The sequence below is a fragment of the Levilactobacillus zymae genome, assembly GCF_032190635.1.
Classification (GTDB): domain Bacteria; phylum Bacillota; class Bacilli; order Lactobacillales; family Lactobacillaceae; genus Levilactobacillus; species Levilactobacillus zymae_A.
In genome coordinates this window covers 57,672-173,014 of record NZ_JAVLAS010000001.1, presented here as the reverse complement: position 1 = coordinate 173,014, position 115,343 = coordinate 57,672, and the positions used below count along the sequence as shown (strand labels likewise).

At 52.1% G+C, this 115,343-nt stretch carries 89 protein-coding genes, 1 tRNA gene, 6 rRNA genes, 2 pseudogenes and 1 riboswitch (1 of these 99 only partly in view); of the genes and pseudogenes, 68 read left to right on the top strand and 30 right to left on the bottom strand.

The genetic code is table 11. The annotated features are described in order from the left end of the window. Positions 1-235 precede the first annotated feature (235 nt). Together RI501_RS00655 and RI501_RS00650 are read right to left on the bottom strand one after the other, a co-directional pair. Positions 236-496 (bottom strand): hypothetical protein, encoded by a 261-nt coding sequence (locus tag RI501_RS00655; RefSeq protein ID WP_313819879.1) that lies wholly within the window; start codon positions 494-496, stop codon positions 236-238. Positions 497-611: 115 nt separating this feature from the next. After that, positions 612-1,154 carry a hypothetical protein gene (locus RI501_RS00650; RefSeq protein WP_313819878.1) on the bottom strand — a complete coding sequence of 181 codons (543 nt, stop codon included), beginning with the start codon at positions 1,152-1,154 and terminating at the stop codon, positions 612-614. Positions 1,155-1,375: 221 nt separating this feature from the next. On the opposite strand from RI501_RS00650, the gene RI501_RS00645 reads away from it, so the two are divergent. After that, positions 1,376-2,188: a DNA/RNA non-specific endonuclease gene (locus RI501_RS00645; protein ID WP_313819877.1), complete on the top strand. Its 813-nt coding sequence runs from the start codon at positions 1,376-1,378 to the stop codon at positions 2,186-2,188. A 79-nt stretch (positions 2,189-2,267) separates the two neighbouring features. On the opposite strand, the gene RI501_RS00640 is transcribed toward RI501_RS00645, so the two are convergent. Then, on the bottom strand, positions 2,268-2,423 hold the full coding sequence (locus RI501_RS00640) for a hypothetical protein (protein ID WP_313819876.1): 156 nt from the start codon (positions 2,421-2,423) through the stop codon (positions 2,268-2,270). A 121-nt stretch (positions 2,424-2,544) separates the two neighbouring features. On the opposite strand from RI501_RS00640, the gene cls reads away from it, so the two are divergent. Together cls and RI501_RS00630 are read left to right on the top strand one after the other, a co-directional pair. After that, entirely contained in the window at positions 2,545-3,996 is a 1,452-nt protein-coding gene (gene cls, locus RI501_RS00635) for a cardiolipin synthase (RefSeq protein WP_313819875.1), read from the top strand. A 575-nt stretch (positions 3,997-4,571) separates the two neighbouring features. Next, the gene (locus RI501_RS00630) at positions 4,572-6,383 is read left to right on the top strand and encodes a DUF2207 domain-containing protein (RefSeq protein ID WP_313819874.1); all 1,812 of its coding nucleotides are present in this window, start codon (positions 4,572-4,574) and stop codon (positions 6,381-6,383) included. Positions 6,384-6,429: 46 nt separating this feature from the next. Here RI501_RS00630 and RI501_RS00625 read toward each other — a convergent pair whose 3' ends face one another. Further along, the gene (locus tag RI501_RS00625; RefSeq protein WP_313819873.1) at positions 6,430-6,951 is read right to left on the bottom strand and encodes a QueT transporter family protein; all 522 of its coding nucleotides are present in this window, start codon (positions 6,949-6,951) and stop codon (positions 6,430-6,432) included. A 187-nt stretch (positions 6,952-7,138) separates the two neighbouring features. Between RI501_RS00625 and RI501_RS00620 the strand changes: the two genes are divergently transcribed. The 13 genes from RI501_RS00620 to RI501_RS00560 all read left to right on the top strand — a co-directional run bounded on the left by RI501_RS00620 (position 7,139) and on the right by RI501_RS00560 (position 23,245). Further along, the gene (locus tag RI501_RS00620) at positions 7,139-10,228 is read left to right on the top strand and encodes a YfhO family protein (protein ID WP_313819872.1); all 3,090 of its coding nucleotides are present in this window, start codon (positions 7,139-7,141) and stop codon (positions 10,226-10,228) included. A gap of 139 nt (positions 10,229-10,367) precedes the next feature. Next, positions 10,368-10,982 (top strand): pyroglutamyl-peptidase I, encoded by a 615-nt coding sequence (gene pcp, locus RI501_RS00615; RefSeq protein ID WP_313819871.1) that lies wholly within the window; start codon positions 10,368-10,370, stop codon positions 10,980-10,982. A 682-nt stretch (positions 10,983-11,664) separates the two neighbouring features. After that, positions 11,665-12,618, top strand: a complete 954-nt coding sequence (locus tag RI501_RS00610; protein WP_313819870.1) for an L-lactate dehydrogenase — start codon at positions 11,665-11,667, stop codon at positions 12,616-12,618. A gap of 388 nt (positions 12,619-13,006) precedes the next feature. Further along, the gene (locus tag RI501_RS00605; RefSeq protein WP_313819869.1) at positions 13,007-14,389 is read left to right on the top strand and encodes a class II fumarate hydratase; all 1,383 of its coding nucleotides are present in this window, start codon (positions 13,007-13,009) and stop codon (positions 14,387-14,389) included. A gap of 125 nt (positions 14,390-14,514) precedes the next feature. Continuing rightward, on the top strand, positions 14,515-15,081 hold the full coding sequence (locus tag RI501_RS00600) for an NADPH-dependent FMN reductase (protein ID WP_313819868.1): 567 nt from the start codon (positions 14,515-14,517) through the stop codon (positions 15,079-15,081). A gap of 25 nt (positions 15,082-15,106) precedes the next feature. Beyond that, complete coding sequence (locus tag RI501_RS00595) at positions 15,107-16,501, top strand: flavocytochrome c (RefSeq protein WP_313819867.1); 1,395 nt, start codon at positions 15,107-15,109, stop codon at positions 16,499-16,501. Positions 16,502-16,598: 97 nt separating this feature from the next. Then, complete coding sequence (locus tag RI501_RS00590) at positions 16,599-18,017, top strand: anion permease (protein WP_313819866.1); 1,419 nt, start codon at positions 16,599-16,601, stop codon at positions 18,015-18,017. Positions 18,018-18,608: 591 nt separating this feature from the next. Continuing rightward, complete coding sequence (citD, locus tag RI501_RS00585) at positions 18,609-18,902, top strand: citrate lyase acyl carrier protein (protein ID WP_057802484.1); 294 nt, start codon at positions 18,609-18,611, stop codon at positions 18,900-18,902. Positions 18,903-18,904: 2 nt separating this feature from the next. Continuing rightward, complete coding sequence (gene citE, locus RI501_RS00580) at positions 18,905-19,819, top strand: citrate (pro-3S)-lyase subunit beta (protein WP_313819865.1); 915 nt, start codon at positions 18,905-18,907, stop codon at positions 19,817-19,819. Beyond that, positions 19,809-21,347 (top strand): citrate lyase subunit alpha, encoded by a 1,539-nt coding sequence (gene citF, locus RI501_RS00575; protein ID WP_057732105.1) that lies wholly within the window; start codon positions 19,809-19,811, stop codon positions 21,345-21,347. Before citE ends, citF begins: the two co-directional genes overlap by 11 nt. A gap of 30 nt (positions 21,348-21,377) precedes the next feature. Further along, positions 21,378-22,271: a LysR family transcriptional regulator gene (locus RI501_RS00570; protein ID WP_313819864.1), complete on the top strand. Its 894-nt coding sequence runs from the start codon at positions 21,378-21,380 to the stop codon at positions 22,269-22,271. A 144-nt stretch (positions 22,272-22,415) separates the two neighbouring features. After that, the gene (locus RI501_RS00565; RefSeq protein ID WP_313819863.1) at positions 22,416-22,883 is read left to right on the top strand and encodes a hypothetical protein; all 468 of its coding nucleotides are present in this window, start codon (positions 22,416-22,418) and stop codon (positions 22,881-22,883) included. A 68-nt stretch (positions 22,884-22,951) separates the two neighbouring features. Continuing rightward, entirely contained in the window at positions 22,952-23,245 is a 294-nt protein-coding gene (locus tag RI501_RS00560; RefSeq protein ID WP_313819862.1) for a hypothetical protein, read from the top strand. Positions 23,246-23,306: 61 nt separating this feature from the next. Here RI501_RS00560 and citG read toward each other — a convergent pair whose 3' ends face one another. The 4 genes from citG to RI501_RS00540 all read right to left on the bottom strand — a co-directional run bounded on the left by citG (position 23,307) and on the right by RI501_RS00540 (position 27,012). After that, positions 23,307-24,158, bottom strand: coding sequence for a triphosphoribosyl-dephospho-CoA synthase CitG (citG, locus tag RI501_RS00555; protein ID WP_313819861.1), 852 nt, complete (start codon positions 24,156-24,158; stop codon positions 23,307-23,309). Further along, positions 24,158-24,715, bottom strand: a complete 558-nt coding sequence (gene citX / locus RI501_RS00550; RefSeq protein WP_313819860.1) for a citrate lyase holo-[acyl-carrier protein] synthase — start codon at positions 24,713-24,715, stop codon at positions 24,158-24,160. Before citX ends, citG begins: the two co-directional genes overlap by 1 nt. A gap of 17 nt (positions 24,716-24,732) precedes the next feature. Beyond that, positions 24,733-25,788, bottom strand: a complete 1,056-nt coding sequence (gene citC, locus RI501_RS00545; protein WP_313819859.1) for a [citrate (pro-3S)-lyase] ligase — start codon at positions 25,786-25,788, stop codon at positions 24,733-24,735. Positions 25,789-25,857: 69 nt separating this feature from the next. Beyond that, positions 25,858-27,012: an NAD(P)-dependent malic enzyme gene (locus RI501_RS00540; protein ID WP_313819858.1), complete on the bottom strand. Its 1,155-nt coding sequence runs from the start codon at positions 27,010-27,012 to the stop codon at positions 25,858-25,860. A gap of 154 nt (positions 27,013-27,166) precedes the next feature. Here RI501_RS00540 and RI501_RS00535 point away from each other — a divergent pair, with 154 nt between their 5' ends. Beyond that, positions 27,167-28,111, top strand: a complete 945-nt coding sequence (locus tag RI501_RS00535) for a sugar-binding transcriptional regulator (protein ID WP_313819857.1) — start codon at positions 27,167-27,169, stop codon at positions 28,109-28,111. Here RI501_RS00535 and RI501_RS00530 read toward each other — a convergent pair. Together RI501_RS00530 and RI501_RS00525 are read right to left on the bottom strand one after the other, a co-directional pair. Next, positions 28,108-28,893, bottom strand: a complete 786-nt coding sequence (locus tag RI501_RS00530) for an alpha/beta fold hydrolase (RefSeq protein WP_313819856.1) — start codon at positions 28,891-28,893, stop codon at positions 28,108-28,110. The genes RI501_RS00535 and RI501_RS00530 overlap by 4 nt on opposite strands. Positions 28,894-29,047: 154 nt before the next feature. Further along, a complete protein-coding gene (locus RI501_RS00525; protein ID WP_313819855.1) occupies positions 29,048-29,935 on the bottom strand; it encodes an NAD(P)H-binding protein in 888 nt (295 codons plus the stop codon). A gap of 431 nt (positions 29,936-30,366) precedes the next feature. Between RI501_RS00525 and RI501_RS00520 the strand changes: the two genes are divergently transcribed. The 5 genes from RI501_RS00520 to RI501_RS00500 all read left to right on the top strand — a co-directional run bounded on the left by RI501_RS00520 (position 30,367) and on the right by RI501_RS00500 (position 32,522). Continuing rightward, on the top strand, positions 30,367-30,957 hold the full coding sequence (locus RI501_RS00520; RefSeq protein ID WP_313819854.1) for a TetR/AcrR family transcriptional regulator: 591 nt from the start codon (positions 30,367-30,369) through the stop codon (positions 30,955-30,957). Positions 30,958-31,022: 65 nt separating this feature from the next. Continuing rightward, a complete protein-coding gene (locus RI501_RS00515; protein ID WP_313819853.1) occupies positions 31,023-31,433 on the top strand; it encodes a hypothetical protein in 411 nt (136 codons plus the stop codon). Positions 31,434-31,461: 28 nt separating this feature from the next. Further along, the gene (locus RI501_RS00510; RefSeq protein WP_313819852.1) at positions 31,462-31,701 is read left to right on the top strand and encodes a hypothetical protein; all 240 of its coding nucleotides are present in this window, start codon (positions 31,462-31,464) and stop codon (positions 31,699-31,701) included. Between the two features lie 9 nt (positions 31,702-31,710). Next, entirely contained in the window at positions 31,711-32,118 is a 408-nt protein-coding gene (locus RI501_RS00505) for a hypothetical protein (protein ID WP_313819851.1), read from the top strand. After that, complete coding sequence (locus RI501_RS00500; RefSeq protein ID WP_313819850.1) at positions 32,115-32,522, top strand: hypothetical protein; 408 nt, start codon at positions 32,115-32,117, stop codon at positions 32,520-32,522. The genes RI501_RS00505 and RI501_RS00500 overlap by 4 nt, the downstream gene beginning before the upstream one ends. Positions 32,523-32,581: 59 nt before the next feature. On the opposite strand, the gene RI501_RS00495 is transcribed toward RI501_RS00500, so the two are convergent. Both RI501_RS00495 and RI501_RS00490 read right to left on the bottom strand, forming a co-directional pair. Further along, positions 32,582-33,892 (bottom strand): NCS2 family permease, encoded by a 1,311-nt coding sequence (locus RI501_RS00495; RefSeq protein ID WP_313819849.1) that lies wholly within the window; start codon positions 33,890-33,892, stop codon positions 32,582-32,584. 238 nt (positions 33,893-34,130) lie between these two features. Then, a complete protein-coding gene (locus tag RI501_RS00490; protein ID WP_313819848.1) occupies positions 34,131-35,114 on the bottom strand; it encodes an aldo/keto reductase in 984 nt (327 codons plus the stop codon). A gap of 159 nt (positions 35,115-35,273) precedes the next feature. Here RI501_RS00490 and RI501_RS00485 point away from each other — a divergent pair, with 159 nt between their 5' ends. From RI501_RS00485 to RI501_RS00475, 3 genes are all read left to right on the top strand, one after another. Then, positions 35,274-35,876 carry an NAD(P)-binding oxidoreductase gene (locus RI501_RS00485; RefSeq protein ID WP_313819847.1) on the top strand — a complete coding sequence of 201 codons (603 nt, stop codon included), beginning with the start codon at positions 35,274-35,276 and terminating at the stop codon, positions 35,874-35,876. A 99-nt stretch (positions 35,877-35,975) separates the two neighbouring features. Continuing rightward, positions 35,976-36,341, top strand: a complete 366-nt coding sequence (locus RI501_RS00480; RefSeq protein WP_313819846.1) for a hypothetical protein — start codon at positions 35,976-35,978, stop codon at positions 36,339-36,341. Positions 36,342-36,802: 461 nt separating this feature from the next. After that, complete coding sequence (locus tag RI501_RS00475; protein WP_313819845.1) at positions 36,803-37,825, top strand: polysaccharide deacetylase family protein; 1,023 nt, start codon at positions 36,803-36,805, stop codon at positions 37,823-37,825. 133 nt (positions 37,826-37,958) lie between these two features. Here the strand turns inward: RI501_RS00475 and RI501_RS00470 are convergent, their stop codons facing one another. Next, positions 37,959-39,095 (bottom strand): ArgE/DapE family deacylase, encoded by a 1,137-nt coding sequence (locus RI501_RS00470; RefSeq protein ID WP_313819844.1) that lies wholly within the window; start codon positions 39,093-39,095, stop codon positions 37,959-37,961. A gap of 175 nt (positions 39,096-39,270) precedes the next feature. Here RI501_RS00470 and RI501_RS00465 point away from each other — a divergent pair, with 175 nt between their 5' ends. From RI501_RS00465 to RI501_RS00420, 10 genes are all read left to right on the top strand, one after another. Continuing rightward, complete coding sequence (locus tag RI501_RS00465; protein ID WP_313819843.1) at positions 39,271-42,870, top strand: PD-(D/E)XK nuclease family protein; 3,600 nt, start codon at positions 39,271-39,273, stop codon at positions 42,868-42,870. Then, a complete protein-coding gene (addA, locus tag RI501_RS00460) occupies positions 42,863-46,636 on the top strand; it encodes a helicase-exonuclease AddAB subunit AddA (RefSeq protein WP_313819842.1) in 3,774 nt (1,257 codons plus the stop codon). The genes RI501_RS00465 and addA overlap by 8 nt, the downstream gene beginning before the upstream one ends. Before the next feature lie 280 nt (positions 46,637-46,916). Then, positions 46,917-47,711, top strand: a complete 795-nt coding sequence (sufC, locus tag RI501_RS00455) for a Fe-S cluster assembly ATPase SufC (protein ID WP_313819841.1) — start codon at positions 46,917-46,919, stop codon at positions 47,709-47,711. Between the two features lie 11 nt (positions 47,712-47,722). Next, positions 47,723-48,994: a Fe-S cluster assembly protein SufD gene (gene sufD / locus RI501_RS00450; RefSeq protein ID WP_313819840.1), complete on the top strand. Its 1,272-nt coding sequence runs from the start codon at positions 47,723-47,725 to the stop codon at positions 48,992-48,994. After that, positions 48,987-50,234: an aminotransferase class V-fold PLP-dependent enzyme gene (locus RI501_RS00445; RefSeq protein WP_313819839.1), complete on the top strand. Its 1,248-nt coding sequence runs from the start codon at positions 48,987-48,989 to the stop codon at positions 50,232-50,234. The genes sufD and RI501_RS00445 overlap by 8 nt, the downstream gene beginning before the upstream one ends. After that, positions 50,212-50,673 carry a Fe-S cluster assembly sulfur transfer protein SufU gene (sufU, locus tag RI501_RS00440; RefSeq protein WP_313819838.1) on the top strand — a complete coding sequence of 154 codons (462 nt, stop codon included), beginning with the start codon at positions 50,212-50,214 and terminating at the stop codon, positions 50,671-50,673. Before RI501_RS00445 ends, sufU begins: the two co-directional genes overlap by 23 nt. A 3-nt stretch (positions 50,674-50,676) precedes the next feature. Next, positions 50,677-52,083, top strand: coding sequence for a Fe-S cluster assembly protein SufB (gene sufB, locus RI501_RS00435; RefSeq protein WP_313819837.1), 1,407 nt, complete (start codon positions 50,677-50,679; stop codon positions 52,081-52,083). 152 nt (positions 52,084-52,235) lie between these two features. Next, a complete protein-coding gene (locus RI501_RS00430) occupies positions 52,236-52,568 on the top strand; it encodes a metal-sulfur cluster assembly factor (RefSeq protein ID WP_313819836.1) in 333 nt (110 codons plus the stop codon). Positions 52,569-52,580: 12 nt separating this feature from the next. Then, positions 52,581-53,480, top strand: a complete 900-nt coding sequence (locus RI501_RS00425) for a helix-turn-helix domain-containing protein (protein ID WP_313819835.1) — start codon at positions 52,581-52,583, stop codon at positions 53,478-53,480. A gap of 286 nt (positions 53,481-53,766) precedes the next feature. After that, on the top strand, positions 53,767-54,345 hold the full coding sequence (locus RI501_RS00420; protein WP_313823090.1) for a DUF1097 domain-containing protein: 579 nt from the start codon (positions 53,767-53,769) through the stop codon (positions 54,343-54,345). Positions 54,346-54,393: 48 nt separating this feature from the next. Here RI501_RS00420 and RI501_RS00415 read toward each other — a convergent pair whose 3' ends face one another. Then, positions 54,394-54,585 carry a hypothetical protein gene (locus tag RI501_RS00415; RefSeq protein WP_313819834.1) on the bottom strand — a complete coding sequence of 64 codons (192 nt, stop codon included), beginning with the start codon at positions 54,583-54,585 and terminating at the stop codon, positions 54,394-54,396. A 48-nt stretch (positions 54,586-54,633) separates the two neighbouring features. Beyond that, positions 54,634-55,803, bottom strand: a complete 1,170-nt coding sequence (locus RI501_RS00410; RefSeq protein WP_313819833.1) for an acetyl-CoA C-acetyltransferase — start codon at positions 55,801-55,803, stop codon at positions 54,634-54,636. A gap of 240 nt (positions 55,804-56,043) precedes the next feature. Between RI501_RS00410 and RI501_RS00405 the strand changes: the two genes are divergently transcribed. Continuing rightward, positions 56,044-57,009: a hypothetical protein gene (locus tag RI501_RS00405; protein ID WP_313819832.1), complete on the top strand. Its 966-nt coding sequence runs from the start codon at positions 56,044-56,046 to the stop codon at positions 57,007-57,009. 143 nt (positions 57,010-57,152) lie between these two features. Continuing rightward, on the top strand, positions 57,153-57,590 hold the full coding sequence (locus tag RI501_RS00400; protein WP_313819831.1) for a pyridoxamine 5'-phosphate oxidase: 438 nt from the start codon (positions 57,153-57,155) through the stop codon (positions 57,588-57,590). A 62-nt stretch (positions 57,591-57,652) separates the two neighbouring features. Here the strand turns inward: RI501_RS00400 and RI501_RS00395 are convergent, their stop codons facing one another. Further along, on the bottom strand, positions 57,653-58,399 hold the full coding sequence (locus RI501_RS00395) for an amino acid ABC transporter ATP-binding protein (protein WP_313819830.1): 747 nt from the start codon (positions 58,397-58,399) through the stop codon (positions 57,653-57,655). A 2-nt stretch (positions 58,400-58,401) separates the two neighbouring features. Further along, positions 58,402-59,838, bottom strand: a complete 1,437-nt coding sequence (locus tag RI501_RS00390) for an amino acid ABC transporter substrate-binding protein/permease (protein ID WP_313819829.1) — start codon at positions 59,836-59,838, stop codon at positions 58,402-58,404. Positions 59,839-60,358: 520 nt separating this feature from the next. Here RI501_RS00390 and RI501_RS00385 point away from each other — a divergent pair. Then, positions 60,359-61,042 (top strand): LacI family DNA-binding transcriptional regulator, encoded by a 684-nt coding sequence (locus tag RI501_RS00385; RefSeq protein WP_313819828.1) that lies wholly within the window; start codon positions 60,359-60,361, stop codon positions 61,040-61,042. After that, on the top strand, positions 61,043-61,345 hold the full coding sequence (locus tag RI501_RS00380) for a substrate-binding domain-containing protein (RefSeq protein WP_313819827.1): 303 nt from the start codon (positions 61,043-61,045) through the stop codon (positions 61,343-61,345). It abuts the gene before it with no gap. A gap of 114 nt (positions 61,346-61,459) precedes the next feature. On the opposite strand, the gene RI501_RS00375 is transcribed toward RI501_RS00380, so the two are convergent. Further along, positions 61,460-61,948, bottom strand: a complete 489-nt coding sequence (locus RI501_RS00375) for a pyridoxamine 5'-phosphate oxidase family protein (protein WP_313819826.1) — start codon at positions 61,946-61,948, stop codon at positions 61,460-61,462. 606 nt (positions 61,949-62,554) lie between these two features. Next, the gene (locus tag RI501_RS00370; protein ID WP_313819825.1) at positions 62,555-63,484 is read right to left on the bottom strand and encodes an IS30-like element ISLpl1 family transposase; all 930 of its coding nucleotides are present in this window, start codon (positions 63,482-63,484) and stop codon (positions 62,555-62,557) included. A 120-nt stretch (positions 63,485-63,604) separates the two neighbouring features. Between RI501_RS00370 and speC (RI501_RS00365) the strand changes: the two genes are divergently transcribed. The 3 genes from speC (RI501_RS00365) (at position 63,605) to potE (ending at position 69,479) form a co-directional block, all read left to right on the top strand. Then, positions 63,605-65,773, top strand: a complete 2,169-nt coding sequence (speC, locus tag RI501_RS00365; RefSeq protein WP_313819824.1) for an ornithine decarboxylase — start codon at positions 63,605-63,607, stop codon at positions 65,771-65,773. Between the two features lie 28 nt (positions 65,774-65,801). After that, the gene (gene speC, locus RI501_RS00360; RefSeq protein WP_313819823.1) at positions 65,802-67,994 is read left to right on the top strand and encodes an ornithine decarboxylase; all 2,193 of its coding nucleotides are present in this window, start codon (positions 65,802-65,804) and stop codon (positions 67,992-67,994) included. Between the two features lie 105 nt (positions 67,995-68,099). Beyond that, positions 68,100-69,479, top strand: a complete 1,380-nt coding sequence (potE, locus tag RI501_RS00355; RefSeq protein ID WP_313819822.1) for a putrescine-ornithine antiporter — start codon at positions 68,100-68,102, stop codon at positions 69,477-69,479. Between the two features lie 322 nt (positions 69,480-69,801). Here the strand turns inward: potE and RI501_RS00350 are convergent, their stop codons facing one another. Together RI501_RS00350 and lysS are read right to left on the bottom strand one after the other, a co-directional pair. Continuing rightward, positions 69,802-71,328 carry a UDP-N-acetylmuramoyl-L-alanyl-D-glutamate--2,6-diaminopimelate ligase gene (locus tag RI501_RS00350; protein ID WP_313819821.1) on the bottom strand — a complete coding sequence of 509 codons (1,527 nt, stop codon included), beginning with the start codon at positions 71,326-71,328 and terminating at the stop codon, positions 69,802-69,804. Positions 71,329-71,369: 41 nt separating this feature from the next. Further along, positions 71,370-72,881 carry a lysine--tRNA ligase gene (gene lysS, locus RI501_RS00345; protein WP_313819820.1) on the bottom strand — a complete coding sequence of 504 codons (1,512 nt, stop codon included), beginning with the start codon at positions 72,879-72,881 and terminating at the stop codon, positions 71,370-71,372. A gap of 278 nt (positions 72,882-73,159) precedes the next feature. Here lysS and RI501_RS00340 point away from each other — a divergent pair, with 278 nt between their 5' ends. The 10 genes and pseudogenes from RI501_RS00340 (at position 73,160) to RI501_RS00295 (ending at position 89,743) form a co-directional block, all read left to right on the top strand. Beyond that, on the top strand, positions 73,160-74,350 hold the full coding sequence (locus RI501_RS00340; RefSeq protein WP_313819819.1) for an MFS transporter: 1,191 nt from the start codon (positions 73,160-73,162) through the stop codon (positions 74,348-74,350). Between the two features lie 491 nt (positions 74,351-74,841). Further along, a 16S ribosomal RNA gene (locus RI501_RS00335) occupies positions 74,842-76,407 on the top strand. A 215-nt stretch (positions 76,408-76,622) separates the two neighbouring features. Then, positions 76,623-79,537 (top strand): 23S ribosomal RNA (locus RI501_RS00330). 65 nt (positions 79,538-79,602) lie between these two features. Then, a 5S ribosomal RNA gene (rrf, locus tag RI501_RS00325) occupies positions 79,603-79,719 on the top strand. Together the 16S, 23S and 5S rRNA genes form the textbook arrangement of a ribosomal RNA operon. A 464-nt stretch (positions 79,720-80,183) precedes the next feature. Next, positions 80,184-81,129: pseudogene (locus RI501_RS00320) on the top strand (RNA-guided endonuclease TnpB family protein). A gap of 1,580 nt (positions 81,130-82,709) precedes the next feature. Beyond that, positions 82,710-82,782 (top strand) — tRNA-Thr (locus tag RI501_RS00315). A gap of 527 nt (positions 82,783-83,309) precedes the next feature. After that, positions 83,310-84,874: ribosomal RNA gene (locus tag RI501_RS00310) — 16S ribosomal RNA — on the top strand. Positions 84,875-85,089: 215 nt separating this feature from the next. Beyond that, positions 85,090-88,004 (top strand): 23S ribosomal RNA (locus RI501_RS00305). A gap of 65 nt (positions 88,005-88,069) precedes the next feature. Next, positions 88,070-88,186: ribosomal RNA gene (gene rrf, locus RI501_RS00300) — 5S ribosomal RNA — on the top strand. Between the two features lie 270 nt (positions 88,187-88,456). Further along, the gene (locus RI501_RS00295) at positions 88,457-89,743 is read left to right on the top strand and encodes a cation:dicarboxylate symporter family transporter (RefSeq protein WP_313819818.1); all 1,287 of its coding nucleotides are present in this window, start codon (positions 88,457-88,459) and stop codon (positions 89,741-89,743) included. A gap of 730 nt (positions 89,744-90,473) precedes the next feature. Beyond that, a riboswitch (M-box (ykoK) riboswitch) is annotated at positions 90,474-90,637 on the bottom strand. 154 nt (positions 90,638-90,791) lie between these two features. On the opposite strand, the gene RI501_RS00290 is transcribed toward RI501_RS00295, so the two are convergent. Beyond that, positions 90,792-91,139, bottom strand: a complete 348-nt coding sequence (locus RI501_RS00290; RefSeq protein ID WP_313819817.1) for a hypothetical protein — start codon at positions 91,137-91,139, stop codon at positions 90,792-90,794. A 240-nt stretch (positions 91,140-91,379) separates the two neighbouring features. Between RI501_RS00290 and RI501_RS00285 the strand changes: the two genes are divergently transcribed. Both RI501_RS00285 and RI501_RS00280 read left to right on the top strand, forming a co-directional pair. Beyond that, positions 91,380-92,021, top strand: coding sequence for an SDR family oxidoreductase (locus RI501_RS00285; RefSeq protein WP_313819816.1), 642 nt, complete (start codon positions 91,380-91,382; stop codon positions 92,019-92,021). A 91-nt stretch (positions 92,022-92,112) separates the two neighbouring features. Beyond that, positions 92,113-92,379 (top strand): hypothetical protein, encoded by a 267-nt coding sequence (locus RI501_RS00280; RefSeq protein ID WP_313819815.1) that lies wholly within the window; start codon positions 92,113-92,115, stop codon positions 92,377-92,379. A 120-nt stretch (positions 92,380-92,499) separates the two neighbouring features. Here RI501_RS00280 and gndA read toward each other — a convergent pair whose 3' ends face one another. Continuing rightward, positions 92,500-93,942: an NADP-dependent phosphogluconate dehydrogenase gene (gene gndA, locus RI501_RS00275; protein ID WP_057804445.1), complete on the bottom strand. Its 1,443-nt coding sequence runs from the start codon at positions 93,940-93,942 to the stop codon at positions 92,500-92,502. A gap of 108 nt (positions 93,943-94,050) precedes the next feature. After that, positions 94,051-94,521 carry a MarR family winged helix-turn-helix transcriptional regulator gene (locus RI501_RS00270; RefSeq protein WP_313819814.1) on the bottom strand — a complete coding sequence of 157 codons (471 nt, stop codon included), beginning with the start codon at positions 94,519-94,521 and terminating at the stop codon, positions 94,051-94,053. A gap of 86 nt (positions 94,522-94,607) precedes the next feature. On the opposite strand from RI501_RS00270, the gene RI501_RS00265 reads away from it, so the two are divergent. After that, positions 94,608-95,045: a GNAT family N-acetyltransferase gene (locus RI501_RS00265; protein ID WP_313819813.1), complete on the top strand. Its 438-nt coding sequence runs from the start codon at positions 94,608-94,610 to the stop codon at positions 95,043-95,045. On the opposite strand, the gene RI501_RS00260 is transcribed toward RI501_RS00265, so the two are convergent. Beyond that, positions 95,042-95,824 (bottom strand): glucose 1-dehydrogenase, encoded by a 783-nt coding sequence (locus RI501_RS00260; protein WP_313819812.1) that lies wholly within the window; start codon positions 95,822-95,824, stop codon positions 95,042-95,044. The two genes, RI501_RS00265 and RI501_RS00260, sit on opposite strands and share 4 nt — an antisense overlap. Positions 95,825-95,989: 165 nt before the next feature. On the opposite strand from RI501_RS00260, the gene RI501_RS00255 reads away from it, so the two are divergent. The 3 genes from RI501_RS00255 to RI501_RS00245 all read left to right on the top strand — a co-directional run bounded on the left by RI501_RS00255 (position 95,990) and on the right by RI501_RS00245 (position 97,440). After that, entirely contained in the window at positions 95,990-96,562 is a 573-nt protein-coding gene (locus tag RI501_RS00255; RefSeq protein ID WP_313819811.1) for a GNAT family N-acetyltransferase, read from the top strand. A gap of 96 nt (positions 96,563-96,658) precedes the next feature. Further along, positions 96,659-97,237 (top strand): tyrosine-protein phosphatase, encoded by a 579-nt coding sequence (locus tag RI501_RS00250; protein WP_313819810.1) that lies wholly within the window; start codon positions 96,659-96,661, stop codon positions 97,235-97,237. Next, entirely contained in the window at positions 97,234-97,440 is a 207-nt protein-coding gene (locus RI501_RS00245) for a tyrosine-protein phosphatase (RefSeq protein WP_313819809.1), read from the top strand. The genes RI501_RS00250 and RI501_RS00245 overlap by 4 nt, the downstream gene beginning before the upstream one ends. A gap of 98 nt (positions 97,441-97,538) precedes the next feature. On the opposite strand, the gene zwf is transcribed toward RI501_RS00245, so the two are convergent. Both zwf and RI501_RS00235 read right to left on the bottom strand, forming a co-directional pair. Next, positions 97,539-99,026, bottom strand: a complete 1,488-nt coding sequence (gene zwf, locus RI501_RS00240) for a glucose-6-phosphate dehydrogenase (protein ID WP_313819808.1) — start codon at positions 99,024-99,026, stop codon at positions 97,539-97,541. Between the two features lie 417 nt (positions 99,027-99,443). After that, on the bottom strand, positions 99,444-100,265 hold the full coding sequence (locus tag RI501_RS00235) for an aldo/keto reductase (protein WP_313819807.1): 822 nt from the start codon (positions 100,263-100,265) through the stop codon (positions 99,444-99,446). A 325-nt stretch (positions 100,266-100,590) separates the two neighbouring features. On the opposite strand from RI501_RS00235, the gene RI501_RS00230 reads away from it, so the two are divergent. The 8 genes and pseudogenes from RI501_RS00230 (at position 100,591) to RI501_RS00195 (ending at position 110,440) form a co-directional block, all read left to right on the top strand. Continuing rightward, a complete protein-coding gene (locus RI501_RS00230) occupies positions 100,591-102,105 on the top strand; it encodes an MFS transporter (RefSeq protein ID WP_313819806.1) in 1,515 nt (504 codons plus the stop codon). A gap of 27 nt (positions 102,106-102,132) precedes the next feature. Continuing rightward, the gene (locus tag RI501_RS00225) at positions 102,133-104,793 is read left to right on the top strand and encodes a family 78 glycoside hydrolase catalytic domain (protein ID WP_313819805.1); all 2,661 of its coding nucleotides are present in this window, start codon (positions 102,133-102,135) and stop codon (positions 104,791-104,793) included. An 18-nt stretch (positions 104,794-104,811) separates the two neighbouring features. Further along, positions 104,812-106,137: pseudogene (locus RI501_RS00220) on the top strand (MFS transporter). An 83-nt stretch (positions 106,138-106,220) separates the two neighbouring features. After that, positions 106,221-107,198: an AraC family transcriptional regulator gene (locus RI501_RS00215; RefSeq protein WP_313819804.1), complete on the top strand. Its 978-nt coding sequence runs from the start codon at positions 106,221-106,223 to the stop codon at positions 107,196-107,198. A 156-nt stretch (positions 107,199-107,354) separates the two neighbouring features. After that, positions 107,355-108,170 carry an Ig-like domain-containing protein gene (locus RI501_RS00210; RefSeq protein WP_313819803.1) on the top strand — a complete coding sequence of 272 codons (816 nt, stop codon included), beginning with the start codon at positions 107,355-107,357 and terminating at the stop codon, positions 108,168-108,170. Positions 108,171-108,368: 198 nt separating this feature from the next. Then, positions 108,369-109,550 carry an Ig-like domain-containing protein gene (locus RI501_RS00205; RefSeq protein WP_313819802.1) on the top strand — a complete coding sequence of 394 codons (1,182 nt, stop codon included), beginning with the start codon at positions 108,369-108,371 and terminating at the stop codon, positions 109,548-109,550. Between the two features lie 33 nt (positions 109,551-109,583). After that, a complete protein-coding gene (locus tag RI501_RS00200; protein WP_313819801.1) occupies positions 109,584-110,108 on the top strand; it encodes an NEAT domain-containing protein in 525 nt (174 codons plus the stop codon). Between the two features lie 155 nt (positions 110,109-110,263). Further along, positions 110,264-110,440 (top strand): hypothetical protein, encoded by a 177-nt coding sequence (locus tag RI501_RS00195; protein ID WP_313819800.1) that lies wholly within the window; start codon positions 110,264-110,266, stop codon positions 110,438-110,440. Positions 110,441-110,575: 135 nt separating this feature from the next. On the opposite strand, the gene RI501_RS00190 is transcribed toward RI501_RS00195, so the two are convergent. After that, entirely contained in the window at positions 110,576-112,477 is a 1,902-nt protein-coding gene (locus tag RI501_RS00190) for a heavy metal translocating P-type ATPase (RefSeq protein ID WP_313819799.1), read from the bottom strand. Between the two features lie 243 nt (positions 112,478-112,720). On the opposite strand from RI501_RS00190, the gene RI501_RS00185 reads away from it, so the two are divergent. After that, complete coding sequence (locus tag RI501_RS00185) at positions 112,721-113,683, top strand: hypothetical protein (RefSeq protein WP_313819798.1); 963 nt, start codon at positions 112,721-112,723, stop codon at positions 113,681-113,683. An 87-nt stretch (positions 113,684-113,770) separates the two neighbouring features. Here RI501_RS00185 and RI501_RS00180 read toward each other — a convergent pair whose 3' ends face one another. Both RI501_RS00180 and RI501_RS00175 read right to left on the bottom strand, forming a co-directional pair. Next, positions 113,771-114,325, bottom strand: coding sequence for a ferritin-like domain-containing protein (locus RI501_RS00180; RefSeq protein WP_313819797.1), 555 nt, complete (start codon positions 114,323-114,325; stop codon positions 113,771-113,773). A 19-nt stretch (positions 114,326-114,344) separates the two neighbouring features. After that, positions 114,345-114,572, bottom strand: coding sequence for a heavy-metal-associated domain-containing protein (locus RI501_RS00175; RefSeq protein ID WP_313819796.1), 228 nt, complete (start codon positions 114,570-114,572; stop codon positions 114,345-114,347). Between the two features lie 436 nt (positions 114,573-115,008). On the opposite strand from RI501_RS00175, the gene RI501_RS00170 reads away from it, so the two are divergent. Further along, positions 115,009-115,343 carry the 5' end (the start) of an MDR family MFS transporter gene (locus RI501_RS00170; protein WP_313819795.1) on the top strand. It continues 838 nt past the right edge of the window, so 335 of the gene's 1,173 nt are visible here — the first part of the coding sequence; the start codon lies at positions 115,009-115,011; its stop codon lies beyond the right edge, outside the window.

Sequence of the window (115,343 nt, the reverse complement as noted above, 5' to 3'; positions counted from 1 at the left end):
ATCAGGTTATCACAAACCGAAAAGGCTTACAAGACCCAATGTGAAAATTGTACGATTTTTTTGAAACCCTTGCCATTGCATTGAGGTTGCTTATGCAGCGCCAATACTGCTTTCAGAGGAGCCGCTTCTTGTGAAAGGAAGTATAAAAAAAGCTTGACCAATCATCCGATTAATCATGAGCTGGTTGGTCTAAAAATGGCGCAAAAAAACGACGGTCTGGCCGTCGTTAATTCGTTTAATGCCGCAAGCGGGGACGCTTCGGGGCGTTTCCCATTTGCAAGGTCAGTTGTTTCGTTTTTTCACGTTCGATTTGGAGCTGTTTTTTAAGTTGCCGAGTTTTCCAGAAACCGTGGGCGGCAATCATCGCGGGCAGAGCGCCGACGGCTACCGTAGCGGGAATTAACCAGGGATACTCACGAATCAAGTCTTGGTAGGCTTTCCGTTCCGTAGCGAGTTCGGCGGGGGTCAGGGAAGTCAAACAGTGGTGTGATAACATCAAGATCACGCTCCTTTGCCCCATGATACCGCAAAATGGTAGCGCTGTCAGTGAAAGGCGGCTGAGTACAGCAAAAAGGGCCTGGACGACTGGTCACAGGCCCGGGATTGTTCAATTAATTATTGGTGATTTTGACCAGCACGGCGTTCGTGACGTCTTCGTCGACGTCGCGATCAATGTGGTAGCCGGCAACCTTCAAGCCCGTGGACTTGTTGGTCCCTGTCAGCGTCTTCTTCACCGTAAACTTCTGGGTCATCGGAATTCCCGAAAGCTTGCCCTTAAAGCGAATGACGGTTCGTTGCCCCTTGGTGGTAAACGTGGCCTTCAACGATCCCGCTTTATTTAACGCCTTGGCTTTCTTGGCGGCATTGTAAGTCTTGTAGAACTTATCAACGTTGTAGACCGTGGCCTTGCCGTTCTTATTGAAGCGGTAGGCTTCCAGTCCGGAGTTGCTCTTGGCGTTAACACTACCAGCGACGTACCAGAGTTGCTGAGTGTTGGTGATCGTCGATTTCACGTCGCTTTTCTTCGTGGTTTGATTCTTGAAGCTGGCTTGTTGGTTGCTGCCGGATTGGCTGCTCTTGCTGCAGCCGGCTAACCCGATCGTGACTAAGGCCACCAGACTTAAGATGGTCGCGTAAATCCGGGTTTTCTTCATTTGAAATTCACCTCATTAAAAATAATCGCGCGGCGGACCGCGTTATCTAAACCTTTCCCTATCCCTGACCAGTATAGCATGGACGCGCAACCGTTTTGCGCCCAGGGCGTTAAAAAAAGATTAAGTTCCGTTGACAATTTCGCCCCACAAAGGCGCACAACTGTTCGCCTTTTTCTGGTAGAATAGGAACACAGTGCAGAGAATTGAGGGAGGAATCAGCAATGGGTAAACGTCGTCGCCGTCGTCGCGGGTCGTCGCTCTCCATCTATGGGGCGCTTCTATTAGTGGTGATTGGGTTAGTGGGGAGCCTGAGCAGTCAAGGGAACCCCACGGCTCGCAAAATTACGGACCAAGCCAGTCAAGTCATTAATCAGGTTGCGGGGAAGTCGAGTGGATCAACCACCACCCCCAAGCAATCGGTGGCGACCAAGGCGCTAGCACGGGCCAAGTATCAGGGGACGCAAATCGTGGCGGTCAATCATAATCAGCCGACCTTCACCAGTAGTGAGTTGTCGTTAAAGCGGGGGGCCTGGCAAAGCTATGGTAACCTGGACGGGTTGAACCGGGTCACCACGGCTAACGCGATGTTGAGCAAGAGCATCATGCCCACCGCCAAGCGGCAACCGCTCAACGTGACGCCCACGGGGTGGCACAACAAATCCTACACGGTCAACGGTAAGCGCGGCTACCTGTATAATCGCTGTCACCTGATCGGCTATCAGCTGACGGGGCAGAATAATAATTGGAAGAACTTGATGACCGGGACCCGCTCGCTTAACGATCCGGGCATGACGGCTTACGAGAATCCGGTGGCCAGTTACCTGCGGACGCACCCCAGTGACCACGTGCGCTACCAGGTCCAACCGGTCTTTCGGGGTAACGAACTGGTCGCCCGGGGCGTGCACATGCAGGCCCAGTCGATTGAAACCAAAGATATCAGCTACAACGTCTACATTTTCAACATTCAGGCGGGCGTTAAGATTGCCTACGATACGGGGTACAGCCAGATGGGTGACCCAGCCGCGGCGTTCTAAACAAGCATGAACATTAAAAAGAAGGATTCTTCAGAATCGCGTTGATTCTGCGGAATCCTTCTTTAAATAGTTAGCAGGACTACCGGCGGTTAGCGTACCGGTAAATTGAATACAAAACGATACCGACGAGGAGAATAATCCCCACCATCGGATTTTCTCGAAAAATCCAGTGGAAGACCCGAAATGGACTGGTCCCGTGGAGACCGCCCAAGAGGATGATACCGTGAGTGAGCATTGAGTGACCCCCCCTTAAGAATTATTCTTATTGTAGACGATTCAAAACTTAAAAAAAAGTAAAGACATTTACTGGTTTTGGCGTATTATGAAAAGGACAAGGTGTGAAGGAGGAGCGAACTGTGAGTATTTCTGCAATTATTGAAGCGATTATTATCCTGAACGCGGTGTTGGCCTTTCTAACGGTGTTTAGAGAGAAACGCGACATCGCCGCAACTTGGGCCTGGATGCTAGTGCTAGTGCTAGTTCCCATCGTCGGTTTTATTGCCTACGCCTTTATCGGGCGAAAGCTGCCGAAGGGCCGGATGTTTCGGCTGCAACATCAGGTCGCGATGCAGCTGGACGAACGCCTGCAACAGCAACGGCAGAAGCTGGGCAAACAAATCATGCCAGCCGACCGGATCAGCCATTCGGTCATCAACATGGTCAACATGTTCATGTCGACTGATCAAGCCTTCCTGGCCCGCCAAAACAAGGTCCAGGTGATCACGGATGGCCACGATCTCTTTCGCATGATGATGGAAGATATCGAACAGGCCACGTCTAGCGTCCACATCGAATTTTATACGTTTTACAATGACCGGATCGGTAACGAGATTCTCGACCTGCTGGTGCAAAAAGCGCGCGCCGGGGTCGAAGTCCGCGTAATCTATGACCCGTGGGGCTCGATGGGGACTTGGAAACGATTCTTTAAACCCCTAATGGACGCTGGGGGCCACGTAGAACCCTTCCTGGGGACCCGGTCGGCCGTCATCGACTTCCGGCTGAATTTTAGAGATCACCGGAAGATTGTGACCGTCGATGGCCGGGTCGGCTACGTCGGGGGCTTTAACATTGGCGACCAGTACCTAGGGCGTAAGGAAAAGTTTGGTTACTGGCGCGATACTCACTTACGGATCATCGGGTCCGGGGTTTTCTCACTGCAGGCGCGCTTCATGCTCGACTGGAACGCCACGGACCGCGACCATCCCTTTGACGACCAGAAGATCAATCCCCGCTACTTCCCGTTAACGACGGTGAAGGGGGAAACTAGTTTGCAGATTGTATCTAGCGGACCGGACTCCGATCTCCAGCAGATCAAGATGGGCTATATGCGGATGATCCAGACGGCCGAAAAGAGTCTGTGGATTCAGACGCCGTACCTGATTCCCGACGACAGTGTCTTGGATTCGCTGCGGATTGCGGCCATGGCCGGCATTGATGTGCGCATCATGATTCCGGACAAGCCGGACCACGCCTTCGTGTACCGGGCGACGCAATATTATGCGCGGCAGTTGGCTAACGATGGCGTTAAAATTTATTACTACCATAATGGCTTCATTCACGCCAAGACCATGGTGGTCGATGGTAAGTTAGCCTCCGTGGGCTCGGCCAACATGGACTATCGGAGCTTTAAGTTAAACTTCGAAATTAACGCGTTTATCTACGACGAGCAAATCGCCACGCAATTAGAGAATATTTTCAAAATTGACATGACCCATAGTGAACTGATTACGCCGGAGAAGTTCGACCAACAGTCGTGGTACTTGAAGTTCAAGCAGACGGCTTCACGGCTGCTTTCACCAATTCTATAAAAGCAAATTAGTTGGTGTTGTTTCGGGGCGGGTGTATTCTATGGGTGCTGACGAACTGGACTAACGACCGGATTGAGGCTGGAAACGGGTTTTCCGGTGGGCGTTAGGCTTTTTGGCAGAATCTAACAAAATGTGTGTGAAGGGGGCCACCGTTTAACCCAAACGGTGGCCTTTTTTGCGCTTAGTTCAAAGAGGGTAAAAGTAAAATTTTCTCCTAACATCGCCTCCGAACCAGTCAGAAACGGGCTGGAACGGGGTGGGCACGACTTCAAGCCCGCAGACCAGGTCTTGAAGATCGACCTTTGTCTAGGTCGACAAAAAACGCCGACCAACACAAACGACACCCCTGAGCCTATTTCTGACTGGCTCTCCGGCTTACATGAGTTATAAAAAATGAACTATATTTTTTCAACTAGCTAGGTAACAGATGGTTATTTAAATTAGGGTTTGGTTTTTTAAGACAGGCCCTAGTCAATCATAAGTCACTAGTGTATAGTTTCTGAGCGGCGGCGGGTGACCTATGCTACACTGATAGGGATTGTTGATGCCTAAACGCGAATGGAGGAGGGGCTAACATGCGACAGCGTTGGTACTGGGGCTGGGTTCTGTTGGGACTGGTCGTGGTGGGGAATCTATCTCCCGTGACCGCCCACGCCGACTATCAGATTGCGGCGTATCGAACCCAGATTGACATACATAAAAACGGGAACGCGACTCTCACGCAACACGTGACTTATCGGTTCGACGATGACTACCACGGCGTCTTCGTGGTCCAAGACTTACGGGGAATCAAGGGTGGCCGTTTGACGGGGGTGATCGCCCAACTGAATGGCCAGACGCCGCGGACCGTTTCCGCCGCAACGACGGGGGCGACCAATACTTATCAGTTGACCCAATCAGCGGCGCGCCTGAAGGCTAAGGTCTACCGGCCGGTCACGGACGGGGATACCTTGCGGGTCACGTATCACCTGGCACTAACCGGCGTGGTCACGAACTACACCGACACCGCCGAACTGAATTGGAAGGTGATTGGGACCGGCTGGGAAGTCCCGTTGCGTCAGGTTAAAGTGACCCTGCAACTGCCGGCCACACGGATTACCCAGCTGCAGGCTTGGACGCACGGTCCACTGACGGGGCACACCCAGGTCGACCGGCAACGCGGCCGGGTCATCCTGACCGTGCCACAGGTCGCCGCGCAAACGGCCGTCGAAAGTCAGCTGCTGTTTCCCACCAGCGTGACACCACTAGCACCACGCGTGGCGCAGAAGAAAAAGGCCGCCGTCCAACGGCAAGAGGCGCAGCTGGCCCAACAGGCTAACGCCAAACGCCAGCGGCAACGCTGGTTAGTGGGCGGGAGCTTGGCTGTACTGGTAGCGGCGACCCTGATCGTTGCGGGGCTGGACGTCCGGTGGTTCCGCCGCCATCCGGGCAACCGCTACCCGCACCCCATTCCGATTCCACACTCATTTGACGTGCCCACCGTGGCCCCGGCCGTAGCGGAGTCGTTAGTGGACGAAGCGGCGCCGAACACCAACGCGCTGACCGGAGAAATCTTGCGGGCGGCGAGTCGGCGGCAGCTGAGCCTGACCGCCGAAAAGCAGGGGCGGCACCAGACCATGCGGTTGACGCGCAAGGCCGACCTGGATAATTCGTTTTTGACCCACTGCTTTCAAACCATCGGCCAGGACGGTTCGTTTACGTTGGCTGATTTGAAACAGTACGGAAAAAAGGACCAACAGGGCCGCCTCGGCCAGTGGTTCCACCAGTGGCAAGAAGAGGTCAACCGCGACGTTGAGCCCTATCAAGACGCCGATAACGTGGCACTGCGCCAACGATATCTGACGCGCGGCTTGCGGTTGACCCTTCTCCTGGTCTTAACGGCCGGGGTGAGCTGGGTGGTTAACGCCACCGTGGGCGCTTGGGTGACCGGCCTGAGTGGCCTGGGCCTCATCGTTTTGTGGGTCAGCGTGTGGCGACTGCGCCAGCATATCGACCGCAATAACGCGGCTGGGTTGATCCTGGTCAACGACATCGGCGGTTTTCGCCGGATGTTAAAGGACATTGGTCACTTCGACACCGCTCAAATTGGCGACCTGATCCTGTGGGAAGATATCCTACCCTACGCCGCGGCGTTCGGGCTGTCCAAGCAGGTCATCGCTAAACTAAAGGTCGACTTCGGCGCCGATGCCCTAGCGGCCGGATTTGTCGGTTTCTATATCGGTACCGGTAACTACGGCTTGGCCGATTTTGGGGACGCGATTAATTCTGGAATTTCCGGCTCACTTCAAGTTTCGGGGAGCGCTAGTTCCACCACGGGCGGCTCCGGCGGTTTTTCCGGCGGTAGTTCGGGTGGTTTCGGTGGCGGCTCCGGTGGCGGGGCGTTTTAATCACCAAATATCAAAAAAACGGCGACCAACTGGCCGCCGTTTTCGGTTACTTGGTAAAATCGATTTTAAGACTGAGCAGGTAAATAATGATCCCGCCGACCACCATGCTGGCGAGTTCGCCGGCACCGATGGATAACCAGTTGGCCCAAAAGGTTGGCCAGAAGGCTGTTTTGGCGATAAAGGCGAATTCCCAGGCAATCATGCACATGAAGAAGACGGCCACGACCGTGTTGAGAATCAGCTTGCCGATCTTATTAGGGACGTAACGTCCCAACCAGTACATGACCAGTAAGGCCAGTAAGGTTTGGGTGGTCCCGGTCACCACGTCGAGGAGACCCAGCGAGGATCCAAAGATGTTAGCGACAAAGACGCCCAGCGTGACCGCGACGATGTAACGCCGGTTAAAACTGACTAGGTGGTTGAACATTTCGGAGAAACGAACCTGAACAACACCATAGCTTAGGGCTGGCAAGGCCATCGTAACCACGACGTAGAGGGCAGCAACTAGGGCCGCTAGCACCATGTCGCGGGGGCTATCGATCCCTAAAAAACTTTTCTTAGAATTCACGAGAAATTCCTTCCTTTGCTATGACTTCAGTTTTTAGAAAACCTTTATAAGAGTAGCGCAAAACGTACGCTTTGGCAAAGTCGTCAGGAGAAGTTCGTCGAAAAGGGTTTGACACCGACTGGTTAGCTTTGTACATTGAGATTAGAAGATTTTGAAACCGGTTAAAATATTGGGGGTTCGGGAGAAAATGAAGATAGCACATCACCGGTGGCCGTTAGCACTGGTGTACACGCTTGCATTCGGCGTCATCGCGGCGTTAAGTTTTGGGGTCTTGGCGTTAGCGAACCGGACGTTGATTTGGAATATGGACGGGATTACCCAGCATTATCCGGTCATGCTTGAGCTGCACCGTCTGTTGGCTCAACAGGGGTTGTTAGGGGTTACCGGGTGGTCGTGGACCTTTGGCTTAGGGGCGGATAAGTTAACCACATTAGCCTATTATGTTCTGGGGGATCCCTTCGCCTACGTGCTGGCCCTGCTGCCGGTACGCTTTCTAGAGACCGGTTACGGTGTTTTTATCGTGTTGCGGCTATACGCCACGGGTTTGGCGTTTCTGCCCCTGGCTAAGCGCTACCACTTTACGCCGTTAGCTCAGTTACTGGGCACGGTGGCCTACGCGTTTACCGGGTATTCGTTAATGGTCGGCGTTCACCACCCGTTCTTTTTGCTGCCAATGATTTGGTTCCCGCTCCTGTTAGTGGGGATCGATCGGCTCTATCACGGGTGCAACTGGACCTTCTTAGGCTTAGTGACCGGGTTAACCATCCTAAGTAACTTTTACTTTGCGTACATTTTAGGTTTGGGAAGCCTGATTTATGCCGTGATTCGTTATTGGTCGTTGAAGACCAGCGGCGAGCTAGCGATTAGCCTAGGAAGTGCCGTCCGGCGGTGTTTGGCCGCCGCGGTGAGTGGTGCCCTCTTGGCGGGCGTTTTAATGCTGCCATCGCTGTTGATGATGCTACATTCGACTCGGGCGGCGGCAACCTTTGCCAATGGCCTGTGGCTCTATCCGTTCAGTTACTACCTTAAGCTTGGCAACGCTGTGTTGACCACGGGAAATGTCCTGAGCTACTGGGCCATCCTGGGCATGAGCAGTCTGGGATTTCTGGGTTGTGTTGACGTATTGGTCCATTGGAAACGGCACCGCTGGCTGGCTCTGACCCTGGTCCTCGTGCTCTTGGGGCTTGGCATTCCCGCCGTAGCGGCGTTCTTTAACGTCTTCTCGACGCCGTCCAACCGTTGGCTCCTGTTGGCCGCCGTGCCGGTGACCCTGGCGTTGATGACCCTGGTGGATCACCTGCCAACCTTGACGGCCAAGGACCGCCGCTGGTTAGGCGGGGCGACCGCCGGACTATTGGTGGTGGTTTATTTCAGCAACGGGTTAGTCTTTGATAACCCGGGACGTAATTTGATTACTTATGGGTTATTATTGGCAACCGCCGCGGTTTTGGTGGGCAGCGGGCAACAACCCGTGAACATAACCCGGGTTTTAATCGGGACATTATTGGGCCTCAATCTCGTGGCGAACGCTTGGGGGTATTACGATCCCAACGCGGGGACCCAGGCCACGCAACAGCTCCGTCGCCACGACGCCACCCAGTACTTAAAAGATTACTACGACGGTGCCCAGACCGTGCCACAAGCCGATCGGGTGTTTAACCGGGTCAGCAGCCTACCGAACTATAACCTCTTTAGAACGGTGGGGAATAATTTCACCATGGCTCATCAGTTACACGGGATCATGTCATATTTTTCGGTGGAAAACGGGTATGTTGGGCAATTTAGCCAGGACTTACAAAATTCACAATACGCCATGAACTCACCCATTACCCAGGCCGACAACCGAACGGCGATGGCGAATTTGTTAGGGGTGAAGTACCTCTTTGCCCGGCAGGATCAATTAGCCAACCAAGTGGCAACGTCGTATGGTTACCACGCGGCCAAAAAGGTATTTAACGAACGGGCCGTCTACGGGTTATCCAACGGGACCGGCACCCAGGTGATGACGACGGACTTAGCGTTTCCCCTGGTATACAGCCAACCCCGGGCGCTGACCCAGGCCCAGTGGCGACGATTATCGGCACCGGACAGAGAGCGGAGCCTGACCCAGGCTGCCGTGGTGTCCCGGCGACAGGCGGGGGTACCGGCAGCCACCTACCACTCCGAACAGCGGACCCTGGATTATACGGTGACGCCCAACACGGTTCCGGTGATCGATAGCGTTAATAAGGTGGTGCAGTACCGGTTACAACAGGCCACGGCCGGACAGAAGGGTAACTTGAATCAGAAGCAAACGGCGAATTTTGGTGCGACCTTACAGGAACCGGAACTCAAGACCGACAGTAACGGCTTATTAAGCGACCGTGATCTGCAAGCCAACGCCCCCCTGGTCCAACTGAACAAGCGGCGGGCCGCCTTAGAGCGGGTTCTCCTCCAAAATCAACACATCATTGACCAGACGCAACAGGCCAATAGTCACGGGTTGCGGCAGATGACGAGCGATGCGCAGGGACATCCGCTGAGCTATACGTTGACGCTAACTAACCCGCAAGCCGCGCAGGGGACCGAACTTTACTTAGAGCTCGACGGCATTCAGGCCGAAAAGCTCACGACGCGCGAACAATTGCAGGCACAGGACAATACCAGCGTCTTGGGGCTAACCCCACGCTCAGATCTGACCAAGTTAAATGCCTGGCGCGATGCCGTCAGCAATCCCGATCTCGGGGATTATTGGGTAACGGCCAAGACGCGTAATCAGAGTAAGGCCTTCTCCCAATTCGGCATTGATAACCTGTCGGATTATGAACCCAAGCACCGGGTGCTACTTAACCTGGGTTATAGTCGGCAGCGGCGGCAGACCGTTGACATCACGTTTAACACCACCCACCGCTTGTCCTTTAAGTCGGTAAAACTAATCGCGATGCCGTTTAACTCGCAGTACGACCGTCAAGTCCATGCGGCCCAGCGGCGAGGACTGCGGAACGGGCGCGTGAGCGATAATCGGGTAACCGGGACCTTGACCCTAACGCGGCCCGGGGTACTGACCACGTCGATTCCGTATTCAACCGGTTGGCGGTTGACCGTCGATGGGCAACCAACGGCAACACAGGTGGTTAACGACGGGTTTGTGGGGGCGCAGTTACCCGCCGGGACTCATCGGATTCGCTTAACCTACCGCACGCCGGGGCTTGGCGGCGGGCTGGGCGCGACGTTGCTGGGGGCAATCATCCTCCTGGGCGCGACCTGGTGGTGGGATTGGCGCCGACCAGCAGACTAACTAGGGGGCTGGTGCTGCCAGCGTGATGCAAAATAAGCGAGAACGGATCAGCGTTGCCGGATGGTAACGCTGCTTTTGTCTGTTCATTTATGACTAGACGACTATAATTAGGGCTAACTTGGGCAAAGGAGTTGGTTTGATGAAAGTATTAGTGACGGGGTTTGACCCGTTTGGTAAGGAGACCGTTAATCCCGCCTGGGAAGCCGTGCGGCGGTTACCCGCGACGATTGGGACGGCTACCATCGTCAAGTTAGAGGTGCCCACGGTATTTACACAGAGTGCGGCGGTCGTTCACGCCGCCATCGTGGCCGAACACCCCGACGTGGTCCTCGACATCGGACAAGCCGGCGGGCGCGCGGCGTTGACGCCCGAGCGGGTAGCCATTAATTTGGATGATGCCCGGATAGCCGATAATGCCGGACGACGCCCCCAAGACCAACCCATTCAACCCACGGGCGCGGCGGCGTACTTTACTCAACTACCGGTCAAAGCGATGGTGACCGCCATTCAACGGGCGGGATTGCCCGCACAGGTCTCGACCACGGCGGGAACCTTCGTTTGTAACCATTTGATGTATCAAGTACAGTATCAACGAGCCACCGAGTTTCCGACATTACGTGCGGGCTTCATGCACATCCCCTTTCTACCGGCCCAAGTCAGCCAGCGGCCGAATACTCCCAGCATGGCGTTAAGTGACGCCGTACGGGGAATCACGGCCGGAATTAGGGCCATTGTGACCGCAAATGAAATCTAAGTGCCAGCGCGGGCCCCAAAGCGTTTAGTTGATGAAAAGTGACCATGATTCCCGAACCTGGAATCATGGTCACTTTTGAGTTAAGCACAGATTGTGGAAATTATCCGCCTTACCGGTTGGTCCTGAAGAGGCGGAAACGGGTTGTGGGTGGGCACGACTTGAAGCCCTGAAAGTACCAGGTCTTCAAGCTCGACCTTTGGGTAATCCGGGAAAGAACCCCGAATAACCCAAACGACACCACTGAGCCCCTTCAGGACCGCCCTCACGGCTAAATTGAGCGGAAATTAAACAGAATCTTCCATTGATTGAAGTTGAAAATATTAACTGTGAGACTGCTAGCAATAGGGCATAAGGTGTAAACCTGAGTGGATCTTCGAGTTCATAGTCTCATCCAATTGGGTGGCTTATATCATGGTTAAAAGACACTTGACGGTCTTAAGTCGTGCAAACCACCACTACGACTTTATCCGTTTGGAGTGAGGTCCTGTTTGTTTCGACCCAAAACTACTTGTGAAATTTTGAAAATGATTATTTTTATTTTTAAAAATAATCACAAAAAATTGCATTTTTTAAAAAGCATGTTATGATAAGGGTGACTTTACGACACGAACATAAACTTCACTGGGTGGCGCAGGCTACCCCTTATTAACCGCGTATTGACGCGCTGAAAGGGTGTTTCATTTTGCTTAAACAAACCAAATATCAAAAAGTTGTCTTAGTCGGTGATGGTTCGGTCGGGTCATCGTACGCTTTGCTCATGATGCAACAACCAGTCATGGATGAGCTCGTCATTGTCGATATTGCCAAGGATCACAGCGCGGGCGATGCCATTGATTTGGAAGACACCCAACTCTGGGGGCAGCCTAAGTGGGTCCACGCTGGGACCTACGCCGATGCCAAGGACGCCGATCTGGTCGTCATCACGGCCGGCGTTCCCCGGAAGCCCGGTGAATCGCGGTTAGACTTGGTCAGCAAGAACTTGAAGATCTTGAAGTCCATCGTTTCACCAGTGGTGGAAAGCGGATTTGATGGCATTTTTCTGGTGGCGGCTAATCCCGTCGATATCTTAACGGCCGCTACGCAAAAGCTATCCGGCTTCCCAACGAACCGGGTCTTGGGGACCGGGACGTCACTGGATACGGTGCGCTTACGGGTAGCTTTAGGGAAGCAACTCGGGGTGGCCCCCCAGACGTTGAACGTGAACGTGATCGGGGAACACGGCGATACCCAATTCGCAGCGTATTCTCACGCCATGGTTGGCCACGAAAAGCTCCTCGACGTGGCACGGTCTAAGGGTCTCTCACTGGCCGACTTACAAGCGACCGAAGCGGGAGCACGCAAGAAGGGTGGTCAAATCATCGGCCTGAAGGGCGCCACGTTCTACGGTGTGGCGACGTGCTTAGCGCGAATTACGCGGGCAATCTTAGGAAATGAAGACACGGTACTGCCCGTGGGGGCTTACCTGGATGGCGAATATGGGGTGAAGGACCTGTACTTGGGAACGCCCGCGTTGATTAACGCGCAAGGGGTTGCCCGGGTCTTGCCACTCGACTTAACGGCGGAAGAACGGGGCAAGATGTTAGACTCCGCGGCCGCTATGAAGCAGGTTTTAGACGACGCCATGGCCGTTAATTAATGAATTGAAGTCAATGATTGAGTCTGGGATAAACCATCCCAGACTTTTTTTGTCGGTCGTTTAAGGGATTGAACCGGGCACCTAAGGGAGTGGGCGGTGCAGCGCTAGGCTTTCAAATAATTCTTTTTATTTTGAAAAGATGCGCCAGATTTTTTAAAAATGTTTGTGAAATTGTGAATCCATACACGAGTAGGGTTGTGAAGAGCTATGCAACACCTTATTACGTTTTTTTATACCCCCTTGAGAGTTTGACTATAGCGATAATCCCCAGTTATTCTAGGCTTGTTCGTAAAGTCACAGGGGATTTTTCCAATTTACCGCGAAGAGTCCCCTCCAGTTTTGAAAATAAAAGTTACTAATATCACAAAAAAATTTGGAGGAACTTACCATGGCAGATTATCGCATTGAAGCAGATACCTTAGGTGACGTTAAGATCCCTAGCACCGCTCTTTGGGGCCCGCAAACTGAACGGAGTCGTAACAACTTCCCCACCGGTCAGTTTATGCCCATTGCAATGATTCGCGCATTACTTCAAATTAAGAAGGCCGCTGCGGCATCTAACCAGGATCTGGGCGAGATTTCCCCAGAAAAGGGTGCTCTGATCCAACAAGCCATCGACGACCTGTTGGCCCTGAGCGATGACGACCTACGCCAGGACTTCCCACTACGCGTTTATCAAACGGGTTCTGGGACCCAAACCAACATGAACACTAACGAAGTCGTTGCTAATAAGGCAATGCAACTGAATCCGGACATTGAAGTCCTCCCGAACGACGATGTCAACCACGGGCAAAGTTCCAATGATATCTTCCCAACGGCCATGAACATCACGGCCAGTGTGGCCGTCCAGGAACTGGAAAAGGCCGCACAACACTTAATTGATGAATTAACCGCTAAGCAAAAGGAATACTGGCGCGTGGTTAAGATTGGCCGGACCCACTTACAAGACGCCACGCCGTTAACCTTTGGCCAAGAAGTCAGCGGTTGGGCCAGTGCCATCCAACACGACCTGGACTACCTGAAGTCCTTAGACCCAACTCTTCTGGAATTAGCCATGGGAGGGACGGCCGTCGGAACGGGGTTAAACGCCGCTCCTGGGTTTGCCGAAGAGATCGCGCAGAAGATGACTAAGGTTTACGGGCCAAAGTTCACGGCTAAGTCCAACAAGTTCTACGGCTTAGCCCATCACTCCGGGTTAGACGTGGTTCACGGGGCCATGAAGACTTTAGCCGCCGATCTGATGAAGATCGCTAACGATGTGCGGTTCTTGGCTTCCGGTCCCCGGGCCGCTTATGATGAATTGAACATTCCGGCTAACGAGCCCGGGTCTTCCATCATGCCCGGTAAGGTTAACCCGACTCAAGCCGAAGCCATTACCATGGCCGCCGCACGGGTGATGGGAAACGATGTGACCGTTACGGTAGCTTCTTCCCAAGGGAACTTTGAAATGAACGTGTACAAACCCGTCTTAATCGACGCCTTCCTGGAATCCGCCGAGCTGTTACGCGGTACCATGATGGGCTTTGCCGACAAGCTGATCCACGGGATGACGGTTAACGCTAAGCGGATGGAAGAACTCGTTGACAACTCCTTGATGACCGTCACGGCGTTATCGCCCCACATCGGGTATCACGACAGTGCCAAGATTGCCCAAGCCGCGGACCAAGCCGGATCGACCTTAAAGGAAGCCGCCGTTAAGTCCGGTAAGGTTTCCGCCGAAGACTTCGACAAGTGGGTTGATCCGTTGAAGATGACCAACATCGATCGTTAACCAGCGGGGTGACCACATGGCGATTTTAGCTTTGACGCTACTGGTCGCCGCTGCTGCTAGTTTAGGGGCAGCGGTGGCCAACCTATACGACTAATTGATTAGAGAGAATTGAGAGGATTTTGAGGATGACCAAGCCACACTTTATTGCCTTAGTCGGCACGAACGCTGATTTTTCTTACAACCGTATCTTGTTGCAATTCATGCGCCGAACCTTTACGGATCAGGCAGACATCGAAGTTCGCGAAATCGCGGATATTCCCTTGTTTAACGAAAACCATATGAAGACACCGCCGACTTGTGTGACCGCTCTGAGTGCCGCTATCGATGCGGCGGACGGGGTAATCATTGCCTCCCCCGAGTACGATCACGCGATTCCGGCCGCGTTAAAGAGTGTTTTGGAATGGTTATCGAGTGCCACCCACCCCTTTAAAAACAAGCCAGTGATGGTGGTCGGGACTTCTTATGGGGTCCAAGGAACGGTGCGGGCCCAGACTAACTTGCGCCAAGTCCTCGACGCCCCAGGGGTCCAAGCCTGCGTGCTCCCAGGTAACGAATTCATGTTGCCGACGGTCAAGGATAAGTTTGACCAACAGGGCCAGCTGGTTGACGAACGAAGCGTGGCGTTCTTAGGCCAATGCCTAGCCAACTTTGTCCAGTTTGCCGCCATTAAACCCGTCTCCGTTAGCGCCTAACCACATTACGAAAGGAACCTTGCTCATGGCAGAAAAATTTCAATTTATTCCAACTGATTTAGCTGAATTACAAGATCGCTATGACTTAGTGGTCATCGGTTCCGGGGGTACCGGACTGGTTGCCGCCTTGCAGGCCCACGAATTAGGGCTGAAGCCGGTTATTTTCGAAAAAATGCCGAAGCTGGGGGGCAACACCACCCGAGCCTCATCCGGGATGAACGCCGCTGAAACCAACGTGCAGTTACACAATCACGTGGTGGACAGCTTCGACGCGTTTTACGCCGACACCTTTAAGGGCGGGGGCCAACTCAACAATCCCGACATGTTACGCTACTTCACCAGTCACAGTGCGTTAGCCATCGACTGGTTAGCCGATCACGGGATTGTCTTAGACGACCTGACCATCACTGGGGGAATGCAGAAGAAGCGGACCCACCGGCCTAGCTCCATGGCCCCCATTGGCGGATTCTTGGTCACCGAATTGTTAAAGCAGATTCAAGCCGCAAAGGTGCCTGTCTTTACTAACGTCACGGTGACCAAGCTTAACTTAACCAACGACCGGGTCACAGGGGTTACGGTCAAAGACGAACAAGCTGATGGCGTGCCAGTCGCCGCGGACGCCGTGGTTTTGGCCACCGGTGGTTTCGGCGCCAACCAACAGCTGATCGGCGAGTACCGTGAAGACCTGGTGGGCTACAACACCACTAATCAACCCGGTGCCACTGGTGACGGGATTGCGTTGGCTAAGGCCGCCGGGGCGGCATTGGTCGACATGGACCAGATCCAAGTTCACCCCACGGTACAACAAGACACCGACCACGCTTTCCTGATTGGTGAAGCGGTTCGGGGGGAAGGTGCCATCTTAGTGGGGGCCGACGGGAAACGGTTCGTTAACGAACTGGATACTCGTAAGAACGTCACCAACGCGATCAACCAACTTCCGGAAAAGAGTGCTTACTTGATTTTTGATACCGGGATTCGGTCCCGGGTCAAGGCCGTAGAATTTTACGACCACATTGGTTTGGTCCAGCACGGCGACAGCATCGCTGACTTGGCGCAAACGTTGAACATGGATGCCGACACGTTGGCTAGTACCGTGACGACCTGGAACCAAGCGGTAGCGGGACATAACGACACGGACTTCGGTCGGAACATGGGAATGGATCGCGACATTACCGCGGGGCCATTCTTCGTCATTCACATTGCGCCCGCCATCCACTACACCATGGGGGGCATCAAGGTTAACGCCCAAACTCAGGTACTGAAGGAAGATGGGGCGCCGTTAAGCGGTCTGTTCGCTGCCGGTGAAGTTGCCGGTGGGCTACACGGGAACAACCGGATCGGTGGTAATTCCATTGCTGAAACGGTGGTCTTTGGCCGTCAAGCCGGGGAACAGGTTTACACATATTTGAAAGACTAGTGACTAAAATCACGCGACTCGCCATGGTCGTTTCAAAATAAGTGAAACGCCTGGCAGTGAAGAGTCGTTTCGACACATAGAATAGTGGGGCACTATCATGACATTGGAAAAAGTAAAGTATAAGCAGTTTATCTTACCGCTGCTGATCGGGTTAATTATCTGGTTTGCATCGCCAGTGAAACCCGCCAGCGTCTCTATGGCGGCTTGGCACATGTTTGCCATCTTCGTGGCTACCATCATTGGGTGTATCACTCAGCCGTTACCAATTGCCGGGGTCGCCTTAGTCGGCTTCGTGGCGACCGTTGTGCTGAACATCGTCCCGATGGAAACGGCCGTGACCGGTTTTGGGAACAAGACCGTTTGGCTGATCGTCATGGCCTACTGCCTGTCGCGCGGGTTCGTGAAGACGGGGTTAGGTCGCCGGATCGCGTTAGTCTTTGTGCGGTTGTTCGGGAAACGGACGCTGGGATTGGCTTACTCGTTGGTCGGGGTGGATTTAATTCTTTCACCGGCAACGCCTAGTAACACCGCCCGGGCTGGGGGGATCGTTTACCCCATCCTAGAATCCTTAGCCAAGACCTTTGGATCCGACCCGAAAGACGGGACGGAACGGAAAATGGGGTCGTTTTTGACCTTCGTCGAATTCCACGGCAACATCATCACGTCGGGGATGTTCATGACGGCCATGGCGCCCAACCTGTTAGCCGTTTCTTTGGCTAAGGCCGCTCACGTCAACATTACCTGGATGAGTTGGTTCTTAGCCGGCTTGGTTCCGGGGGTTATCAGTCTGTTAGTGGTGCCATTCTTGATTTACAAGATGTATCCACCTGAGATCAAGGATTCACCGAACGCCAAGAGCTGGGCCGAAGGTGAACTGGCCGACATGGGTCCCATGAGTGTGGCCGAAAAGATCATGACGGGAGTCTTCGTGGGAGCCTTACTACTCTGGATCGTTTCAAGCTTCATCGGGCTAGATGCCGCGACGGTGGCGTTCTTAGCCGTTGCCGTACTGGTTGTTTGTGGGGTCTTGTCTGTGAGTGATATTCTTCACGAAACGGGTGCCTGGAGTACCTTAATCTGGTTCTCCATCCTGATCTTCATGGCCAACGAATTGACTGAATTAGGGTTTATTCCGTGGTTATCGAAGGCCTTGGGTGGTAGCTTGAACGGGATGAACTGGGGCATTGTCTTAGCCATTCTGTTGGTCTTCTACTTCTATTCCCACTACCTATTTGCCAGTGGGACGGCTCACGTGAGTGCCATGTATGCGGCCCTGTTAGGGGTGGCCATCGCTGCGGGGGTTCCCCCAATGTTAGCGGCGACGCTGTTAGCGATGTGTGGGGCACTTTACAGTTCCACGTCGCACTACGCGAGTGGTCCGGCCACGTTACTGTTCGGGACCGGCTACGTGAAGCAAGCCGATTGGTGGCGCATGAACGCCATCTTAGGGGTCTTCTACATCGTCGTTTGGTTCGGCATTGGCGCTTTATGGACCAAGGTTCTGGGCTTCTGGTAAACTTAATTGACTCTAAACGAAGGGCTGGGTAGGCGGTGTGCTTACCCAGCCCTTTTTGTTGAATGTTTAGCGACTGAGGGGAAATGGGTGAATCCAGCGTTTCCTAACTGGTCCTCCAGCTCGCACTGATGACAATCAGTGATTGGGTTTTAAGATAAATCTTAACCGAAAAGTGGTTGGACCGTAGTGGACACAATTTTGAGTCTCCGAGTTAAAAAGTAGACTGAGTTAACTGTTCTTGAGCTGTTAGCGAAACGGCGCCGACTGGCGTCACTGTAGTGAAATTGATGTTAGTCGGTGTTTTGGGCCGGCTTACATCAAGGTCGAGTTCTCGAGACTCGCGGGGTGGGCGAGGCTTGAGAATCGTGCCCACTACAGTGACGCTTGCTCGGCAGAGTGAAGCGAGGGTGATGGTCAGCCACTATCTGTTGCGAATTTCACAAAAATAATTTAAAAAATGTAAAAATACGAGATATATTTGAATTATTTAAAAAATGAGCTATAATTAAAGCCGTAAACAAAAGAGTTTTGGGTAGATAAATTCGTGATTATTTACACGATTAGCTGACACTCGTGAAAGGGATGGACTTAATGGAAATTAAGCAAACAGCATTAGCGGGTACCTTGGAATCTTCCGATATCCAAATTATGTTGAGTAAAGGAACGGACGGCATCAAGATTACCTTGGACTCCGCCGTTGAAAAACAATTTGGTGATCAGATTCGGGACTTGATTACCAAGACCTTACAAGCCTTGGACATCACCGCCGCTAACGTCAAAGCCGTGGACAAAGGAGCCCTGGACTGTGTGATTAAAGCGCGGACGATTGCCGCCGCACAACGGGCTTTAGGAACCACCGATCAACCTGCATGGGAGGTATTCTAACGATGGCAGAAAATTCAGAACGTTTACGCCGGACCATGATGTTCGTGCCGGGGAATAACCCCGCAATGGTTAAGGATGCCGGGATCTACGGTGCCGACTCCATTATGTTTGACCTCGAAGACGCCGTTTCCTTGGCTGAAAAGGACGCCGCTCGAGTGTTAGTCTACGAAGCCTTACAAACCCAAGACTACGAAGGGGCCGAATTGGTCGTGCGGGTCAACGGAATCGACACGCCGTTCTACCACAACGACGTACGGGCCATGGTTAAGGCTGGCATCGACGTGATTCGCCTGCCGAAGGTTGAATCCGCTCAAATGATCAAGGACCTGGTCAAGGATGTGGCCGCCGCTGAAAAGGAATTCGGCCGCGAAGCCGGTTCAACGCACGTGATGGCCGCCATCGAAAGCGCTAAGGGTGTTTTGAACGCCCCAGCAATCGCTGCTGCTTCCGACCGGATGATTGGGGTCGCCTTATCCGCCGAAGACTACACCACCGACATGAAGACCCACCGGTACCCAGACGGGGCCGAACTCGAATTTGCCCGCAACATGGTGCTCCACGCCGCTCGGGCTGCCGGGATTGCCGCCTTCGATACGGTCTTCACCAACATGGACGATACGGAAGGCTTCTACCGCGAAACCCGGCACATTCACCAACTTGGGTTCGACGGGAAGTCCCTGGTCAACCCCCGGCAGATCAAGATGGTCAACAGCGTCTACGAGCCAACGGCTAAGGAAATTGCCAACGCTCGTAACGTGATCAACGCCATCGCTGAAGCTAAATTAAAGGGCTCTGGGGTTATCTCCATGAACGGTCAAATGGTTGACCGCCCAGTGGTTCTGCGGGCCCAACGCGTGATGCGTTTAGCCAAAGCGTCGCACTTAGTTGATGAGGAGGGTAATGATATTGAAGAATAATGTAAACCGGACCCTGTCCGACGACTTGATGGCCAAACTCGACTACAAGCCATACACCTCAACTGAAATTGGCAATCCCGAAATCCAACGGGTTGCGCCTAAGGTTCACGTTTCTACGGGGAACGACAAGGTGGTTGATTCCATCGAAGACGTGGTCAAGGCCACGGTCAAAGACGGCATGACCATCTCGTTTCACCACCACTTCCGGAACGGGGACTACGTCTTTAACAAAGTGATGCGGGTCATCATCGACGCCGGCATCAAGAACCTGACCTTAGCACCATCGTCACTGACCGGTGTAATGAACGACATGGTGATCGAAGCCATCAAGGCGGGGACCATTACCAACATCACCAGCTCCGGGATGCGTGGGTCCTTAGGGGACTTCGTGTCTCACGGTGGCTTAAAGAACCCCGTCATCTTCCGGTCTCACGGAAACCGGGCGCGGGCCATCGAACACGGCGACATCAAGATCGACGTGGCCTTCTTAGGAGTTCCTAACGCTGATAAGTTGGGGAACGCCAACGGGATGGCCGGTAAAGCCGTCTTCGGTTCACTGGGTTACGCCTTAATGGACGCCCAATACGCCGACAACGTGGTGCTGTTGACCGATAACCTGGTCGACTACCCGAACACGCCAGCTTCCATCAAGCAGACCCAAGTGGACTACGTGGTTCAAGTTGACGAAGTCGGTGATCCTGATAAAATTGGATCAGGGGCAACTCGGTTCACCAAGGACCCGAAGGAATTGAAGATTGCCGGCATGGTAAACGACGTGATTACGCATTCACCATACTTCAAGGACGGCTTCTCATTCCAGACCGGTTCCGGTGGTGCTGCTTTGGCCGTGACGCGTTACCTGCGTGAAGCCATGATTGCCAACAAGATTACCGCTTCCTTCGCTTTGGGTGGGATTACCAAGCCAACCACCGACCTCTTAAAGGAAGGCTTAGTGCGTCGCGTAATGGACGTGCAAGACTTCGACAAGGGCGCCGCTGATTCGATGCAATCGAACCCGAACCAACAAGAAATCGACGCTTCCTGGTATGCCGATCCTGACAACAAGGGCGCCATGGTCGACCAACTCGACGTGGCCATCCTGAGTGCCTTGGAAATCGACACCAAGTTCAACGTTAACGTCATGACCGGTTCGGACGGCGTGATTCGGGGAGCCGTGGGTGGTCACCAAGACGCCGCTACCAGCAAGTTGACCATCATCTCCGCACCGTTAGTTCGGGGCCGGATTGCCACCATCGTACCCGACGTGACGACCGTCGTGACCCCTGGTGACTCGATCGACGTGGTCGTGACCGAGGTGGGGATTGCCATCAACCCTAAGCGTAAGGACTTAATCGCCAGCCTGAGCAACATTCCGGGTGTCCCCGTCTTCACGATTGAAGACTTACAAAAACTCGCCGAAAAGAAAGTGGGCACGCCGAAGCCCCTTGAATTCACCGACCGGACCGTTGCCATGGTGGAATACCGTGACGGCAGTATCATCGACGAAATCAAGGAAGTTAAGGACTAACCGCTTTGTTTGGCAGATGGGGGCAGCATAGTGAATACACGGGACTTAGCCTATTTCTCAGCGCTGGTGGAGTTGAAGAACTACACCGCCGTTGCCGCGCGTTTCTCGGTCAGCCAACCCACCATTACGGTGGCGGTCAAGCGACTGGAGACGGAATTTAACGCCACGTTGGTCCAACGCGACCGCGCACATAACACGTTGACCATCACCCGACCGGGGTTGATGCTCTATCAGCGCGCGCAGATGGTGTTAAAGGACCTGGACCTCGCCCACAGCGAAGTCCAACGCGCGGACCAATCCACGATTCGTTTCGGCATGCCGCCCATCATTGGGACCTTGTGGTTTCCGTTGGTAGCCGGGGAGTTGTTTTCCCGCGGCCTGTTGAAGTACGTGGAGACCTTGGAAATGGGGTCCGGGTACCTGCTCCAGGAATTGCTCGCCGGTAAAATCGACGTGGCCTTGCTGGGGTCGGTCCGCCCGCTCAACGAACGGGGATTAGACGCCACGTTGCTGGGGGCCCACGAGTTTCGGGCGATCGTCAGTCCGGAACACCGATTGGCGACCCGCAAGCAGATTGCGTTTGCCGAGCTAGCGAACGAGAACTTTATCTCGTTGACGGGAAAGTTCGTCCATCCCCAAGCGTTACGCGACTACAGTCAGTTTGCGGGGTTTGACCCGCGCATCGTGTATAACACCCCGAACATCTCGCTGATTAAGGCGCTGGTGGCCTCCGGGTTCGGTGTCAGCCTGATTGTGGGCGATACCGTGAATGCCAGCGATAAGGTCGTGGCCTTGCGCCTGAGCGACCCGGTCGCCGATCGCTTCAACATGTCGTTGGTCGTGCGCAAGAACTTCCTACCTAACGAGATTCAGCGGGAGTTCATCAGCGTGTTGTTCGGCTTGCGCCACCATCATGAAGCTTAATTAAAAAGTGTTTCAAGACCGTTTACTGGCGTTGGCTGGTAAGCGGTCTTTTTGACGAGAAAACGTTGGAGTGACGCGCGGGCTGCCACTTGTTTTTTCGGGGAAGTGGCCTATAATCAGGATAATTTCAAAGGGCGTGATAGGATGCGGTTGCGACAATATATCTGGAATTTAGCGAAAAGCGTGGTCATCATGGCACTATTGTTGACCTGGAATCTCCGGCACACGGCGCAGGGCTGGCAGCTGCCGGTGGGGCCGTTCACCATCTGGGTGGTGGTGAGTTGGTTGGCAGGTTACCCGTGGTTGCGGCAGTGGTACGCGAACCTGTACAGCAAGGACGACGAACGAATGGAATCGTATAAGAACCGGGCCTTGGCTTTACATGAGCGGGACCTTTCGCAACACCACACGGCGCGCAAGTGGACGCCCAGTGGCTTGCAGGCTAATCCGTGGCTGTATATGTCCGGTAACACGCAGACCACCGACGATATCTTAAATCCCCTCTACGTGTTCTGCGAGCACCTGTGGGTCACGTTCATCTTGCTGCTGTTGGGGCCGATCTTACTAGCGGGACATTGGGCGAAGCGGGCCTGGTTACGGTGGCGGTACTAGGTTAGTTATTGCGTTTTACGGTCACCTCTGGCACACTAAGGACAAAACTTATCCCAGGAGGTGGCGGTATGGCTCCAGAAGAGTTGTTTGCCCGGTATCTGCAAAAGTATCAGATTGAGTTGCAACACCCCGACCACGGTCAGATGGTGCTGACCTCGGCAGTGTGGCCGCACCAACCGGCCCTGCGGCAAGCCGTCCAGACTGCCTTATTGGGCCTTAACGGGGTGCAAGTGGCCGAAGTGGTTGGTACCGACCAACTGGTCTTACGGTACGATTCCGCGCAGTTGCGGCGGTTGAACCCGTTAAAGCTCTTGGCCTTGGAACGCCAAATTGGGCGGCGGTACCATGAAGCCGGCTATTAGAATTCAATTTAAAAATGACCCCACCAACCGGTTTAAAACCGTTGGTGAGGCCATTTTTTGATTAAAAAATTTGTTCCATTAATCCGAAGTAGATCGTTAAAATCAGCAGGTCGGCCGACCCACCCAGACTGAGATTTTTAGCCTTAAACGTTTGATTCATCCGGGTAAGACGCGCTTGACCGGCCGTTGTTTGGCACCCGCCCGCATCCAGAATCGCCTGGGCCGTTTCCTGGGCCCAAGGAACGATGGCATCGGTCCCCGCACGCTTGATCAGGTTGCTGTCGGCGGTATGGGCCACGATGGTCATCAGCGTGTTTAACAGGCGCTGCGTTCGGGTCCCGTGACTTCGACGCAGGTAGGGCAGGCTCACGGTGGCAACCACCGGGAAGCCCGCTTCGGCCTGGCCACGGATGCCAGTGGTCCCGTACTTCAGGTACTGGCGCTCCCCGGCGGTGAGTTGGTCGGTCGGCTTCTGGTCCAATCCGGCAAAGTCGTTAGCGGTCAGACCATCAAGCATGGCGCGGACCACCGCCAGAGTTTGGTCGGTCGCGTAGGGTGCCGCTTGGGTCTGATACCCTGCGGCCGCCACGATGACGCCCAGGGAAAAGACCGCGCCTTTGTGGGTGTTGACGCCGTGGGTCGCGTGAAACATGGCGGTCTCGGCGGCGACTCCGGCCGGCCGCAACTGGTGAAAGAGGTCCGGTAACGCCGCGCCGGTGAAGGCCTGGCCCAACGCAAAGCAGGTCGCCCAGTAGTCTTCGAGGGCCGTGGCACTGTCGATGAAGGTGAAGACGTCCATGTCGGGGTGCGGGCCCACGTCGGCGGGGTCCACCAGCCCCGGTTTGGGGGTCACGGACACCTCGTAGAGTAGAGCCCGGGTTGCGTTTAAAATGGCGGGGTCACGGTTGGGCATTAGTCGGTCTCCTGTTCGTCAAAGTAGGCAGTGATGGTGTGATCGATGGCCGCCTGTAACTCGGCGACGCTGTGGGCCCGCGACCGGGCGCAGACCTTGGCCGGTTGGTCACAGATAAAGCAGCGCCGCACCGGTAAGCCGCTGTCTTGGCGACTCAGGGGGCCGGGCTGTTGGCTGGTCAACACGTCGATGTCGAAGAGCCGACCTAGCGGGTGGTGATCCTCGAAGTTAACGGCGACGGCCTTCAACGTGGTCGCCGCGGCGGGACTGCGCAGAAAGGCTTCTGGGCCGGTCGGGTGATCCCATTGCTCGACCAATTGGTAGGCTAGCTGGTGGTCATGTAAGACCTGGTCAAAGGCGGCCAGTCCGGCGTTAAACGTGGCCGTTAACCGAGCGTTGTTTTTGATGGGGCCGGGGATGTTGAGTTTTAATGCCAAAACGGCCTGGTCCGGATAGGTAGTGACCAGGTGGTGTTGCAGGGCCGCACGATGATCCTTGTTGGCGAGAATGGCGGGGATGTCTTGCGGGTCCCCGGTGGCAAAGGTGGCGTTAGGCATCACCAAAACTTCCTTTCTTAGTTCCCAGCGATGCGTTGGCCGGCCTTGATCCGGGCCTGCAGCATCGGCAGGTGAGCTTGAATGAACTGTAACGTGGTGGCCGGTAAGCTAGCCGCTACGGTATCGATGGCATCGTCCGCGATGGCTTGCCGGACCGCCGTAGCCGTAATGGGCTGGTCGTCAACGGTTTTGCGGTCAACGATCTTCACGGCGACTGCCGGTGGCAAGATTTCCTGTAAGACGTGGTTGTAGATGCCCGTGGTTTTGGAGAACGGTTCGCTGCCTAGGTAGCGGGTGGTCAGGTTTAGCGGCTGGGCAATCTGCGTCTTGAACAGTTGAGCGTCCAGTTGCGTTTGGAACCGAATCGCGGCTTCCGGCGTGGGCAAAAAGTAGGCCGGAAAAGTCGCATAACTGACCATGTAGTCGCTGCCGTTGACCACGCGCACGTTGGGTAAATCGGCGGTGCCGGCCGTGACCAGTTGCTGGCGTTCGGCCGTAGTAAAGAGCGACGCGTCGGTATTGACCACGAAGACGTAGACCAGGTCGTTTTCCTGAGCGGCGGTTTCAATCAGGTAGCGGTGGCCCAGGGTGAACGGGTTGGCGTTCATCACGATACCGGCGACGGTTGCCTGGTCTTGGTGCTCGATCTTGGGGAGGGCGGCCACGTAGTCCTGCACACCGGTATCGCCGGTTTCCAGGATGGCGCCGCTGTCGGTCTGAGCCAAAGCGTGGAAGCCGACGTATTCGAAGCTGGCCACGTATTTCGGCTTGGTGAAGACGAAAACGTGGAAGATTTGGCGTTGGGCGAGGTCGTTTAGTAGCGCAGAAATGATGGCGTTGAAGTAGGCCCCGGCCTCGCTGTTCTTGTGGCAGGCCCCCACGTACTTGATGACGTTGCCGGCCGTGGAACCGGTGGCGACCAGCTTGTCTCCTTCGTAGATGCCGACGGTGTGGTCCAGGTGGGCCGTTTCGCTGGCGGCGAAGTTGGTGATGCCCAGGTCGGTGAGCAGGCCTTGCCACTGCTTACGGGTGGCGGCGTCGCTTAAATACAGGTCAATGATCTCGGGTTGCATCGGGCAAGCCCCTTTCTAAAAGAAATAGTTAGTTATTAAAAATTAGTCGCCTGCTGCAAGACGATGAGGTTAGTCTTTTTGCGCAAACGCTTCGACCGCGGCGGTGACCGTAGATACGACACCGTCATCGAAGACGCTAGGGATAATCTTATCGGCGGTTGGTTGAGCGATCATACCCGCTAAGGCGTGCGCCACGCTGGCTTCCAGGTCGGCGTTCACGGCGGTCAAGCCGGACGCTAACAGGCCGGAGAACAAACCGGGGAAGACCAGAATATTGTTGACCTGGTTAGGATACTGACTCGACCCGGTGGCCATGACCCCGACGTGGTGGTCGTGGGCCTCCTGCGGGTCGATTTCGGGAACCGGGTTAGCCAGCGCAAAGATGATCGGGTTGGCGGCCATGTGGTCGACGTCGGCGCCGGTCAAGACGTGGGCGTCGGACAAGCCGATAAAGGCGTCTTGGTTGGTCATCACGTCCGCCAACGGCGTCTTAGCCGCACGAGTTTCCCCGACCTGTTGGGCCAAGCCGCGTTGGTAGGCGTTGTAGTCAGTATCATCGGGCGTCACTAGGCCGAGCTTATCGACCAAGGTCAGGTGATGAATCCCCGCGGCGTAAAGGAGCTTGGCCGTGGCGATGCCGGAAGCGCCGACACCGTTGACCACAACTTTGAGGTCGGCTAAGGCCTTACCCGCTACCTTAGCGGCGTTGATCAGGCCGGCCAGAACCACGATGGCGGTACCTTCCTGGTCGTCGTGGTAGACGGGAATGTCGAGGGCCTGTTTCAATTTATCTTCGATTTCAAAACAGCGTGGTGCCGCGATGTCTTCCAAGTGGATCCCGGCAAAACTCTTCGCCGTGTTTTTAATGGTCGCGACGAATTCGTCGACGGGCACCTGGTCGACAGCGATGGGTAGGGCGTTGACGCCCGCTAAGTCCTTATAGAGTAACGACTTACCTTCAACCACGGGAAGGCCCCCGGCTGGACCGATGTTACCGAGACCTAAGACTGCGGAGCCGTCGGTGACCACGGCCACCAACTTACCACTAAGGGTCAATTTGCGTTTCATGTCAGGTTGGGCGGCGATTAATTTCGAGATACCGGCGACGCCAGGCGTGTAGGCTTTACCGAGATCGGTCGCGTTCTTAACGGGAAGTTCGGAACTGATATCCAAGACCCCCGTTGCGCGTTCGTGTAATTTGATGATTTCCTTTAAATCAGCCATATCTGACGTCCTTCTTTCCGAATTTTAACTCCTATCTAGCATACGCCGATTTTTTAAAAAATTCAAAAAATACTGATTATTTTTGCATTTGTCAAAACACATTCTGTGGTAAAATCAACTTATAAGCTAAAATTCGCGTAGGAGGAAACGCCACATGGACGATATTTCGCACCAGAAGTTGTTGGCCTTGATTGCCCAGGACTACTATCTGTCCCGGCTCTCGATTGCCGATTTATCCACTAAGTACCATTTAAGTCGTTATTTAATCACTAAACACCTGGATGAGGCCTTGAAGAGCGGGGTGGTCACCATTTCCGTCAACGACCCGATCGCCCGGAACGTGGCCCTCGAAGCCGAATTCAAACGGCGCTTTGGCATTCCCAACGTGGCCATCCTGTTTAACGCCGAAAACCCGGCGGAAGACGCCAACAACATTGTGCAATATGCGGCGATGCAGGTCCAGACGCTGATCGAGCACGCCCACGTGGTTGGGGTGGCGTGGGGCAGCACGGTCTTTAGCATCATCGACCAACTGAACAGCAAGGTCAGAAACGACCTGACGTTTACCCAGTTCGTCGGCGACAACATGAAGTACAGCTCGGTGGCCGGTTCCCGCCAAATGGTGGAAAAGGCCGCGGCACGGTGTGGCAGTCATTACGTGACGCTGGCCAGCCCACTGTACGTGATTAACGATCAGATTCGTGCGGCTTTGCCCCAAGAACCGGCGCTCAAGCCGGCCTTTACCCAAGCGGCTCAGATGGATGCCCTGTTCTGTGGGTTTGGGACGCTGGCGTCCATCGAATCGATTCCCATCTGGCAGGAACACTACGGCACCATCTTTCCCAACGTTCCCGCCGACCGCATCGCCGGTATCCTGTATGGGCGGCCGTATGATCTTAACGGGCGCTTCTTAAACCAGGGGGACGATAAGACGGTCGGGCTGCCGGTCAGCCAGGTCTTGCGGACGCCACGCCGGTTGGGGGTGATCCGTAACAAGTTTAAGACGGACGCGGCCCTGGGTGCCTTACGCGGTAAATTAGTCACGGACATCGTCTTAAACGAGGCGATTGCCCAACGGATCTTGGCGGCCGACGTTTAGAGCGTTTGCAGGAAATCCCCTAGCGCTTGATTAAAGGCTGCGGGTTGTTCGGCCATCACGATGTGGCCGCTATTGGGGATGACCACACTGTGGCCGTTGGCGGCGAGGTTGGCCGTGACCGCCGCAAATTGCGGATTAAAATAGGGAGATTTTTCGCCAGCAATAATTAAAAAGGGTACGTGGAGAAGCGCGACGATATCGCGCCAATCCTGAAACGCGTGATCTAATAGGAACGGCAGGTTGAGTTCGGCATCGTAAGGGTGACCGGCCTCAGCCTTTTTGACGTCCGCGTAAGTCGCGTCGGCGATGTGGGTGAAGGTCGCCGAGCCCAGCGGGAACTTCAACAGGGTGGGGAAGGTGTCCCAGGTCAGGTCGGTAAAGCCGAAGGCCCAGGTGTCGTCGTTGATCATCTTGGGACTCTGATCGACGTCCACGAGACCGGCTAAATCGGCGTCACCAAACAGGGACACGTAGGCCCACAGCGTGGCGGCGCCCATCGAGTTACCTATCAATAGCGGGTGATCGAGTCCTAACTGGGTGATGAAGTCGTGCAGGTCTAAGGCGTGGCGGGTCATTCGCCGGCCCTTAACGGTGTGTTGCGAGGCACCCTGGTTGCGGGCGTCAAGGGCCAAGACCCGGTAGCCGTGGGCGTTCAGCCAGGTGATTTGGTCGGCCCAGATTTCCTTGGCGCCGCCGATCCCGGTGAGTAAGACCACGGGTTGCCCGGCGGTAGCGGTATCGCTGTAGTCGAGGCGGACGTGGTCGCTAGTCATAAATTTCATAGTTATCAAACTCCTTCTGTCCAGATGCTGGTTTAAGTATAAGCCCTGAGAGGAAACGGCCGCTACTGGTGGCTGGAAATTGGGCAGGGTAATTCACTCAAGGAATCAGAAAAGCTCAGCCACCGCGCTATTAGGGTGAAACTGAGCTTTTTGATTACTGTTGGGCGTAGACCTGGGCAAATTCCTGAGCAAAATCGCTTAGTTTGGTCGGACCCAGGACAGGATGGTGCGCTTGATAGTCGGCGTAGAAGTCGTGGTCGCGCTCGTAGGCGGTGGTCTTAACGTACTGGGTTGCAAATTCAGTAGGCATTCCGGCTTGAATGAGGTTAGCCAGCATGGTGGCGTCACTAATTTGGACGGCTTGAAGGTCCGGCAGCTTGAGCGCGGTGCTTAGCGTGGCGGCCACTTCGGTGAAGCTCCGTTCATCACTGGCAACGTACTGACTGGTGACGCCGGGTTGCGGCGCCGTGAGGGCTTGGGCCACTACGGGAGCGATGTCGGCAGGCGCCACCCAAGAGTTCCGCTGGTCGAGCTGACTATTGGTGTAGATGGCGTGGTGTTGACGGATGCTGGTGAGATGACTGAAGAGGTTGTAAAACATGCCGGTCGGACGAATGAAGGTCAGGTTCACGCCGGGTAACTGGCGAGTCAAGACGCCTTCAATCACGTTGTAAATGTGGAGGGACCCCACCTCGGGCCCGAGGTTAGCCCCGACGCTACTGAGGTTAACCACGCGAGTGACCCCCGCAGCTCGGACGGCATTCGCGTAAACGGTGGCCTGCTGACGACCGGCGGCAAAGAGGTCGTCACCGCCCGTGGCACTGGTAATCATCAAATAAACCGCGTCGGCCCCGGTGAAGGTGCGGGTCAGGAAGGCTTGGTCGGTGATGCTCCCGATAGCGGGGATGGCCCCTAACGCGGTAATGGCCGCTTGGCGTTGCGGGTTGTGACTAATCACGGTGACGGTGTGGTGCGCGGCGATGAGTTGTTGAACGAGGGGGGCGTTGATGTGACCCAAAGAACCGGTTAAAACGATTTTCATGAGTAAGGCTTCCTTTTTATAAAATATAAGTCTATCTTTTAATTGAACTTATTATAAGAGATAGACTTATCTTTTGTCAAAGATTATAATCGATTTAACTAGGACCTGTCTTAAAACTCAATCACCGATTTAACCGACCATTCATTACCCTTTGCCGAAAAGAGCCCAGTTTAGTTATTGTTATAACTCATGTGAGCTGGAGGGACAGTCAGAAATGGGCTCAGGAGGGAAATGGGCTTGTGTTGGCTGGTGTTTCTTGCCAGCTCGAACCTCAGACACAAGTCGGTCTTCAAGACCCGAACTGTGGGCTTGAAGCCGTGCCCACTCACAACCCGTTTCCGCCCGTTGCTGACCGGGTTAGCCCGGAGGCACTGAATATTTTAAATTAGTCTTTTAAGACAGACTCTAAGATTTTATGGAGGAATCAGCGGATGAAGCCTAAAGACGAACAGAAACACCAACGAATTCTTACCGCCGCAATTACGATTTTAGCGCAAGGCGGGCTAGCTAATTTTTCGACCACTAAGGTGGCTAAATTGGCAGGCGTGCCACAATCTAATCTCTATATTTACTTTGCGAATAAACAAGATCTCTTGACGGCGGTGTACCTGACAACGGTTCATCACCAAAGCGTGGCCGTAACAGCGGCGTTCAATCAGCAGATGCCACTGGTCACGCAACTGGCCACCAGCATCACCGCATTGTACCGCTTTGCGACGGCTTTTCCGGCTGAAGCTAGGGTTATTCGCTTACTAACGGCTGATCAGCAGTTCAAGACCGTGGTGGCGACTAAGGCGGCGGATGCGGCCAATCAACAGATTCAAACCTTACTGAAGTTAGGGGTGCAACGGGGACTCTTGCGACCGGATAGCCTTAATCTCATTCGATACTTTCTGACCGATCCGGTATACCATTACGCCGAATTGGCGACTAGTAGTGAAGCGGGATTAACCAATTTGACCCAAATGATTCTGGGGGCGGTCCTGCAACCCCGGGTTTATCAGGATTGGCTGAACCAGTAAGCCCCTTAAGCGCCCTTTTTCCGTAACGAGTTAGTATGCTAAACTAATTAATGAGGAGGGATAACATGCAACGACGAACTTGGGGAGCCGTTTTGGCCGGCCTAATCGGGCTCGGCGTCATCAGTTTTTTTAGCTTTAATCTGGCCTACGGATTGTCCGTTCAAGTGGGTAGCTTTGTGGGATTACTGTTGTGCTTGGGGTATAGCCTGTGGTTCTGTCTCAAGGTCGCCCCGACCTACCCGCAAAAGTGGTGGCAACGCAACCTCCATCCGTTACAGGAACTGGTCCTGGTGGCCATCATCGGGGGGCTCTGGTTAGTCAGTGACAGCCTGAAAACGCCGCTCACGGATCTGTCGTTTAACCTGTGGCATGTAGCCGACTTTATCAGTTGGCTACTGGTGGTCGTCACCGGTAGTTTAGGCGTGACACAGGTTAACTATCGGCGACGACTTAAAGGGCGGCGCGAGGACCAGTAAGCGAACTTAGGGGACGGAGGTAAATCAGATGCTTAAGTATCATTTATTCTGGCGTGAGGTGCTCGACCAGGTGGAACTCCTGTGGGTCGTGACGATTCCCGTGACGTTTGTGCTTAAGGGCGTGATGGATTGGGCGACGCAGGGGCAGTACTTTTGGTGGCACTATATTCAACTGTTCGCGGACGTCACGTTGGGTAGCGCGGTATTTTTTACCCTCACCACGGCGTTGAGCCACTGGTACCGGCACGCGCATCCGAAACAGAAGTAGGGAGAATTTATGGGGAGAAAATTAAAACGTTGGGGCCCGTTGACCACGGGAATTCTGTTGCCGGTAGTCAATAGCGTTCTCCAACAAAACGACGGGCTCGGCTTACGGATCATTCTCACACTAGTGATGCTGGTGGTGAATATCTATGGGGCCTTGGTGATTAGTGATCCGGAGCACCCCCTGGCCGACTATGGCTGGGCGAAGAACCGGAGTAATGCTTTAGAATTTTGTACATATTTAGGGCTGGAAATCGCCGTCTTTTTGGGGCTGATCTTCTGGTTCCCGTTGACTCAGTCCAGCGGGATCATTGGCACTTTAGCGGCGTTTCAATCCTTGTATTCGTTGCTGGTGTTGTTAGAGGCGGGATTCGTTAAAGTGATTCGCGCCCGCTACCCGGATGGGGGCCGACGGCGATGAAAATGACGGAAAAATTAACGTGGGGGTTGGTCGTGGGCGTCGGGGCGGCCCTGTTCTTTAGCTTTGGTGCCAAGGGTGGCGGGACCGCACGCCTGCTCTGGACTGGCTTTGCGTTACTGGTCAACGGCAGTGCCGCCTGGCTCATTGCGCGTCACTGGGACTGGCTGAGAGATACCCGGCAGGAACACCAGAGCGATGCGGACCGGTTAGATGAGTTCTTTTTGACGTACGTCTTGTTCGCCATTCCCGATGTTTTCTTTTTCTGGGCGGCAAGCTCGTGGTTCACTAACTTCTTGTGGCGCGTGCTGTGGGACGGCGCCACGTTGCTCTGTGGTTTGGCCTTGTTAGTGGATATCGCGTTTCTTTACTATCGGCTGGTGCGCCACCAACCACCCCGAAATTAACGTAAAACCGGACCACCCCGCGCAGGGATGGTCCGGTTTTTTTAGGCAGTGTAGCCCAGTTATTTTGCGTTTAAAATCCAGAGGAACAGAACGAAGACCACGGCCAATCCGTACATCATTGCGCCGACTTCCTTGCCACGCTTAGCGGCGATCATGGTCAGCGGGTAGGTGATGAACCCTAATGCAATCCCATCGGAGATGCTGTAGGTCAGTGGCATGCCCAGCACGATCAGAAAAGCGGGGGCGGCCACTTCGAACTTTTCCCAGTGGATGTTCTTTAAGGATTGCGCCATCAGGACCCCGACGATGATCAAGGCGGGGGCGGTGACTTGACTGGTCACGACGGCCAGCAACGGGGAGAAGAAGGCCCCGAAGATGAACAGGATCCCGGTGGTGATGGCGGTAAAGCCGGTCCGACCACCCACGGCGATCCCCGCGGAGGCTTCCACGAAGGCGCCCATTGGTGACGTCCCTAACAGAGAACCCACCACCATGGTACTGGAATCGGCCATCAGGGCTTTCCCGATACGGGGAAGCTTGTTGTTCTTGACCAGGCCGGCTTGTTCGGCCAATCCGACCAGCGTCCCGGTGGTGTCAAAGAAGGTGACCAGTAAGAAGGTCAGGACCACCACCATCAGTTGGAGGGAGTTAATGCTGCCGGCGTGGGTCAGCCCTACCATGAACGTTGAGCTGATGCTGGGTACTCCGGAAATAATTTGCTTGGGCATTGGAATCAAACCGGTGACCAGGCCTAAGATTGAGTTGGCAATCATCCCGATAAAGATGGCGCCGGGAATCCGGGCACTCATCAGAATCAATGTCACCAGCAACCCGAAGATGGTCAACCAGGTACTGCCGACGTGCAGGGAGCCTAACGTGAGGAAGGTCGACTTGTCGGCTTGGACGATACCACCTTCGCTGAGACCGATAAAGGCGATAAACAGCCCAATCCCGGCACTAATGGCCATCTTCAGGTCACGGGGGATGGCGTCAACCACCATTTCCCGTAGCTTGAAGGCCGTTAAGATCATGAATAAGATGGAGGCCACGAACACCCCCGCCAGCGCCGTTTCCCACGGGACCTTCATCCCGATGACCACGGAGTAGGCGAAGAAGGCGTTGATCCCCAGACTCGCGGAGATGGCGATGGGGTAGTTGGCGAGAATGCCCATCAGGAAACACCCGAAGGCGGAGGCGAAGGCCGTCGCGGTAAACACGGCCCCCTGGTTGATCCCGGAAGCCCCTAAGACCTGGGGGTTAACGAACAGAATGTAGGCCATGGAGACGAAGGTGGTTAACCCCGCCAGCATTTCGGTCTTAAAATTCGTTCCGTTTTCCTTAAAGTGAAAATACTCGGCAATTCGTTGCATACTGTGCACTCCTTAAATCAATAGTAGAACCCGAACATTAAATGGAATAGTTCGGGTTTATTCGTTCTCTCTTTACTTAAGTAGTGTATCACACCCATTAAATGATTACAATTACGAATTACGATTTTTATATGAAAACGATTGTTCGGAAAATAATAAAAAGCCGTCCCTGATTTCCGAAACGGAAACTAGGGACGGCTTAAAGTTAAGCGGGCACCACCGGCAGTAAGAAGCTGGGTTAATCGGGATCGGCTAAAGATTTACCACTGGTGGTGTGCTGGAAGGCCGCAAAGGCGGTATCGATGGTCTGATACTCAGCGGAGGTCAACGTCACGTCTAAAGCTTGTGCGTTGGCCACGACTTGTGAGGCGCGCTTGGCCCCGGGGATTACGACGCTAACCAGCGGATTTTGCAGATACCAGGCCAAGACGATTTGGGCCACCGTGGCGTGGTGGGCGGTGGCAATTGGTCGGAGCTGATCGACGGCTGCGAGGGCCTGCGAGTAGCGAGGTTCCTGGAAGTCGCTGATCTGGCTACGAATGTCGTTTGCCGGGAAGCTGACGGTCCGATCGTATTTACCGGTGAGCAGACCGGAAGCTAGGGGGAAGTAAGGGACGAAGCTAATCTGGTGGTCCTTCAGATAGGGCAGCAGATCCGCTTCGTGGTCGCGGTGCAGGAGACTGTATTCGTCTTCAACCACGTCGACGTAACCGTCAGCGTTGGCTTCCTTGACCTGTTCGAGGCTAAAGTTCGAAACCCCGATAGCCCGAATCTTCCCCTGTTCACGGAGGCGTTGTAAGGCCCCCACGGCTCCGGCCTTCGGGGTCCGGTTGTCGGGGAAGTGAATATAGTAGATATCTAAATAGTCGGTGTTGAGTCGTTTGAGACTGGTTTCGACCTGTTGAGTGAGAAATTGCGGGTCATTATTGATGACCTGTTCCCCACTCGAAAAGTCCTGTGCGCCCTTAGTGGCTAGCGCAAAGCTGTGGCGATCAAAATCGTGAATGGCTTGCCCGACTAATTCTTCGGAGTGGCCCATGCCGTAAACGAAGGCCGTATCCAGTAGCCGAATGCCGTGATTTAATCCGGCTTGGACCAGCGCTAAGCCATCTTCGTCCCGTAAATCGGGGAAGAGGTTGTAGCCGCCCACTGCGTTCGTACCTAGTCCCAGTGGGGTGGTTTGAACGTCCGTCTTACCGATTGTTACGTTATCGTGTGTCATCACAAGACCTCCCAATTAATCAATGAAAGCGGATACTTCAACATGCCCCCATTATACCCGAATTCGGGCGGCGAGGGGATTAACATCGCGAAATCTGGCGGACGGTTTTCGTGGTTGGGGGTTTCTGGTACACTGGGAACCAAGATAGGAGCGATCAGGATGACAACTTATTTAATTATCGGGGTTAATTCGATTGGGTTGGCGGTAGCTCGTCAGTTGGTAGCCCAACCGAATACTGTGGTGCGCTACTTACACGGCGTAACTACTCAGCTGCCCCCCGACTTAACCGGCAAGGTGACGGCGCTGACGGGTGACCTGCACAAGGCGGTGACCTATGGCCCTGCGTTGCAGGATCAACCAGTCGTTTTTTCGGCGCTAACGGGAATGGATGTTGACTGGGCCTTTGAAGCGTTGTTTGATACCCAGTACCGGCAACAATTGCCGTTGACCCGCTTCGTGATGCTCAGTACGGCGGGTGTCGATCAAGAGGTGACCGGTGAGTTGACCTATCCGGGCATCACCGATGTCAAAGAGTACTTAAACCAACAACGCTATGCAGCGAAACAAGTTGACGAGGCCGAATTTCCCTATACGATTTTACGTCCCGTTACGTTGACCGATGCACCGGCGACCGCGCCGAAAATTCTGGCCGAGGGCCAACCGGTTCCCGCGGGAAATGTTTCACGTGAAACAGTGGCACGGGTGGCCGCGGATCTGTTATTAAACGGTGGTCACGACTATCAATCGCTGGCAATTTGTTAAGGAAACGAAAAGGGTGCCCCTACTTTGTGAAATTTGCGATATAATTGCGGTTAATTAGCACCATTCTTTGTTAGAATAAGGGGTGCGGGGGTGAAAATAGTGGCCTTAAACATCAATGATCAGCAGTTACAGATTGTTCGGGAGCGAATCGACGAAGCCAATCAAAAATCGCATTTTGTGATTTTTCAATCCGTGGAAAAAGACACGGGGAAGGTTTTGCGTCTGATTACGGACGTTGAGAGCTTTCGAACGATTCAAGAGCAACACCGTAACGATGCGCAAATGGCAATCATTCAAGACATTGTCCCAATTACGGACACGTTAGCACGGTGGGCGGTCGCGGAGAATTTAGCGGCACAGCAACAAGATAATGCGGACGTGCTAGCGGATTTGGAAGATTGCACGAACGACGTTTTAAGAGAAAATCACCAGGCAGAAAACGCACCCGATGATGCAGACAACTAGCAACCGACAAGTTCGGTTGCTTTTTTGATAGAGTGGTCCCGCAGGGCGGTTAGTTCATGAGCATTAACGTCGTGAGGGATAAAATCCCGGGCTTGGATTTTTTCCCTCACGGGGTTAAGCGGAGTGAACTGCCCGATAGGGGCACGTTTCGGCACTGGAGGGATTAGCCTGGGGTTGGCTAATCTCTCTAGTGGGGTTAAGCGGAGCCAGTTGCCCGGTAGGAACACGTTTCGGCACTGGGAAGATGGGCGATAACCGTGGCCCTAGTTGTCATACCCTGCCTAATAGTTACCCTGAATCGTCAGGGGGAACAAGGTTAAGTTCCCTGAATTGTGCTGGGCATTACGCACGTCAGGGAAGCCCCCAAAATTCAAATAGCGTTAACCACCCCGTTTTGAGAAAAACCTGCTAAACTGAGATTAAGAAACGGGGATACTCAGGATTTTGAGGAGGGGATCGCGATGCGATATTCAACACGTTGGGTCACAGGATTAGCTGCGGTGGCGGCCATTGCCGGGTTAACGGGAATGGGGACCACGGTGGGTCACGCGAAGACGGCCACGAACAAGGTGGTCACGTTTGGCCAGTTAACGAACCGCAACACTCACCGATTGGCGGCTATCCGGCAGGCGGCACGTCAAGAGATTTTAACCACCACTCACGCTAAGAGCAGTAAGGTGCCCGCCGTCTACAAGGTCAAGTTGCCACATAACATGGCCAAGAAGGCAACTTTGACGAAGAACGGGATCAAGATGAACCTTTTGCCCAACAGTTTTAAGGTTAAGCACATCACGATTCCGTACAAGCAGTTACAAGGCAAGGTGTTGAACAAGTACTTACCAAAGGCCGACCGGGTCACGCCACTGAAGACGAAAAAAGTCGTGGCGTTAACCTTTGACGATGGACCAGATCCGACCCTGACGCCGCGATTATTAAAGACGTTGAAGGCCAACAAGGTTCACGCGACCTTCTTTGAGGTCGGCCAAAGCGTTCGGCGTTACCCGAAGGTTTCCCGGGCCGTGTTAGCCGGGGGCAACGAATTGGGTAACCATTCTTGGAACCACCCGGACTTTAACACCATTGGGACGGCTAAGACGGTCAGTCAGGTCAACCGTACCAACCAGGCCATTTATCAGGCCACGGGGCAGCTGCCCGAATTCGTCCGGCCACCGTACGGGAACATCACCGCGGCGGAAGGACGGGCAATCGAGCAACCCGTTATTCGGTGGTCCGTCGATTCACGGGACTGGGCTTACCTAAACACGCAAAAGGATATTAATTCGGTGGTGAGCGCCACGCGCAGCGGATCCATTATTCTAATGCACGATATTCATTCACAATCCGTGGCGGCCGTGCCGACGATTATTCATAAATTAAAAGCGAAGGGGTACCACTTCGTGACGGTGGGACAACTCCTCAATCAACAAGCTTTACCGGGACTACAGTACTTTGGTCAACACGATTACCGGACGACCGGTAAGTAATTGACCAACAGATTAGCTTAAAAAAGCAGCTCGCTCAATCGGCGAGCTGCTTTTTGATGTCGAAACGTGTGCCCCAAGGCAGCTAGTTCCGCTTAACCCCGTAAGCCAGCTAACCGCCTTCTGTCCCACTCTGTTAAGCCAAAAACTGTTCGGCTAACTGTTGGTAAACGTGTTGAACGTGGATGAATTGATCGAGATCCACGGACTCGTTTAACGCGTGGGCCACGGACCATTCACCGGCGCCGTAAACCATGACCGGGAACTGATGAGACGACTTAGTGAATTCGGAAGCGTCGGTGGCCCCGTGGATGACCTCTAATTTGATGGGGTGGCCAAATTCGGCGTCGGCAATCTGCTTGGTCAGCTGGATTAGCGGTTCACTTTGATCACTAATGATTGGCTTGAAACTGTAGTCGACGTGCAACTTTAGGGTGGCTTGGGTGGCGGCGTTTAACTTGTCGACGACTTCGTTCAACCGCTTGATGACGGCGGCGTTATCGAATTCCGGGATAGGCCGAATGTTACCCTGAAGCTCGGCATTAGCGGGGATGCTGTTGACCTGTTCGCCCCCGTTAAAGACCGTGACGTTGTGGACCAGTGGGCCAAGTTCGGGACTCACCGGAGCATCGTCAAAGGCCGTGGCCTCGGCTGTAACAAACTTGATCAGGTTGGTAATCGCGTTGATGCCCTTTTCTGGCATGGAGCTGTGGGCGCCCTTACCTTGGCAGAAGACGTGGTAGTTCAACGATCCGTTGTGGGCGTAGACGATGTTCCCGCCGGTAGGTTCACCAATCACCATGCCGTCTAGGTCGTCGGCGAGTCCCTGCTCCGTTAGCATCCGGGACCCCATGGCACCGTTTTCTTCCCCCACGGTCCCGATGAACCGTAGGCGACCGTTGAGCGTGGTTTGTTGGTCGGCCAAGGTGATGAAGGTGATGACCATGGCGGCCAAGCCACTCTTCATGTCCGCCGCCCCCCGACCATAGAGTTGGTTGTGATCGATGTGGGCATCGAATGGGGGAAATTGCCATTGAGCGGGATCACCCGTGGCGACGGTATCCAAGTGGCCGGATAAGGCGAGAACCTTCTCTCCGGTTCCGATTTCGGCAACCAGATTACTCCGGTCGGGAGCGTACGGAATGAGCTTGCTGGTGATGCCGTGGTCGGCAAACAATTGTTGAATATAGGTGGCAACGGCTGCTTCGTTGCCGTTCACGGAATTAAGTCTAACGAGGTGTTGGAGAATCTGAACTTGTTCGTTTTTTTGCATAAAACTAAGCCGGCTTTCTCATCATATTTTAATATTATCTCCAGTTTAGCACGCCTGTGCCGGCCGGTGTGTAAAAAGTTGGAAAAGATTGTCATTTGCCTTTCATTTTAGCGAACATACGTTTGTTATGCTAAAATAGACTCAACTATAGTCAGAATAGGGGAGGCTTCATTCCATGAGTTTACAGTTTGTTTTAGGGAGCGCGGGTCGTGATCACCGCACCCCCATGATCCAGGCCATGGCCCACCACCTGACCGACCAGCCTACGGACCAGTGCTATTACCTAGTTCCCAACCACATTAAGTTTGAGACTGAAGTGGATGTGCTCAGTGCGTTACAGCACTTAATGGCTCCGGACCAGGCCCTCTTTGCCCAGACACAGGTTCAGGTCTTTTCGTTTACCCGCTTAGCCTGGTTCTTCATGAAAAACGAACCGATTTACCAGCTTCCCCGGATCTCACCGGCGGGACTAAACATGCTGATCTATCAGATCATTCAAAGTCACGCTGACGACTTGACCATCTTTCGCGGGGAGGTCACGCGTCCGGGTTTCATCAGCCAACTGACCGCTCAACTGTCAGAACTGCGGGTTGGTCAGGTCACGGCCGGTGATTTGACCGCGGCCATCGACCGGTTAGCGCCGGGTAGTGCGGATTTACAGGCCAAGTTGCACGACTTGGCGGTGATTTACGCGGCCGTCGAGACCCAGATGCAAGGCAAGTACGTGGCCAATACGGATCTCTTGAATCAACTGGCCGACTACCTGACCCAGATTGACCTCAGTCACGCGCACTTTTATCTGGAAGGGTTCTCCCAATTAAGTGCCCAGGAGCGTAACCTGGTGACGGTCCTCATTCAGCAAGCGGGTAGCGTGACCATCGCGTTGAACTTAGACCAGGCCTACCCGCAAGAATTGCCACCGGTAACCGACCTCTTTTTCCAATCGGGGAAGTTATACCACCAGCTCTACGTGAGTGCCCGGGCGAACCACGTGGCCATCCAGGTCGATCAGCGCGCACGTGATGCGCGGGTTTCTGCCGATCTCTTGGCGTTAGACGATTATTGGCAGACCAGCAACACGATTGGGGCCCAACCTCAGCCGGTAGCTAAGGTGCCAACGCAGCTAAGGATCTTCGAAGCGCCGAATCGTTACGGGGAAGTGGCGCACATCGCCAACCAGATCCGGCGAATGGTCGCCAGTGGGCAGTACCGTTACCACGACTTCTTGATTTTGACGCGCCATTTGGACGCTTACCAGACGGTGATCGATCCCATTTTTAGGATGCAAGAAATTCCTTACTTTGACGATGCCGATGTGCAGATGGCCGACCACCCCTTCGTGGAATTAATCAACGCCCTCTTCGATATTCAACGGCGGAATTATCGCTATAGCGACGTCTTTCGGGTGTTGAAAACGGAACTGTTACTACCGCAAACTGCCGACGGACAACCAATGACCTTAGTAGATTACCGGCAGGCCGTGGCGTTGACCGAAAACTTCGTGTTGAAGACCGGGTTTGAGGGCCAAAAGCGCTGGACGCAAGCCGATGACTGGCAATACACCCGGTTTACCCCGGGGGACGATACCGTCCAAACCTCGAAAGATGCGGCCATTACCCGGCAGATTAACGTCATCCGGCACTTCATTGGCCAGACGTTGCCGTCGTTCTTTCAAGCTCTCAAAAAGGCCAAGACCTATACGGACGCGGCCACGATTCTGTATCAGTTTTTGGTAAACCACGGGGTGGCGGACCAGTTGATGGCTTGGCGTGATCAGGCCATTACCAATCAGGACCTCACCCTGGCAGGCCAACCGGAGCAGACCTGGCAGACCTTCTGCCAGATGCTCGACGAATGCCACGCCATTTTAGGTGATTTAGCGTTCAACCAGACGGATTTTCAAGCCTTACTCCAGGCCGGTTTTAGCGGGGCGAAGTTCAGTCAGATCCCGTCTACTTTGGATCAGGTCATGGTGTCCGAAAGCGGGATTGTTCAGGCCAACAATCGCAAGGTGACCTTCTTAATGGGGGCCACGGCGGATACCATGCCGGACAACCAAGTTCCCGCGACCCTCTTAGCCGACACTGACCGCCAAGAATTGAGTGCCCAGTTACAAGTCACCGACCAGGGGGCCTACCTCCGAGACGATGCCGCGACCCAGTTGGCGGGAGAACCGTACCTGAACTACCTGGGCTTCCTAAGTGGCAGCGAACAGCTGATTTTTAGCTATCCGGTGACTAATGATGGGGAAAATGACCTGCAAATTTCACCGTACCTAGCGCGGATTCGTGACCATTTTCAGTTACCCGTCACGCCGGTCAACACGACGCCGGCGATGGATGGTCACGATATTCAAAGCTTCGTGGGGACGCGGCGGACCACGCTACGTCACTTGGTTCAGGTCAGTCACGCCGGTCAACTGGCGAACCAGCCCTTGGCACCCAACTGGTTATTTCTCATGACGGTTTTACGGCAAGACCCCCAGTACGGCGACTTGACCACCAAGTTGTTGGGGAGCCTGAAGTACCGCAACGTCCCGACGCAATTGACGCCCGACATCGTTACCCAGCTCTATGGGACCAAGATCAACACCTCAATTTCTAAGTTAGAGGAATATTACGCTAACCCGTACGCCTACTTCCTAAAATACGGCTTGCGCCTGCAGGAACGGGACGTGTTCGAACTTTCACCGGCCAGCACCGGGGAATTTTTCCACGCCACCTTGGATGACCTGATTAAGATGGTCAAGGCGCAGAAGTTGAATTTGAAGGAACTGGATGCCGACCAACTACGGGAAATGACCGACGAAGCCGTCGCGAAAGTGCTGGACGTCACCCAGAATCCACAGTTTGCGATTTTAGAGAGCTCGGAGCGAATGGGGTATATTCGGACCCAACTCATCAAGACCATGCAACGGATGGCTTGGACGCTGCAACAACAAAGTCAACGCACGCCATTACGGCCCCGCAAAACCGAAGTTCAGTTTGGGATGGGGGACCAGCACGGGTGGGCTCCGCTAACCTTTGATTTGGAAAATCACCGTCAGGTTAGCGTCCGGGGACGGATTGACCGGTTGGACCAACTCGACGTTAACGACAAGACCTACCTGGGAATTGTGGACTATAAGAGTTCCCCCCATCAATTTAGCTTCCAGGAGGCCTACTACGGACAGGCCATGCAGATGTTGACCTACCTGGATGCCGTGAAGCAAAACTTTGCGGCCGAAGTGGGTGTGCCCGCCACGACGGCCAACCTGGCCGGGGCCGTATACCTACACCTACAAGATCCTGTCTTAAAGGCGGCAGCAGTTAAGGATCCCAACAACCCGTTACTCGACCTCTTGAAGGCCGAACGCTACCAGGGCCTGCTGTTAGAAGATCAGGAATTTCTGGAGAACGTCGAAGAACTCTTCAAGACGAAAAACGATTTTTCGCAGTTGTTTCAGGGGTTACGCAAGACCGCCAAGGGGTTCACGTCGCGGAGTAAGCTGCTAGTCACGCCGAGTGAGCTGGATAACCTGTTGGCACACACGGAGTATCTGATTCAGCAGGCCGCGACGCAAATCTTTGCGGGTAAAATCGCGTTAAGCCCGGTGCGGGAGCAAAACCGCACGGCCCTCCAGTACTCACCGTACAAGGCCATCATGCAGTTCGATCCGTTACTCGAAGAAAATAGTTATCACGATTTACAGCCGTTGAGCCGTGACGAGGTCATGAAGTTGATTCAGGCCGAAATCGCCAAGCGGCAGGCTGCTAAGGGGGAAGACCATGAGTAATCAATTTAAATTTACACCGAGTCAGGATCAGGCCATCCATCAGACGGGAACCGATCTCTTGGTCTCCGCTTCGGCTGGTTCCGGGAAGACCCGGGTGTTGGTCCAACGGGTGATTGAGCGGCTTAAGGGCGGGACTGGCATCGATCACATCCTGATCGTGACCTTCACCAAAGCGGCGGCCGCCGAAATGCGCGACCGGATCCAAACGGCCCTCCGACAAGAGTTAGCGGCCACCCAGGGGGATAGTCAACGCCAGCAATTTTACCTGAAGCAATTGAACCTTTTACCCGTCGCCGATATCAGCACGTTGGATGCCTTTTGTTTACGAGTGCTACAACGCTACTACTACGTCATCGATTACGACCCGGTCTTTCGGCTACTGGCCGATAATACCGAAAGTAGTCTGCTCCGAGACGAGGTCTGGATGGATCTACGTGAACAACTTTACGCTGATGATTCGGACGGTCAATTTGCCCGGTTGACCGAAAATTTCTCTAGCGATCGAAACGACGATGGCCTCACGGATTTGGTCCAACGCGTCTACACTTTTGCCGACGCGGCACCGGACCCGCAAGCCTGGTTGGCGGCACTGCCGCAGGCCTACCAGTTGGAGACCGATCAGCTTACCCAGAGTCGCTTCTACCGTACGCGGCTCCAACCATTATTGGCCGACCAATTCAAGCAGATTCGCGCTGATCTGCTGAGTGCCCAGGAGATGGCCGAAAACGTGGGGTTAGTGAAGCCTGCCAATCATCTGGCTGACCTGGGTACGGCCTGGGACCAGTTGATTAGCGAGCTTGCCACTAGCGATTGGAACACGTTGCGTGAGCGCGTGCAAGGCTTTAAATGGGGGCGGATGCCGGCGGTTGCTAAGACCGACGAGAATCGGCCGGTGCTCGACGAGTTGAAGAAAACCTATTACGACCCGGCACACAAACAATGGAAGACCCTGCTGGACACTTATTTTCTCCAAAACGAAACCGATGTGCGGGCCACCATGCAGGCGTCGGCCGACCTGGTGACCGAATTGGCGCGAGTCGTCACGGCTTACCGCGAGGCCTACCTGCAAGAGAAGTTTCGGCGCCACGTGCTGGACTTTGCGGACGTGGAACACGCGGCCTTAGAGATTTTGAGTCAAGCAACGCCGGATTCTCAGCACGTCCGTGAGCAAATGCGTGACCAGTACGCCGAAATCATGGTCGACGAATACCAGGACACTAACAGCTTGCAGGAAGCGATTCTCTCCGCCATCGCGCAACCCGCGCCAACGGGGAACCGGTTTATGGTGGGGGATGTTAAGCAATCGATTTACCGCTTCCGGCAGGCTGATCCGACGTTGTTTATGGCCAAAGCCGACCGGTACGCAACCGATGCAGCGGCGGGGCAAACCATCACGTTAGCCGAAAATTTCCGGTCCATGGCCAACGTTGACGACTTTACTAATCTGATTTTTAAACAATTGATGAACCGTGAACTGGGGGAGGTGGCCTACACGGGTGACGCCTTACTGCGGTTCGGGGCCACCTACTATCCCGACGATGTGCAGAGTACGGCCAATCTGTTAGTCTATCTCAGTGATGAACCCACTACCGAGACCACCGCTGAGGCCATGGACGAAACTTTTCAGGTCGACGATAAGCACCAGGGAGAGGTGCTCTTGGCCGGGAAGCAGATCCAGGAACTCATCGCGGCAAAGACGCCCATCTATGACCGCGATGCCAAGCAGACGCGTCCCATCGAATACCGCGACATCACCCTGTTAACGCCAACCCGGTCGAATAACCTGATCATTACGGACGAGTTGCGACGGTTAAACATCCCCGTGGTGGTCAACGACGCCCAGAACTACTTCAAGACCACCGAAATCCAAATCATGATGGCCCTACTGCGCATTATCGATAATCCGTATCAGGACATTCCGTTGGTGGCCGTTTTACGCTCACCCATCGTGGGGCTGAACGAAAATGAGTTAGCTTTGCTACGAATCAATCAGCGAACGGGGGACTACTACCAGGCCCTGTTGCACTTCCAGCAAACCTATAATGATCACCAGAGTAGTGAGATGCAGGCGACGGTGTACCGCAAGATCGCGCATTTCTTGACCCAGCTGCGCCAATTTCGCGACATCGCCCAGCAGAACCAGTTGGTCACGTTAATTTGGCGGATTTATCAAGAAACGGGATTTCTGGACTACGTCGGGGGGATGCCGGCCGGCGCACAGCGGCAGGCCAACCTGCACGCCTTGTACGAGCGCGCCCAGACTTACGAACGTAGTAGTTTTAAGGGACTCTTCCAGTTTGTGCGGTTCGTGGAACGTTTGCAGGAACGCGATGACGACTTGGCTAGTGCCAACGTGCAAACGGCCACGAACGCGGTGTCCGTGATGACCATCCACGGTAGCAAGGGCTTGGAGTTTCCGGTGGTCTTCTTGATGGACGCCTCACGGCAGTTTAACCGCCAGGACCAACAGGGAAATTACGTGTTAAGCGGCAAGGACGGCATCGGCATCGACTACCTGAATACCCGGACGCGGGTTAAAACGCCGAGTTTACAGAAGCTGCTGACGGCGCAGGCGATCAGTCGCGCGAGTCTGGCCGAAGAAATGCGGAAACTTTACGTGGCGTTGACCCGTGCGGAGTCCCGGATCTATATCGTCGGGTCGGCTAAGAGTCGTGAGCAGGCGTTGACGACTTGGAGCCAGGCCTTTCAATCGACGGACCTGGTGCTCCCCGCCACGATGCGGGAAAAGTCCACGGTGGCCAACTACCTCGACTGGGTGGGGATGTGCCTGATTCGAACGCCCCAAGCTCAAGTTCAGGAGTGGCAAACCGAACACGCCGCCATCAGCCCACTAGCGGGAGATCCGACCCATTTTGGGGTGACCTTTGCCACGGCGGCCGATCTGGCGCCCAGTAAGCCGGTGGCCCCGACACAGATGGACTGGTTGGATCAGGCTCAAGCGGCCGCTGACCAGGTGACGGCGCCGCAGGTGAATGGCGCGGCGCTAAAGCAGCTCATGGACTTTAAGTATCCCCACCAGGCGGCGACCGTGACCACGGCCTACCAGTCGGTCTCCGAAGCCAAACGGCTCTTTGAAGAGCCCGATACGGCGTTGATGGCGGAAAGCCAGAATACGACGACTGGCCAAGCGGGGCGCCGTTACGTGGGCCACAACTTTGCCCGGCCCGAATTTTTGCAAACCGTTCGCGCCCCACTGCCCACCGAGATTGGGACGGCGACCCACCTGGTTTTACAGCAACTGGACGTGACGGTACTGCCGACGGTAGAGCGAATTCAAGCCCTGATCGATCGTTTAGTGGCGGGGAAGGTTTTGACACCGCAGGTTGCCCAACGAGTCGATCCGCAAGCCATCTTACGGTTCTACGCCACACCGGTGGGGCAAGCCATTTTGGCCCACCCCGAGCAACTTCACCGGGAGGTCCCGTTCTCCCTGTTGATGCCGGCCAAAAGTCTATTTCGTGATTTTCAGGAACGGGCATCGCAGGTCCTAGTTCACGGGATCATTGACGGGTATTTGACGACACCCACGGGGTTAATCTTGTTTGATTACAAGACCGACCACGTGAACCGGCAGGACCCGGCCGCTAGTGTGGCCAAGCTGGTCGACCGTTACGGTGGGCAGGTTAACCTGTACGCCACGGCCCTGCACCAGATGACCGGTCAGCCGGTGCTGCACCAATACCTCTACCTGTTGGGCATCGGTGAACTGGTAGAGGTGCCGCAACAAACGATTCAAGCCGATTAGTGCGCTAAAGGGCGAACTAGTGAGTCGTAACGTTAAAGTGACCCTGATCTCGGCATTGGAGATCAGGGTCACTTTTGGATTGGTATTAACTGACGGGGCCTGTTACAAAAAAATTTAATGAAGGCGCACCAATCCCGGCTGTCGCTAGCGATTAGACTTTCAGAGTGAGAAAATCGTCAGTTTTCTTGTGGTAAGATTTTGTATGATGAATGGGTGCAAGCTTTACGTTAATGGGGGAGTCAGTCAGAGTTTTCCCCGTAATCAACTGGAGGTTAAGGACATGTCAACACTTGAGATTAAAGATCTACACGTCGCGGTTGCCGATGAAGAAAGTCAGCAATCCCGAGAGATTTTAACGGGAGTCAACTTCACCATGACCACCGGTGAGGTGCACGCCATCATGGGGCCTAACGGAACGGGAAAATCAACCTTGTCGCAGACCATCATGGGACATCCCGCGTATCACGTGACCGGTGGTGACATTCGCTTAGATGGCACGAGCATTTTAGACCTGCCAGTCGATGAACGGGCACGCCGCGGCTTATTTCTGGCCATGCAGTATCCCGCCGAGATTCAGGGCGTTACCAACGCCGAATTTTTACGAGCGGCCATCAATGCCCGGCGCGCGGAGGACGATCAGATTTCGGTCATGGCCTTCCTTAAGGAACTGGACCGTAATTTGGCGCTCCTGGACATGGACGAAGCCATGACGGAACGGTATTTGAACGAGGGCTTTTCGGGTGGGGAGAAGAAACGTAACGAAATTCTTCAACTCCTAATGATCAAGCCCCGGTTTGCTCTACTTGACGAGATCGACTCCGGGCTCGACATCGATGCCTTGAAGGTGGTCTCTAAGGGCGTGAACTCGCTGCGGGGCGCAAACTTCGGGGCCTTAATCATTACCCACTACCAGCGCTTGTTGAACTACATCGTTCCCGATGTGGTGCACGTCATGATGGGCGGTAAGATCGTCAAGACCGGTAACGCCGATTTGGCCCAGACCTTGGAACGGGAAGGGTACGCTGGCTTACGCGACGAGTTAGGGCTGGATGTGCCCCTGGTGGACGAGGATTAGGAGGGGTGTAAATGACGACCATTGATCAACCGGCAACGTTACGTGCCTTGGCAGCCGCTCACCGTGAGCCCACCTGGCTGGTGGCCCAGCGCACGGCGGCCCTATCCCAGCTTAATCGCTTAGGGAACCCGCAATTTCACCGGTTTACCTATTCTAGCGAGAAGTTACTAGATCAGCGCTTGATTTGGCGGGCCGCCGATCCGACCTTAGCCGCCGGAATCGCCCCGGCGACCGACCACGGCCAGCTTATCCAGGTGGGTCAAACGACGGTTGCCGTGAATTTGCCCCCGGCCTTACAAGCCCAAGGGGTCATTCTGACCGACCTGTTTACGGCCGTGACCCAGTATCCGGAACTCACCCAACCCTACCTAAACCAAATCATCCCCGCCACCGAGGATCGCTTGGCGGCTTACCACGTGGCTTATCTGAACAGCGGTATCTTCCTTTACGTGCCGCAAAATGTGGTGATCACGCAGCCCATCGAGGCGCACCTCGTCCAGGACAGCACTCAGGACGGTCCGCAGGTTTCCCACGTGTTGATTGTGGCGGATCAAGGTAGCCAATTTGCCTTCACCCAGCACCTCACGACACAGGGAACCCGGATGAACCGGGCGAACCACGTGGTGGAGATTGTGGCGAACGATAATAGTCGGATCAAGTTCGCGGCCGTTGATGAACTCGGTCGCGACACGTTGACCTACTTTAACCGGCGGGCGGTGGTCAAACGGCACGCCGAAGTCGATTGGGCGGTCGGTCTGATGAATCGCGGCGATACCCTGGGCCAAGTCGCGACCGACCTGGTCGGCGAAGGGGCGCAGACCGAGACCAAGGTCGTGGCGATTACCAGTCAGGCCCAGCGGGAAGGCATTAACACCCGCATCACCAATCGCGGCAAGCACACCGTGGGACACATCTTGCAACGGGGAGTGCTGCTGGGGACCTCCGAATTGGTCTTCAACGGGATTGGGGACATCATCCACGGTGCTGCCGGTGCTAACGCCGAACAGGAAAATCGGCTCTTGATGATGACGCCCGGAACCCACGGGGATGCCAACCCCATTCTCCTGATTGATGAAAACGACGTGGTTGCCGGTCATGCGGCCAGTGTGGGGCAAGTCGATCAGCAACAACTCTATTACCTGATGAGTCGGGGGATTGACCGTAAGACGGCCGAGCGCCTGGTGATTCGCGGCTTTTTAAGTGCGGTCTTGCGGGCAATTCCGGCGAAAAACGTCCAGCAACAATTAATTCAAACGATTGAAAGGACCCTGCAGAATGGTTAGCAATGGGATTGAGGTTACCCAAGATTTCGCGATTTTAACCCAACGCGTCAACGATGAACCGTTAACTTATCTGGATAACGCGGCTACGACGCAAAAGCCCCGCCAGGTGATTGCCGCGCTAACTCGGTTCTACCAACACGATAACGCCAACGTGCACCGGGGAATCCATACTTTGGCAGCACGGGCCACGGCGCAGTACGAAGCTGCCCGGGGGAAGGTCCAGCACTTCATCCACGCCGCCGAACCCGCCGAGGTGATCTTTACTAAGGGCACTACGGACGGGTTGAACCTGGTTGCTAGCACCTACGGGGAGGCCCACGTCCAGGCCGGTGACGAAATTGTGATCTCCATCATGGAACACCACAGCAATCTGATCCCCTGGCAACAGCTGGCGCTAAGGAAGCACGCCACGTTGAAGTACATCGGACTGACCGCCGAGGGGGAACTCGACTTGGCCGATGCCGCACAAAAAATCACCGATAAGACCAAAATCGTGGCGCTGACTCACGCCAGCAACGTCTTGGGCACCGTCACGCCGCTCAAACGGTTGGCCCGGTTGGCTCACCACCACGGTGCCGTAATCGTGGGGGATGGTGCCCAGGCCGCGCCCCACCTGAAGGTCGACGTGCAGGACTTGGACGTCGACTTCTACGCCTTCTCCGGGCACAAGATGCTGGGTCCGACCGGTATCGGGGTCCTGTACGGCAAACGGGCCTTGCTTGACGCGACCGAGCCGTACCAGTACGGTGGGGAAATGATTGACTTGGTGACCCGCGACGCGAGTACCTGGACGGCGTTACCCTGGAAGTTTGAGGCTGGCACGCCCAATATCGCCGGGGCAATTGGCTTAGGCGCCGCCGTCGATTACCTGGAAGCCATCGGGATGGACCGGGTGGCCGCTCACGAACATCACTTAGTCGCCGAGCTCTTACCGAAGCTACTCGACCTGGATGACCTCGACGTTTACGGGCCTCACGATCCGACCAAACACACCGGCGTGTTTGCCTTTAATATCAAGGGCCTCCACCCGCACGACGTCGCCACCGCCCTAGACATGGACGGGGTGGCCGTCCGGGCGGGCCACCACTGTGCTCAACCATTAATGCAGGAATTACACCAGGTTGCCACGGTGCGGGCGAGTTTCTACCTCTACAACACCTCAGCCGACATCAACCGGTTGTTGAACGCTATTCAAGAAGTAAAGGAGTTCTTTAGTCATGGGTCTGTCGAAGCTAAATAGGTTATACCGCGCAGTAATCCTGGATCATGCGGCGCACCCGCACCATCAACACGCCCTTGCGGCGGCCACCAATACCATCACGCTGAAGAACCCGACTTGCGGGGATGTGATCAAGCTGGACGTTAAGCTGGACGCCACCGACCACATTGAAGACATCGGCTTTACCGGGGATGGCTGCACCATCAGTCAGTCGTCGGCCAGCATGATGACCGATGCCGTCATGGGTAAGAGTAAGGAAGCGGCGCTGCACATGGCCAAGACCTTCTCCGACATGGTCATGGGTCAGGAGCATCCGCAGGCCGATCTGGATCAACTACAAGATGCCGCTATCCTGTCGAGTGTCATGCAGTTTCCGGCCCGGATCAAGTGTGCCACCCTTGCTTGGTGGGCCTTACAACGGGCGTTACTGCGAGCAGATCAAGTCACGAAGGAGGATTAAACCATGCCAGAAGTCCCCGAGGTAATCCAAAACGATCACGATTACGAATACGGGTTCCACGACGACGTCACCCCGGCCTATTCCACGGGCCGAGGGTTGACCGAAGAGACGGTTCGCCAGATTTCCGCCGCCAAGCACGAACCCCAGTGGATGCTGGATTACCGGTTGCACGCCTACGAAATTTATAAGAAATTACCGCTGCCTAAGTACGGTCCGGACCTGTCGAAGCTGGACTTAAAGGACATGTTGTACTACCAGAAGATGACCGATAAGAAGTTCCGGGATTGGAACGACGTGCCGGATGATCTGAAGAAGACCTTCGATCGGCTAGGGGTGCCCGAAGCCGAACGGAAGTATCTGGCCGGGTCGTCGGCGCAGTACGAATCCGAAGTGGTCTACCACAACATGCGTGATGATTTTGCTAAACTGGGGATCATCTTCACCGATACTGACACCGCGTTGCACGACTATCCGGAACTGTTCAAGAAGTGGTTCGGCAAGCTAGTCCAACCAACGGATAACAAGTTTGCGGCGCTAAACGCGGCCGTATGGTCCGGCGGGTCGTTTATCTACGTGCCCAAGGGCGTGCAAACCCAGACGCCGATTCAATCGTATTTCCGGTTAAACGCCGAAAATTCCGGCCAGTTCGAGCGGACCCTGATCATCGTCGATGAGGGGGCGCGGGTAGACTACGTCGAAGGCTGTACCGCCCCGAATTACTCGTCCGACAGCCTGCACGCCGCGGTGGTCGAAGTCAACGTCCAAAAGGATGCGTACTGCCGCTATACCACCATCCAGAACTGGTCGGACAACGTCTACAGCTTAGAAACCAAGCGGGCCGCTGCCGGTCAAAACGCCACCATGGAATGGGTCGACGGGAACCTCGGCTCCAAGGTCACCATGAAGTATCCCAGCGTTTATCTGAACGGTGAGGGCGCGCGGGGGACCATGTTGTCCATTGCCGTGGCCAGTAACGGGATTCACCAGGATTCCGGGGCGCGGATGATCCACAACGCCAAGAATACCTCGAGTTCCATCGTGTCCAAGTCGATTTCTAGGACCGGGGGCTCGACCGATTATCGGGGGACCGTCCGGTTTGGCGAACATGCCGATGGCTCTAAGGCCCACGTGGAATGTGACACCATCATCATGGACGACCAGTCCTCGTCGGATACGATTCCATACAATGAAATTTATAATGCGAACGTCTCGATGGAACACGAAGCCAAGGTCTCGAAGATTTCCGCAGAACAGCTCTATTACCTGATGAGCCGGGGAATTTCGGAAGCCAAGGCCACGGAAATGATCATCATGGGCTTCGTCGAACCGTTCACCAAGCAACTGCCGATGGAATATGCGGTGGAATTGAACCGGTTGATTAGCTTTGAAATGGAAGGGTCGATTGGTTAGCGATTGAGGCCATAGTGTGAATTCCCGGGGATGCGCGTTTCGACTGGTCGTGGTAGCGTCTGGGAATCAACATGGCGTCGTCGCGGGATTGTTAGTATAATGGATTCAATGACCACAGCACGGTTTCTGACCGGACATGAGGGGGTAACGAGATGGCACAACCAGAGATTCAAACCAATTCGGCGGTGGCAGACACCGTGGTTCAGCAACTCGAAACCGTGATTGATCCCGAATTAGGGGTGGATATTGTGAATTTGGGGCTAATTTATGGCGTTGCCGTGAACGCAGCGGGGCATTGTCTGCTAACCATGACGTTGACCACGATGGGGTGTCCCATCGGAAATCTACTGGCCGAACGCATTCGGCAGGCCGTGACCCAGGTGGCAACGGTCCAGACGTGTGACATTAATTTGGTGTGGGAACCGGCCTGGACCACCGAGCGAATGAGTCGGTATGCCAGAGTCGCGTTGGGCCTACACGGATAATGGGGTGAAATTGTGGACATCGATGTGTTTATTAATCGACGGAAGGCCCTAAAGCTTTCGCAGGTTAAACTCTGCAAGGGGATTTGTACGCAGGCGACGTTGAGTAAGTTTGAAAATAATAACCGAATTCCCTCCTTGACGATTCTTAGCCAGCTCTGTGCGCGACTAGGTATTACCGTCGATGAGTTGTATCAGGATCAAGAAGAAACTACGTCGCGGCTCACCCGGGAGCTGGACCAACTCGAAAGGCGGCTGATGACGGAAGACTACCAGTACGTTTTGGGTGGCCTGGCCAAGCTGCACGAAGACCAGATTGAGTCGATTCCGTTAAGGATGCAATTCTACTACCTGCGCGGAATCGTGAACACGCTGGTGAACCGGCAGCCGGATCAGATTTTGTTTGATTTTTCCCGGATCCTCAACGATCTCGACGAGCGGCACCAAACGATTCTGACCCAACTGGCCTTCCTGGGCTCGGGAATTCTGTACGCGCGGCGTCACGAGCTCGCGCAGGCGACCTTTTATTTCGAGAAGGTCCGACACTATCTCGCCGCGCTGAACGTCAGCGAGGTAACCGTCCAGGAAAACAACTACCACCTGCGGGTTTTGACGTTGATCTATTACACGGCGGCGTTTTATGCCGAAAACGCCGACTATAAGTTGAGCAACCAATTGGTGACCTTGGTGTTGAAGATCTGCTCGCAACAACACGTGACCTATTACCTGCCCCGGTTGAAGTTCCTGGCCGCACAAAACGCCGTGGCGGAACACCGGTCGCAGGACCTGATCAACCAACTGCTAGACGAGGCGCTGGCTTTCGCGCGGCTCAACCGCAACGCTGTGATCGAGGGCAAGATTGCAACCTTACGGCAACAGTTGCAAGCAGGCCCCACCCAGTCACCGGAGAAATAGGCGTCGTGTAGCGGACAGACGACCCCCAAAGTAAAAAAGGTTGGACTGACTATAATAAATTTGATAAACTCCTGTTACCGAGAAGTGAACGGCACAGCGTCCGGTGACCCCCGCTGCCTGGAACGAACGTTTCGGCACCGGGACTGACCTGATCAAAAAGTCTGGGACTTTTATCCCAGACTTTCGTATTTGTGCTAAATAGAAAACGGTTTCATAATTGACAACCAGCAATCCCAAAATACTGGGAGGAGACAGACGTCTCGGGATATCAATGAAGGAGTGAACAATCATCAAGCATCGACTAACCAAAGAACTGTGGTATTCCTCAATTGGGGTCGGGTTATTTACCCTCTTTTACAGTTTAATCATGACGTCCTTTCACCTTTGGATGGGCGCCGCTGCCTTTATTACCGCTTCTTATTTCTTCGGCATCGGGTGCCCGGACGATAAGGTGTGGAACATCGTGGGGAGTTTTGTGATGGGGATTATCTGGGCCCTCATCTCGGTGACGCTGTTGCAAAATCCGCTCATCGCCCAACTCTGGCCATCCGCCGTAATGTTTGGGTTCATGACCTTTCTGGCCATCTTCCTCCAGGGAACGGTCATGACGTTTACGTTGGTTCCCGCCTGGTTGATTGCCTGGGGGACCTCCATGGTGATTGTGTCCAACGTGGCCATCACTAACTGGTGGCTCTTCGTGGTCGAACTCTTTATCTCCATGTTGATGGGGATCTTCTTCATCGCCTACGGGTCCAACATCTTTAGTAAGGTCGTGGACAAGTGGTTTACCACTAAAAAGGCGCCGCAGCCAGACGAAACACCGGATGATCCAGACGACGAGGTAGCGTCGCGGGTAGACGAGTAAGCCAAAAGGAGCTGACCGATTACGGCCAACTCCTTTTTAGTTTGGAACTTACTGATGAATGGTGATTAGCGAGCTCAGGATAAAAACCAGCACCACCATGACGGCCACCACGCCGATTAGATAGCGTGAAAAGTGCTTGGCACGATACCATAGGGTGCCGCCGATGACCAGGAGCGCCACGAGGGCGATCGTTGCCAGAATGATCAGCTTGAGTTTAACGTCGAAATCTGTCGTAAGCATGGTTAGGCTTCCTTTCCCCAGGGGCTTTGCGCTCATTATACCAGACGACTAGGGGCGTTCAATCAAAAGGGCCATGCCCATGCCACCCCCGATACACATCGAGGCGAGCCCCCGGTGCAGATTGGCGCGGATCAATTCGTGGATTAAGGTGACCACGATGCGGGTTCCCGAGGCCCCCAGGGGATGTCCCAGGGCAATGCTGCCACCGTTAACGTTGAGCTTCTCAACCGGTAGTTTTAGGTCACGGGCGATGGCCACGGATTGGGCGGCAAAGGCCTCGTTGAGTTCGATGCGATCCAGATCGGCTACCGTCCAGTGCTGACGAGCCAGCACCTGCCGAATGGCCGTGGTGGGCGCGTAGCCCATGATGGCGGGATCGATGCCGCTTTCTTGGTAATTCTTAATCACGGCTAAGTAGGGCAGCCCCGCCGCATCGGCCGTGGATTTACGCATTAAAACCATGGCGGCGGCCCCGTCGTTGAGTCCAGCCGCGTTACCCGCCGTGACGGTCCCGTTGGCCTTAAAGGCGGGGGTGAGGGCCGCCAATTTAGCTGCCGAGGTGTTGGCCCGGACGGCCTCATCGACGGCGACGACGTGATCACCCACGGTTACCGGGACAATCTCGGCGTCAAAGCGGTGTTCGGCCTGGGCGCGGACGGCATTTTCTTGGGAGCGCAGGGCCAAGGCGTCCTGGTCGGCCCGGCTCACCTGAAATTCGGTGGCGACGTTTTCGGCGGTGATCCCCATCGGAATCTGGTTAAACGCGTCCATCAGGCCATCGGAGAGCAGACTGTCGGTCAGCTCGTAGTCGCCCATCTTATGGCCCCAGCGGGTCTCGCGGTCCAGGTAGGGGGCCTGGCTCATATTCTCGGCACCGCCCACCAGCACGGCGTCGGCGTCACCCATTAGGATGGCGGCCTGACCTAGCCGGATGGCTTTGAGGCTAGAACCGCACACCTGGTTCACGGTCATGGCGGTACTCCGCACGTCGAGCCCGGCGTTCAAGCTGACCTGGCGGGCGAGATTTTGCCCGAGACCAGCCTGAAGCACCGTCCCAAAAATCGCCTGTTGAATGTGGGCGGGATCGACCCCGCTCCGTAGAATCGCGGCGCGCGCGGCGATGGTGCCGAGTTGCACGGCGGAAACGGACTTGAAATTGCGCCCAAACTTCCCGATCGGAGTGCGCACGGCACTCATAATTACAACGTCATCTGCCATTATTAGTTGGTCTTCCTTTCCGATAAATCCTCGAAACTCTAATATAACCGACTTTATGGATTTTGTCTTGTCGGGTTGCTTGTTCCCCGGCAGATGACGGGGATTTTTAGTGGAAAAATGGGGACGTTGGGAAAAATTTTATGGGTCGCGTATAATAATAAGTGGAACCCGGGGGCTACCGGTTACCGGTTGGCCTGCGGGATAAGGACTATTTTAGATGAAATAAGGGGAATTGACGTCATGACAGAACTTCATTCGACAACGACACCCTTAACCCCGGCCGACTTTTGGACGCCGGAACGGTTAGCGCGGTTGTCTTCAAACCAACAGACCCATGCGGCCCAGATTTTAACTGACTTTTATAACATTTACCAGCAGGTCACGGGGACGCGCCAAGCCTGGACCCCCACGGGAGTGACCGCGGCACTGACGGCGTTGCCGTTGACCGTGGAACAGCCGCACAATTATTTTGTGGCGGTGGTGCCGGTCCTCAGTGAATTTTTCAAAGTCCAGACCGGCAAAGACTGGCCGGCCTTTGAACGGGTCTTGAAAGCGGCCCGGCCACAATTGGTCGAAAAGCATACCACGGCTAAGGTCAACCAAGAACAACACGATTATGAAAACGTGGTGGCTGAAGTAGAGGGCTGGGTCCAGGATATGCGCCGTACGCCGCAGGTCGCCAACCTCACGGCGAGCGATCAACGCCATTTCGGGAACATTGTCCACGTGGTGACCGAACTTTTGGTAACGGGTAAGCACTTGCAACCGGTTGATTGGCAACCGGATAACTTGGCAGCCGTCATGTTTGGCCCGTTTACCCATTTATTGGATGAGTCGCAACGAGTGGCGGCCTTGTACCACTTGATTCCGTTTGCGTTGACCCATCTCTTCGATTACCTGGAAGCGACCGAAGAGGGGCTCCTCCACGCCCAAGCCTTACGCGACTGGGTGCGGGAACACCACACGGCGTTGGTCACCATGTATGATCCCAAAATGGAAGCCTTCTTTGAGCAAGTCACGACGGCCATGCAAAAGCAGGGGATTGATACGCAGGACAAAGCGGCCGTGGATCGGTTCACCCAGCAGTATCTGCGCACAAATCCGGAATTAGGGCGGGAACTCTTTGCCACCGATGCACAGTTGAAGGCGGTGAAGCGCCGGGGTCACCGGCCGGCCTTCAGTCGCAAGCACCGACGGCGGCGGTAATTGCCGGTGAGAAAAAATTACAAACTTACGTTCCCCTTTTGGGGTTGAAGTAGGGTATACTGAGATTACCTGACAAGCCGGATGAAGCCGGTCAAGGTAGCACCTAAAAAAGATCAATCTAATTGCAAAAGGAGTTTCCCGTGATGGATTTAACGTTATTTAAAGAAGTGAAAGCGACGACCAACAAGATTGCGCTGAGTACGGCCTTGGATAATCAGGCCGATGTGAAGATCGTGAACTTCGTGTGGGACGAGCAATCGCCCGACACCCTGTTCTTTTCGTCCGTCAAGACCAGTGAGGCCATTGCCAGTTACGAGCAACAGCCGGACGTTGCGTTGATTACCATTCCGAATGACGGGACGCCGGGAAACCCCTTCCTGCGCGCCAAGCACGTTAAGTTAACGTCATCGACGCGGACCATGCAAGACCTACTGCCGTTATACCTCGCCACGGTACCCCACTATCAACAGGTCTGGGACGCCATCGGGGATACTTTGGTGGTCTTTGAATTGAAATTAGGGGACGTCAAGGCCGACCCGGGATTGGGGCGGACCAAGGAAATCATCCAATTTAAGGCCTAGAGTCACCAAAAGGGCGGTTCAGAATCTCTGAGGAGATTTTGAACCGCCCTTTGGTATTAAGGCTAAACGTTGATCACTTTATTTAAGAAGTCTTGTAATCGCGGATTCTTAGGGTGTTCGAAGATGTCCTGGGGCGCGCCACTCTCACGAATCAGCCCGTCGGCCATAAAGACGACCCGATCGGCCACTTCCTTGGCGAAGCCCATTTCGTGGGTGACCACGATCATGGTCATACCGTCACGAGCCAGTTGCTTCATGACATCCAGCACGTCGCCGACCATTTCGGGATCCAGTGCGGACGTGGGTTCGTCAAACAACATGATCTTGGGGTGCATGGCTAAGGCTCGCGCGATGGCGACCCGTTGTTGTTGCCCCCCGGAAAGCGCGGTCGGGAGGGCCGTCGCCTTGTCGGCTAAGCCCACTTGATCGAGCAGCTCCCGCCCGGTTTTATCCGCTTCGGCCGGGGTCATCTTCTTCAGCTGGATGGGCGCCAGGGTGATGTTTTGCAAGACGTTCATGTTGGGAAATAGGTTGAAGTGTTGAAAGACCATGCCGATGTTTTCCCGGACCAAGTCGATGTTAGTCTGGGGATCGGAAAGGTCGTGGCCGTTGATGACGATTTGACCTTGTGAAGGGACTTCGAGGTTGGTCAGGCACCGCAGAAAGGTACTTTTCCCGGACCCGGACGGCCCAATCATGCAAACGACTTCGTTATTTTTGACGTCCAAATTGAGTCCCTTGAGGACCTCGGTGTCCCCGTAACTCTTGTGGAGATCTTGGACGTGCACTTTAATTGCTGTATCAGCCATGACTAGTTAATCCTCCTTTGAACCCAATTCGATAACCAAGTCAACAGGGTAATGATGATCAGGTAGATGATCGCAATCATTAACCAGATCTTGAACCCTTCGAAGTTCCGGGCGATGATTAACGTCCCGGTCTGTGTCAATTCGACAATCCCAATGACGGACAGAATCGAGGTGTCCTTTAAGGTAATGATGAATTGATTGATGAAGGACGGAATCATGATCCGAATTCCTTGGGGCATGACGACTTTCCGCATCGCCTTCCAATAAGGGAGCCCTAGTGAACGGGCTGCTTCCATCTGGCCCACGTCGACGGCTTGAAAACCACCCTTGACGAACGCGCCGGTGTAGGCCCCTTCGTTAAGCATCAGGGTGATCATCCCGGCGATAAACGCGGGAATCTTAAAGCCGTGACCAATCAGGTCGGGAATCCCGATGTAGATGAAGAAGGCTAAGACCATGAGGGGCATCCCCCGGAAGATATAGATGATCGTGCTGGAAATGGCCGGCCCAATCTTACCGGGCATCACGCCCAAGACCCCGAGCAGTAATCCCAAGAGGGTTGCCAGGATGATGGAGATGACGGTCAATTCGATGGTCATCCACAGCCCTTTACCCAGAGTCCCTAGATTTTGACTGAACAGGCCGAAGAAGGTTCGGCTGCTGGCAGTTTCACCGGTAATCTTGGATTCTTTGGCGTGGAGGTACTTGTTGATGATCTTCTGGTAGGTCCCGTCGGCCTTGATGGCGGCGAGTCCGGCGTTAAACTTCTTCAGTAACGCGGCGTTCTTGCCCTTCTTGACGGCAAAGCCATAATCGCCGGCGTTGTATTGCTTAGAAACGATCTTCAAAGGAATCCCGTTCTTGATCCCGTAAGACATGACCGGGTAATCTTCGAAGCAGGCCACGGAGTTACCAACCTTCACGTCGTTGTACATGGTGTTGGAATCGTTGAAGTACTTGATCTTAAAGCCATACTTGCTTTGAATGGACTTCCCGTAGGCGGCCCCCGCCGTCCCGGTCTTTAAAGCAACGGTTTTACCTTTCAAGTCGTTAAAGTTCTTCACGGTACTGTCCTTGGCGACCGCCATGACCACCCCGGACGTGTAGTAGGGTTTGGAGAAATCGAAGACGGCTTCTCGGGCGGGGGTGATGTTCATCCCGGCAATGACACCGTCAACTTGGTTTGCACTCAGTTGTTGGACAGCGGCGTTGAAGCTCAGAGCCTTCAGCTGATATGTAAAGTGTTCCTTCTTGGCGATGGCCTTTAAGAGGTCGATATCAATTCCCTTAGACTGACCACCCTTGACCTGAAACTCAAACGGGGCAAACGTGGTATCCGTTGCGATGGTGTATTCCGCGACCTGGGCGTGGGCGGTTAACCCGAACCAACTCCCAAGCATAGCGAGACACATGACAACGGCAACTTGCCATTTCTTCATGGTGACAACCTCCTAATTTATATTTGATGTCATAAAATATAACATCAACTCGGGTGAATCGCAACCCGATTTATCATGGATTTCTCATTTACCCGAACTTTTGAGGCTATTTTGCCATGATTCAGGTAACTTGGGTACCAAAAAGCTAATCTGAATGGTAATTAATCCTATAAAGTGTCGTAACCAATGATAAAACATCTGACATTTATACTAAAAAATATCGATTTTGGGGGCTGGGACGGATGAGTGAGCCTATTTAGGGTGAATTCTAAAGGTGATTTTTTGAGGAAAAGGGGGCTGAAGGTTTCCGATTATCATTTTTTTGTTACAATGAAAGCAGTTCCCCCTGTGGAAGGTGGTCCCCTGCAAGCTAATCACGGTCGTGCGCGGCCGCTTGTTTGGGGACTACGCGGAGATAACGGGGGGGGATCGATAGCAGGATAACTAAGGCGTTGGCGACCAAGGTTCATTGACATCGACTGGACGGATCTTTAATAAAATTGATTGGTGTGACTTAATGATGGCAAAAAAGGTGACGATTACAGATATTGCCCGGGCAGCGGGGATTTCACCGACGACGGTATCCTTAATCTTGAATGGTAAGGGTGATCGGTTTAGCGCGGCGACTTGCCGGCGGGTTTTTGCATTGCGTGATCAGTTAGGGTATCACGTGGAGAAGAACTTGTCGCAACGCCATGGTAAACGGCAATTAATGCGCGTGGGTATTGTGATCCCCGACCTGAGCCAATCCTTTTATGACGGCGTGATTGCGGGGATCCAGGCCGCAGCCGGAGATATTCAGGTGGTGGTGTACGAAGCGCCCACGTCGGAAAAAACTCATCAGTTATTCGATGAACCGGTGGATGGCCTGATTTTCTGTGAACCGCACATGGCGACCCAGCAACTCAAAAACTGGGGGGAAGCCGCCCAGGTCCTGGTGATCGTCGTCAACAGCCAAGCCAGTCTGGAGGATTCGGATGTCTGGATTGACTGGCACCAGGTGGGAAAGCTGGCGGCGGATTATCTGCTGGCGAACGGCCACCGCGAAATTGCGGTGGTGTTACCGGTGGGGCATCAGGCGACGAATCCCAACGTGATTGCCGGCTTCAAGGAAGGGTTAAACGAATACCATGTGACGTTGCCGGATGAGGCCCTCTATACCACGATTCCTACTCTGGCGGCGGGCTATAATTTAACGCGTTAGGTGCGTTTCCGGCACTATACGGCGATTTTTGCGGTCAGTGACGAACTGGCGATCGGGATTATGCGGGGGCTGGTTTCGATCGGCAAACGTCTGCCGATGGACCAGTCGGTCTTGGGCGTCGGTAATCTGGAAATTGACGATTACGTCTCACCGAAATTGTCGTCAATCAACATTGCGGCTTCTAATATTGGGCGGGCAGCCTTCGACAAGCTCGAGGAGCTGGCGAAAAATCCCCAGACCGCCCACGAGCTGCTCACGTTACCGCTCGATATCACCAAGCGGTTTAGTATTAAGCATATTTAACGGAATTTGGGTTGGAAAACGGTAGCTCAAAAGCGCCGAATCCATGAAAAAGACCTCACGAATTTTCGTGAGGTCCTTTTTTGCGGATACCCGCTAAGTATTTTAAGTTGCCGGTTAGTTGTTAGTCAGGGGTTCGGTGGAGCGTTTCCCCGTCAGATGGTCGATCGTTAATGCATAAGCTTCAAACTGGCCCTTGGCAGAGGCAATATACTTGCGGCCACCTGCTAGTAGACCCGGTGCGTACTTCTCAGACACGAGTTCCATGGCGTGTTGAATTGCGGCAGGATTCGTCAGTGCCTGAATGTGGCCGTAGACCAGAACGCTGCGGTAAGCCATGGTGTATTGGTGAGCCAGAATTTGGTGTCCGCCGACCACCGAGAAGACCACGGCCGAGTTGCGGGTCAACAGATCGTGACGTTGCCCCGTGGGTGCCCCGTGCAGGTAGATTTTATCCTGATCTGGATCGTAGACGTAGCTGATTGGCGTGGCGTAGGGGTAATCCGCGTCGAGTAGTGCCAAGGTGCCGTAATCGGCGGTTTTTAAAATCTGCCGACTGTCCGCAGCACTCAATTGTTGATCTTTTAAGCGCATTTCTCTAAACATGATGAATTGACCTCCTAAAAAGTAATCGCTTACATGAACAGTTTACGCGCTGGTGGAAACAAAGTAAAATTAAATCAATAATTTACCGGTTGATGAGGAACTAATTGCAGACAAATCAATTTAGTGAAGCCAGTTACCCGGAAAATGGGGCAAATGGGTCATGTGCAGTATAAAATTTGTAATGAATGAACCTGAAAATTAACATTTTTACCAGTTTTTTCGTGAAATCGGCTTGAAAAGTAAAAAAAGTAAAAATTATATTTTGCTGATAAAATCACAAAAATATAATTATTAAAGAATTTTCGATTAGTTTTAAATAATACTGTTGGTTAATAATTCAATTTAATAAAAAACTTATTTTAAGTCAAAACGTTGATATGACGCGATTTTGATGCCGAGGTAGGTTGGTTGGGGCAAGTTGTGCAACCGGTTGACAATTGCGATGAGATTTTTCTAATCATTTTCTAATTGTTGGCTAACTGAACAAGCGAAAAAAACGAATTTGCAAAAAGGTATTGTAAACGGTTTCTATTCGTAGTAAAAATAAGAGTGTAAAGTTTACCGAGGCGAATTAATCGTCAAATTGGTAAAAGGTAGATTGCAAATTTAATCCGAATTTTTGGACAAATTGGTCAGCATAACCTGATACGGTGTTTGCCAGTCGAGTATTTTAAGCGGTCGCTGGTTAATTTGGAGTAACGTCGTCGTTAAATCTTGAGCACTAATGTGCTCAAAACGAGTCCCCTTAGGATAAAAATAACGTAAATTCCGATTAAAGCGTTCATTACTACCACGTTCAGCTGGCGTATAAGCATGACAGTAATAGGTCTTAATACCATATTGTGATTCAAATGATACTAGCCCACTAAACTCAGTACCACGGTCCACAGTAAAACTGTGCACCGGTCCATTAAAAGTTGTTAGGAACTTAGTCAGTGCTTCATTAACACTCGCTGTCGTTCGATCTTTTAACCGGTATGCCCAAAGGAACCGTGATTTTCGATCGATTAAAGTTAATAAAACTGCCTTACTATGCCCACGAGGACCAACGACTGTATCTAGTTCAAAATCGCCGATGCGATTACGTTGATTAATCATCATGGGACGCTGTTCAATTGATCGCCCCAAAGATTGATTATATTTGGATCGTTGGTCAACGTTACGCCGTTGGCGTACGCCATGTTCAGGTAGATCATTCAAGGAGAAATCAATTCTCCCCTGATTTAGCCAATTATAAATAGATTTAGTAGCTAGTTTAAATTCGTGAGCAATCATTCCTGGTGACCAGCTTAGACGTAAATGGTTGAGAATTTTTTGCTTTAACTCATCGCTCAGCTTAGTTTTCCGACCACATCGTGATCGCTTGTATTCGGCATCTGTTTGTGCTAATTCAGCCTGATAAGGTTGACATCGAGATAATTCATAAGAAATTGTTGACGGTGATCGGTTCAGCCGAACGCCCATTTGGATATTGGACAGCCCTAGTTCACAAAAGGTTTCGATTTTAATTCGTTCGGAATAGGTTATACTAGACAAAAGATCAGCTCCTAAAAGATGGGTTTGTGGTAAACACCATTTTAAAGGAAGCTGATCTTTTTTGTCCGAACAGCGTTCGGATTAATTTTACAATCTACCAAAACTTAAAAGGAGGACGTCATGGAAAATTTAAAAATAGCGTCTACTGAAGAAGCAGCTCAGCGTTTTGAGACAACCCGTGAAACGGTTGATGCTTACAACACTGACTTTGTTGATGTAGGTGCCGTTGTTGTTATGGATCATGATGTGGAAGTCATTAATGCCGTAAACGATACCAAGTTTGGCATTCCTGTCTTCGTGATGACCGATGACAGTTCTAAGATTCAAGGCGATATGATGGAGAAAATCTATCACATCATTGATTTGAAGAACACATACGACCACCGTCTCTACAATCGTGAGATTGAAGCGGCAGCTGCCCAATACCAAGATGGTGTGTTGCCTCCATTCTTCAAGGCCTTGGAAGAATACGTTGAACGTGGGAATCTCCAATTCGACTGTCCAGGACACCAAGGTGGACAATACTTCCGGAAGCACCCAGCTGGCCGGGAATTGTACAACTTCTTTGGCGAAAACGTTTTCCGTTCCGATATCTGTAACGCCGACGTTGACCTTGGGGACTTATTGATTCACGAAGGTCCTGCCATGGATGCTGAAAAGCACGCCGCTAAGGTCTTCAACGCGGACAAGACTTACTTCGTTATGAACGGGACCACCACGTCAAACAACATTGCGGTTTCCGCTGCTGTTTCTCCTGGTGACTTAGTTCTGTTCGACCGGAACAACCACAAGTCCATTTACAACAACGCCTTAGTTAAAGACGGTGGCCGTCCAGTTTACCTGGAAACCTCCCGTGACCCTTACGGCTTTATCGGTGGGATTTACTCCCGTGACTTCGATGAAGACTACATCCGGAAGCAAGCTGCTAAGGTTGACCCTGAAAAGGCCAAGCAAAAGCGCCCATTCCGTTTAGCTATCATCCAATTAGGGACTTACGATGGGACGATCTACAACGCACGGCAAGTCGTTGACCGGATTGGTCACTTGTGTGACTACATCTTATTCGACTCCGCTTGGGTTGGTTACGAACAATTCATCCCAATGATGCGTGATTCCTCACCACTGTTGTTAGACTTAGGACCGGAAGATCCAGGTATCCTGGTTACCCAGTCCACTCACAAACAACAAGCCGGGTTCTCACAAGCATCACAAATCCACAAGAAAGACTCTCACATCAAGGGTCAAAAGCGTTACATTAACCACAAACGTTTCAACAACGCTTACAACCAATATGCCTCAACTTCACCATTCTACCCACTGTTTGCTACGCTGGACGTTAACGCCCGGATGCAAGAAGGCGAAGCTGGTAAGAAGTTATGGCATGATACGTTGATCACGACGATCAATGCTCGGAAGAACTTGATCAAGAACGCTACCATGATCAAGCCATTCGTCCCACCAGTTGTTCACGGTAAGAACTGGGAAGACGGCGACACCGAAAAGATGGCCAACGACATCGATTACTGGCGCTTTGAAAAGGGTGCTAAGTGGCACGGCTTTGACGGTTACGAAGATAACCAATACTTCGTTGACCCGAACAAGTTCATGTTAACCACCCCAGGGATCAACGTTCAAACTGGTGAATACGAAGACTTCGGTATTCCTGCCGTTATCTTAGCTAACTACCTGCGTGAACACGGTATTATCCCTGAAAAGAACGACTTGAACTCCATCCTGTTCTTAATGACGCCGGCCGAAACGCCTGCTAAGATGAACAACCTGGTTTCCCAAATCGTTAAGTTCGAATCCTTAGTTAAGGCTGATGCACCATTGGAACAAGTCTTACCTCGCTTATACGCGAACAACAAGGCTCGTTACAACAACTACACCATCAAGCAACTCTGCCAAGAATTGCATGACTTCTACAAGGGTAACAACGCTAAGGAATACCAAAAGGAAATGTTCTTAGCTGACTACTTCCCAGAACAAGCTATGACGCCTTATCAAGCTAACGTTGAATTACTGCGGAACAATGCCAAGCTCGTTAAGTTGAGTGACATTGAAGGTGAAACTGCCTTAGAAGGTGCTTTACCTTATCCTCCTGGTATCTTCTGTGTGGCTCCAGGTGAAAAGTGGACCAAGGTTGCCCAAACTTACTTCATGATTCTTGAAGCAGGGATTAACCGCTTCCCTGGATTCGCACCAGAAATCCAAGGGGTTTACTTCGAACATGAAGATGGCAAGACCGTTGCTTACGGTTATGTCTATGATGGTGACAAGAAGGATTAATTAGTTTTGAAGAAAGGGGTTTTTTAAAATGGCTAAGACCTTAAAAATAGCTAGCTCTGAAGAAGCGCGAAACTATTTTTCTACTGAACGTGAAGTCGTTGCGATTGAAGGTAAAACCGATTTTACTGATATCGCTGCAGCGGTTTTGACGGATGCAGATCAACAGTACATCGCTGCCATTTCAGCTAACAAGTTTGGAATTCCAGTCTTCATGATTACTGATGATTCTGCCGCAATTGATGCTGATATTCGTGGTCAAGTTTTCCACTTCCTGGACAAGGATGAGGATTACAAGAACATCTATGACAGTGAAATTGAAACCGCTGCCCAAGACTACGAAGACAAGATGATCCCACCGTTCTTCAAGGAAATGGTACATTACGTGGGCGAAGGTAACCTGAACTTTGATACGCCAGGTCACCATGGTGGACAGTTCTTCCTGCGCCACCCAGCCGGTCGTGCTCTGTACGACTTCTACGGTGAAAATCTCTTCCGGTCTGACGTTTCCAGTTCAGACGTTGAAGTTGGGGACCTTTTAACTCACGGTGGTGCTGCCCTAGACGGGGAAAAGCATGCCGCTCGAGTATTCAATGCTGATAAGACTTACTTTGTGATGAACGGGACGACGACGTCTAACGCCATCGTTGATATTGCTACGGTTAAGCCAGGCGACTTAGTCTTGTTTGACCGGAACAACCACAAGTCAAACTACAACGCTGCTTTGGTTCAAGCCGGTGGCCGTCCAGTTTACTTGGAAACCGGCCGGAACCCATTTGGGTTTATCGGTGGGATCGACGACAAGGCTCTTGATGAAGATTACATCCGTGGCTTAGCAGCCCAGGTTGATCCGAAGAAGGCCAAGGAAAAGCGTCCATTCCGGTTAGCCATCATTGAACTTGGGACTTACGACGGGAGTATCTACAACGCCAAGCAAATTATCAAGCGAATTGGTCGCTTATGTGACTACATTCTGTTTGACTCTGCTTGGGTTGGTTACGAACAGTTTATCCCAATGATGAAGGATAGTTCACCACTGTTGATTGATGACCTTGGGCCAGAAGATCCAGGTATCTTCGTTACCCAATCCGTCCACAAGCAACAGGGTGGGTTGTCACAAGCATCCCAGATTCACAAGAAGGATGCGCACATCAAGGGTCAGAAGCGTTACATCAACCACAAACGGTTCAACAACGCTTACATGAAGTACACGTCTACTTCACCATTCTACCCAATCTACTCCACCTTGGATGTTAACGCCAAGATGATGGAAGGTCCTGCGGGTGCCAAGATGTGGATGGACACGGTTAAGTTAGGGATCGAAGCACGGAAGCGGATTTTAAATGAAGCAACCATGTTAACGCCATTCATTCCAACCGTTGTTAACGGCAAGAAGTGGCAAGATGTCGATACCAACACTTTAGCTAGTGACATTGACTACTGGCGCTTTGAAAAGGGCGCTAAGTGGCACTCATTCGAAGGCTACGCTAATGACCAATACTTTGTTGACCCACTTAAGTTCATGCTTAAGACGCCTGGGATTAACATTGAAACTGGTGAATACGAAGACTTCGGGGTTCCAGCAACGATCATTGCAAGTTACTTGCGTGAACACGGCATCATCCCAGAAAAGAATGACTTCAACTCCATTCTGTTCTTGCTGACGCCTGCTGAAACCAAGACGAAGATGGACAACTTGGTCAACTACTTACTTCGTTTCGAAAAGTTAGTTGAACAAAACGCGCCATTAAGCGATGTCTTACCAGAAATCTACAAGGAAAACATCGACCGTTACCGTGGTTACACGATTCGCGATCTTTGCCAAGAAGTGCATGATTTCTACAAGAACGCTAATGCTAAGCAATACCAGCACGACTTATTCCGTGAAAAGTCATGGCCAAAGCCTTCAATGACTCCTTACGATGCTGATAAGGAACTCGTTGCAAACAATGCTAAGTTAGTGCCACTGGACAAGATTGTCGGTGAAACTGCCTTAGAAGGTGCTTTACCTTACCCACCAGGAATCCTTTGTGTGGCGCCAGGTGAAGTCTGGAACGAAGTTGCTCAGAAGTACTTCTTAATCCTGCAAGACGGGATCAACAACTTCCCAGGGTTTACGCCTGAAATTCAAGGTGTTTACTTTGAGCCAGATGGAAACGATGGCAAAGTTAAAGCTTATGGTTACGTCTTGGATAAGGACGCAGCTGCTAAGGATAAAGAATAGTTTTATAGCTGCATAAAGGTTTTTCGAGTTGCCGTCCGTTTTGGACGGCAACTTAGCAATTGTTGATTATTATAATTCCAATATAGATATTGAGGGTAATGTGATATGGCAGAGAATAATAGTACAAAAATGGGTGTTGTTCAGCTGACCATTATTACGGCTGTCAACATGCTTGGATCAGGGATCATTATGCTACCTTCCAAGCTGGCACAAGTTGGTACGATGTCCGTGCTTTCTTGGATCGTTACCTTAGGTGGGGCACTTTGTTTAGCCTGGGTTTTCGCTCGTAATGGTATGTTCAGTAAGAAGTCTGGTGGTATGGGTGGATACGCCGAATACTCATACGGCAAGGCCGGGAGTTTCATGAGTAACTTTACTTATGGGCTGTCCTTAGTTATCGCCAACGTGGCGATCGCCGTTTCCGCCGTGGGGTACCTCTCCGTGTTCTTAGACATGAAGCTCTCCCCAGTGGAAGTTGCCATCTGGACCATCATCCTGGTTATCGTCACGACGCTCCTGAACTTCGGGGGTGCGAAGATTACCGGTCGGATCGGTTCCGTTACCGTTTGGGGGGTTATCCTTCCCGTTGTGATTTTGGCGGTATTGGGCTGGTTCTGGTTCCAACCATCACTGTACGTGGCTTCTTGGAACCCACACGATATTAGTTTCTTCGATGGGATCGCTTCTTCTATCCCAATCACGCTTTGGGCTTTCTTAGGATTGGAATCCGCCGTTGCCAACATGGACGCCGTTGAAAATCCACAAAAGAACGTGCCAATCGCCGTTATGGCCGGGACGATCGGTGCCGGAATTATCTACATCTTATCCACGAACGTTATGGCTGGGATCGTTAAGAACTCCGCATTGTTGACTTCCAACGCCCCATTCGGGTTAACTTTCTCCACGATGTTTGGCTCATGGGCCGGGTTAGTGGTTGAAGGGATCATGGTTCTGGCATGTATCGGTTCCTTACTTGGTTGGCAATTTACGATTGCCCAAGTGTTCAAGTCTTCAGCCGATGAAGGCTACTTCCCAAAGGTCTTCTCTCGGGTTACCAAGAACGATACGCCAATCGTTGGGATGTTAATCCTGATGACCGTTCAAGTGCTGTTGTCATTCATGACGATCAGTCCTGACTTGAACAAGCAATTTAACGTGTTAGTTAACTTAGCCGTTGTGACCAACTTAGTTCCATACCTGCTTTCCATGGGTGCTGCTAAGACGATCCAATTAGGCGCTGGGGTTAAACCAACCAACAGTGTCTTCCGGTTAACGAACGTGATTGCCGTGATCGCTGCGATCTACTCGCTGTACGCAATGTACGCTTCCGGTTCACAAGCGATGGTCTTAGGTTCTCTGGTTACCTTCTTCGGTTGGACCGCATACTCCTTCGTGGCGTACAAGTTCGACTTGAGTTCAGATAAGTTAGAGAAGTTAAACAACAACCACGCATTTGATGCTGAAGAAGATTCCGTTAAGGAATAAGCCACAGCGTTAAAGTAAATGACATTTCTTCCTTCAGGAGAAATTGATAACTAAAGACTAGGCCACCTGAATCTACGGATTCGGTGGCCTAGTCTTTTAGTGTCTGAACTTTCGGGAGTGAGGGGAGCTGATGGGGGATTGCTGAGCAGCGGTTTGGGGGCCCGGGATCCGTTAAGGGGAAAAAAAGGGCTCCGGCCGGGGCACCCTGATGTCCCAGGTAAAGCTACTCTCGTCAAAAGACGCCAAAAAAGAACCGCCAATTCAAGCGAATTGGCGGTTCTTTTCATTAGGATGATTGTCTAGTCACAATACCCGTTAAGCTTTAAGCTTCGTTGGCTAGGGTGCCTAACACGTTACGTGCAACCACGGGGTCACTCGCGTAAGGTGTATCCACACCGTTGATCTTTTGGTAAGCATCTTCACCCTTACCGGCAAGAACAACCAGGTCGGTATTGGTAGCCATCGAGATGGCTTCGTGAATCGCATCTTCCCGCTTAGGAATGATGTGAGTCGTGACCTTATCGTGATCGATGTGACTATCGATTTCCTTAGCGATGGCGACGGGGTCTTCGTGACCAGGGTCGTCAGCGGTCAGGAAAGCAATGTCTGCATAATCGTTTAAAGCCCGGGCAAAGCCTTCACGCCGGTCCTCTCCCTTATCTCCGGTACTCCCCAGAAGGGCAATAATCCGTTGGTCAGGGAATTGGGTCCGTAAGAAGTGCATCAACGCATTCATGCTGCCCCAATCGTGGGCGTAATCAATGTAGATGGTCCCATGATTCTGGGTCTTGATGAATTCCATTCGCCCAGGAACGGTAGTGTGGCTTAACCCGTATTGCATGTCGGCAACCTGAGCTTGCGCGATGTGCGTTGCTAAGATGGCGGCCGTGGCGTTACTTTGGTTGAAGTCACCCGGAACCGAGACGTGGAACTGAGCACCTAAACTAGCGAGCTCGGCATTTTCTGAATTGACGGTCAGACTGAACGTACTATCCGTTAATGAGGCTTCATCGTTGACGATGGTGACATCGGCATCGTGGCTGGTCTGACTGTAAGTGAAGATGTGGTCAGGCGCAGAAGAAACCTTAGCGGCGGATAAGACTTCAGGGAAATGATCGGTATCCGCGTTAATGATGCAGTAGTCGGAATTTAACATTAACTGTTGCTTACAGAAGAGATAGTTAGCAAAGTTAGGGTGTTCGTTAATTCCGATGTGGTCAGGCGTGATGTCTAAGAAGATCCCGACGTTAAAGCGTAATCCGTAGACCCGGTCTAACAGATAGGCCTGTGAGGCCACTTCTAAGACCAGATACTTCTGGCCGTTATCAGCGGCTTCCCGCATTTCGTGGAACAAGTCCAACGATTCGGCAGTGGTTAAGTGCGCCTTAAACTCGTCTTCGGGAGCATTGCCGACAATCCGGTCAATGGTTGAGAACATCGCCGCTTGCTTTGGAAAGGCGTGTTCCAAGATGTTCCGCGTAAAGTACGTGGAAGTGGTCTTCCCCTTGGTCCCGGTATACGCGATTAAGAACATCTCGTTTTGCGGGAACTTGAAGAACAATTGAGCGGTGAGGGACATGGCCTTACGCACATCATTAACAATGATGCCAGGGACATCGACGTCGTGACTATAGTCGGTTTCCGACAAGTACGCGGTAGCGCCCTGGGTCACGGCTTGCTTCAAGTAGTCGACGGAGAAAGTCTTCCCCTTGCAGATGAACAGGCCGTTCTGACCAATCTTACGTGAATCGTATTCCAGAGAGTCGAATGAGAGGTTTTGGGCACTAGACGTTGTGCGAACAAACAGATGGTGTTCTTGTAAAAGAACAATCAGTTCTGACAAATTCATTCTAATTCCTCTTTCCTATATTGTGCCGTGTAAGTTGGTGGTTATTCGTTAGGACGCATCGTTGGGAATAACATGACGTCACGAATTGAAGGGGCATCCGTTAAGAGCATCGTCATCCGGTCGATCCCGATACCCAGACCACCAGTAGGCGGCATACCATATTCCATGGCTTCTAGGTAATCCTCATCGATCCCGTGGGCTTCTTCGTTACCTTCCTCACGTTCAGTGTCTTGGGCTTCAAACCGTTGACGTTGGTCGATTGGGTCGTTTAATTCGGTAAAGGCGTTGGCAAATTCGTTACCCGTAATGTAGAGTTCGAACCGGTCGGTGAACCGAGGGTCCTTGGCGTTCTTCTTGGCCAATGGTGAAATTTCAACGGGGTGACCGTAAACGAAGGTTGGGTCGATCAAGGTGTCTTGGACCTTTTCTTCGAAGAAGGCGTTAATAATGTGACCAACCTTCCAGTAGTCTTCGTATTCAATGTTGTTTTCGTCAGCTAACTTCTTAGCGTCGTCATCGGACATTGGTTGCCAGAAGTCGATACCCGTAACTTCCTTAATCGCATCAACCATGTGGATCCGCTTGTATGGGGATTCCAAGTCAATTGGTTGACCTTGGTAAGTGATGTGACCGTCACCGTTAACCTTGTGGGCCGTGTAACGGAAGATGTTTTCCGTTTCGTCCATGACGTCGCGGAAGTCGTAGTAAGCCGCATAGGTTTCGAGCATGTTGAATTCAGGGTTGTGACGCGTGTCAATCCCTTCGTTACGGAAGTCCTTACCCAGTTCGTAAACCTTTTCCAGGCCACCAACGATTAAGCGCTTCAAGTAAAGTTCCGTGGCAATCCGGAGATACAATGGAATGTCGAGGGCGTTAGACTTAGTAATGAATGGACGAGCTTCGGCACCACCAGCTTGCGTTTGCAGAACCGGCGTGTCAACTTCGATGAAGCCTTCGCCGTCGAGGTATTCACGAACGGCCTTCTTGATTTGCGTAACCTTCATGAACCGGTTAAAGCTGTCGCGGTTCGCGATTAAGTCTAAGTAACGTTGACGGTAAATAGACTCTTGGTTAGTTAAACCATGATACTTATCTGGTAAGGGACGTAACGCCTTGGATAAGAATTCCAGGCTAGTGATCCGTACCGTTAATTCGCCGGTATCCGTCTTGATGACGTAACCTTGAACACCAATAAAGTCACCTAAATCCAAAGACTTGTACAGATCATAAGCCTTTTCGCCTAATTCGTCTTGACGAGCATAGATCTGAACGGAACCGTCGCGGTCGAGTAAGTCTAAGAATCCAGCCTTACCACTACCACGCTTTGCAACGACACGACCTGCCAGTGTAACGTCATGCTTGGTTTCAGCTAAACTTTCTTTGGTAGCTTCACCGAACTTGTCTTGTAAGGACTGGCTGTTGTCGGTTCTATCGAAGCGATGACCAAAAGGTGCAATACCTTCATCGTGCAGCTTGTTCATCTTATCGCGACGAACCTGCATCTGATCATTCAAATCATTTGAGTTGGTACTGTTATTATTGCTGTCACTCATATTTGTGGCCTCCTAGTTAGTAGTAAGCTGACTGTTTTGATGAATATACAGAAAGTCTAACCTTAATTTAATTTATTTCAGAGCATTTAGCAAGGGGGAAGATGAGATTAATTGACCTTTTTTACCAACGGAAGATGTGAATAAGTGAGAGTTGGTACCGCTTCAAAGGGGTTTATATTAGTGTTTTAATCTATTTTTAATTTTCCTTTATTGCCCTCATTAATTTTGCTATCATTACAGTAGATAGCGTTATTTCTGAGAAAAGGACATGCAAAATAATGAATATTACACAGTTAATTCGAAAAACCTGGCCCCTTCTATTGTTAGGATTTTTAGTCAACACCGCTTACAGTGTGATGTGGCCACTAACCACCATTTACCTCCACGACGATCTCAAGCTGAACCTGGTAACCAGCGGCTGGATCTTGGTGGCTTATTCGGGGTGTAATGTTCTGGGGGGCTACCTAGGCGGTATTTTGGGGGACCGGTACTCGTTAAAACGAGTGGGACTGCTGACCCTGGTCGGTTTAATTGTGGACTCGGCGGCGGGGTTCTTCTGGAACGGCCTGATTGGCTACCCCATTGTGTTGGTTATCTTCGGGCTCTTGACGGGGGCAATGCTGACCCTGGTTACGACGATGACGGCTCAACTGAGTCACGTCGACAGTCGCCTGTTTAATCTACTATATATTTTCATTAACTTAGGGCTGGTTGCCGGAACGGCCAGCATTGGAATCTTGTTTAAGCACAGTCTACAACCGATCTTCTTGATGCTTTTGGGGTGCTACGTCTTAGCCCTGGTCGTTTGGACCTGGTCCGTGGGTCGGTTTATGGCGCAGGCGTCACACCCGCAAGCCAAGGTGGCTCAAACGGGGCGACCGCAACGGACTATGGCCCTGGTTACGTTGGGCTTGCTGCTACTCAGCCTAGTCTTAATGTGGGGCACTTACTCGCAGTGGATGAGTAACGTGTCGGTTTATGTGCAAGAAATTGGGCTTAGCATTAAGGTTTACAGCTACCTCTGGGTATACAACGGACTGTTGCTGATCTTGGTTCAATCCGTGATGACCAAGTTTAGTCATAATAAGGTATTACCGTGGCAAATTCTCGGGGGACTGCTCGCAATTTGTGGGTCGTTTCTACTATTAAGTACGGCCAAACAGATTGGCATGCTTTTCGTGGCGATGACGTTGCTGACGGTAGGAGAGGCTGTGTATGTCCCAGGAGTCCCGGCGTTGATCAACGCGTACACCGTAGGGAACGAAGGCCGCTACCAGGGCTTGGTCAATTCCTTTTCGTCGATTGGGAAAGCGTTAGGCCCGGTTTTCGGGGGCTGGATTGTTGGCGGTTCCTTAGGATTTTCGGGATTGTTTATGGTTTGTGCCGCGATTAATGGGGTTGTGGTGCTGGGCGTTTTGGGCGGCCTGCTTCCCTACATGACGACCCGACGAAAAAATAGCGGACAATAATGACGACTGCTAGGGAGAACGCGCCGGGTAATCCGGCTATGATCTCCGTTTTCAGGCGGATTGTTTGTCTTTGGAAATAAATGGGATTAATTCCAAATTTTTGTTGACGGGGGTAAGGTTGGTTGGTATAGTTATATACGTTGTCGCGAACGAGTTCTCAACTAGACCAATTCGAAGGATTGAAATTAGTTGTTGACGAGTTACTGACAAAATGTTATTCTAACTAAGTTGTCGCTAAGCGATGACGGTTCAACTAGAAACGTTGTTAAATCAAACTTCTGGTTGACATCATAACTTCCAAATGTTATGATAATTAAGTTGTTTGTTACGAAAGACGACTTGGTAGACCTTTGAAAACTGAACATTGTTTCGACAAACCAAATATGTGTAGGGCGGTTTGGACTTAGGTTCAAACCCAAACAATATTTGCGAAGTCAATTCGCTTTAAAAATGTAACAACAATCGATGAGCTATTCGAGCTTATCATCTTTTAAGATGAGAGTTTGATCCTGGCTCAGGACGAACGCTGGCGGCATGCCTAATACATGCAAGTCGAACGAGTTCCCGTTGATTGACGCGCTTGCACTGATTTCAACATTGGAACGAGTGGCGAACTGGTGAGTAACACGTGGAAAACCTGCCCAGAAGCAGGGGATAACACTTGGAAACAGGTGCTAATACCGTATAACAACAAAAACCGCATGGTTTTTGTTTGAAAGGTGGCTTCGGCTATCACTTCTGGATGGTTCCGCGGCGCATTAGCTAGTTGGTGAGGTAAAGGCCCACCAAGGCGATGATGCGTAGCCGACCTGAGAGGGTAATCGGCCACATTGGGACTGAGACACGGCCCAGACTCCTACGGGAGGCAGCAGTAGGGAATCTTCCACAATGGACGAAAGTCTGATGGAGCAATGCCGCGTGAGTGAAGAAGGGTTTCGGCTCGTAAAACTCTGTTGTTGAAGAAGAACGGGTGTCAGAGTAACTGTTGACATCGTGACGGTATTCAACCAGAAAGCCACGGCTAACTACGTGCCAGCAGCCGCGGTAATACGTAGGTGGCAAGCGTTGTCCGGATTTATTGGGCGTAAAGCGAGCGCAGGCGGTTACTTAAGTCTGATGTGAAAGCCTTCGGCTTAACCGAAGAAGTGCATCGGAAACTGGGTAACTTGAGTGCAGAAGAGGACAGTGGAACTCCATGTGTAGCGGTGGAATGCGTAGATATATGGAAGAACACCAGTGGCGAAGGCGGCTGTCTAGTCTGTAACTGACGCTGAGGCTCGAAAGCATGGGTAGCGAACAGGATTAGATACCCTGGTAGTCCATGCCGTAAACGATGAGTGCTAAGTGTTGGAGGGTTTCCGCCCTTCAGTGCTGCAGCTAACGCATTAAGCACTCCGCCTGGGGAGTACGACCGCAAGGTTGAAACTCAAAGGAATTGACGGGGGCCCGCACAAGCGGTGGAGCATGTGGTTTAATTCGAAGCTACGCGAAGAACCTTACCAGGTCTTGACATCTTCTGCCAATCTTAGAGATAAGACGTTCCCTTCGGGGACAGAATGACAGGTGGTGCATGGTTGTCGTCAGCTCGTGTCGTGAGATGTTGGGTTAAGTCCCGCAACGAGCGCAACCCTTATTATCAGTTGCCAGCATTCAGTTGGGCACTCTGGTGAGACTGCCGGTGACAAACCGGAGGAAGGTGGGGATGACGTCAAATCATCATGCCCCTTATGACCTGGGCTACACACGTGCTACAATGGACGGTACAACGAGTTGCGAAGTCGTGAGGCCAAGCTAATCTCTTAAAGCCGTTCTCAGTTCGGATTGTAGGCTGCAACTCGCCTACATGAAGTTGGAATCGCTAGTAATCGCGGATCAGCATGCCGCGGTGAATACGTTCCCGGGCCTTGTACACACCGCCCGTCACACCATGAGAGTTTGTAACACCCAAAGCCGGTGGGGTAACCTTCGGGAGCCAGCCGTCTAAGGTGGGACAGATGATTAGGGTGAAGTCGTAACAAGGTAGCCGTAGGAGAACCTGCGGCTGGATCACCTCCTTTCTAAGGAATATACGGAGGCTACACATACTTTGTCGAAACAATGGTCAGTTTTGAGGGGTCTACCCTCAAACTTGTTCTTTGAAAACTAGATATTATCAATTATTTTCCTTTAATTATTAAAGATAATTAAACCGAGAACACCGCGTTTATTTTGAGTTTTTTAATTAGTTTATTCGCTAATACTCAATTAATCAGCGGTCACGAAGTGACCGTTAGGTTAAGTTATGAAGGGCGCATGGTGAATGCCTTGGTACTAGGAGCCGATGAAGGACGGGACTAACACCGATATGCTTCGGGGAGCTGTACGTAAGCTTTGATCCGGAGATTTCCGAATGGGGAAACCCAATCATCTTTACCGATGATTACAACTTGACGAATACATACTCAAGTTGAGGCAGACGTGGGGAACTGAAACATCTAAGTACCCACAGGAAGAGAAAGAAAAATCGATTCCCTAAGTAGCGGCGAGCGAACGGGGAACAGCCCAAACCATCGAGCTTGCTCGGTGGGGTTGTAGGACTGAACATTTGAGTTACCAAAGTTAAGGATAACCGAAACATCTGGGAAGGTGTGGCAGAGCGGGTGATACCCCCGTAGGTGAAATCGTTAACTCTCAGTTCAGGATCCTGAGTACGGCCAGACACGTGAAACCTGGTCGGAATCCGGGAGGACCATCTCCCAAGGCTAAATACTCCCTAGTGACCGATAGTGAACCAGTACCGTGAGGGAAAGGTGAAAAGCACCCCGGAAGGGGAGTGAAATAGTTCCTGAAACCATGTGCCTACAATTAGTTAGAGCCCGTTAATGGGTGATAGCGTGCCTTTTGTAGAATGAACCGGCGAGTTACGTTAATTTGCAAGGTTAAGGTGTTAAGACCGGAGCCGTAGCGAAAGCGAGTCTGAAACGGGCGTTTCAGTAAGTTGACGTAGACCCGAAACCAGGTGACCTACCCATGTCCAGGTTGAAGGTGCGGTAAAGCGCACTGGAGGACCGAACCCGTGTATGTTGAAAAATGCTGGGATGAGGTGTGGGTAGCGGTGAAATTCCAAACGAACTTGGAGATAGCTGGTTCTCTCCGAAATAGCTTTAGGGTTAGCCTCGGATTTAGAATCGTGGAGGTAGAGCCACTGTTTGGACTAGGGGCCCGTCATGGGTTACTGAATTCAGATAAACTCCGAATGCCACAGATTTATATCCGGGAGTCAGACGATGAGTGATAAGATCCACCGTCGAAAGGGGAACAGCCCAGACCACCAATTAAGGTCCCTAAATATGTGCTAAGTGGAAAAGGATGTGGAATTGCATAGACAGCTAGGATGTTGGCTCAGAAGCAGCCACCATTTAAAGAGTGCGTAATAGCTCACTAGCCGAGTGACTCTGCGCCGAAAATATACCGGGGCTAAGCACATTACCGAAATTGTGGACGCGACTATGTCGCGTGATAGGAGAGCGTTCTAAGGGCGACGAAGCTAGATCGCAAGGACTAGTGGAGCGCTTAGAAGTGAGAATGCCGGTATGAGTAGCGAAAGATCAGTGAGAATCTGATCCACCGAATGACTAAGGTTTCCTGGGGAAGGCTCGTCCTCCCAGGGTTAGTCGGGACCTAAGCTGAGGCCGTAAGGCGTAAGCGATGGATAACAGGTTGATATTCCTGTACTAGTTAATATTGTTTGAACGATGGAGGGACGCAGGAGGCTAAAGCAAGCGCACGATTGGAAATGTGCGTTCAAGCGTCAAGTCTGGTGATGAGTCAAATGCTTATCGCTAAGGACAAGGCGTGATGAGGACCGAATTTTAGTAGGGAAGTGCTCCATGTCACACTGCCGAGAAAAGCTTCTAGTTAGATATTAATTACCCGTACCGCAAACCGACACAGGTAGTCGAGGAGAGTATCCTAAGGTGAGCGAGTGAACTCTCGTTAAGGAACTCGGCAAAATGACCCCGTAACTTCGGGAGAAGGGGTGCTACACGCAAGTGTAGCCGCAGTGAAAAGGCCCAGGCGACTGTTTATCAAAAACACAGGTTTCTGCAAAATCGTAAGATGAAGTATAGGGGCTGACGCCTGCCCGGTGCTGGAAGGTTAAGTGGATGAGTTAGCTTCGGCGAAGCCCAGAAATGAAGCCCCAGTAAACGGCGGCCGTAACTATAACGGTCCTAAGGTAGCGAAATTCCTTGTCGGGTAAGTTCCGACCCGCACGAAAGGCGTAACGATCTGGGCACTGTCTCAACGAGAGACTCGGTGAAATTATATTACCTGTGAAGATGCAGGTTACCCGCGACAGGACGGAAAGACCCCATGGAGCTTTACTGTAGCTTGATATTGGGTGTTGACACAGCTTGTACAGGATAGGTCGGAGCCGTAGATATCGGAACGCTAGTTTCGATGGAGGCGTTGGTGGGATACGACCCTCGCTGTGTGAACACTCTAACCCGCGCCACTTATCGTGGCGGGAGACAGTGTCAGGTGGGCAGTTTGACTGGGGCGGTCGCCTCCTAAAAAGTAACGGAGGCGCCCAAAGGTTCCCTCAGAATGGTTGGAAATCATTCGACGAGTGTAAAGGCAGAAGGGAGCTTGACTGCGAGACAGACAGGTCGAGCAGGGACGAAAGTCGGGCTTAGTGATCCGGTGGTACCGTATGGAAGGGCCATCGCTCAACGGATAAAAGCTACCCTGGGGATAACAGGCTTATCTCCCCCAAGAGTCCACATCGACGGGGAGGTTTGGCACCTCGATGTCGGCTCATCGCATCCTGGGGCTGTAGTCGGTCCCAAGGGTTGGGCTGTTCGCCCATTAAAGCGGTACGCGAGCTGGGTTCAGAACGTCGTGAGACAGTTCGGTCCCTATCCGTCGCGGGCGTAGGAAATTTGAGAGGAGCTGTCCTTAGTACGAGAGGACCGGGATGGACATACCTCTGGTGTACCAGTTGTGCCGCCAGGCGCATCGCTGGGTAGCTATGTATGGATGAGATAAACGCTGAAAGCATCTAAGTGTGAAACTCGCCTCAAGATGAGATTTCCCATTCCTTTATGGAAGTAAGACCCCTGAGAGATGATCAGGTAGATAGGTTGGAAGTGGCAGCACCGTGAGGTGTGCAGCGGACCAATACTAATCGGTCGAGGACTTAACCAAGTAATGGTGTTCTCAAAGAAAATAAGCTGGTAATATCTAGTTTTGAGAGAATAAGCTCTCAATAGTGTGGTGGCGATAGCCTGAAGGATACACCTGTTCCCATGCCGAACACAGAAGTTAAGCTTCAGCACGCCGATAGTAGTTGGGGGATCGCCCCCTGCAAGGATAGGACGTTGCCACGCAATGTCAGGAACTCAATTCGTTGAGTTCCTTTTTTTTGTGTCAAAAATTTTGGAAGCAAGTATAACTTGGTTTTTGCGGAAACCGCCAGTTAACCGTTCTCAACCACAAGCCTTACGTGGTACGACTAAGGCAGCTAAGCTCACGCTGGTTTCTTGGTGCGGAGCAAGGTGAAACGTAGATGAACAGCCGAAAAGATCGAATCTTGGTTGGCACGTGAGGATGCTTGGGTTTCATTGCAATCATCGCGGCAAGGCATTATTGACGGGCTGTTTCGCCGTTCTTGGCCCGCTAAGGTCGGCTTATTGATATTTGGGCGAGGAGACACGTTCTTTAAAGATGTGATGAATCGCCTTAACCTTTTCGGGTACCTGTAAATCGTATTACTAGTAAAGCGGACGTATACTAATATCGGAACAGTTACTTGAACAACTCTGAGATAGGCTCCGTGAAAGGTGATGATTCGATGTTGAGCGGCATCAAACTTCGACTGTACCCAACCCGCACTCAAGAAGGCCAGCTATGGCAGTTTGGCAATAATCGCTTTGTTTGGAATCAAATGTTAGTGATGGCCAAGGCCCGGTATAAAAATAATCCAAGCAGCCGCCTCATCGTTGTTTAAGCATCGTGGTGGTCAACCACGCTTTAAATCGCGGCGATCAGCTAAGCAGGCATATACCGACCGTTTTTCTGCTAGTTCGCAACCAGTTATGGCTAAGCACCGAGTTAAATTACCAAAACTCGGTAGTGTCAAGACCAGCAAGACGGGTCGGCTGATCAACGGCCTCGTTAAGCGCTATACAGTTAGCCATGACGTTACGGGACGTTACTATTTGAGTTTACAAGTTGAATTTCTGGAGCCTAAGCTACTACCTAAAACCGGGGTTCAAGTGGGTATTGACTTGGTCGTAGCTGATCTGGCGATTGTCTCTTATGGCCAGAAATATCCTAAATTTCAAGCGCTCTGGGAAGAAGAACAAGGGATTAAGTGGTAACGGAAGTTCAATCAGTGCAAACATCAAACCAAGGTCAACGTGATTCAGTGGAACCATGATAAAAATCACTTGATTGAGTTGGAACTCAATGACTATAAAAACTGGCAGCGAGCTAGGCAAAGCAAAGCGCGTTACCAGCGTAAACTCGCTAATCGGCGTAAAGACTACTTGAACAAACTGACGATCCAGTTGGTCAAAGCCTACGACGTGATTGTGATTGAGGATTTAAAAGTCAAGAATCTAATGCACAATCATCACTTGGCTAAGTCAACTGCCAATGCCAGCTGTGGGTTTCAAAGTGGTCAGAAGCCGCTCGAAATTCGCGAATGGACTTGTCCCCACTGTGGGACGCATCATGATCGTGATGTCAATGCGGCTATTAATATCCTACATAGAGGTCTAAAAACGGCCCAATAAAGTCTCTTGGTAAGATGGTTGAGCTCTGTGAGTTAGGTACTCGGAATACCGCCATAACAACCTAAACACTCCTTAACGTTCCCAGAAGTTCGGTCGTTTACGGCCGGGTAGTTACAAATCTGCCGAAATGCAAAAGATGGCAGCAGATATGCAAAAGGACCATCCGCAGAAATATATAACTATATTATTGAACCGGGCAAGAAAGGTTCAGGACCGCTGACTATGCTAAGGGTTATTTGATCTTGACTAAGGGGGCTAAGTTGTATGCCCCCGGGATTATCTGCCTTTGACTTTATCGGAACTTTGTCAAACGGTCATAAGTTTGTTGGCGAGATTTGTCATCAAAAGCATGTTGCTGTGGTGATGCCCGGCATGTATTCTAATTCGGAAAACTTCACGAATAATTTGGGATGCTGGGGCGTCTACTTTAGTTCTAACAACGACAAAAATTAGTGGATTTACTACATAAGGGATTTAAACCGTCACAAGGATTAGGTCCAAACTTAGTTAGCTCAATTTCAAGCGCTTGGGAGACTGCTAATTTTTCAGAACAAGCAACTTTGTATAACTGGCAGTCCAAGTTCCTATTAGTTAACAAGGCCGTAGCTGAAAATAAGAATGGTTGAAATGAAATGGGGTAAGTTCGTTTCTTGCACAGGAAAGTCCTTTTGGGCTTTTTTGTCTAAACGTCTACCTCACTTCTTGTTTTGCGTCTATGGGGATTCCTCATAGACTAAATACAGGAAGTGTAAAAATAATTCATTGACCGCCAGCAGTCAAATCTACCGGTTTCAATTCCGATACTAGCATCAACATGTTCGATCGAAACAAGTGAGTCGGGTTAATTGGGGGAAATAAAATAGCTAAACCGCGCAAATGGTTAGCCTCAATCCTGGTAATGCTAGGAGGTGTTGGCGCTGGAGCGTCAGCATTAACCGATAACGGGAAAATAAAAATGCGTTTGCGTTAGCTTCATTTCAATCGGATGGCTCCTTAAGTGGTGGTAAGGGTACTGGCCGGAAGTATACTAATGCGAGACCTAGTGGTTCCGTGCTCGACGGAACTAATTATTCTGGTTGATACCATAGTAAGAGCTTAAGTCCTTTTGCTCGTCTCTTGCTACCGGGGCCGCTTAGATAACAGAACTAACCTAGGAGATGCGGTTACTGTCTGGGGACAGTGCGGCATCTTTAAATCAGGGAATCAGCTAATCGGGAGAATCGTAGCGGTTGGTCTAGTGCCGACTTTCCACTAGGCGATCAGCCCAGGTAGTGGAGCTAGTCTGCTGGTAAGGTCCGGCTCACGGCTAACTTTAGCGGCCTACTTGGAGATGCTGAGTTAAACCGGGGTCTGAGACGCTCACCAAGAATTACTGAGGAACTGGGCGGGCAGGTGATCAGCGGGTAGGTCTGTTTGTCCTTCTAACCCTGCAGTTATTAGTAGGCGTCGGCGAGCGGAGTGCGGTTATAGATTAGATCCTAAGTTTGGGGAATAGATCAGTATAAATTAACGACAAAAAACGAGTTTCTCCGGGAGCCCTATTGTCAGAGCGTCGGTTTTCAGTAATAATAGAGGGAAATGCCACTTTAGCTCAGAAGGTAGAGCGTTTCCATGGTAAGGAAGAGGTCGTTGGTTCAAATCCAATAAGTGGCTTAGCTACTGGCTCGGTGGAAATGTCACCGGGCTTTTTTGATGAGCGATGTCGTGTGGCAGGCTAGCAGTACTGAGTTTGTATAAGGGCATAGGGAAGCAATAGAGGGGGAGAATTCTCGATGGCTTCAGCAGCGGAAAAGCGTCCACCGGAAGCCCGTTTCCCCGTTGAGGACGCCCAATTTGGTGACGGTGAAAATAAATTCAAAAATTCCGTTGACAGTTCCTAAGCGCTCATGGTATATTAATTAAGCTGTCGAACAGCGATGGCACAGCAGCGACGCAATTAATTGATTGAAATTAATTAATTAAAATAAGTTGTTGACATCATAACTTCTAAATGTTATGATAATTAAGTTGTCTGTTACGAAAGACAATTTGGTAGACCTTTGAAAACTGAACATTGTTTCGACAAACCAAATATGTGTAGGGCGGTTTGAACTTAGGTTCAAACCCAAACAATATTTGCGAAGTCAATTCGCTTTAAAAATGTAACAACAATCGATGAGCTATTCGAGCTTATCATCTTTTAAGATGAGAGTTTGATCCTGGCTCAGGACGAACGCTGGCGGCATGCCTAATACATGCAAGTCGAACGAGTTCCCGTTGATTGACGTGCTTGCACTGATTTCAACATTGGAACGAGTGGCGAACTGGTGAGTAACACGTGGAAAACCTGCCCAGAAGCAGGGGATAACACTTGGAAACAGGTGCTAATACCGTATAACAACAAAAACCGCATGGTTTTTGTTTGAAAGGTGGCTTCGGCTATCACTTCTGGATGGTTCCGCGGCGCATTAGCTAGTTGGTGAGGTAAAGGCCCACCAAGGCGATGATGCGTAGCCGACCTGAGAGGGTAATCGGCCACATTGGGACTGAGACACGGCCCAGACTCCTACGGGAGCAGCAGTAGGGAATCTTCCACAATGGACGAAAGTCTGATGGAGCAATGCCGCGTGAGTGAAGAAGGGTTTCGGCTCGTAAAACTCTGTTGTTGAAGAAGAACGGGTGTCAGAGTAACTGTTGACATCGTGACGGTATTCAACCAGAAAGCCACGGCTAACTACGTGCCAGCAGCCGCGGTAATACGTAGGTGGCAAGCGTTGTCCGGATTTATTGGGCGTAAAGCGAGCGCAGGCGGTTACTTAAGTCTGATGTGAAAGCCTTCGGCTTAACCGAAGAAGTGCATCGGAAACTGGGTAACTTGAGTGCAGAAGAGGACAGTGGAACTCCATGTGTAGCGGTGGAATGCGTAGATATATGGAAGAACACCAGTGGCGAAGGCGGCTGTCTAGTCTGTAACTGACGCTGAGGCTCGAAAGCATGGGTAGCGAACAGGATTAGATACCCTGGTAGTCCATGCCGTAAACGATGAGTGCTAAGTGTTGGAGGGTTTCCGCCCTTCAGTGCTGCAGCTAACGCATTAAGCACTCCGCCTGGGGAGTACGACCGCAAGGTTGAAACTCAAAGGAATTGACGGGGGCCCGCACAAGCGGTGGAGCATGTGGTTTAATTCGAAGCTACGCGAAGAACCTTACCAGGTCTTGACATCTTCTGCCAATCTTAGAGATAAGACGTTCCCTTCGGGGACAGAATGACAGGTGGTGCATGGTTGTCGTCAGCTCGTGTCGTGAGATGTTGGGTTAAGTCCCGCAACGAGCGCAACCCTTATTATCAGTTGCCAGCATTCAGTTGGGCACTCTGGTGAGACTGCCGGTGACAAACCGGAGGAAGGTGGGGATGACGTCAAATCATCATGCCCCTTATGACCTGGGCTACACACGTGCTACAATGGACGGTACAACGAGTTGCGAAGTCGTGAGGCCAAGCTAATCTCTTAAAGCCGTTCTCAGTTCGGATTGTAGGCTGCAACTCGCCTACATGAAGTTGGAATCGCTAGTAATCGCGGATCAGCATGCCGCGGTGAATACGTTCCCGGGCCTTGTACACACCGCCCGTCACACCATGAGAGTTTGTAACACCCAAAGCCGGTGGGGTAACCTTCGGGAGCCAGCCGTCTAAGGTGGGACAGATGATTAGGGTGAAGTCGTAACAAGGTAGCCGTAGGAGAACCTGCGGCTGGATCACCTCCTTTCTAAGGAATATACGGAGGCTACACATACTTTGTCGAAACAATGGTCAGTTTTGAGGGGTCTACCCTCAAACTTGTTCTTTGAAAACTAGATATTATCAATTATTTTCCTTTAATTATTAAAGATAATTAAACCGAGAACACCGCGTTTATTTTGAGTTTTTTAATTAGTTTATTCGCTAATACTCAATTAATCAGCGGTCACGAAGTGACCGTTAGGTTAAGTTATGAAGGGCGCATGGTGAATGCCTTGGTACTAGGAGCCGATGAAGGACGGGACTAACACCGATATGCTTCGGGGAGCTGTACGTAAGCTTTGATCCGGAGATTTCCGAATGGGGAAACCCAATCATCTTTACCGATGATTACAACTTGACGAATACATACTCAAGTTGAGGCAGACGTGGGGAACTGAAACATCTAAGTACCCACAGGAAGAGAAAGAAAAATCGATTCCCTAAGTAGCGGCGAGCGAACGGGGAACAGCCCAAACCATCGAGCTTGCTCGGTGGGGTTGTAGGACTGAACATTTGAGTTACCAAAGTTAAGGATAACCGAAACATCTGGGAAGGTGTGGCAGAGCGGGTGATACCCCCGTAGGTGAAATCGTTAACTCTCAGTTCAGGATCCTGAGTACGGCCAGACACGTGAAACCTGGTCGGAATCCGGGAGGACCATCTCCCAAGGCTAAATACTCCCTAGTGACCGATAGTGAACCAGTACCGTGAGGGAAAGGTGAAAAGCACCCCGGAAGGGGAGTGAAATAGTTCCTGAAACCATGTGCCTACAATTAGTTAGAGCCCGTTAATGGGTGATAGCGTGCCTTTTGTAGAATGAACCGGCGAGTTACGTTAATTTGCAAGGTTAAGGTGTTAAGACCGGAGCCGTAGCGAAAGCGAGTCTGAAACGGGCGTTTCAGTAAGTTGACGTAGACCCGAAACCAGGTGACCTACCCATGTCCAGGTTGAAGGTGCGGTAAAGCGCACTGGAGGACCGAACCCGTGTATGTTGAAAAATGCTGGGATGAGGTGTGGGTAGCGGTGAAATTCCAAACGAACTTGGAGATAGCTGGTTCTCTCCGAAATAGCTTTAGGGTTAGCCTCGGATTTAGAATCGTGGAGGTAGAGCCACTGTTTGGACTAGGGGCCCGTCATGGGTTACTGAATTCAGATAAACTCCGAATGCCACAGATTTATATCCGGGAGTCAGACGATGAGTGATAAGATCCACCGTCGAAAGGGGAACAGCCCAGACCACCAATTAAGGTCCCTAAATATGTGCTAAGTGGAAAAGGATGTGGAATTGCATAGACAGCTAGGATGTTGGCTCAGAAGCAGCCACCATTTAAAGAGTGCGTAATAGCTCACTAGCCGAGTGACTCTGCGCCGAAAATATACCGGGGCTAAGCACATTACCGAAATTGTGGACGCGACTATGTCGCGTGATAGGAGAGCGTTCTAAGGGCGACGAAGCTAGATCGCAAGGACTAGTGGAGCGCTTAGAAGTGAGAATGCCGGTATGAGTAGCGAAAGATCAGTGAGAATCTGATCCACCGAATGACTAAGGTTTCCTGGGGAAGGCTCGTCCTCCCAGGGTTAGTCGGGACCTAAGCTGAGGCCGTAAGGCGTAAGCGATGGATAACAGGTTGATATTCCTGTACTAGTTAATATTGTTTGAACGATGGAGGGACGCAGGAGGCTAAAGCAAGCGCACGATTGGAAATGTGCGTTCAAGCGTCAAGTCTGGTGATGAGTCAAATGCTTATCGCTAAGGACAAGGCGTGATGAGGACCGAATTTTAGTAGGGAAGTGCTCCATGTCACACTGCCGAGAAAAGCTTCTAGTTAGATATTAATTACCCGTACCGCAAACCGACACAGGTAGTCGAGGAGAGTATCCTAAGGTGAGCGAGTGAACTCTCGTTAAGGAACTCGGCAAAATGACCCCGTAACTTCGGGAGAAGGGGTGCTACACGCAAGTGTAGCCGCAGTGAAAAGGCCCAGGCGACTGTTTATCAAAAACACAGGTTTCTGCAAAATCGTAAGATGAAGTATAGGGGCTGACGCCTGCCCGGTGCTGGAAGGTTAAGTGGATGAGTTAGCTTCGGCGAAGCCCAGAAATGAAGCCCCAGTAAACGGCGGCCGTAACTATAACGGTCCTAAGGTAGCGAAATTCCTTGTCGGGTAAGTTCCGACCCGCACGAAAGGCGTAACGATCTGGGCACTGTCTCAACGAGAGACTCGGTGAAATTATATTACCTGTGAAGATGCAGGTTACCCGCGACAGGACGGAAAGACCCCATGGAGCTTTACTGTAGCTTGATATTGGGTGTTGACACAGCTTGTACAGGATAGGTCGGAGCCGTAGATATCGGAACGCTAGTTTCGATGGAGGCGTTGGTGGGATACGACCCTCGCTGTGTGAACACTCTAACCCGCGCCACTTATCGTGGCGGGAGACAGTGTCAGGTGGGCAGTTTGACTGGGGCGGTCGCCTCCTAAAAAGTAACGGAGGCGCCCAAAGGTTCCCTCAGAATGGTTGGAAATCATTCGACGAGTGTAAAGGCAGAAGGGAGCTTGACTGCGAGACAGACAGGTCGAGCAGGGACGAAAGTCGGGCTTAGTGATCCGGTGGTACCGTATGGAAGGGCCATCGCTCAACGGATAAAAGCTACCCTGGGGATAACAGGCTTATCTCCCCCAAGAGTCCACATCGACGGGGAGGTTTGGCACCTCGATGTCGGCTCATCGCATCCTGGGGCTGTAGTCGGTCCCAAGGGTTGGGCTGTTCGCCCATTAAAGCGGTACGCGAGCTGGGTTCAGAACGTCGTGAGACAGTTCGGTCCCTATCCGTCGCGGGCGTAGGAAATTTGAGAGGAGCTGTCCTTAGTACGAGAGGACCGGGATGGACATACCTCTGGTGTACCAGTTGTGCCGCCAGGCGCATCGCTGGGTAGCTATGTATGGATGAGATAAACGCTGAAAGCATCTAAGTGTGAAACTCGCCTCAAGATGAGATTTCCCATTCCTTTATGGAAGTAAGACCCCTGAGAGATGATCAGGTAGATAGGTTGGAAGTGGCAGCACCGTGAGGTGTGCAGCGGACCAATACTAATCGGTCGAGGACTTAACCAAGTAATGGTGTTCTCAAAGAAAATAAGCTGGTAATATCTAGTTTTGAGAGAATAAGCTCTCAATAGTATGGTGGCGATAGCCTGAAGGATACACCTGTTCCCATGCCGAACACAGAAGTTAAGCTTCAGCACGCCGATAGTAGTTGGGGGATCGCCCCCTGCAAGGATAGGACGTTGCCACGCAATGTCAGGAACTCAATTCGATTGAGTTCCTTTTTTTGTACAATGGTTAAAATTCTAACTAACGGCGGTGATGCCCCGTTTAAGGTCCGCTAATCTGCGCGGGGACGCGCTCGATCCGGTCTCCCCACAACGGGTTATTGGTTAACTTAAACTCAATAATTTCAAGTTTTGTCCCAGTGAAGTGCGTCGTTTTTTCGGGCTTGTGCTATCATTATGAGGTGAGCAGAATTCTGAAAAAACGATTAGACTATGAGAGAATGGGTGAAGATAATGAAGAGATACCGAAGTTACCGGCTTAGTTTAGGCTGGCAAATTTTAATTGGGTTAGTCTTAGGAATTGTTTTAGGAGTCATTTTCTACCAGAACAAAATGGCCATTACCGCCATGCAGAACATCGGGAACATGTTCATTGGCCTGATCCAAATGATCGTCTTACCAATCGTGGTTTCCTGTTTAACCGTGGGGATTGCCAACATGGGTGACATTAAGCAGTTAGGTCGGGTCGGCGGGAAGACGCTGATCTACTTTGAAATTATGACGACGATTGCGATTGCCCTCGGGCTGTTAGTCGGGAATGTCTTCCATCCTGGGTCGTTTATTGACATTCACCAACTACATAGCACGGATATCAGTCAATACGTCTCTACGGCCAAATCAGCCAAGAATACGGGAATCTGGGCAACCCTCATGGGCATTATTCCCACCAACTTCTTCAAATCCTTGAGTGAAGGCGATATGATGCCCGTCATCTTCTTCTCCGTCTTCTTCGGGTTGGGGACCGCGGCCATCGGCAAGCAGGGGAAAATCATTATTGATTTCCTAGATGCCGTTTCGCAAGTCATGTTCCGCGTCACGAACTGGGTGATGCATACCGCGCCCATCGGGGTTTGTGCCCTGATTGGGGTCACCATTGCCCAAATGGGGCTCTCCGCGTTAGCTCCCCTGGGCTACTTCATCATCTTGGCGTACGCCACCATGGCGATCTTCATCCTGGTCTTCATGGGCCTAGTTGCCCGGCTCTTCGGTTTTCGTCTGTGGGACCTGCTGACGGTGATTAAGGATGAAGCCATCCTGGCTTTCTCCACGGCCAGTTCCGAAGCCACGTTACCGCGGTTAATTGATAAGATGGATAAGTTCGGGGTCAGTCAGGGGATTGTTTCCTTTGTGATTCCAACCGGCTACACCTTCAACCTGGACGGGTCGGCCATTTATCAATCGCTAGCGGCCTTATTCCTGGCTCAGGCCTACCACATCCACTTGAGCTTAGGCCAGCAGATTACCCTGTTAGTGGTCCTGATGATCACTAGTAAGGGGATGGCCGGGGTTCCCGGTGCGTCCTTCGTGGTCTTACTTGCGACGGTTTCGACGATTGGGGTCCCTATGAGTGGGTTAACCTTTATCGCCGGGATTGACCGGTTAGTCGACATGGGGCGGACCGCCGTTAACGTGGTGGGGAACTCCCTGGCCACGGTGGTCATTGGTAAGTCCGAACATGAATTTAGCGAAGAAAAGAGTCAGGCTTATCTCGCCAATATGCGAGCGGGGAAGAAAGCCTAACCGTGATTAAGGGTAAACTAAAAGACCTCGTCATGACCGGTAGTGGTCGTGACGAGGTCTTTTTTGACTTCAGCGTATTTACTAAACCTGACCAGCTCATTCACCCGGTTAAGGTGGCCACTTGCGGGGTGATTCCCATCAGCCCATGGGTAAGCGCCTTATTCGTGTGAATAACCGTCTGTGGCGGTTTGGTCAAGGGTTCGACGACAGACTTTAAAACACCAAAATAGTAGAAACGGCGTCAGTTACTTAACGCTTTCCCCCCATAGGGTTCCCCCAGTGGTGAAGCAGCCTACCCAAGCTCACACGTCAGTGCATCATAGCGGGGCAGGGCCGGAAAAACAACGTAACTCTAGCTTGCGTTATCGATTAAATGGCTTCAACCGGTTAGTCCCCAAACGAGTACGAGAAGGTCAGATACGGAAATGTTGGGTCTAACACCAACGGCATCTGAGTTAACGGCGGACTAACGGATCGCTTCTAAAATCTAAGGCCGAATTCACCGCATCAAGCTACGGTGTCCGGACCGGGAAAGCTAGTGTCACGGGTTGCTCCTCAAAGCGTCAACCAAGAGGGATGAACCAACGCTATCTTTCCCACCAGAGAGTGACACGCTCCAGGGTCATCTGTTAATGTCGTCATGTTCATCACCTCCCGTAAATGTTTAGGTCCAAATTAAAAGCGCCCGGCTCCACTAACTAGCCGCGCGCACATCAAATAGCATGTGAACAAAATCAGCTAGTCGTTGAGTTTTAGCACTATACGGCGTAGTTTGTTCAACAGCTACATTAGATCAGGCCTTATGTTGACCTGAACAGCTGACTCATTGGCGTTTCTCGACGTTTCTGAGCAGTAGCATTTTCCATATAGGAGCCTCACCTAACAGCTTCTAATTTATCTTACAAAGTTAGTCTACCCGAATTTTTTCCGGAGTGCAAGGACAACGCATTTTTTCAAAGAATTTCCTATGAAAATTGTTATAGTCGACACAGCAAAGTGGAAGCTACTAAAAAAACCGATGAGCGGGGCCCATCGGTTATCTAAAAACTTAAATGCCTTGTTCAATTTGCGCGTAGTTTTGGTGGTACCAGCCTTCCCAAGTGGTGTCCTTGAGCGACCCGTTCGCGTTATACGCCACCTTGACCGTCTTTAAGATGTTCAAGAAGAGGGGCCGCTTGTACTTCAAGACACCGGCGATCAATTCTGCCGGGGAGAAGTAGCGGTTTTCGAAGAGATATCGGTTGATATCGTTCATGGAATAATCAACCCGGTATTGAGATAAAATCTCCAGGTCATTTTGCTTAAAATGCGCAATGTAAAAGTGCGCAAAATCGGTTAAAGCCGTTTGTTGGGCGTTTTCGTCCAAGTCGGTAATTGTTAATACTGAGTCTGACAAACTCGGGACCTCCTTTAAGTTATCGCGACAGTGGTTGGCCAGCAACCACACCCTTTTCTATTATGGCACTTTTTAGCGACCGGTAAAGGCTCGATTCTCGAATTCTTGTGATTTGGTGGTTCAAGCAACCAAGATACCCGCTTGAAAACGCCCGTTAACGGGGATTTTAGCGAATCTCCACCAGAATAGGGGGGCTAGTGTATAATAAGACCGGTAAACAGCAGAAGGGAGCTTAGCGCGATGCAGGTGTTTGTGGTGGGGGCCAACGGTCAGATTGGTCGCTTAGTGGTACAACAACTTTTAGCCCGGGGGGATACCCCCATTGCCGGGTTACGGCCGGGAGAGGACAATGAGGATTGGGAAGACTTAGGCGTCAAAGTTTGCGATTTTGATTTGTTAGCCAAGCCGGAAACCTTAGCCAGTCGCTTGTTGGGGATTGATGCCCTGATCTTTGCGGCGGGATCGGGGAGTCGCACCAAGGACGACATGACCCTGCTGATCGACCTAGACGGGGCGGTCAAAACCATGCAAGCCGCTGAAATTGCCGGGGTACGTCGCTTTCTCATGATCAGTATGCTCTTTGCGGAGGATCGCAACCGGTGGGCGGCGCCCCTACAAGCTCTGTATGCGGCGAAGTTCTATGCGGACCACTGGTTAACTCACCAGACGCAGCTCGCGTACACCATCGTCGAGCCCGGGGCATTGTCTTTCCACCCGGCGACAGGGCTGGTCAAAAGTGATCCCATTGCCGTGGGGAGCGTCCCGCGCGGGGATGTTGCGGCTTTCTTGGTGGCGGCGTTGCACGATGAACGGACCGTGGGTAAAACCATCCCGTTACTGCAGGGGGATCAGTCCATTGCGCAGGTGTTAGACCAATTATGAGCAGCAGACCGGTGAACCGGGATGGATTTTGTTATAATAAACTTATAAACTAGATAAGTTGAACCCGACACCTTGAAGGAGGCCACCTACGATGACTGATAACTTAGTGTTAGCCCCACCGCAAGCCCGCGAATTAGCCCACCATTTAGACGAATGGTGCAAGTGGCGCCAGAGTAGCGATGAGTTGACCGCCGATGCCAACTGGGAGCGGTTCATTGAAAAGAGTCGGGAAAAGGCGCAATGGCAGGCCGGCTTGGCTGCCGAAATCGACCGCTGGGAAAATCTCCACGCCATTCACTTGGCGTTAGCGGAACAGCTGGGTGGACTCACCCATGCGGGTAGCCAGACGCGCCAATAAATTAACTCTAACCCTAACGACCGGTGTTTACGTCCCGGTCGTTTTTGGTTGGTCAATTTAGGTTTAAGCCATAAAAAAGACGCCCCGAGGGACGTCTTTTTCGATACTAGTATTAAAGGTTTATTGTTCTTCGTACCATGAGTAGTGGAAGTCACCCTTACGGTCCCGACGTTCGTAGGTGTGTGCCCCGAAGTAGTCCCGTTGTGCTTGCAACAAGTTAGCAGGTAAGACTTCTGCCCGGAAACTGTCGTAGTAGGTGATGGCAGCGGAGAAGCTAGGAACAGGAATCCCAGCTTGAACGGCCAAGGCAACCACGTCACGAACGGATTGTTGATACTTCTTGGAGATGTCCTTGAAGTAGTCATCAAAGAGTAAGTTGGTCAACTTAGGATCCTTGTCGAAGGCATCGGTGATGTTTTGCAGGAATTGGGCCCGGATAATGCAACCGCCACGCCAGATTTGTGCTAATTCACCGAATTGTAAGTTCCAATCGTAGGTTTCGGAAGCAACCCGGAGTTGTTCGAACCCTTGGGCGTAACTCATCAACTTACTGAAGAAGAGGGCTTGACGAACCTTTTCGATAAATTCAGTCTTGTCACCAAAGTCAACGTTACCTTGCTTTTCAGCAGCTGGTAAGACCTTGGATGCCTTAACCCGTTCGTCCTTCATCATGGAGATGTAACGAGCGTAAACGGATTCGGTAATGACGGATTGTGGGACTTGGATGTTCAACGCATCTTCGGAACTCCACTTACCAGTCCCCTTGTTGTTCCCACGGTCCAGGATGGCATCGATGATTGGTAAGTTCTTGTCGTCGCCTAAGTCATCCTTACGAGTCAGGATGTCTGCGGTGATTTCAACCAAGTAACTGTCCAGTTCACCCTTGTTCCATTCCTTGAAGATGTCAGCCATTTCGTCAACGGAAATGCCGGCAACGTTGCGCATGATGTTGTAGCTTTCGTCGATCAGCTCTTCATCACCGTATTCGATCCCGTTGTGGACCATCTTGACGTAGTGACCAGCACCGTTAGGGCCGATGTAGGAAACACATGGCTTGCCGTCTTGAGGGGCCTTAGCAGAGATTTGTTCCAGGATAGGTGCAACCAAATCGTAAGCTTCCTTTTGGCCACCAGGCATTAATGATGGGCCTTGTAAGGCACCCAGTTCACCACCGGATACCCCCATGCCGATAAAGTTGATCCCGGACTTGTCGAGTTCAGCGTTACGAGCCATGGTATCGTGGAAGTTCGTGTTCCCACCATCGATTAAGACATCACCCTTGTCCAGCAATGGTAAGAGTTCTTGGATAACGGCATCGGTTGGCTTACCAGCCTTCACCATCAATAAAATCCGCCGTGGCGTTTCCAGTGACTTCACGAAGTCGGCCACCGAGTAACTCGGGATTAACTTCTTTTCACTGTGATCCTTCATGACGTCCTTGGTCCGGAAATCAGAACGGTTGTAAATGCCAACCGTGTAACCGCGACTTTCAATGTTCAGGGCTAAGTTCTTGCCCATGACCGCCATACCAACAACACCAATGTTTGCTTTTTGATCTGCCATTAGTAACCTTCCTTTATGTTCAGAATTAAATCAGGCCTTACAGGGTTAAGTGTATCATCTCACAATCTGAAAGTGAACTATTTTAACCCTATTGTTTGAAAATTGTAACTAATTTTCATCTTTGGGCCGTTCAAACGGGGTCTGAAACCGTGTGGGGTCTGCTTGCAAGCGTTCGATGTTCGTGGCGACCCGGGCCAATAGTTCTTCGAGCATTAACCGTTCACCGGCGGAAAAGTCAACCGTTCCCAGGGTGAGGAGGGTTTGTTCGTAGTGTTGGAGCTGGGGGTAGAAGGCCTGAGCCTGAGTGGTGGGGACCAGGCACTTGCGTTTCTTATCGGCGGGGTCGGGTTGACGCACCAGGTAACCCCCGGTGATCAACTTGCGAACGGTGCGCAGGCAGGTCGAGGGATCCACGTGGAGCTGGGCTGCTAATTCGGCTTGGGTAATGCCCGGCGAGTCCAGGATGTGGAGAAGGTAGAGAAATTGGTTATTTTGGAGGTGTTGGTGGCTAAAGAGGTGATTGCCCATGCTCGACGTGGCGCGCGCAATCAACCCGATGCTGCGAAATGAATTTGGCATGTTAATCTCCTCAAAAAGTAGTTGCATTTGCAATTAAATAATGTCATACTTGCCATCAATCATAACACGAAAGAGACGAGAGAAAAATGATAAGTTGGCAAATTAGTGACTTTAAACACCTGACCACGACGGCTTTTTATGATCTTGCATATGAACGTACCCGCACCTTCGTGGTGGCCCAGCACCGCGTCTACCAAGAGATTGATGCGATCGATCAGGTCGCCCGCCACATCCTGGGGTACCAGGAGGGGCACTTAGTGGCGTATGCCCGGGTCTTTCACGAGCACGATCACGCCACCTTTGGCCGTGTCTTGACGGTTCCCGAGGTGCGCGGCCAGGGTGTGGGGCGCTTGTTGATGCAACAAATCACCACCGAACTGGATCGCGACTTTGCGGGCCAACCGGTGGTGATCGAAGCCCAGGTGGATAAACAGGGCTTTTATGAAAAATTCGATTATGCGGCGGAAGGGCGCCCCTTCCTGTTTAACCACACGCCCCACATCAAGATGGTTCGGCGAGCTTAGCGCAACAGGTAGCCGCCGTCTACGGGGATGGTGGTCCCGGTGACGTAGTTCGAGGCGTCGCTGGCGAGAAAGACCAACGTTCCCATGAGTTCTTGGGGTTGGGCCCAGTGACCGGCGGGGATGTGGGCGAGGATTTCTTGGTTTCGTTGCGGATCGTTTTGGAGCGCCTTGGTCATTGGGGTGTCGATGTAGCCCGGAGCGATAGCGTTGACTTGAATGTTATCGGCGGCTAGCGCGTCGGCATAGGCCTTGGTGAGCCCTACCACGGCGTGCTTGCTGGCGGTGTACGGGAAGATGAACTTGCCGGCCCTAAAGGACTGCATCGATCCAATGTTGATGATTTTACCGTGACCTTGATCGGCCATGACCTGGGCAACTTCGTGGGAGAGGTAGTACAACGCGTTAAGGTTTAAGTCTAAGACCTTACGCCAATCGTCGTCCTTGAAGTCGCGCCAGTTATTCCGCAACTGCATCCCGGCGTTGTTGACCAGGATGTCGATGTGGTCGAATTGCTGTTGGGCGGTCTCCGCAATCTTACGGGCGGCTCCCTGAGCGGTCAGGTCACACTTGAGAAAGGCGACTTGACCGGAAGCCACGTCGTCCATCGAGCGGATGGTGTCCCAGTTCTTATCGGTTCGGCTGACCACTAACACGCGGGCACCGGAACGCAGTAACGCTTGGGTATAATAGAAGCCTAAGCCGGAAGCGCCACCGGTCACAATCGCGGTTTTGTGGTCGAGCCGGAAGAAGTTGCTTGAAAATTCTGGTAATGTTGACATACGAAAATCTCCCTTGAACGGTAGTCTACGAGGCCGGTGCACGTCAGCTGAGTACACTGGTAATGGTAGCGTTAACTTACCCTCATCGTAAAACTTTTAGGGGAAAATTACCAATGGATTTCAGCGACGTTAGATCGTCGCACCATGGTAAAGGAGTGAAGTAAGATGACGAGTCATTTAGCCGCAGCGACACCGCCGGTCTGGCAGGTCCGCTGTGCCACAGCAGCCGATTTACCGGCGATTTATCAATTTTACCGCGAGGTGTGTGCGGCCATTGCCACCACCCCCTACGGCCCAGCCTGGCAGTGGGGGATCAACCCTAGTGAACAGATCTTGCGCCGCGACCTCCGGCAGGGAAAGTTGGTCTTGGGTTATGCTCACGCACAATTAGCCGCGGTGGGGGCCTTATTACCAGGGGAAGATCCTGATTATCGCGGCGCCGCCTGGCAGCTACCGGCAACGGACGCCGAGATTGGGGTCCTCCACCTGTATGCCGTGCACCCACATTTCCGGGGCCGCGGCATTTCCACCAAGATGCTGGCTGCCATCTTGGCGCAAGCACACGCGGACGGGCAGACCGTGTTACATTTAGACGCCATTAAGGGCAACGTGCCCGCCGAGAAGCTCTATACGGCGGCCGGCTTTCGGTTCGCCGAAGAGCGACGCGTGACCATGCCACAGATTGGCCGACTCACATTGCGGTTGATGGAACGGGTTACAGCTGCGTCGATGCAATAAGTTCACACACGTTTACACAAACGATACCATTTCCCCATCCTTTCGATACACACCCCTGTTAATCTTACAGGTGCAAAAGAAAGGGGAAAATTGATTATGCGTTTGCAACGAGTATTGGTAAGTGCTGGATGTGCATTAGCCTTGTTTAGTGGAGCAGCCACCCCGGTGATGGCCGCCACCACCACGGATGCCGCGTTACAACCCGCCGTATCCGTAAAGAAGACGCCAGTGATTCACCTGCAAGGTGCCCATAACGCCCGGGACATGGGCGGTTACCGGACCAAGACGGGGCAAACCGTCAAGACCGGTCGGATTTTGCGGAGTGATTCGTTGGATAAGTTGACCGAAGTGGACATGCTGAGGCTCCAACACGATTGGCACCTACGCGAAATCGTGGACTTACGGACGACCGACCAGATCAAGAAGAGTCCCGACCAACTCATTGAGGGCGTCAACTACATGCAGGCCTCGGTCTTAGGCACCCGGTCCAACTACGATGATGACGGCGCGGGGATGTACCATGACATGGCCTTCAAGTCCGCGGCTAAGCGCAGCTACCGGGCGTTGTTGACGCAATTGGCGACCCAGAAGAAGGGCAGCCTACTGTTCCACTGTTCCCACGGATGGACCGGACGGGGACGGCCGCGGCCATCATCTACAGTATCTTGGGTGTGAGTCGTCAAGACATTCAGCGCGACTACCTGCTATCCAACACGCAACTGGGTGTGACCTGGGCCAAGCCGGCCTTGCTGAACCAATTCTTCAGTGACGTGAAGAGTCAGTACGGGTCGATGGAAAATTACATTCACAAGGGCTTAAAGATTACGCCGGCCCAAGAAAAGGCGATCCGCGCCAACTACTTAACCGCGAAAAAATAACTTTGATGCAGCGTTTGACGACGACCGTTTCCGGCCGTCGTTTTTTTGTATTAAAAAAGCGCCACCCCGGGGGATGACGCTGTGGTTAAACTTTGAAATTAGTGGTTTAAGCGGTAGATCCATTCGCGGTGATCGCGTTGGATTAGTTCTTCGGCTGCAGCTGGGCCCATGGAGTGTGGCGTGTAGTTCGGGAAGTTTGGTTCCTGTAAGTCCCAAACCCGACGAATTTGATCCACGAACTTCCAAGCGTAGGAAACTTCAGGCCAGCTGGAGAAGTTGGTCCCGTCGCCCTTCATCACGTCGTGTAACAGGCGTTCGTAAGGTTCTGGCGTTTCCTTGGACTTTTCGGCGTCAACCAAGTAGTCCAACTTGATCGGTTCCGTCTGGAAACTGGCGTCGTTGGTCTTGGCGTTCAGTTGCAGGGAGAACCCGGCGTGTGGTTCCACGAAGATGGTCAGCACGTTAGCGGCCAATGGCGTGGATTGACTTTGTGGGAAGGCAAAGATGTCGACCAATGGACGCTTGAAGACCACGTCCACCCGCGTAAACTTGTCGGCGAGCATCTTCCCGGTCCGCACGTAGAATGGGGTGCCGGACCACCGGTAGTTGTCGAATAACAACTTCCCGGCCACGAACGTTTCGGTCGTGGAGTCATTTGGCACGTTGTCTTCGTGTCGGTAATCGGGTTGGTCATTGATCGACCCGTATTGGCCCCGGACAAAGTTGGTTGCCGCGTCGGCCACGTTGTAGACCCGCAGACTCCGTAAAGCCTTCACCTTTTCAGCCCGGATATCGGTGTCCGTAAAGGCCACTGGTTGTTCCATGGCTAACAGGCTGACGATTTGCATGATGTGGTTTTGGACCATATCCCGCAAGGCCCCACTATTATCATAGTAGGAAGCCCGTTCTTCGACCCCGAGCTTTTCGGATAACGTGACTTGGATGTTATCGATGTACCGGTTGTTCCACAAGGATTCAACTAAGGTGTTACCAAAACGTAAGGCTTCGATGTTTTGGATCATTTCCTTACCCAAGTAGTGGTCGATCCGGAAGATTTGATTTTCTTCGAAGGACTGGCTCAAGGCGTCGTTCAACTGCTTGGCGGAATCGTAATCCCGACCGAATGGCTTTTCGATGACCAGGCGGTTGAAGGAATCCTTGTTGCTGGACATCAATCCCTGGGTCTTCAGGTCTTGGGCAATGGTGCCGAAGAATTGAGGTGCCATTGATAGGTAGAAAATCCGGTTGCCTTGTAACTTGTACTTCTTGTCCAGCTTGTCGAGCAAGTCCTTGACCACGGCGTAGTGCGCGGTGTCGGTCACGTCGTGTGCTTGGTAGTAGAAATGGGAAATAAAGTCGTTAGCTTCCTTAGATTCTACCCGGTTGCCGCTGTCCGCTAAAGACTTCTTAACGGCTGCACGGAATTTTTCGTGATCCATTGCCTGCCGGGAAGTCCCGACGACGGCGAAATGGGTCCGTAAGTTACCTTTCCGATAAAGGTTAAACAGACTAGGGTAAAGTTTCCGGTATGCTAAGTCACCGGTACCACCGAAGAACAAGAATAAAGCTGTACGTTCAGTTGCCACGAGATAGTCACTCCTTAAATGTTTAAATCCAGACGGTCGGTCCAATTGGTTATACGTTCAGATGCTACTTTGAGAAACGGGTGTTACTGCCGGTTATGAACGAGAAGGGCAAGTTCAACTCGTCACCGCGAGTTTGCCTAGACCAAAAGTATGTCTAGACCACTTCGGAAGTTATTATACGCTAGTTGTTCCTGAAAAGCGACCTTTTTAAAGCAAGAATTTTAATTTTTGACAACCGGTTGCAATGCCCATTTATCAACGTTTACATCATATTTGCGTTTTCATGAAAACGCAAACTAAATCGAGAATCCTTCGTGGAAACGACTTTCGGGAACGGGCCGATGTAATCGCTACCAGATTAAGGGTAACAAAAAAGTCGACCGGAATAAACCGATTGGCTTTCCTTAAATGCGTTGGTTAATTGGCGAGGGCTTTGAGGGCGTCGAAATCGGCGTCGCTTAACGTGATATCGCGGGCCTTAAGGTTTTGCAGCTCATGATTACTGGACTTGGTCCCCGGAATTGGCAGAATCACGTCGGAACGTTTTAACAACCAGGCCAAGGCAATTTGGGACGGTGAGGCGTCGTACTTCTGCGCGATCGCGATCAGGGTCGGGTTGGTGATCAGCTTCCCGGTCGCCAACGGGTACCACGGAATGAAGGCGATGTGGTGGGCTTCGGCGTAGTTCAACAGGTCCTCGTCACTACGGTTGATCAGGTTATATTGATTCTGCACGGAAACGATGGGCATGATCTGTTCGGCGGCCTTGAGCTGGTCGACGGTTACTTGGCTCAACCCCACGTGCCGAATCTTACCTTCCTTTTGCAGGTCCTTTAAAGCCCCCAATTGGACGGCTAACGGATAATCGGGGTCGATCCGGTGCAGTTGTAATAGGTCGATGTGGTCGAGTCCCAACGTGAAGAGGTTTAACTCAACTTGTTGCTTGAGATACTGTGGTGCCCCCAGTGGGGTCCAGATGCCGGGACCTTGGCGGGTGAACCCGACTTTAGTGGCCACCATGACGTGGGCGTTGGGCCGGGCCTGCAGCGCGGTTCGCAGGTAGCGGTTGGCGTATAACGGGCCGTAAGCATCGGCCGTGTCGATGGCCGTTTCGATAACTGCTGGTGCGTGCTGAGGATCAGCGGCCGGTCCCCAGACGCCCGCTCCGGGAAGCTGCATGGTACCGTAGCCCAAGCGGTTAACCGTTAAATCAGCATCAAACGTAAACGTTTTTTCCATGAAATGATCACCTTTCTTGAAAACACAGTTCAACAGTGTTCATGTTAGAACTTTGGCACCGGCGACACAAAGTATTGGGGATAGTTAGATTGATGTCCTTAGTTAAGGGATAACGAATTTACGCATTGACTGTAACATATCTACATATTTATCGCGGACCATTAAAAATATATTAAGCGGGGTAGCCCTTATGGCAGCTAAGGTTGATTAACTTTAATGATTTTTTTGGTGTAAGCGCTTCATTGACGCTTGCTTTTTCTGATTTTATGCTTAATGAGAATTCAATTAATGAACTAGTTCAATCTTTTAGATAGGAGCCGAGAAAATGGGTCATAACAAGGTTTATACCCCACGAAAGATTACGGTATGGCGTGGCATTGGTTACGGAATTGTTGACTTCGTCGGTGGCGGATCCATGACCATTATCGGGGCCTGGATGCTGTTCTTCTATACCTCGTACTGTAACCTGACGGCCGTTCAAGGGGCGTCGATTATTGGGGCCGCTCGAGTGGCGGACGCCATCTGTAGCTTGCTGATGGGGAGTTTAACCGATAATTTTTATAAGAATAAATTGGGGAAACGTTTCGGACGGCGCCACTTCTTCCTGTTAATCGGGTCACCGCTAATGTTGCTCTATATCACCTTATGGATTGCCGGTATGAATTATTGGTACTACTTCACGACATACATGGTGTTTGAGGTGATCTCAAGTGCCATGATGATTCCTTACGAAACGTTACCGAACGAAATGACGGATGATTTTAATGAGCGGACGAAGTTGTCCTCAGCTCGGATGTTTATCTCTGCTGGGGCTACGTTCCTCGCCACGTTCATTCCGGGACAATTGTTTGCCATCCTGGGTCAGCACAGCCCGATTCCTTTCCTGGTGAACGGGACCATGTTTGCGGTCATCTTTGCCATCGGGGTGTACATGTGTTATGCCGTGACCTGGGAAAAGCCAGTCACACCAGAAATGGCGGCGGAATTAGAAAAGGATGCCGTCAACCGGGGCAGCTTAGGTCAGCGCTTCTGGGGATTACTGAAGGACTATGGTTCAACGTTACGGATTAAGAGTTTCCGCAAGCATTTGCTAATCTATCTCTTTTCCTTTACGGGGAAGGATACGGTCAATACGGTCTTTGCCTACTTTTGTATCTATTGCTTAGGTTTATCGGCCACGGTAGCCGCTAACTTGTTGTCATTATCCTTAGTTGGGTTATTAGTCACGATTGTAGCCGGTTTTGCCATGGTTAAGTTTGGACCTAAGTTCCTATACACGACGGGTTATGGGTTGATGCTCGCCATGTTAATTGCCTATTATCTCTGTTTTAAGCTGGGGCTCACCAACCACGTTATCCTGATCTTATTCTTTATTTCTTTAATCTATCAAATTGGGCGGGCAACGCTTGAGTTTACCCCTTGGAACGTTTTTCCGTTCATTCCGGATTTGGATGAAATCGTGACGAAGCGTCGGCGAGCTGGGATTTTTGCGGCCGTCATGAGCTTTACCAGAAAATCGACGGTGGCTGTCGCCACTATCGCGGTTGGGTTTGTCTTGGATAACAGTGGCTTCGTTAAAAATGCCGCCCACGAACCCGTGGCTGCCCAACACGCGATTGCCAATATCCTATTGTTCGGGACGGGGGGCCTCATTGTGTTGGCCTTGTTAGTGGCTTTGACGTTTAAGCTCAATAAACAAAGTCACGCGGTAGTCCTCGATGAAATTGAACGGTTGCGCCAAGGCGGGCGGAAGGAAGACGTTGATCCGCAAGTAGCCCAGACCGTTAAGGACTTAACGGGGGTCGATTATCAACGAGTTTGGCCGGATGACCAACACTAGTCGTGTAAAGTTTGGAGGAATTTAGAAGTGGTTAATTCTGTAGGAGATCGACTATTACAGCCGACACACTTAAATGTTAATTTATTAGAGTTTGCGTACAACGTTACCCACCCTCGCTTTAGTTGGTGGGATCACAGCAATCGGTCAGGGAGTTTTCAAACGGCCTATGAGATCGTGGCCTCCAAGCGCTTATATCAACTCGCTAATCGTGATTATTTGTTTAGCAGCGGGTGGATCGAATCCGCTCAAAATTCGGCTGTGTTAGTCCCGAGTTTAGACAAATTATTAGTTCCTGGCGAATTGTATTATTGGCAGGTCCGTATTCGCGACAATTTTGAAACGGTCAGTGACTTCTCGCAACCCAATAAATTTATCTGCCAAGCCCCGTTGACACTAGCCCCTAACCACGGTATTTGGGATGCTTCCACGAAAACTCAGGGCGAAGAGCTACCTCATTTGGGTAACGTGGTGTTTCTGAGAAGTCCCCAGTTTGACTTGCAAACGTTGAACGTGGATACGGCGATTATCACGGCGTTTTCTCGGGGTAACGAGCCGGTATTAGCTCAGGGCTTTGATTTATACCTTAATGGTCAGGCTGTGGGTGTCGGCTCGGCCCGCCCCCAAGCGCACTACCAAGGAACGTCACAAACGGCGATTTATTATAACGACTACGAAGTCACGGAAGACCTAAATGACGGCACTAACGTCGTGGGGGTATTGGCTACGGGACAGTCGGCGCGCCGGGCGGTCTGGGCGCAGCTAAAACTTTACCTAAATAACGGAACACAGCAAACGGTCATGGTGACCGATGAAACCTGGAAGTCACTGGACGGCAGTAACGCGTTCGGCGACTCTGGGGTTCGGATGCGTAGTCTGTATTTTGGCATGGTATCTGAAAATGTGGATATGCGTTACTTCCCCCAGGATTGGACTGCGGTCGATTTTAATGATCGGGAATGGTCCCAGGCTAAATATAACGAAACGGCGTCATTAGTCGCTACCGATGAGGTTCTGTGCCCGTACCGCAGTGAGAATACTTGCCGGGTACTGACGACGGACTTACCCGCCCAGGTGACGCAATTGGGACCGCAACATTACCTAATTGACTTAGGGAAAGAAATCATCGGTAGTTTACAAGTGCACCTCAAGAGCGCGCAAATTCAGCGGCTGAACGTGGTGATGGGAGAACAGTTGACCGCGCAAGGGCGGGTCCGCCACCACTTAGCGTGTGGGCCGGACTATATCGAGACCTGGACACTGGTGCCGGGTGAAAACAACTTTAGGACCTTACAGATGAAGAACTTTCGGTACGTTGAGGTAACCGGCTTTGCCGGCGACCTAACGCCGGATAGTCTTCGTGGTTGGGCCCTTCAACAGCCCTTTGATCCAGATGAAGGGTTATTCCACAGCAGTGACGACTTGCTAAATCAGGAATATAACCTGGCGAAGTACACGATTAAGGCCACGAATCAGGACGTCTACGTGGATTCCCAGGCACGGGAACGTAAACCCTATGAGGGTGACTTACTGGTTAATGGGAACACGAGTTACGTCTTGTCGTCGCATTACTCGTTAGCTCGGCACTCCATCGATTATTTGTTGGATAATCCCACTTGGCCGGAAGACTATAAGTTATTTAACGTTGAGATGGCCTGGCAAGATTATCTCTACACCAATGATGTGACGTTACTAGAAAAACGGTATGCCGTTTTGCGAGAAAAGTTTAACCGGGGTGCCGATGGTCAGGATAACTTTGACGAAAAAGTCGGGTTAGTGACGGGCAATGGGCTCATTGACTGGCCGATTAGGGAACGTGACGGATTCGTTGAAGGGAAGTATAACACGCCGTTTAACGCCATTTACTGTGGGGTTTATCAGCTGATGAGTCGGATTGCGGCGGTCACACAACACCCTGCCGATCAAGACTTTTACGAGCAGCGGGCCGCGACCATTAAGCAACAAATGATCGCTTACCTGTACGATGCTAAGCGTGGGGTTTATCACGATTCGTTGAACGCAGACTTAACGGTTAACCAACACGCGGCCCATCACTCTTCGGCCTATGCCTTATGCTACGGCGTGTATGACGGGCAGACCATGGCCGATCGGTTAAGTCACTTTGTGGCGAACGACGGCGAGTTTATTGGCAGCGTTTACTTTATCTACTTTATGCTGAAGGGTCTAATTGATACGGGGCATTCGGAAGACGCGTTACGGTTGTTAACCAATACGGATGATCACCAGGATCACAAGACCTTTGCGGCAATTCTCAAGCATCTCGGGGCCACCATTGCCCCGGAAGCTTGGAGTAACTATTACAAGCCGAATCTAACCCTTTCTCACCCGTGGGGGGCGACACCGGGACTGACCATTGTTCAGGGAATTATGGGCATTATCCCGTTGGAACCAGGATTCAAGCTATTCCGGTTGCGAATTCAACCGGGGGATTTAACGCACCTGAAGGTGACGACGCCAAGTGCCAAGGGCATCATCCAGGCCGAGTATACCCTGGAAGGCGACCGGAAACATATTAAGGTCAACGTTCCGATGAATTCACGGGTACAGATTGAGTTGCCACAAGCAAGTCAGATCGTTGAAGTGAAGGATCAAGCGGCGGTTGTGTCAGCCGCGAGTGAACACAGTCAGCTTACGTTACCATCGGGTCGCTATGATCTGATCTACAAATAATGGAGGAACACCATCATGATGAAAAAGTATGGGAATTATTGGGGCTTAACGGCCGCGGCTGGTCTCGGATCCGTTTTGGGATCAGGAATTATTGTGGGGTTGGCCAGCACGATTACGGTTTGGCAAACGGGGTTACATCTGACTAACGGACAAGTTGGGATTATCTCGGGGGCCTTAACGTTTGCGATTGCTTTTGGGTCGATTTTCGGGAGTCGCTTTGCGGATAAAGTTGGGATTATTGGCGTCTTTAATTGGATTAATCTCGTCTATGCTATTGGGGCGTTGGTTTGTGTGTTCTCCTCTAATTTTATGATGTTACTGTTAGGGACCGTGATTGCCGGGGTCGCGTCGGGGACGGATCTACCAGTCTCACTAGCCGTGATTTCGCGGGACGCGCCTAATCAAAAGATGGCGTCACAGATGGTGGCGTCCACGTAAATCTTTTGGCAAGCCGGGCAATTCGTGTCGACGGGGGCAGCCTTTGCGGTTTCCGCGATGAGCGTTGCCGGTGGGCGAGCCGTATTCGGGTTGTTCGCCGTGATTGCCGCAATCATTTGGCTTTGGCGGACTTCTTCACGGACAATCAGAGGGCTGCACGTTCAGGCGCAAGAACGCCTGGATGCAGTGGCCGGCCAAGCTGAAGAAGCGAGTGTCAAGCCATCCGTGATTCGGACACTGTTTAAGACGCCCGGTCACAAGAAGTATCTGTACCTCTTTGCATTGATCTTAATCTACTACGTCTTTTGGAACTTCGTGGCGAACACTTGGGGTCAATTCACGACGTTCGTACTGGTTAAGGCGGGGGCTTCACAGACCCTTTCGACCGGGATTGGCCTAGGGTTGCACATTGCGGCCCTCTTCATCTTAGGGATCTACGTTACCATTGCCGGTTCGGCTAAGCGCAATACCTGGTTTGCGATTGGGGTGGTCTTTGCCTTAGTTGCCATGGGTGGTTTAGCTATCTTTGGTAGCGATTCCATTGCCTTGATTGTCGCCTTTATGCTAATCTGGGGTGTCGGGAGTATGCTTTCCGGTGAAGCTATCTATAAGGTTTGGACGCAAGAATCATTCCCAGCCGAAGTGCGGGCAAGTATTCAAGGGTTTATCAATGGATTTTCGCGATTCCTGTGCGGATTACTCGCCATTGTGACGCCGCTACTTGTTTTGCCAAGTACAATTAAGACCACCATGTGGGGCTTCGTTGGTGTGGTTGTCATCTTTGGTTTGGCAGGCTTCGGGATGATTCAGGCTGAGAAGAAATACCATATGCTCAGCGCCGAAGACGAGAAGAAGGAGGATCAGCCTCACCAAACACACCCGACGCACACGGTGCAAGGGGCTTAATTAAGCGTAAATAGTTGCGAAAAACATTCCATGGGTCTCAACGACTTATGGGATGTTTTTGGCTAACAAGGAGTGATGGCGCGATGCTGGATAATATTTTAAATCAGTTAATGAAGCTGACCAAGATTGAAAAGGAGCAACTAAAGAACTACGAATTTCATAACGATATGCCGTTAGCGGCGTATGACAGTAACCTCACGAAACGGAAGCAAACGTTGGTTTTGAATAATTACTTTTTTCGCAATAAAAACATCTATATTAGTAAGCATAATCGCTACGCCCCTTATCCCACCCACACCCATACCTTTTTGGAAGTTAACTACATGTTACGTGGGGAAGCCGATGAAATTGTGCAAGGTCAACCGGTCCATTTAAATACGGGCGATTTGATTTTACTGGACGTGGGCTGTGCGCACTCGATTGGGTACCTGGGAACCAATGATCTGCTCATTAATATTTTATTTCAGGATCGAACCATTAATATTGATTTACTCAACAGCTTGCGAAGTAGCCGCAGTGTGCTCTATGAATTTCTGGTTAATCGTAAAATTGGTCTGGGGAATAAATCGACTTATCTGTTATTTCGCCGAGAAAATGGCCGGGAGATTCAAGAAACCCTAGACCGAATTATTGAGGAATATTACCTACAAAGGGAATATGCGGATACGATTATTAAATCCTATCTGTCCATCTTGATTGCCCAATTAGTTCGGAATTATGCGGTTAATGTGGATCGTCCGCTGTCTAAGTCGCAGGTACTGATTACCCAGATTCTACAAGACATTAACGATAATGACCGGGACATTAGTTTGGGGTACATTGCGAAAAAATACGGCTACAATCGGAATTATCTCAGTAATTTATTCCGCGAAACGGTCGGAGAAACCTTTTCGGATGTGTTAACCAAACAACGCATCCTGCACGCCCACACCTTGCTAGCGTCAACGCAGATGCCGGTGGATAAAATCATTACGCAGGTGGGGATGACCAATAAGACCTTTTTCTACAAAAAATATCGACAATACTATCATAAAAATCCGCGTGAAAAGATAAAATCCTGACTGATAATCATCAGCAACGTGAATTTTGTCATGGGACACTTAATTTTTATTAAACTCTCAATATTAGCGCACTAAATTGTAAAAAATCTGTTATACTACGAGTCGATTAATAAATTAGCCGGTGGTGATCTGCCGGTAACTGAAGGAGTCAGAATAATGAAGAAATTTATGGTTGCATTAACTGGCTTGGTAACGGTAGCCACTTTAGGCGCAACGGTACCGGCAACTGGCATCACGGCTAACGCGGCAACGAAGAAGACCACGTCGACCTACGTTAGTCCTAGCTTAAAGGTCAATGCTATTTATAACAACTCGAAGACGATTAAGGGGACCGCGACGAAGGGGTCCAAGATTACCGTCAAGAGTACCAAGAATGCGAAGAAGAACCTGGCTACGGCCACGGCTTCCAGCAAGACGGGAAAGTACACCGCTAAGTTGTCCAAAACCTTGAAGAAGAACAGCAACGTCTACGTCTACGCGACGAACCCAAAGACCAAGGCGTACTTCTACCGGATCATCCGGGTTCAAGCTGCCGCCACTAAGACGGCTACGAAGAAGACCACGTCTACCAAGAAGACGACGACGAAGACCACGGCCAAGAAGACCACGTCGACTAAGAAGTCTACGGCTAGCTTCTCCGTTAAGACGCCTACGGGCACTTGGAAGTCCAACACGGCCAACAAGTACTCACAAGTCTTCACCTTCACCCAAAAGACTGGTTTTAACCAAACCCTGTACAAGAACGGTAAGAAGGTCAAGACCCTGGTTTCTTACGCGACCTACAAGGTAAACGCTAAGACGCCAACGTTCTGGAAGATCACGTACACGCCAAAGAACGCTAAGAAGAGCTCGAGCTTCTACCTGCGCTTTACGTCCGCGAAGAAGTTCAAGATCGTTAACTCAAAGAACCAAGTCGTTAAGACCACGGCCGGCGTTGCCCCAGCGGCTAACTGGACGTTCACTAAAAAGTAAGTTGAATTAGGCCTAGGCAACTAGGCATCAGCGACAACTCCCCAGGGGAGTTGTCGTTTTTTTGTGGTCATTAATCACATGATAAATAAGTTAACGCTGATGATAATATCATAAATGAGCGGTTCATAACGAATACTATTTAAAACTTGTGGTAAACTAAAGATGTTCTAAGACAATGGTTTTTGGGAGGGACTACATATGAAAATAAAATGGATCTGGACGGGCTGCTTGAGCCTGGTAGCCACGGTTTTGGTACTGTTAAATGTAAGCGCCACCACACCGGCACAAGCCAGCACCTTGGCCGACGGCACTTACACCATTCCGGCAACTTTGGTTAAAACGACGGGGAATCAACCGTCAACGGCGGCATCATTCTTTGCCAGCACGGCGCAGGCTACCGTGACGGCCGGGCAGGCTCAGGTTAACTTGGCCATGCAAAATAACGCCGAAAAATACATTAAGACGGTCACGGTGGCGGGCCAAAATGCGGTCAGCGGTGCGGCGCTGGTCTTCACGCTAGACACGGCCCAGACCAGTGTTCCCGTAACGTTTAGCCTAGACACGCCGATGGGGGCGATGACGCAGTCGGCGTTGATCGTACTCGATTGGAGTGGGGTCCCGACACAGGTGCCAACGCCACCGGCGACGGTCACTCAGCCAACTCCAAGTACGACCACCGAGCCGGCGGCCACCGTCACGCCAGTGGTGACTACCCCGGCGCCAACAACCGTCCAAACGGTCACGCAACCCCGACTGACGGTGAAGGCCGTGACTAACCGGACCAAAACGGTGACCGGGCTGACTAGTCAGGGGGCAAAAGTAGTGGTCAAGCGGCACGGCACTACGTTGGGCACGGCGACGGCCAACCGGGCGGGGAAGTATACCGTCAAGTTGGCTAAGTCCCAGCCGGCCAAGACCAAGTTGACCATTACCGCGACGAAGGCGAAGATCACGACCACCAAGACGGTAACGGTGCGGCAAGCGGCGGTTAAACAGCCAAAAACTAAAAAGAAAACCAAACAGGCCGCTAGTCGACCGGCGAAATGGACGGTTAAGACCCCCACGGGAACCTGGAAGGCGACGGGAACTAAGGGGTATACACAAATTTGGACCTTTAGTCAAAAGACCGGGCTCACCCAGAAAGTGTACCGCCACGGGAAGGCCGTCAAGACCCGCGTGGCCTACGCTACTTACCACGTGACACCACGGACCACGACCTTTTGGAAGGTGACCTACGCGCCACGGCACGCGAAGCGCCAGACCCTGTACCTGCGGTTTACCACGGATAAGCGTTTTAAAGTGGTCAATGCTAAAAATCACGTGGTGAAGACGGCCGCGGCACCGGCGCCAGCGACCACCTGGACGTTTAACCGGCGGTAGTTGCACGAAATTTAGAAAAATGGGGGAATCATGATGCGAAAAAATTGGCTTTTAACGGTAGCGGTGTTGGCACTGGGAACGTTGGGATTGACGACCACGGCCCAGGCCAAGTCGGTGACGTATTCAACGTTGACCTCTGGGAGTAATAAGACGTCGATGGCTAGTAAGTACTTTGTCCGGCCGGCTAAGGTGACGGTCAAGGGCGGGCGCTACCGCGTCACCATGCACCTCAAGACGGCGAAGACGCTGGGAAAGTTCCCGGTACAAGTGGTAAAGGTCAACGGTACGAAACCGCAAAACGTCCGGAAGGTCCGGGATAAGGCGGGAAACTCCAACGTCTATTACACGTTTACCGCGAAAAATCTGAAGAAGAAAATCAACGCTAAGCTGTCGATCAACGTCTTGCACGTTTACAAGGCGACGCACACCGTGACCTTTAAGTTTAAGGCGTCCCAGGTCCCTAAATTAACCCGGGCGCACACCCGCGTGGTCCCCGTTGCGACCGCAGCGAGTCAGGTTAGTGCAGCAAAAAAAGGCGCAACACTACTACTCCCGTAGCGTCTTCGAGTAGTAGTGTAGCCACTACGGCTAGTTCAGCGGCTAAGCGGACGACCTCAGCGCCCCAAGCGACCACCGCTAAGCGGACTAAGCCGGCACGCCGGGTCCAGCGAACAACGCCCCACCACCCGACTACCGCGACTGCGGCGGCCGCGGTGACCGCTAGCTCGGCCCAACCCACCCGTGCTCCGGCCACTCGGAACCAGGCCCAACAAGACTTTCGGACCCAGGGGGCTTCGGTTGGCGCCGGGGTTAAATGGGGGTTAGGCGGCGGTATCGTGGGCGTGTTAGGACTCGTCAGCAGTCTGGGTTGGTTTGCCCGCCGCCATTAACGCGTTAGCGCGCTAAAGTCAGGTTGAATTGAAGAGCGAAAAAAGTAACTAGCGCGTTTTAGGTGATCAGCCATAACGTCAAAGTGACCAGGCTACCCGGATTGGGCAGCCTGGTCACCTTTTTGGATGGTGAAGTTAATTCGTGGCTAATTGTTGCTTGACGGCGGGTTGCTGCTTAGCGACCCGGGGCTTGTAACCAATTAAGCGCATGGCGTTGAAGATTACGACTAGGATCGAGGCCTCGTGAACGAACATCCCGCTAGCCATGTAGATGTAACCGTAGACTAAGCCAATCAGCAGGAAGGCCACGGTCAGAATGGCGATGGTGATGTTTTGCTTGGTGTTGGCGGACGTCTTCCGGGCTAACCCCACCGCGTGGTTCAAAGCAGTGAAGCTGGATTGCATCAGGACTACGTTGGCGGTTTCGATGGCCACGTCGGTCCCGCCACCCATGGCGATCCCGATATTGGCGGTAGCTAACGAAGGACTGTCGTTGATCCCGTCACCCACGAAGGCCACGTTGCGTCCTTGGTCTTGGAACTTCTTGACGTAGGTCACCTTGTCGGCGGGTAAGAGGTCGGCGTGAACTTCGTCAATGGCTAGCGAGGAAGCAACGGCGTCGGCGGTAGCTTGGTTATCCCCGGTCAGCATGACCAGGTGCTTGATGCCTTGGCGTTTCAGCGCGGTTAAGGCGGCCGGAACCTCTGAGCGAATCTGGTCGGCGACCCCTAAGATGTAGGCGAGCTGGCCTTGGTAGCCCACAAGGACCGTGGATTGACCGTCGTCTTGCATGGTGTGCAGGTCACTCAGTTGGGCGGCCGTTAAGGTGATTCCGTTGTCGCTCAGTAACTTAGCGTTCCCCACGTAGAGGGGCGCACCCTGCCAGGTCCCAATCATCCCGCGACCCTTGACGGTTTCGGTGGTCATGGTGCCAGTATTGCCGGTGAGGTGGGCGTTTAAGTGTTGCACGATGGCCTGGGCTAACGGGTGGTCGGAGGTCTGCTCGACTTGGGCCACCCCGGCTAATAAGGCCCGGTCGGTGGTGTAACTTTGGGTGTTGGTGACGGTCATTTTACCGGTGGTTAAGGTCCCGGTCTTATCGAAGACTAGCGTATCGACCTTGGCGAGGCTGTCGACCACGTCGCCCCCCTTGATCAGGATCCCGTTCTTGGCGCCGTTCCCGATGCCGGCAACGTTGGAGACGGGCGCGCCGATGACCAAGGCCCCCGGGCAACCCAGGACCAGCACCGTGATGGCCAGCCGAAGATCACGGGAGAAGACAAAGACTAGAATGGCGATGACTAAAACGGCTGGGGTGTAGTATTGTGCGAATTTATCGATGAACTTTTCGGCGGGCGACTTGGTGTCTTGGGCTTCTTCGACCAATTCGATGATCTTAGCGAAGGTGGTCTCGTCACCGACCTGGGTGGCCTTGACCTGCACCGTTCCGCTTTCGACGATGGCCCCGGAAAAGACGGCGTCACCGGTTTGCTTGTTAATGGGCCGGGATTCACCGGTGATGGAAGCCTCGTTGACGTAACCGGAACCGCTAGTGACCGTCCCGTCGACGGGGACTTGGCCGCCGGCTTTGACGATGACCACGTCGCCTTCGTCGAGATCGTCGACGTCGACTTCGCTGGTGGTTCCGTTGGCGGCTAAGAGGGTTGCGGTGGTCGGGGCCATGTCGGTCAACGACTTGATGGCGCCCCGCGTCTTGGCCAGGGTCTTTTGTTCCAGGTAGGACCCGAAGAGAAAGAGGAAGGTCACGATGGCGGATTCTTCGAATTCACCGATGGCAAACGCCCCGATGACGGCGATGCTGACCAGGAGTTCAATACTGAAGACCTTGGCCTTTAACGCGCTAATGGCCCGTAAGACGATGGGAGCGGCGGCAATCACCGAAGCGATGATCCAGGCGGTGTTGGTGAGGTAGCCCAGGTGAACGAACCAGGTGTTGAGAAAGCCGAGAATGATGAGGCCGGCCGACCAGAAGGTGATCGGGGTGGTGTGCTGATAAATATAACGTTGAATTGCCATGAGAATCGTTCCTTTCTAGTAGTAGGGGATTGAATAAGTTGCTTCCTTAGTTGATGAATTCATTATGCGCGCGTCCGGCTGGAATTAACTTGATGTAAATCAAGTTAGCGCGAAAATTATGAAGAAAGAGTCGGCCGCGACTAAGTTCAGGCAAAGTTACGGGTAACTCTGCCAGCAGAGTAGTTCTTGAATCAACCATTTAGGGTCTGTATAATTTTTCGTGAAACAGAAAGGAACTTCATTATGCGAAGACAATCCCCCCGGCCTTCCGCGCGTCGTCAGGCGTTGCGCATTGCCGGGATTCTCCTGACGCTGATTGTGGTATTTGCGTTGGGGCAACACTTTAATCGCACCACGACAACGGCCCAGCGCAGTCACGCTCCGAAGGCCGAAAAAGTCGAGAAATCTAAGCCGCAGGTTGCCAGCTCGGCGACCGCTAGTTCGGATGCTCAGGGGGTCGCCACGACCCCTAAGGCGGCGGATCAACACCTCACCCGGGTGCTCAGTAACCTGACCCAGATTGCGGGGGAAAATCAAGAGACCCGGTCGGGTGGCCGAACGACCTACTCGCGGTTTTATCAGATGCAGGGCACCTGGTACTGGGAAATGACGGCCAACACCGAAAACGCCCCGGTCGAGGTGGCCAAGGTTACGGGTGCCACCCAGGACGGGCGTCTCTTGAAACTCGATATGACCAGCCAAGTCTACCATCCGGATCAGACCTATAGGCTGGAGTTTCAATGGTTGGATCGCGCGGCCGGCGAATATAAATTACATACCACGTTTGAAAACATCGACGGTAACTACACCATCGGGGAGACCGAAGACGTGGCCGCTGCCGGCAACGATACGGCGTCCATGAGTTGGACGCTGGGCAGCGGTGAAGGCATCGAGGATGAATCGACCCGGACCGATAGCAGGGCGACGACCTACTCCGACTTCACGCAAGACGATGATGGTGATTGGTACTGGACGCTGTCCTCGGATAAGCGGGGGAACGTGGAATTCGGTAAGATCACCGATATTCAGACTCGCGACGGGGTCCCGGTCGAATTGCAGGTCCAAAGTCAGATGGATAAGTCCTACGGGACCACCTATACGGTCCACGTCAGCTTTAACGACGACCTGACCAGTTACCACCTGGTGACGGCGCAGGACCACATTGACGGGAAATACACGATCGACGACTATTCAACCGATGATTAATGGCAGTCAAAAAGCGTTCCCACTTCCAAAACGGAAATGGGGACGCTTTTTGCTGGGCCCTAGCTCGCAGTCTAGGCGCCCCAGGAGTTAATCTTCGTCGTCATCATCGTCTTCTTCGTCCAGCCCGTCGCGAGCATCGTTGCCTAGGACGGCCTGCAGTTCGCGGATGATGTGATTGTTGGTTCCCCGTAAGTTGACCAGGAAGGCGGCCAACGCTGGCCGTTCTTCGTTTTCAGCTAACTTGATGGCCCGGTCGATAAAGAGGTTGTGGGTGTCGGCGTCGTGGACCAGCTCACTGACTTGGTCTTCGGCGCTGAGGTACTTTTTGGCCCCACTTTCGTTTAACATGTTGTAGTCGTGAAATTCCTGGGTGGTGGTGGAGACGATCTCGCCTTCGTCCAAGAGCAGTTCGCCTAGCGCATCGAATTGTTGACGGTAGGTGGCGATGTAGTCGTTCAATAGGGTCCGAACACTCAAGGCTAACGGGCCCTTCACCGACCAGCGCACCTGATGGAACTTCACAATGGAGATGTGCAGATTAGCCAGGATGTGGTTGGTCATGGCACCGGCCGTGGGCACGTGGTGGTCGTGGTCGGTTTGGGCTTGTTCGGCAGCGTAACGGTCTTCAATCGATGTGGTCATGGGAAACTTCCTTTCTGAATTAGAGGGCTTTAACTTTAGAACTCTTCACTTCGTAGCCAAGATCGGTGACCACGTTGGCCAGGTCGTCGGCGGAGGTTTGGCTGTCGTCGAATTCGGCCTTGATCTTGCTGGCGTTGAACAGAACCTTGACGTTTTGTACGCCGGTTTGGTGGCTTAGGGCGCCTTCAATCTTGGTCATGCAAGATGGGCACGTCAGATCGCCTAACTTCATTGTTAATTTAGTCATGATAATTTCCTCCTGTCTTGATTACATGACCTAGTATAGGGGCTCCGGACCCGAAAAAACTTGACTCAAATCAAGTTACGCGAAAAAAAGTCACTTTTGTAGGATAATTCAATTAGGAAGAGTCTGATTTCCAATAAACTAGGTTATCGAAGAAGAGGAGTAAGGGAGCATGATTAGGATACCGGTAGCGGCGCCTTAGTATTCGGGCGTTGATTGACGGGTAGGCCAGGGCCGGCTGGCTCGAAAGCGCTGGGCGTTGATTTACCAGCTGACCCTGAGTCAGAATACATAATTGAACGTAAATCGAAGGGCCCTTGTCGCCGCCCAACCTGAATTTATGGTCAATCCGGGTGATTATTTCAGGGTGGGAGTTTTAGTTTTCAGTCAGGTATGCGACAATAAGGAAAGAGCCCAAATATAAGTGAGGGAATTATAAATGTGGAAAACCAAACAAGAAGTCAGTTTGATGGGGATCCTCGCAGCAACCTTACTGTTAAACGCGGCGGCGGCCTGTATGTGGCCGCTGACCACGGTCTACATGCATAACGAATTGCATCAGACCCTTGCGTTAGCCGGTATGGCGTTGCTGGGGATGTCATTGTGTATGATTTTGGGAAACTGGTTAGGTGGCTGGTTATTTGATCACTGGTCGCCATTTAAATCGGGACTCGTCGGGACGTTCTGTTCATTAGTGCCGATGGTGACGTTGATCTTCTTTAACGGTTGGCCGATTTTTGGGATCTTACTCCTGTTCATTGGATTAGGGGACGG

Coding starts and splice junctions, on each gene's coding strand:
- RI501_RS00655 (WP_313819879.1), bottom strand. CDS start 496: ATGTTATCACACCACTGTTTGACTTCCCTGACCCCCGCCGAACTCGCT.
- RI501_RS00650 (WP_313819878.1), bottom strand. CDS start 1,154: ATGAAGAAAACCCGGATTTACGCGACCATCTTAAGTCTGGTGGCCTTA.
- RI501_RS00645 (WP_313819877.1), top strand. CDS start 1,376: ATGGGTAAACGTCGTCGCCGTCGTCGCGGGTCGTCGCTCTCCATCTAT.
- RI501_RS00640 (WP_313819876.1), bottom strand. CDS start 2,423: ATGCTCACTCACGGTATCATCCTCTTGGGCGGTCTCCACGGGACCAGT.
- RI501_RS00630 (WP_313819874.1), top strand. CDS start 4,572: ATGCGACAGCGTTGGTACTGGGGCTGGGTTCTGTTGGGACTGGTCGTG.
- RI501_RS00620 (WP_313819872.1), top strand. CDS start 7,139: ATGAAGATAGCACATCACCGGTGGCCGTTAGCACTGGTGTACACGCTT.
- pcp (WP_313819871.1), top strand. CDS start 10,368: ATGAAAGTATTAGTGACGGGGTTTGACCCGTTTGGTAAGGAGACCGTT.
- RI501_RS00605 (WP_313819869.1), top strand. CDS start 13,007: ATGGCAGATTATCGCATTGAAGCAGATACCTTAGGTGACGTTAAGATC.
- RI501_RS00600 (WP_313819868.1), top strand. CDS start 14,515: ATGACCAAGCCACACTTTATTGCCTTAGTCGGCACGAACGCTGATTTT.
- RI501_RS00595 (WP_313819867.1), top strand. CDS start 15,107: ATGGCAGAAAAATTTCAATTTATTCCAACTGATTTAGCTGAATTACAA.
- RI501_RS00590 (WP_313819866.1), top strand. CDS start 16,599: ATGACATTGGAAAAAGTAAAGTATAAGCAGTTTATCTTACCGCTGCTG.
- citD (WP_057802484.1), top strand. CDS start 18,609: ATGGAAATTAAGCAAACAGCATTAGCGGGTACCTTGGAATCTTCCGAT.
- citE (WP_313819865.1), top strand. CDS start 18,905: ATGGCAGAAAATTCAGAACGTTTACGCCGGACCATGATGTTCGTGCCG.
- RI501_RS00565 (WP_313819863.1), top strand. CDS start 22,416: ATGCGGTTGCGACAATATATCTGGAATTTAGCGAAAAGCGTGGTCATC.
- RI501_RS00560 (WP_313819862.1), top strand. CDS start 22,952: ATGGCTCCAGAAGAGTTGTTTGCCCGGTATCTGCAAAAGTATCAGATT.
- citG (WP_313819861.1), bottom strand. CDS start 24,158: ATGCCCAACCGTGACCCCGCCATTTTAAACGCAACCCGGGCTCTACTC.
- citX (WP_313819860.1), bottom strand. CDS start 24,715: ATGCCTAACGCCACCTTTGCCACCGGGGACCCGCAAGACATCCCCGCC.
- citC (WP_313819859.1), bottom strand. CDS start 25,788: ATGCAACCCGAGATCATTGACCTGTATTTAAGCGACGCCGCCACCCGT.
- RI501_RS00540 (WP_313819858.1), bottom strand. CDS start 27,012: ATGGCTGATTTAAAGGAAATCATCAAATTACACGAACGCGCAACGGGG.
- RI501_RS00535 (WP_313819857.1), top strand. CDS start 27,167: ATGGACGATATTTCGCACCAGAAGTTGTTGGCCTTGATTGCCCAGGAC.
- RI501_RS00530 (WP_313819856.1), bottom strand. CDS start 28,893: ATGAAATTTATGACTAGCGACCACGTCCGCCTCGACTACAGCGATACC.
- RI501_RS00525 (WP_313819855.1), bottom strand. CDS start 29,935: ATGAAAATCGTTTTAACCGGTTCTTTGGGTCACATCAACGCCCCCCTC.
- RI501_RS00520 (WP_313819854.1), top strand. CDS start 30,367: ATGAAGCCTAAAGACGAACAGAAACACCAACGAATTCTTACCGCCGCA.
- RI501_RS00515 (WP_313819853.1), top strand. CDS start 31,023: ATGCAACGACGAACTTGGGGAGCCGTTTTGGCCGGCCTAATCGGGCTC.
- RI501_RS00510 (WP_313819852.1), top strand. CDS start 31,462: ATGCTTAAGTATCATTTATTCTGGCGTGAGGTGCTCGACCAGGTGGAA.
- RI501_RS00505 (WP_313819851.1), top strand. CDS start 31,711: ATGGGGAGAAAATTAAAACGTTGGGGCCCGTTGACCACGGGAATTCTG.
- RI501_RS00500 (WP_313819850.1), top strand. CDS start 32,115: ATGAAAATGACGGAAAAATTAACGTGGGGGTTGGTCGTGGGCGTCGGG.
- RI501_RS00495 (WP_313819849.1), bottom strand. CDS start 33,892: ATGCAACGAATTGCCGAGTATTTTCACTTTAAGGAAAACGGAACGAAT.
- RI501_RS00490 (WP_313819848.1), bottom strand. CDS start 35,114: ATGACACACGATAACGTAACAATCGGTAAGACGGACGTTCAAACCACC.
- RI501_RS00485 (WP_313819847.1), top strand. CDS start 35,274: ATGACAACTTATTTAATTATCGGGGTTAATTCGATTGGGTTGGCGGTA.
- RI501_RS00475 (WP_313819845.1), top strand. CDS start 36,803: ATGCGATATTCAACACGTTGGGTCACAGGATTAGCTGCGGTGGCGGCC.
- RI501_RS00470 (WP_313819844.1), bottom strand. CDS start 39,095: ATGCAAAAAAACGAACAAGTTCAGATTCTCCAACACCTCGTTAGACTT.
- RI501_RS00465 (WP_313819843.1), top strand. CDS start 39,271: ATGAGTTTACAGTTTGTTTTAGGGAGCGCGGGTCGTGATCACCGCACC.
- addA (WP_313819842.1), top strand. CDS start 42,863: ATGAGTAATCAATTTAAATTTACACCGAGTCAGGATCAGGCCATCCAT.
- sufC (WP_313819841.1), top strand. CDS start 46,917: ATGTCAACACTTGAGATTAAAGATCTACACGTCGCGGTTGCCGATGAA.
- sufD (WP_313819840.1), top strand. CDS start 47,723: ATGACGACCATTGATCAACCGGCAACGTTACGTGCCTTGGCAGCCGCT.
- RI501_RS00445 (WP_313819839.1), top strand. CDS start 48,987: ATGGTTAGCAATGGGATTGAGGTTACCCAAGATTTCGCGATTTTAACC.
- sufU (WP_313819838.1), top strand. CDS start 50,212: ATGGGTCTGTCGAAGCTAAATAGGTTATACCGCGCAGTAATCCTGGAT.
- sufB (WP_313819837.1), top strand. CDS start 50,677: ATGCCAGAAGTCCCCGAGGTAATCCAAAACGATCACGATTACGAATAC.
- RI501_RS00430 (WP_313819836.1), top strand. CDS start 52,236: ATGGCACAACCAGAGATTCAAACCAATTCGGCGGTGGCAGACACCGTG.
- RI501_RS00415 (WP_313819834.1), bottom strand. CDS start 54,585: ATGCTTACGACAGATTTCGACGTTAAACTCAAGCTGATCATTCTGGCA.
- RI501_RS00410 (WP_313819833.1), bottom strand. CDS start 55,803: ATGGCAGATGACGTTGTAATTATGAGTGCCGTGCGCACTCCGATCGGG.
- RI501_RS00405 (WP_313819832.1), top strand. CDS start 56,044: ATGACAGAACTTCATTCGACAACGACACCCTTAACCCCGGCCGACTTT.
- RI501_RS00400 (WP_313819831.1), top strand. CDS start 57,153: ATGGATTTAACGTTATTTAAAGAAGTGAAAGCGACGACCAACAAGATT.
- RI501_RS00395 (WP_313819830.1), bottom strand. CDS start 58,399: ATGGCTGATACAGCAATTAAAGTGCACGTCCAAGATCTCCACAAGAGT.
- RI501_RS00390 (WP_313819829.1), bottom strand. CDS start 59,838: ATGAAGAAATGGCAAGTTGCCGTTGTCATGTGTCTCGCTATGCTTGGG.
- RI501_RS00385 (WP_313819828.1), top strand. CDS start 60,359: ATGGCAAAAAAGGTGACGATTACAGATATTGCCCGGGCAGCGGGGATT.
- RI501_RS00375 (WP_313819826.1), bottom strand. CDS start 61,948: ATGTTTAGAGAAATGCGCTTAAAAGATCAACAATTGAGTGCTGCGGAC.
- speC (WP_313819824.1), top strand. CDS start 63,605: ATGGAAAATTTAAAAATAGCGTCTACTGAAGAAGCAGCTCAGCGTTTT.
- speC (WP_313819823.1), top strand. CDS start 65,802: ATGGCTAAGACCTTAAAAATAGCTAGCTCTGAAGAAGCGCGAAACTAT.
- potE (WP_313819822.1), top strand. CDS start 68,100: ATGGCAGAGAATAATAGTACAAAAATGGGTGTTGTTCAGCTGACCATT.
- RI501_RS00350 (WP_313819821.1), bottom strand. CDS start 71,328: ATGAATTTGTCAGAACTGATTGTTCTTTTACAAGAACACCATCTGTTT.
- lysS (WP_313819820.1), bottom strand. CDS start 72,881: ATGAGTGACAGCAATAATAACAGTACCAACTCAAATGATTTGAATGAT.
- RI501_RS00340 (WP_313819819.1), top strand. CDS start 73,160: ATGAATATTACACAGTTAATTCGAAAAACCTGGCCCCTTCTATTGTTA.
- RI501_RS00295 (WP_313819818.1), top strand. CDS start 88,457: ATGAAGAGATACCGAAGTTACCGGCTTAGTTTAGGCTGGCAAATTTTA.
- RI501_RS00285 (WP_313819816.1), top strand. CDS start 91,380: ATGCAGGTGTTTGTGGTGGGGGCCAACGGTCAGATTGGTCGCTTAGTG.
- RI501_RS00280 (WP_313819815.1), top strand. CDS start 92,113: ATGACTGATAACTTAGTGTTAGCCCCACCGCAAGCCCGCGAATTAGCC.
- gndA (WP_057804445.1), bottom strand. CDS start 93,942: ATGGCAGATCAAAAAGCAAACATTGGTGTTGTTGGTATGGCGGTCATG.
- RI501_RS00270 (WP_313819814.1), bottom strand. CDS start 94,521: ATGCCAAATTCATTTCGCAGCATCGGGTTGATTGCGCGCGCCACGTCG.
- RI501_RS00265 (WP_313819813.1), top strand. CDS start 94,608: ATGATAAGTTGGCAAATTAGTGACTTTAAACACCTGACCACGACGGCT.
- RI501_RS00260 (WP_313819812.1), bottom strand. CDS start 95,824: ATGTCAACATTACCAGAATTTTCAAGCAACTTCTTCCGGCTCGACCAC.
- RI501_RS00255 (WP_313819811.1), top strand. CDS start 95,990: ATGACGAGTCATTTAGCCGCAGCGACACCGCCGGTCTGGCAGGTCCGC.
- RI501_RS00250 (WP_313819810.1), top strand. CDS start 96,659: ATGCGTTTGCAACGAGTATTGGTAAGTGCTGGATGTGCATTAGCCTTG.
- RI501_RS00235 (WP_313819807.1), bottom strand. CDS start 100,265: ATGGAAAAAACGTTTACGTTTGATGCTGATTTAACGGTTAACCGCTTG.
- RI501_RS00230 (WP_313819806.1), top strand. CDS start 100,591: ATGGGTCATAACAAGGTTTATACCCCACGAAAGATTACGGTATGGCGT.
- RI501_RS00215 (WP_313819804.1), top strand. CDS start 106,221: ATGCTGGATAATATTTTAAATCAGTTAATGAAGCTGACCAAGATTGAA.
- RI501_RS00210 (WP_313819803.1), top strand. CDS start 107,355: ATGAAGAAATTTATGGTTGCATTAACTGGCTTGGTAACGGTAGCCACT.
- RI501_RS00205 (WP_313819802.1), top strand. CDS start 108,369: ATGAAAATAAAATGGATCTGGACGGGCTGCTTGAGCCTGGTAGCCACG.
- RI501_RS00200 (WP_313819801.1), top strand. CDS start 109,584: ATGCGAAAAAATTGGCTTTTAACGGTAGCGGTGTTGGCACTGGGAACG.
- RI501_RS00190 (WP_313819799.1), bottom strand. CDS start 112,477: ATGGCAATTCAACGTTATATTTATCAGCACACCACCCCGATCACCTTC.
- RI501_RS00185 (WP_313819798.1), top strand. CDS start 112,721: ATGCGAAGACAATCCCCCCGGCCTTCCGCGCGTCGTCAGGCGTTGCGC.
- RI501_RS00180 (WP_313819797.1), bottom strand. CDS start 114,325: ATGACCACATCGATTGAAGACCGTTACGCTGCCGAACAAGCCCAAACC.
- RI501_RS00175 (WP_313819796.1), bottom strand. CDS start 114,572: ATGACTAAATTAACAATGAAGTTAGGCGATCTGACGTGCCCATCTTGC.